At 55.1% G+C, this 115,343-nt stretch carries 106 protein-coding genes and 9 tRNA genes (1 of these 115 running past the window's edge); 38 read left to right on the top strand and 77 right to left on the bottom strand.

Annotated features, from left to right (window positions below):
• Together dusA and tal are read left to right on the top strand one after the other, a co-directional pair.
• On the top strand, positions 1–9 hold the end of the coding sequence (gene dusA / locus CLV44_RS10430) for a tRNA dihydrouridine(20/20a) synthase DusA (RefSeq protein WP_106592056.1). The gene continues 1,038 nt to the left of window position 1, outside the view; 9 of the gene's 1,047 nt are visible here — the last part of the coding sequence; the start codon falls outside the window, past its left edge; the stop codon is at positions 7–9.
• Between the two features lie 33 nt (positions 10–42).
• Positions 43–993, top strand: coding sequence for a transaldolase (tal, locus tag CLV44_RS10425; protein ID WP_106592055.1), 951 nt, complete (start codon positions 43–45; stop codon positions 991–993).
• 30 nt (positions 994–1,023) lie between these two features.
• On the opposite strand, the gene CLV44_RS10420 is transcribed toward tal, so the two are convergent.
• From CLV44_RS10420 to ppnN, 10 genes are all read right to left on the bottom strand, one after another.
• Complete coding sequence (locus CLV44_RS10420; RefSeq protein WP_106592054.1) at positions 1,024–1,509, bottom strand: STAS domain-containing protein; 486 nt, start codon at positions 1,507–1,509, stop codon at positions 1,024–1,026.
• Positions 1,506–2,675 (bottom strand): PP2C family protein-serine/threonine phosphatase, encoded by a 1,170-nt coding sequence (locus CLV44_RS10415; protein WP_106592053.1) that lies wholly within the window; start codon positions 2,673–2,675, stop codon positions 1,506–1,508. Before CLV44_RS10415 ends, CLV44_RS10420 begins: the two co-directional genes overlap by 4 nt.
• 73 nt (positions 2,676–2,748) lie before the next feature.
• The gene (locus CLV44_RS10410) at positions 2,749–3,453 is read right to left on the bottom strand and encodes an MlaA family lipoprotein (protein WP_106592052.1); all 705 of its coding nucleotides are present in this window, start codon (positions 3,451–3,453) and stop codon (positions 2,749–2,751) included.
• A 224-nt stretch (positions 3,454–3,677) separates the two neighbouring features.
• A complete protein-coding gene (locus CLV44_RS10405; RefSeq protein WP_170069317.1) occupies positions 3,678–4,673 on the bottom strand; it encodes a porin in 996 nt (331 codons plus the stop codon).
• A gap of 322 nt (positions 4,674–4,995) precedes the next feature.
• Positions 4,996–8,946, bottom strand: coding sequence for an ATP-dependent RNA helicase HrpA (gene hrpA / locus CLV44_RS10400; RefSeq protein ID WP_245912662.1), 3,951 nt, complete (start codon positions 8,944–8,946; stop codon positions 4,996–4,998).
• Positions 8,947–8,974: 28 nt separating this feature from the next.
• Positions 8,975–10,636: an AMP-binding protein gene (locus CLV44_RS10395; protein ID WP_106592050.1), complete on the bottom strand. Its 1,662-nt coding sequence runs from the start codon at positions 10,634–10,636 to the stop codon at positions 8,975–8,977.
• Between the two features lie 5 nt (positions 10,637–10,641).
• A complete protein-coding gene (locus tag CLV44_RS10390; protein ID WP_106592049.1) occupies positions 10,642–11,424 on the bottom strand; it encodes a class II glutamine amidotransferase in 783 nt (260 codons plus the stop codon).
• A 3-nt stretch (positions 11,425–11,427) separates the two neighbouring features.
• Entirely contained in the window at positions 11,428–11,898 is a 471-nt protein-coding gene (locus tag CLV44_RS10385; RefSeq protein ID WP_106592048.1) for a bactofilin family protein, read from the bottom strand.
• Positions 11,847–12,779, bottom strand: a complete 933-nt coding sequence (locus CLV44_RS10380) for a M23 family metallopeptidase (protein ID WP_106592047.1) — start codon at positions 12,777–12,779, stop codon at positions 11,847–11,849. Before CLV44_RS10380 ends, CLV44_RS10385 begins: the two co-directional genes overlap by 52 nt.
• Positions 12,780–12,853: 74 nt before the next feature.
• A complete protein-coding gene (gene ppnN, locus CLV44_RS10375; RefSeq protein WP_106592046.1) occupies positions 12,854–14,239 on the bottom strand; it encodes a nucleotide 5'-monophosphate nucleosidase PpnN in 1,386 nt (461 codons plus the stop codon).
• A 207-nt stretch (positions 14,240–14,446) separates the two neighbouring features.
• Between ppnN and CLV44_RS10370 the strand changes: the two genes are divergently transcribed.
• The 4 genes from CLV44_RS10370 (at position 14,447) to CLV44_RS10355 (ending at position 20,290) form a co-directional block, all read left to right on the top strand.
• Positions 14,447–15,835: a PhoH family protein gene (locus tag CLV44_RS10370; RefSeq protein ID WP_106592045.1), complete on the top strand. Its 1,389-nt coding sequence runs from the start codon at positions 14,447–14,449 to the stop codon at positions 15,833–15,835.
• 243 nt (positions 15,836–16,078) lie between these two features.
• Complete coding sequence (gene mqo / locus CLV44_RS10365; protein ID WP_342748489.1) at positions 16,079–17,692, top strand: malate dehydrogenase (quinone); 1,614 nt, start codon at positions 16,079–16,081, stop codon at positions 17,690–17,692.
• 106 nt (positions 17,693–17,798) lie between these two features.
• Complete coding sequence (gene yidD, locus CLV44_RS10360; RefSeq protein ID WP_425436436.1) at positions 17,799–18,080, top strand: membrane protein insertion efficiency factor YidD; 282 nt, start codon at positions 17,799–17,801, stop codon at positions 18,078–18,080.
• Positions 18,081–18,112: 32 nt separating this feature from the next.
• Positions 18,113–20,290 (top strand): sodium:solute symporter family protein, encoded by a 2,178-nt coding sequence (locus CLV44_RS10355; protein WP_106592042.1) that lies wholly within the window; start codon positions 18,113–18,115, stop codon positions 20,288–20,290.
• 27 nt (positions 20,291–20,317) lie between these two features.
• Here the strand turns inward: CLV44_RS10355 and CLV44_RS10350 are convergent, their stop codons facing one another.
• Positions 20,318–21,130: a mechanosensitive ion channel family protein gene (locus CLV44_RS10350; protein WP_106592041.1), complete on the bottom strand. Its 813-nt coding sequence runs from the start codon at positions 21,128–21,130 to the stop codon at positions 20,318–20,320.
• 131 nt (positions 21,131–21,261) lie between these two features.
• On the opposite strand from CLV44_RS10350, the gene CLV44_RS10345 reads away from it, so the two are divergent.
• The 3 genes from CLV44_RS10345 to CLV44_RS17335 all read left to right on the top strand — a co-directional run bounded on the left by CLV44_RS10345 (position 21,262) and on the right by CLV44_RS17335 (position 22,405).
• Positions 21,262–21,834, top strand: coding sequence for a TIGR04211 family SH3 domain-containing protein (locus CLV44_RS10345; protein WP_106592040.1), 573 nt, complete (start codon positions 21,262–21,264; stop codon positions 21,832–21,834).
• A 115-nt stretch (positions 21,835–21,949) separates the two neighbouring features.
• Positions 21,950–22,192 carry a GrxA family glutaredoxin gene (locus CLV44_RS10340; protein ID WP_106592039.1) on the top strand — a complete coding sequence of 81 codons (243 nt, stop codon included), beginning with the start codon at positions 21,950–21,952 and terminating at the stop codon, positions 22,190–22,192.
• Positions 22,193–22,267: 75 nt separating this feature from the next.
• The gene (locus CLV44_RS17335; protein WP_170069316.1) at positions 22,268–22,405 is read left to right on the top strand and encodes a hypothetical protein; all 138 of its coding nucleotides are present in this window, start codon (positions 22,268–22,270) and stop codon (positions 22,403–22,405) included.
• Positions 22,406–22,429: 24 nt separating this feature from the next.
• On the opposite strand, the gene CLV44_RS10335 is transcribed toward CLV44_RS17335, so the two are convergent.
• Together CLV44_RS10335 and CLV44_RS10330 are read right to left on the bottom strand one after the other, a co-directional pair.
• Positions 22,430–22,636 (bottom strand): hypothetical protein, encoded by a 207-nt coding sequence (locus tag CLV44_RS10335; protein WP_106592038.1) that lies wholly within the window; start codon positions 22,634–22,636, stop codon positions 22,430–22,432.
• A gap of 37 nt (positions 22,637–22,673) precedes the next feature.
• Positions 22,674–25,187: an EAL domain-containing protein gene (locus CLV44_RS10330; RefSeq protein ID WP_106592037.1), complete on the bottom strand. Its 2,514-nt coding sequence runs from the start codon at positions 25,185–25,187 to the stop codon at positions 22,674–22,676.
• A gap of 47 nt (positions 25,188–25,234) precedes the next feature.
• Between CLV44_RS10330 and ptsP the strand changes: the two genes are divergently transcribed.
• The 4 genes from ptsP (at position 25,235) to CLV44_RS10315 (ending at position 30,396) form a co-directional block, all read left to right on the top strand.
• Positions 25,235–27,634 carry a phosphoenolpyruvate--protein phosphotransferase gene (gene ptsP, locus CLV44_RS10325; protein ID WP_245912660.1) on the top strand — a complete coding sequence of 800 codons (2,400 nt, stop codon included), beginning with the start codon at positions 25,235–25,237 and terminating at the stop codon, positions 27,632–27,634.
• A gap of 80 nt (positions 27,635–27,714) precedes the next feature.
• Positions 27,715–27,858: a hypothetical protein gene (locus tag CLV44_RS17330; protein WP_170069315.1), complete on the top strand. Its 144-nt coding sequence runs from the start codon at positions 27,715–27,717 to the stop codon at positions 27,856–27,858.
• Positions 27,842–29,824 carry a flavohemoglobin expression-modulating QEGLA motif protein gene (locus CLV44_RS10320; RefSeq protein WP_106592036.1) on the top strand — a complete coding sequence of 661 codons (1,983 nt, stop codon included), beginning with the start codon at positions 27,842–27,844 and terminating at the stop codon, positions 29,822–29,824. Before CLV44_RS17330 ends, CLV44_RS10320 begins: the two co-directional genes overlap by 17 nt.
• A 20-nt stretch (positions 29,825–29,844) precedes the next feature.
• Positions 29,845–30,396, top strand: a complete 552-nt coding sequence (locus CLV44_RS10315; protein ID WP_106592035.1) for a mechanosensitive ion channel domain-containing protein — start codon at positions 29,845–29,847, stop codon at positions 30,394–30,396.
• On the opposite strand, the gene CLV44_RS10310 is transcribed toward CLV44_RS10315, so the two are convergent.
• Entirely contained in the window at positions 30,385–31,224 is an 840-nt protein-coding gene (locus tag CLV44_RS10310; RefSeq protein WP_106592034.1) for a class II glutamine amidotransferase, read from the bottom strand. The genes CLV44_RS10315 and CLV44_RS10310 overlap by 12 nt on opposite strands.
• 3 nt (positions 31,225–31,227) lie before the next feature.
• Positions 31,228–32,418 carry an MFS transporter gene (locus tag CLV44_RS10305; protein ID WP_106592033.1) on the bottom strand — a complete coding sequence of 397 codons (1,191 nt, stop codon included), beginning with the start codon at positions 32,416–32,418 and terminating at the stop codon, positions 31,228–31,230.
• A 261-nt stretch (positions 32,419–32,679) separates the two neighbouring features.
• On the opposite strand from CLV44_RS10305, the gene CLV44_RS10300 reads away from it, so the two are divergent.
• Positions 32,680–33,483: a response regulator gene (locus CLV44_RS10300; protein ID WP_106592032.1), complete on the top strand. Its 804-nt coding sequence runs from the start codon at positions 32,680–32,682 to the stop codon at positions 33,481–33,483.
• An 18-nt stretch (positions 33,484–33,501) separates the two neighbouring features.
• On the opposite strand, the gene CLV44_RS10295 is transcribed toward CLV44_RS10300, so the two are convergent.
• The 6 genes from CLV44_RS10295 to CLV44_RS10270 all read right to left on the bottom strand — a co-directional run bounded on the left by CLV44_RS10295 (position 33,502) and on the right by CLV44_RS10270 (position 41,015).
• Positions 33,502–35,301: a methyl-accepting chemotaxis protein gene (locus CLV44_RS10295; RefSeq protein ID WP_106592031.1), complete on the bottom strand. Its 1,800-nt coding sequence runs from the start codon at positions 35,299–35,301 to the stop codon at positions 33,502–33,504.
• Positions 35,302–35,418: 117 nt separating this feature from the next.
• Positions 35,419–36,105, bottom strand: coding sequence for a M48 family metallopeptidase (locus tag CLV44_RS10290; protein WP_106592030.1), 687 nt, complete (start codon positions 36,103–36,105; stop codon positions 35,419–35,421).
• Positions 36,102–38,078 carry a transglutaminase TgpA family protein gene (locus CLV44_RS10285; protein WP_106592029.1) on the bottom strand — a complete coding sequence of 659 codons (1,977 nt, stop codon included), beginning with the start codon at positions 38,076–38,078 and terminating at the stop codon, positions 36,102–36,104. The genes CLV44_RS10290 and CLV44_RS10285 overlap by 4 nt, the downstream gene beginning before the upstream one ends.
• Positions 38,075–39,058, bottom strand: coding sequence for a DUF58 domain-containing protein (locus tag CLV44_RS10280; protein ID WP_245912659.1), 984 nt, complete (start codon positions 39,056–39,058; stop codon positions 38,075–38,077). The genes CLV44_RS10285 and CLV44_RS10280 overlap by 4 nt, the downstream gene beginning before the upstream one ends.
• Positions 39,042–39,983, bottom strand: coding sequence for an AAA family ATPase (locus CLV44_RS10275; RefSeq protein ID WP_106592028.1), 942 nt, complete (start codon positions 39,981–39,983; stop codon positions 39,042–39,044). Before CLV44_RS10275 ends, CLV44_RS10280 begins: the two co-directional genes overlap by 17 nt.
• Before the next feature lie 48 nt (positions 39,984–40,031).
• A complete protein-coding gene (locus CLV44_RS10270) occupies positions 40,032–41,015 on the bottom strand; it encodes an NAD(P)/FAD-dependent oxidoreductase (RefSeq protein WP_106592027.1) in 984 nt (327 codons plus the stop codon).
• Between the two features lie 234 nt (positions 41,016–41,249).
• On the opposite strand from CLV44_RS10270, the gene CLV44_RS10265 reads away from it, so the two are divergent.
• Positions 41,250–41,732, top strand: coding sequence for an FKBP-type peptidyl-prolyl cis-trans isomerase (locus tag CLV44_RS10265; RefSeq protein WP_106592026.1), 483 nt, complete (start codon positions 41,250–41,252; stop codon positions 41,730–41,732).
• Positions 41,733–41,836: 104 nt separating this feature from the next.
• Here CLV44_RS10265 and CLV44_RS10260 read toward each other — a convergent pair whose 3' ends face one another.
• Together CLV44_RS10260 and rlmKL are read right to left on the bottom strand one after the other, a co-directional pair.
• Positions 41,837–43,075 carry an ammonium transporter gene (locus CLV44_RS10260; RefSeq protein ID WP_425436435.1) on the bottom strand — a complete coding sequence of 413 codons (1,239 nt, stop codon included), beginning with the start codon at positions 43,073–43,075 and terminating at the stop codon, positions 41,837–41,839.
• Positions 43,076–43,247: 172 nt separating this feature from the next.
• Entirely contained in the window at positions 43,248–45,395 is a 2,148-nt protein-coding gene (gene rlmKL / locus CLV44_RS10255) for a bifunctional 23S rRNA (guanine(2069)-N(7))-methyltransferase RlmK/23S rRNA (guanine(2445)-N(2))-methyltransferase RlmL (protein WP_106592024.1), read from the bottom strand.
• A gap of 320 nt (positions 45,396–45,715) precedes the next feature.
• On the opposite strand from rlmKL, the gene rmf reads away from it, so the two are divergent.
• A complete protein-coding gene (rmf, locus tag CLV44_RS10250; protein ID WP_106592023.1) occupies positions 45,716–45,922 on the top strand; it encodes a ribosome modulation factor in 207 nt (68 codons plus the stop codon).
• Positions 45,923–45,981: 59 nt separating this feature from the next.
• On the opposite strand, the gene CLV44_RS10245 is transcribed toward rmf, so the two are convergent.
• From CLV44_RS10245 to CLV44_RS10235, 3 genes are all read right to left on the bottom strand, one after another.
• On the bottom strand, positions 45,982–47,013 hold the full coding sequence (locus CLV44_RS10245) for a quinone-dependent dihydroorotate dehydrogenase (RefSeq protein ID WP_106592022.1): 1,032 nt from the start codon (positions 47,011–47,013) through the stop codon (positions 45,982–45,984).
• Between the two features lie 66 nt (positions 47,014–47,079).
• A complete protein-coding gene (locus CLV44_RS10240) occupies positions 47,080–47,301 on the bottom strand; it encodes a DUF2835 domain-containing protein (RefSeq protein WP_106592021.1) in 222 nt (73 codons plus the stop codon).
• A gap of 3 nt (positions 47,302–47,304) precedes the next feature.
• Positions 47,305–52,143, bottom strand: a complete 4,839-nt coding sequence (locus tag CLV44_RS10235) for an NAD-glutamate dehydrogenase (protein ID WP_106592020.1) — start codon at positions 52,141–52,143, stop codon at positions 47,305–47,307.
• 207 nt (positions 52,144–52,350) lie between these two features.
• On the opposite strand from CLV44_RS10235, the gene CLV44_RS10230 reads away from it, so the two are divergent.
• On the top strand, positions 52,351–54,003 hold the full coding sequence (locus tag CLV44_RS10230; RefSeq protein ID WP_106592019.1) for a BatD family protein: 1,653 nt from the start codon (positions 52,351–52,353) through the stop codon (positions 54,001–54,003).
• Here the strand turns inward: CLV44_RS10230 and CLV44_RS10225 are convergent, their stop codons facing one another.
• Positions 54,004–54,891 carry a TIGR01777 family oxidoreductase gene (locus tag CLV44_RS10225; RefSeq protein ID WP_106592018.1) on the bottom strand — a complete coding sequence of 296 codons (888 nt, stop codon included), beginning with the start codon at positions 54,889–54,891 and terminating at the stop codon, positions 54,004–54,006. It lies immediately after the preceding gene.
• Positions 54,892–54,971: 80 nt separating this feature from the next.
• Here CLV44_RS10225 and CLV44_RS10220 point away from each other — a divergent pair, with 80 nt between their 5' ends.
• Positions 54,972–55,592: a riboflavin synthase subunit alpha gene (locus CLV44_RS10220; RefSeq protein WP_106592017.1), complete on the top strand. Its 621-nt coding sequence runs from the start codon at positions 54,972–54,974 to the stop codon at positions 55,590–55,592.
• Here the strand turns inward: CLV44_RS10220 and CLV44_RS10215 are convergent.
• The 19 genes from CLV44_RS10215 to CLV44_RS10125 all read right to left on the bottom strand — a co-directional run bounded on the left by CLV44_RS10215 (position 55,581) and on the right by CLV44_RS10125 (position 66,231).
• The gene (locus tag CLV44_RS10215; RefSeq protein ID WP_106592016.1) at positions 55,581–56,144 is read right to left on the bottom strand and encodes a hemerythrin domain-containing protein; all 564 of its coding nucleotides are present in this window, start codon (positions 56,142–56,144) and stop codon (positions 55,581–55,583) included. The two genes, CLV44_RS10220 and CLV44_RS10215, sit on opposite strands and share 12 nt — an antisense overlap.
• A gap of 95 nt (positions 56,145–56,239) precedes the next feature.
• Positions 56,240–57,055 carry an AlbA family DNA-binding domain-containing protein gene (locus tag CLV44_RS10210; RefSeq protein ID WP_245912658.1) on the bottom strand — a complete coding sequence of 272 codons (816 nt, stop codon included), beginning with the start codon at positions 57,053–57,055 and terminating at the stop codon, positions 56,240–56,242.
• A gap of 14 nt (positions 57,056–57,069) precedes the next feature.
• On the bottom strand, positions 57,070–57,456 hold the full coding sequence (locus CLV44_RS10205; protein ID WP_106592015.1) for a hypothetical protein: 387 nt from the start codon (positions 57,454–57,456) through the stop codon (positions 57,070–57,072).
• 83 nt (positions 57,457–57,539) lie between these two features.
• Positions 57,540–60,155, bottom strand: coding sequence for an aminopeptidase N (gene pepN / locus CLV44_RS10200; RefSeq protein ID WP_106592014.1), 2,616 nt, complete (start codon positions 60,153–60,155; stop codon positions 57,540–57,542).
• Positions 60,156–60,168: 13 nt separating this feature from the next.
• The gene (locus CLV44_RS10195) at positions 60,169–61,005 is read right to left on the bottom strand and encodes a DUF2797 domain-containing protein (protein WP_106592013.1); all 837 of its coding nucleotides are present in this window, start codon (positions 61,003–61,005) and stop codon (positions 60,169–60,171) included.
• Positions 60,998–61,267, bottom strand: coding sequence for a YeaC family protein (locus CLV44_RS10190; protein ID WP_106592012.1), 270 nt, complete (start codon positions 61,265–61,267; stop codon positions 60,998–61,000). The genes CLV44_RS10195 and CLV44_RS10190 overlap by 8 nt, the downstream gene beginning before the upstream one ends.
• A gap of 44 nt (positions 61,268–61,311) precedes the next feature.
• Entirely contained in the window at positions 61,312–62,166 is an 855-nt protein-coding gene (locus CLV44_RS10185; protein WP_106592011.1) for a rhomboid family intramembrane serine protease, read from the bottom strand.
• Positions 62,163–63,146, bottom strand: coding sequence for a metallophosphoesterase (locus CLV44_RS10180; protein WP_106592010.1), 984 nt, complete (start codon positions 63,144–63,146; stop codon positions 62,163–62,165). Before CLV44_RS10180 ends, CLV44_RS10185 begins: the two co-directional genes overlap by 4 nt.
• Positions 63,147–63,149: 3 nt before the next feature.
• Entirely contained in the window at positions 63,150–64,037 is an 888-nt protein-coding gene (locus CLV44_RS10175) for an NAD(+) kinase (RefSeq protein ID WP_106592009.1), read from the bottom strand.
• Between the two features lie 43 nt (positions 64,038–64,080).
• Positions 64,081–65,040, bottom strand: a complete 960-nt coding sequence (locus tag CLV44_RS10170) for a 1-aminocyclopropane-1-carboxylate deaminase/D-cysteine desulfhydrase (RefSeq protein WP_106592008.1) — start codon at positions 65,038–65,040, stop codon at positions 64,081–64,083.
• 294 nt (positions 65,041–65,334) lie between these two features.
• Positions 65,335–65,411, bottom strand: a tRNA-Asp gene (locus tag CLV44_RS10165).
• 6 nt (positions 65,412–65,417) lie between these two features.
• Positions 65,418–65,493 (bottom strand) — tRNA-Val (locus tag CLV44_RS10160).
• Positions 65,494–65,540: 47 nt separating this feature from the next.
• Positions 65,541–65,617: transfer RNA gene (locus CLV44_RS10155), tRNA-Asp, on the bottom strand.
• 4 nt (positions 65,618–65,621) lie between these two features.
• A tRNA-Val gene (locus CLV44_RS10150) sits at positions 65,622–65,697 on the bottom strand.
• A 47-nt stretch (positions 65,698–65,744) separates the two neighbouring features.
• Positions 65,745–65,821, bottom strand: a tRNA-Asp gene (locus CLV44_RS10145).
• A gap of 4 nt (positions 65,822–65,825) precedes the next feature.
• Positions 65,826–65,901: transfer RNA gene (locus CLV44_RS10140), tRNA-Val, on the bottom strand.
• 47 nt (positions 65,902–65,948) lie between these two features.
• A tRNA-Asp gene (locus CLV44_RS10135) sits at positions 65,949–66,025 on the bottom strand.
• A 6-nt stretch (positions 66,026–66,031) separates the two neighbouring features.
• Positions 66,032–66,107, bottom strand: a tRNA-Val gene (locus CLV44_RS10130).
• Between the two features lie 47 nt (positions 66,108–66,154).
• Positions 66,155–66,231 (bottom strand) — tRNA-Asp (locus tag CLV44_RS10125).
• A gap of 197 nt (positions 66,232–66,428) precedes the next feature.
• On the opposite strand from CLV44_RS10125, the gene CLV44_RS10120 reads away from it, so the two are divergent.
• Positions 66,429–67,016: a SecY-interacting protein Syd gene (locus CLV44_RS10120; RefSeq protein ID WP_106592007.1), complete on the top strand. Its 588-nt coding sequence runs from the start codon at positions 66,429–66,431 to the stop codon at positions 67,014–67,016.
• Here CLV44_RS10120 and CLV44_RS10115 read toward each other — a convergent pair.
• Positions 67,013–67,681, bottom strand: coding sequence for a DNA-3-methyladenine glycosylase I (locus CLV44_RS10115; protein ID WP_106592006.1), 669 nt, complete (start codon positions 67,679–67,681; stop codon positions 67,013–67,015). The two genes, CLV44_RS10120 and CLV44_RS10115, sit on opposite strands and share 4 nt — an antisense overlap.
• A gap of 205 nt (positions 67,682–67,886) precedes the next feature.
• Here CLV44_RS10115 and CLV44_RS10110 point away from each other — a divergent pair, with 205 nt between their 5' ends.
• Together CLV44_RS10110 and CLV44_RS10105 are read left to right on the top strand one after the other, a co-directional pair.
• Entirely contained in the window at positions 67,887–69,101 is a 1,215-nt protein-coding gene (locus CLV44_RS10110) for a pyridoxal phosphate-dependent aminotransferase (protein ID WP_106592005.1), read from the top strand.
• Between the two features lie 102 nt (positions 69,102–69,203).
• Positions 69,204–69,572 carry a hypothetical protein gene (locus CLV44_RS10105; RefSeq protein WP_106592004.1) on the top strand — a complete coding sequence of 123 codons (369 nt, stop codon included), beginning with the start codon at positions 69,204–69,206 and terminating at the stop codon, positions 69,570–69,572.
• A gap of 7 nt (positions 69,573–69,579) precedes the next feature.
• Here the strand turns inward: CLV44_RS10105 and CLV44_RS10100 are convergent, their stop codons facing one another.
• Both CLV44_RS10100 and CLV44_RS10095 read right to left on the bottom strand, forming a co-directional pair.
• A complete protein-coding gene (locus CLV44_RS10100; protein WP_106592003.1) occupies positions 69,580–70,059 on the bottom strand; it encodes a 3'-5' exonuclease family protein in 480 nt (159 codons plus the stop codon).
• The gene (locus CLV44_RS10095) at positions 70,056–70,970 is read right to left on the bottom strand and encodes a class I SAM-dependent methyltransferase (protein ID WP_106592002.1); all 915 of its coding nucleotides are present in this window, start codon (positions 70,968–70,970) and stop codon (positions 70,056–70,058) included. Before CLV44_RS10095 ends, CLV44_RS10100 begins: the two co-directional genes overlap by 4 nt.
• A 126-nt stretch (positions 70,971–71,096) precedes the next feature.
• Between CLV44_RS10095 and htpX the strand changes: the two genes are divergently transcribed.
• Positions 71,097–71,981: a protease HtpX gene (gene htpX / locus CLV44_RS10090; protein WP_106592001.1), complete on the top strand. Its 885-nt coding sequence runs from the start codon at positions 71,097–71,099 to the stop codon at positions 71,979–71,981.
• Between the two features lie 76 nt (positions 71,982–72,057).
• On the opposite strand, the gene CLV44_RS10085 is transcribed toward htpX, so the two are convergent.
• From CLV44_RS10085 to pdxB, 3 genes are read right to left on the bottom strand one after another with little or no spacing between them, the layout of a single operon-like run.
• Entirely contained in the window at positions 72,058–73,176 is a 1,119-nt protein-coding gene (locus tag CLV44_RS10085) for an ATP-NAD kinase family protein (protein WP_106592000.1), read from the bottom strand.
• Positions 73,173–73,892 (bottom strand): flagellar brake protein, encoded by a 720-nt coding sequence (locus CLV44_RS10080; RefSeq protein WP_245912657.1) that lies wholly within the window; start codon positions 73,890–73,892, stop codon positions 73,173–73,175. The genes CLV44_RS10085 and CLV44_RS10080 overlap by 4 nt, the downstream gene beginning before the upstream one ends.
• Positions 73,885–75,057 carry a 4-phosphoerythronate dehydrogenase PdxB gene (pdxB, locus tag CLV44_RS10075; RefSeq protein WP_211298122.1) on the bottom strand — a complete coding sequence of 391 codons (1,173 nt, stop codon included), beginning with the start codon at positions 75,055–75,057 and terminating at the stop codon, positions 73,885–73,887. The genes CLV44_RS10080 and pdxB overlap by 8 nt, the downstream gene beginning before the upstream one ends.
• 118 nt (positions 75,058–75,175) lie before the next feature.
• Between pdxB and CLV44_RS10070 the strand changes: the two genes are divergently transcribed.
• The 3 genes from CLV44_RS10070 (at position 75,176) to CLV44_RS10060 (ending at position 78,079) form a co-directional block, all read left to right on the top strand.
• Positions 75,176–75,415, top strand: coding sequence for a hypothetical protein (locus CLV44_RS10070; protein WP_245912665.1), 240 nt, complete (start codon positions 75,176–75,178; stop codon positions 75,413–75,415).
• A gap of 139 nt (positions 75,416–75,554) precedes the next feature.
• Positions 75,555–76,757, top strand: a complete 1,203-nt coding sequence (gene trpB / locus CLV44_RS10065; protein ID WP_106591998.1) for a tryptophan synthase subunit beta — start codon at positions 75,555–75,557, stop codon at positions 76,755–76,757.
• Between the two features lie 254 nt (positions 76,758–77,011).
• Positions 77,012–78,079, top strand: coding sequence for a type I restriction endonuclease (locus tag CLV44_RS10060; protein ID WP_106591997.1), 1,068 nt, complete (start codon positions 77,012–77,014; stop codon positions 78,077–78,079).
• A 67-nt stretch (positions 78,080–78,146) separates the two neighbouring features.
• Here the strand turns inward: CLV44_RS10060 and CLV44_RS10055 are convergent, their stop codons facing one another.
• Positions 78,147–79,004, bottom strand: a complete 858-nt coding sequence (locus CLV44_RS10055; protein ID WP_106591996.1) for a diguanylate cyclase domain-containing protein — start codon at positions 79,002–79,004, stop codon at positions 78,147–78,149.
• A 149-nt stretch (positions 79,005–79,153) separates the two neighbouring features.
• Here CLV44_RS10055 and CLV44_RS10050 point away from each other — a divergent pair, with 149 nt between their 5' ends.
• The 3 genes from CLV44_RS10050 to CLV44_RS10040 are packed head-to-tail and all read left to right on the top strand — an operon-like array spanning position 79,154 to position 80,731.
• Positions 79,154–79,642, top strand: coding sequence for a hypothetical protein (locus CLV44_RS10050; protein WP_106591995.1), 489 nt, complete (start codon positions 79,154–79,156; stop codon positions 79,640–79,642).
• The gene (locus CLV44_RS10045) at positions 79,639–80,256 is read left to right on the top strand and encodes an SCO family protein (RefSeq protein ID WP_106591994.1); all 618 of its coding nucleotides are present in this window, start codon (positions 79,639–79,641) and stop codon (positions 80,254–80,256) included. The genes CLV44_RS10050 and CLV44_RS10045 overlap by 4 nt, the downstream gene beginning before the upstream one ends.
• A 4-nt stretch (positions 80,257–80,260) precedes the next feature.
• Positions 80,261–80,731 (top strand): copper chaperone PCu(A)C, encoded by a 471-nt coding sequence (locus CLV44_RS10040; protein WP_106591993.1) that lies wholly within the window; start codon positions 80,261–80,263, stop codon positions 80,729–80,731.
• 9 nt (positions 80,732–80,740) lie between these two features.
• On the opposite strand, the gene CLV44_RS10035 is transcribed toward CLV44_RS10040, so the two are convergent.
• From CLV44_RS10035 to CLV44_RS09980, 12 genes are all read right to left on the bottom strand, one after another.
• Complete coding sequence (locus tag CLV44_RS10035; RefSeq protein ID WP_106591992.1) at positions 80,741–81,274, bottom strand: hypothetical protein; 534 nt, start codon at positions 81,272–81,274, stop codon at positions 80,741–80,743.
• The gene (locus tag CLV44_RS10030) at positions 81,267–81,818 is read right to left on the bottom strand and encodes an elongation factor P hydroxylase (protein WP_106591991.1); all 552 of its coding nucleotides are present in this window, start codon (positions 81,816–81,818) and stop codon (positions 81,267–81,269) included. Before CLV44_RS10030 ends, CLV44_RS10035 begins: the two co-directional genes overlap by 8 nt.
• A complete protein-coding gene (locus CLV44_RS10025; protein WP_146139993.1) occupies positions 81,815–82,576 on the bottom strand; it encodes a hypothetical protein in 762 nt (253 codons plus the stop codon). The genes CLV44_RS10030 and CLV44_RS10025 overlap by 4 nt, the downstream gene beginning before the upstream one ends.
• 45 nt (positions 82,577–82,621) lie before the next feature.
• Entirely contained in the window at positions 82,622–84,403 is a 1,782-nt protein-coding gene (gene soxB, locus CLV44_RS10020) for a thiosulfohydrolase SoxB (RefSeq protein ID WP_106591989.1), read from the bottom strand.
• Between the two features lie 75 nt (positions 84,404–84,478).
• Entirely contained in the window at positions 84,479–84,904 is a 426-nt protein-coding gene (locus CLV44_RS10015) for a SoxAX-binding protein (protein ID WP_106591988.1), read from the bottom strand.
• A 12-nt stretch (positions 84,905–84,916) separates the two neighbouring features.
• Entirely contained in the window at positions 84,917–85,783 is an 867-nt protein-coding gene (gene soxA, locus CLV44_RS10010) for a sulfur oxidation c-type cytochrome SoxA (RefSeq protein WP_106591987.1), read from the bottom strand.
• A 23-nt stretch (positions 85,784–85,806) separates the two neighbouring features.
• A complete protein-coding gene (soxZ, locus tag CLV44_RS10005) occupies positions 85,807–86,115 on the bottom strand; it encodes a thiosulfate oxidation carrier complex protein SoxZ (RefSeq protein WP_211298121.1) in 309 nt (102 codons plus the stop codon).
• Between the two features lie 26 nt (positions 86,116–86,141).
• Complete coding sequence (soxY, locus tag CLV44_RS10000) at positions 86,142–86,603, bottom strand: thiosulfate oxidation carrier protein SoxY (RefSeq protein ID WP_106591986.1); 462 nt, start codon at positions 86,601–86,603, stop codon at positions 86,142–86,144.
• A gap of 32 nt (positions 86,604–86,635) precedes the next feature.
• Entirely contained in the window at positions 86,636–86,995 is a 360-nt protein-coding gene (soxX, locus tag CLV44_RS09995) for a sulfur oxidation c-type cytochrome SoxX (protein WP_106591985.1), read from the bottom strand.
• 96 nt (positions 86,996–87,091) lie between these two features.
• Positions 87,092–88,114: a c-type cytochrome gene (locus tag CLV44_RS09990; protein WP_106591984.1), complete on the bottom strand. Its 1,023-nt coding sequence runs from the start codon at positions 88,112–88,114 to the stop codon at positions 87,092–87,094.
• Positions 88,098–89,423, bottom strand: coding sequence for a sulfite dehydrogenase (gene soxC, locus CLV44_RS09985; protein ID WP_106591983.1), 1,326 nt, complete (start codon positions 89,421–89,423; stop codon positions 88,098–88,100). The genes CLV44_RS09990 and soxC overlap by 17 nt, the downstream gene beginning before the upstream one ends.
• 113 nt (positions 89,424–89,536) lie before the next feature.
• The gene (locus CLV44_RS09980) at positions 89,537–90,850 is read right to left on the bottom strand and encodes a sigma-54 interaction domain-containing protein (RefSeq protein WP_106591982.1); all 1,314 of its coding nucleotides are present in this window, start codon (positions 90,848–90,850) and stop codon (positions 89,537–89,539) included.
• Positions 90,851–91,146: 296 nt separating this feature from the next.
• Here CLV44_RS09980 and CLV44_RS09975 point away from each other — a divergent pair, with 296 nt between their 5' ends.
• The 4 genes from CLV44_RS09975 to CLV44_RS09960 all read left to right on the top strand — a co-directional run bounded on the left by CLV44_RS09975 (position 91,147) and on the right by CLV44_RS09960 (position 95,627).
• The gene (locus tag CLV44_RS09975) at positions 91,147–92,718 is read left to right on the top strand and encodes a cytochrome ubiquinol oxidase subunit I (protein WP_106591981.1); all 1,572 of its coding nucleotides are present in this window, start codon (positions 91,147–91,149) and stop codon (positions 92,716–92,718) included.
• A gap of 19 nt (positions 92,719–92,737) precedes the next feature.
• Entirely contained in the window at positions 92,738–93,880 is a 1,143-nt protein-coding gene (cydB, locus tag CLV44_RS09970) for a cytochrome d ubiquinol oxidase subunit II (protein ID WP_106591980.1), read from the top strand.
• A gap of 16 nt (positions 93,881–93,896) precedes the next feature.
• Complete coding sequence (gene cydX / locus CLV44_RS09965) at positions 93,897–93,995, top strand: cytochrome bd-I oxidase subunit CydX (RefSeq protein ID WP_106591979.1); 99 nt, start codon at positions 93,897–93,899, stop codon at positions 93,993–93,995.
• A gap of 204 nt (positions 93,996–94,199) precedes the next feature.
• Entirely contained in the window at positions 94,200–95,627 is a 1,428-nt protein-coding gene (locus CLV44_RS09960) for a two-component system sensor histidine kinase NtrB (RefSeq protein ID WP_106591978.1), read from the top strand.
• A gap of 69 nt (positions 95,628–95,696) precedes the next feature.
• Here the strand turns inward: CLV44_RS09960 and CLV44_RS09955 are convergent, their stop codons facing one another.
• The 4 genes from CLV44_RS09955 to CLV44_RS09940 form a co-directional block, all read right to left on the bottom strand.
• Positions 95,697–96,074 (bottom strand): RidA family protein, encoded by a 378-nt coding sequence (locus CLV44_RS09955; protein WP_106592063.1) that lies wholly within the window; start codon positions 96,072–96,074, stop codon positions 95,697–95,699.
• Positions 96,075–96,145: 71 nt separating this feature from the next.
• Positions 96,146–97,672: a BCCT family transporter gene (locus CLV44_RS09950; protein WP_211298123.1), complete on the bottom strand. Its 1,527-nt coding sequence runs from the start codon at positions 97,670–97,672 to the stop codon at positions 96,146–96,148.
• Between the two features lie 151 nt (positions 97,673–97,823).
• Positions 97,824–98,825: a dipeptidase gene (locus CLV44_RS09945; RefSeq protein WP_245912656.1), complete on the bottom strand. Its 1,002-nt coding sequence runs from the start codon at positions 98,823–98,825 to the stop codon at positions 97,824–97,826.
• A gap of 13 nt (positions 98,826–98,838) precedes the next feature.
• Positions 98,839–100,281, bottom strand: a complete 1,443-nt coding sequence (locus CLV44_RS09940; protein WP_106591976.1) for an aldehyde dehydrogenase family protein — start codon at positions 100,279–100,281, stop codon at positions 98,839–98,841.
• Positions 100,282–100,408: 127 nt separating this feature from the next.
• On the opposite strand from CLV44_RS09940, the gene CLV44_RS09935 reads away from it, so the two are divergent.
• From CLV44_RS09935 to CLV44_RS09920, 4 genes are all read left to right on the top strand, one after another.
• A complete protein-coding gene (locus CLV44_RS09935) occupies positions 100,409–101,305 on the top strand; it encodes a LysR family transcriptional regulator (protein ID WP_106591975.1) in 897 nt (298 codons plus the stop codon).
• Between the two features lie 292 nt (positions 101,306–101,597).
• Entirely contained in the window at positions 101,598–103,307 is a 1,710-nt protein-coding gene (locus CLV44_RS09930; RefSeq protein WP_106591974.1) for a hypothetical protein, read from the top strand.
• 10 nt (positions 103,308–103,317) lie between these two features.
• Positions 103,318–104,055, top strand: coding sequence for a DUF3726 domain-containing protein (locus tag CLV44_RS09925; RefSeq protein WP_106591973.1), 738 nt, complete (start codon positions 103,318–103,320; stop codon positions 104,053–104,055).
• 96 nt (positions 104,056–104,151) lie between these two features.
• On the top strand, positions 104,152–104,877 hold the full coding sequence (locus CLV44_RS09920; RefSeq protein WP_106591972.1) for a sulfite exporter TauE/SafE family protein: 726 nt from the start codon (positions 104,152–104,154) through the stop codon (positions 104,875–104,877).
• A 23-nt stretch (positions 104,878–104,900) separates the two neighbouring features.
• On the opposite strand, the gene CLV44_RS09915 is transcribed toward CLV44_RS09920, so the two are convergent.
• From CLV44_RS09915 to CLV44_RS09895, 5 genes are all read right to left on the bottom strand, one after another.
• Entirely contained in the window at positions 104,901–105,680 is a 780-nt protein-coding gene (locus CLV44_RS09915; RefSeq protein ID WP_106591971.1) for an enoyl-CoA hydratase, read from the bottom strand.
• An 82-nt stretch (positions 105,681–105,762) separates the two neighbouring features.
• Entirely contained in the window at positions 105,763–106,686 is a 924-nt protein-coding gene (ttcA, locus tag CLV44_RS09910) for a tRNA 2-thiocytidine(32) synthetase TtcA (protein ID WP_106591970.1), read from the bottom strand.
• Positions 106,687–106,816: 130 nt separating this feature from the next.
• Complete coding sequence (locus CLV44_RS09905; protein ID WP_106591969.1) at positions 106,817–108,388, bottom strand: BCCT family transporter; 1,572 nt, start codon at positions 108,386–108,388, stop codon at positions 106,817–106,819.
• Between the two features lie 216 nt (positions 108,389–108,604).
• Positions 108,605–110,080: a DUF3360 family protein gene (locus CLV44_RS09900; RefSeq protein ID WP_106591968.1), complete on the bottom strand. Its 1,476-nt coding sequence runs from the start codon at positions 110,078–110,080 to the stop codon at positions 108,605–108,607.
• Positions 110,081–110,178: 98 nt separating this feature from the next.
• On the bottom strand, positions 110,179–110,949 hold the full coding sequence (locus CLV44_RS09895) for a CLCA_X family protein (protein ID WP_245912655.1): 771 nt from the start codon (positions 110,947–110,949) through the stop codon (positions 110,179–110,181).
• Positions 110,950–111,224: 275 nt separating this feature from the next.
• On the opposite strand from CLV44_RS09895, the gene CLV44_RS09890 reads away from it, so the two are divergent.
• On the top strand, positions 111,225–112,799 hold the full coding sequence (locus CLV44_RS09890) for a sensor domain-containing diguanylate cyclase (protein WP_211298120.1): 1,575 nt from the start codon (positions 111,225–111,227) through the stop codon (positions 112,797–112,799).
• Positions 112,800–112,845: 46 nt separating this feature from the next.
• On the opposite strand, the gene CLV44_RS09885 is transcribed toward CLV44_RS09890, so the two are convergent.
• Complete coding sequence (locus tag CLV44_RS09885; RefSeq protein ID WP_281257821.1) at positions 112,846–113,496, bottom strand: SDR family NAD(P)-dependent oxidoreductase; 651 nt, start codon at positions 113,494–113,496, stop codon at positions 112,846–112,848.
• 41 nt (positions 113,497–113,537) lie between these two features.
• Positions 113,538–113,681, bottom strand: a complete 144-nt coding sequence (locus tag CLV44_RS17420; RefSeq protein WP_211298118.1) for a hypothetical protein — start codon at positions 113,679–113,681, stop codon at positions 113,538–113,540.
• A 336-nt stretch (positions 113,682–114,017) separates the two neighbouring features.
• Between CLV44_RS17420 and CLV44_RS09880 the strand changes: the two genes are divergently transcribed.
• On the top strand, positions 114,018–114,569 hold the full coding sequence (locus CLV44_RS09880; protein ID WP_106591965.1) for a hypothetical protein: 552 nt from the start codon (positions 114,018–114,020) through the stop codon (positions 114,567–114,569).
• A 16-nt stretch (positions 114,570–114,585) separates the two neighbouring features.
• Here CLV44_RS09880 and CLV44_RS17225 read toward each other — a convergent pair whose 3' ends face one another.
• Complete coding sequence (locus tag CLV44_RS17225) at positions 114,586–114,870, bottom strand: hypothetical protein (protein ID WP_146139992.1); 285 nt, start codon at positions 114,868–114,870, stop codon at positions 114,586–114,588.
• Positions 114,871–115,343: the final 473 nt, after the last annotated feature.

The raw sequence follows: 115,343 nt of genomic DNA, 5'->3' as shown, positions 1-115,343 counted from the left end.
AACCGATAACACTACGATGACATGGGTACAGGAAACCAACCGATGGACCAATTACAACAACTCAAACAGATGACCACCGTGGTTGCCGATACTGGCGATATTGATGCGATACGCCAATTTCAGCCCGTAGATGCCACAACCAACCCGTCACTGCTGCTTAAAGCCGCACAAGACCCAAAGTATGCCGGACTGCTTCAAGAAGCGCGTGATTGGGCCGTACAAGCAAATACCAGCCAGCAGACAGCACTTGAACGCATGACCGACCGCTTCGGCATACTGATCGGCCGCGAAATTACCCAACTGATTCCCGGGCGCATTTCGACCGAAGTGGATGCACGCCTCTCATTCGACACTGCCGCGACCGTGAGCAAGGCACATCAGTTGATTGAACAGTACGAAGCCTTGGGCATCGGCCGTGAGCGAGTACTGATCAAGATCGCTTCAACCTGGGAAGGCATTGAAGCAGGCCGACATCTGGAGCGTGAAGGCATCAACTGCAACCTGACCCTGCTATTCAGCTTTGCTCAGGCACAAGCCTGTGCCGATGCCGGTATCTTTCTGATTTCACCTTTTGTAGGCCGCATCCTGGACTGGCATAAACAGCGCCAGCCAGACGCCGACTTCAGTTTCGACAACGATCCTGGCGTTCAGTCCGTCAGCCGTATCTACCGCTACTACAAAACCCACGACTACTCGACCGTTGTGATGGGCGCAAGCTTTCGTAATATCGGTGAAATCCAGGCGTTGGCCGGCTGCGACCGCTTAACCATTAGCCCGGCATTAATGCAGGCACTGGCCGATGATAAGACGGATCTGACGCAGCGGTTGAAATCGAACATGGACAGCCAGGACAGTAAAAAGACACTGCAGGAAAGCGCATTCCGCTGGGCAATGAATGAAGATTGCATGGCACAGGACAAGCTGGCCGAAGGAATTAGGAATTTCGCTGCTGACCAGGTCAAACTGGAGCAGCTGCTCAGCCAAGCCAGATAAACCGGTTAAAAGACCGCACTGGAGCGGCTGTCAGCGACAGCTTTCCAGCGTGGTCACCAAATCCTTGAACGCTTCGCGATTGGAATCATTAAGGTCGATCAGTACCTTGTGCGCATCCAGAATACGCAACCGCACCTCTTCTTCCGATTCCTGTACAAAAGGCACCTGTTTAAGGTCACAGCGACTGACCGGCAGCTCAGGCACCAGAACGAACACACGATCGAATCCCATACTCAACAGAATCCGCGTGATATCCGCATGCGTGGACACCAGTGTCGGTTGCGGCATCCCTTTTTCAGCCGCCTTGATCGCCAGCTTGGCAATCAAACCAAGCGAAGTACTATCAATATTTTCGGTTTCCGTCAGATCAACCAGGGTATCGCTGACATCATCACGCTGAAGCACAGCCTCCAGGTGCCGCTCTATCGTGGAGCATAGCGTCAAGCGCACATCACCCACAAACTTCAGGACATAGTGCCCGTCACGGCAGGCGTAGTAGATTGCGCCATTGCTCATAAAGACTCTCTACGTACAGTCATGATCGCCAAATCATCGGGACTTACCCGCTCGGCCGGCATCATACTCTGCAAAAATGCCTCTGGCGACCCATGATTACCCTTGCAGTATTGCAACAATTTTTGCTCTTTCTGCTCCAAGGAGTCAGCTTCGATGATTTCCAGAATACCATCCGAGAACAGCGTTAATGAAAAGGCAGTCTCAAGCTCAAGCTCACACTCATCAAACACCGGCGCTTCAAACAACCCCAGCGGCATACCGCGCCCGCCCAGATAGCGCAGCTCAGCACCCTGCTGCAATATCGGCATCGGATGGTGCCCACCCACGGCATACCGAAGCACGTTACGCTTATGGTCGATCAAGCCGACAAACATGGTCAGATGTTTACCCAGGGACGTCAGCAGAAGCTCACGGTTGATACGATGTAGCGTATCTGATGGTGACAGAATGTCAAAACTCGAGCTGCGACGATAATTGCGCAGCAGGCGATGTGTCATATTTTTCAATAACACAGTGACCAGCGCAGAAGATGTTCCGTGGCCCGACACATCAGCCAGATAGAACAGACTCAAATCTTTGCTGACCGCCACCGCATCGACGAAGTCACCACTGAGCAACAAGGACGGACGCAACACATATTCAAAGACCATGCCGTTGATCTGCTGACGCACCGGTGGCAACAGGTTCTGCTGGACCTGCTGAGCAGCATGCTGATCCTCACGCAGTTCATCAAGGCTGCGCTCAAGGCTGTCTCTCAAGCCCTGCGCCTCCTCGATATAACGCGCTCGTCGCAGCTGGCGTTCAATAGAGCGCACAAACAATTGCGGGTGGAGATCCAACTCGCCAACCACATAGACATCGTCTGCACCGTTACGTAAAGCCGCCACTAACTGCTCAGCCGTTCCTTCACGGATCATCGCAACAACCGGCTTGGGATTGACCCGTTGCGCCAGCTGATCCATCAACAGACTACTGCCAACGGTAGCGAGGTCGAAGATCAACAGAGACACCGTGAAGTGCTCAAGCTGCTTATCAACCTCATCCATGTCTGCACACACAACCAGACGCAAATGCTGATGATCGCACTGCTCGCACAGCTCAAAAATACGGTCGATGGTGTGGGTGCATGCTGACAGCAGCAGCACCCTTTGCTCATTAAGACTCATTCATCAGCCATTGCATGTCATACCGACACCTGAGCTCCAACAGTAGACCCAAGCCCACATCGATGCAAGACAATCAGAAATCGCTGTCGTATTTGACCTCGACAGCACCATCATTGATTTGATATTCACGACGCTGCAGATAGGCATCACGCAGGAAGCTGTACTTATCCCCACTGACAATCTGCTCAGCCTTCAACAAGCGGCTACGGGTGTCCGCAAGGCGTAAGCCGTAGAGGCTGTTACGTGTCGGTACATGACCCGCATACCCAACCGGATCCGCTACCCAATCGACTGGCATTGACACGCCGTCACGCACGGTACTGGGGCCAAAGAATGGCAATACCAGATAAGGCCCTGACCCAACACCCCAGAAGCCCAGCGTCTGACCAAAATCTTCATTATGCACTTCAATACCCATCGGCGTAGCTACATCAACCAGACCTGCAAGACCAAAGGTAGTATTGAACGTCAAACGAGCAAAACTTTTGCCAGCCGCCTCAAACTTGAGCTGCAGCAAATTATTCAGCAGATTGCCAACATCACCAATATTATCAAAGACGTTGCTAACGCCTTGCTCAGCAAGATCCGGTGTTACATAACGGTAGCCCTGAGCAAATGGCTTGACCGCATAGCGATCAACATTTTCATTGAAGGTAAACATCGAGCGGTTGAATCCTTCCCAAGGGTCCTGCTCTGATTCCGCCATAACCGGCGCGGCCAACAACACCAACCCCAAACCAGTTACCCGAAAACCTGAACGCAGTGCAGATGTCAGCATGCCCAATCCTTAATAAGCAGAGTCATATAATGCGGCTATTCTAGCCCTGCAGCAGGCGGGAATAAAGCATTGCGCCATACGATTTATGCAGGATTAGACACCATAGTAAGCTGGCTGTTTTATTACAGCTGCCATATTGAAGAAACTATGATTTTCCAAAGGCAATAAACGCAAAAAGGCTCCCGAAGGAGCCTTTCTTAGCGAGGATCTAATATCAACTGATATTAGAAGTCCAGGCGGTAACCCAGAACCAGAGTATCTTTAGCAACATTCAACGCAGTAGCGATTTCGTCGTCGAATTCGGTGTAACCAACCCAAACGCGGCCTTTGTTGCCAAGCTTCTGCTCAACTTCCAGACCCCACTGATCGCCATCAACGTTGGCAGAGTCAATTTCCATATCACCGTAACGCGCTTTCAGAGTAGTGGCACCCATTGTGTAACCACCAGCCAATTCCCAAGCATTACGATCATCAGTAGTAACACCACCCTGATCTACTTCACGATCTTCGTAGCGAGCGGCTACAGAGAAGGCGTCCATCTTATAGCTGGCACCCAAACCCCACAGTTCCTGCTCCAGAGCAGCTGCGCCATCTTCTTCAGTCGCACCGTAAGAAGCGGAAACACGCAGACCTTCAACGCCAGTAAACTGAGCGCCGATGTTGTAACCGTCAACGTCATCGCGAGAATCATCGCTTTCGCCAGCAATAACGGCACCAGCAACAACCTGGAAGCCACCCATTACTGGTGAAGCGTATGCCAGAGTATTGTCGTTACGCTTGTGAGCGAAACCATTTTTGTCTGCATTGTTACCGATCGCAAACGCTTCACCGAACTCTTTATCTGCAGAGTTGAAGATATTGGTGTGTGAAACAACCATGGTGTAATGCGGGTGGTACTGACGACCGATCAGTGCAGTACCCCAATTACCGGTTGCACCCATGTAAGACAAGCGCGGCGCAAACATATCAGCACCGTAACCGCCTTGATCGGTAGTATTGATATTAGCTTCCCAGTGGAACAGACCTTTGGTGCTTTCCAGACCCAGATCTACGTCGCCTTTGATACCGATGCGAGTAGATTCATCACGCAGGTCCAGATCACGGTTGTCCTGAGACACCAGGCCAGCACGGAAAGAACCGTACAGAGTAGCATCAGCCTGAGCGACGATCGGAGCAGTCAGAGCACCAGCAACAGCCAGAGCAATCAGTGACTTTTTCATTAACACTTCCCCTTCATTCAACATACTAGTAGTGAATTCTAGTTTTTCTTAGCACGCAAAGCGCTACCAGAAAAATACTATAAATCCAGATTATTGCAAACCAATGAAAGCAAAACATTTTAATGCTGCTGCCATCTGTTTGCCATGTTGTTTGGCAATTGCACTCCTTGCGAGGGATATGGCCCACTACGATTGGGCAACCACCTTAAATTAACGGCATTACACCACAGCTTTCCATGCACGCGCAACCTTTGAAACATATACCCACCCATAGCTTGATAGGCATCAAACTATCACTCTAATAACGTCGTGAATACACGACTCAAAGCGCCTGAAGTGCTTGTTTGAGGCGTTTTTCCGAAACCGTTTCCCGGGTACCCAATTGCTGAGCAAACAGGGAAACACGATACTCCTCAAGAAGCCAACGAAAACGTACCAACGCATCCGGGCGCTCATTGCGTGCAGCATATTCCTGCTGTTTTTTCAGATATTGTTGGCGCAGCCCCGCCAACTGCTCTGACCACAGGCACTGCTGGCGCAAATCGCGCGCATATTTCTCCAATCGTACTTCTATCGCCTTAAGGTAACGCGGATATTCCGGCAGCCAAACCGCCTCGGTATCAACGAGATAATGACGATGCATCAGATCAGCCAACTGCTGCTTGATGTCGTTCAATACCGGTACAGCCTGCAGGTTGATCCTGCCGTTCAACTGTTTATTGATCCTGTGTACCGACTGATGACAGACATGGATGAACTCACCCAATTTTTTCATCTCGGCCGCAAGATTCGCGCGCATTGGCTCCTTTAACAGCTCAAATGCCCTATCATCACGTGGCAAGTGACCCGCATCCAAGCCGGCCGCACGCTGTACAGCAAGCAGCAGCGCATCATCCTCCAACGCTCGACGCTCAAACAACTTACCGGTCAGAATCAGGCTTTCGTTCAACCTGGACAGCTCACGGCGTAGATACTTTAACTGCTGTGCAGGCACGGACAGCAGTAACAACCGCGCCACCCCCCGCACACTGGCATATGTCGCCACATCAGCCGAAGGCATCACCTTCAGCTCAACGTTATCCTTATTGTCGACCAGTGCCGGCCAGACTTCGACCTCAATCCCGCCCGCCTGACGCAGCAATACCGATTCAGAGAGCTCGCCAAACGTCCAGCCGGTCAACTCACTCTGCCCCCACTGCTCAGATGGCCCCGACTGCAATGCCGCTTCCGCCTGATCGCCAAAGCGTGCATTCAGCCTCTCCCAGCTACGCCCACTACCGATCACCTTGTTACCGTCATCACGCAAACGCAGGTTAAAACATAGATGATCCGCCAATTCCACTGCCCGCAGCACATCTGCTGCCACTCGAGTGCCGGTCATTCGCAGTAACTGCAACGCCAACGCTTCGTACAAATCACCTTCACCAAATACCGCGACATTGCAGAACGCCTGCGCATAGTTGGGCACCGGCACAAAGTGTTTGCGCAACTGCTTAGGCAATCCTTTGAGGATAGCCGTGACTTTCTCTTCCAGCATACCCGGCACCAACCACTCCAGGCGCTGCAATGGTGCTACCCGCAATAGAGCCAGCGGCAACTCCAGGGTTACGCCATCATCTTCTGCGCCGGGTTCGAACTGGTAACTGAGCGGCAATTCAATACCATCCAGCGCCAGTGTATCCGGGTAACGGGCACCGCTGACATGCTGGGTATCTCGTTGCAGAATGTCCTGCTCCTGCATGAACAAAGCCTGAGGATCCTGCTGTTCCAGCTGTGTGCGCCAGTGTTCAAACCCTTTGCCATTGACGACATGCGTACCGCCAAGCGCTGCAAAACGTTCGGCATAAAAACGATAAAGCTGCTCTTCATCCACCAGCAAATCACGGCGGCGAGACTTATCTTCCAGCGCAGCCACGCCTTCCAGCAGCTGCCGATTGTGCGCAAAAAATGGGGCGCGGGTTCGGTACTCGCCTTCCACCAACGCGCTGCGAATAAAGATTTCATGCGATACAACCGGATCGATACTGCCGTAGTTGACCTTGCGCCGCGGCACAATGATGACGCCGAACAGACTGACCTGCTCGGAAGCAACAACCTGCGCACGCTTCTGCTCCCAGTGCGGCTCCATCCAGCTGCGCTTGACCAAATGCTTGGCCAGCGGCTCGATCCACTCGGGCTCAATCCGCGCTACCTGATGTGCAAAAAGCTGGCTGGTTTCCAACATTTCAGCTGCAATCACCCACTTGGGTGCTTTTTTGAACACACCGGAAGCCGGGAAAATCTTGAAGCGACGATTACGTGCACCCAGATATTCACCCTTTTCCTGCTTGAAACCGATATGGCTAAGCAAGCCTGCCAGCAGTGAACTGTGAATGGCTCGGTATTCGGCTGGTTCTGTATTTTCCTTGAGATCCAGTTCGCGCACGCTCAGTAGCAGCTGGCGATGCACATCACGCCACTCACGCAGACGCATGAACGACAGGAACTGTTTCTGACACCAGCGACGCAGCTGGCTCTGACTCAGCTCATCGCGCTGCTCATGCCACAGCTGCCACAAATTCAACAGGGTCATGAAATCCGACTCTTCGTCGGTATATTCCTTGTGCTTCTGGTCAGCGGCCTGACGTTTGTCGTGCGGTCGCTCACGTGGATCCTGCACACTGAGCGCACTGGCAATCACCAACACCTCTCGCAGCGCATCCTGACGCGAGGCCTCAATCACCATACGGGCGATACGCGGGTCGACCGGCAAACGCGCCAACTGGCGACCGACCGGGGTCAGTTGACGCCGTCCATCCACCGCTCCCAGCTCCTCAAGCAGATTGTAACCATCGTTAATCAGCCGCGTATCGGGCGGATCAACAAAGGGAAACTCACGAATATCCCCCAGCTTGAGCTGCAACATCTGCAAGATAACCGCCGCCAGATTGGTGCGCCGGATCTCGGCATCGGTGAATTCGGGCCGCGCAATAAAATCCTCTTCGGAATAAAGGCGAATACACACCCCTGGAGCAACACGACCACAACGCCCAGCGCGCTGATTGGCGCTCGCCTGGGACACGGCCTCTATCGGCAAGCGCTGCACTTTGGAGCGATAGCTGTAACGCGAGATACGCGCAATACCGGGATCAATAACATAACGAATGCCCGGCACAGTCAGTGAAGTTTCCGCCACGTTGGTCGAGAGCACGATGCGCCGCCCGGCCGACCGCCGTTCATTGAACACACGGTTTTGGTCGGCCAATGACAAGCGGGCATACAATGGAATCACTTCAGTGTCACGCAACTGCGCCTTGCGCAACGCTTCAGCCGTTTCACGGATTTCACGCTCACCCGGCAAAAACACCAGAATATCGCCCGGGCCACCACTGTGTTTGGCCAGATCGATATCAATCAGCTCATCCACCGCCGCCAGAATACCCTGCTGCAGATCGACCGCTTGCTCATCATCGCCTTCCATTTCATGCAGCGGTCGATACAGCGTCTCAACCGGATAAGTTCGACCGGACACTTCAATGACGGGCGCATTGTCAAAGTGCTGCGAGAAACGTTCCAGGTCAATCGTGGCCGAGGTGATGATCACCTTGAGATCGGGGCGGCGCGGCAAAATCCGCTTGATGTAACCGAGCAGGAAATCGATATTGAGGCTGCGCTCATGCGCCTCATCGATAATCAGGACTTCATACTTGTCCAGAAAACGGTCGCGCTGGGTTTCCGCCAGCAGAATACCGTCAGTCATCAGCTTGATCTGGGTAGTGTCCGACACCTGATCATGAAACCGCACCTGGTAACCGACGCGCTCGCCCAGCGGCGTATGCAGCTCTTCCGCGATGCGCGCCGCGACCGTACGTGCAGCCAGACGCCGGGGCTGGGTGTGGCCGATCATGCCCGCACATCCAAGCCCAAGCTCAATGCATATCTTCGGAATCTGAGTGGTCTTCCCCGATCCGGTTTCACCGGCCACCACCACCACCTGATTTTCGGCAATTGCCTTGAGCAGCTCGTCACGGCGCTCGGACACCGGCAGATCCGGATACTTTGGCACCGGCGGCAACGCGCGCAGCCGGGCTACCTGAGCACAGGATGCCTCTATACGCTGCGCGACTGCTGCCAGCTTATCGGGATCGGGGGCCTGCTCACGCCGCAACCGGTCCAGCTCGCGACGAAGCGAAAAACGGTCGGCGATTCGGCAGTGAATCAGCTGCTCTTGGAGTGTCGGAATGCGGATGGACAAAACGGTTGCAACCTTGTAGCGGATGAATGAAACGGCCACATATTATCCATCAACCCAAGGGTAATTACTAATGCACGCGCTGCCCTTGCAGTGCCCTGTCGCGCAGGTCTCGACGCGACACCTTGCCAATGGCCGTACGTGGCAAACGCTGACAGAATTCAACCGAGCGCGGCACTTTGTACGCGGTCAATCGTTCACGACAATACTCACGCACCTCACGGATCGACAACTGCTGATTGGCCGGTACGACATACAGTTTGATCTGCTCGCCACGGTTGCTGTCCGGTAACCCCACCACCGCACACTCGACAATATCGGGGTGGCAGGCGATTACATCTTCCAGTTCACTGGGATAGACCTTAAAGCCGGAGACGTTGATTACCTCCTTGCGCCGATCAATCACCCTCAGATAACCATCGTGATCGATCAAACCGATATCACCGGTATCCAGCCAGCCATCCTGAAGCACCGTTTCAGTTTCATGCCGTTGATGCCAATACCCCGACATCAACTGAGGCCCCCGTATCCGGATATTCCCGCTTTCCCCCGGCGGCAGCACATGACCACAATCATCTACAATGTGTACATCCGTTTGCACCAACGGCTTACCCACCGTCCCCAGGCGGATCGCGTCCGGGCAATTAACACTGACAACCGGCGAGCATTCGGTCAGGCCATAGCCTTCACAAATGTCCTTGCCGGTCACCGCATGCCATCGTGCCGCCACCGCTCGGGTCAGCGACATGCCACCGGAAACCGTTAACTTGAGCGACGAAAAATCCAGCCGCTGAAACTCGGGCTGACGACACAGATTCACAAACAAGGGGTTGATGCCCGCCAGAACAGTAGGGTCCAGGCGATCCCAACAGCGCACCAGACCACGGACACGGCGCGGATCCGGTACCAGCTCGATGTACGCTCCCAAGCTAAGCATCAGCAGGGTCAGCGTAAAGGAATAGATATGATAGAGCGGCAAAGGCTGCAGCAAACGCTCCTGGCCCGGCACACAATATTGACTGATCAATGCTTGTAATTGGGTCAAATTAGCCAACAACGCAGCTTCAGTCAGCATGGCGCCCTTGGCTGGACCGGTCGTCCCGCCGGTGTACTGCAGCAATGCCAGAGAAGCCTCGATACCCGTGGACTCAGACGGCTGCCAGATCAACTTTGATCCCTTCTGCATCACGGCCGTCAGAGCAATCTGCCGCACCCCCGCAGCGCGTCGAGTCGACAGCAAGACAGGACGCATGCCTCGCCGCTTCAACCGCGCCAGCAGGTTGAGCCCACATCGCCTTAACGGCGGATGCAGGTCTCCCAGCTCGGTCGTCACCAGATACTCAACCGCCGTGGACGCGAGGCATTGCGTCAATTCAACCGGCACCGGAGCAAATGCCACGATTGCACGGGCACCGGAATCGCGCAGTTGCTGACACATTTCTTCACAGCTGTAGAGTGGGTTGGCATTGACCACAACCAGGCCTGCACGCCGCGCCCCGAACAGCACCACCGGATACTGCATGATATTGGGAAGCTGCAAGACAATGCGATCACCCGGCTTCAGGTCGGTCTCATGCTGCACCCAGGCCGCAAACCGGCGCGACAGCCGATCAAGATCAGCAAAACTGATCCGCGCCCCCAGGTGGCCAAATGCAGGCTGTTCATCAAAACGTCGCGCCAACTGATGCACCAGATCAGACAGACTGGCAACGTCAGGACCAATCGCCTGCATAGAATCTACTCCTTCAGCTGGGCAACCACTTCTCCATCGACAAACACAACCATCTCACCCGTTGCCAGTTTTTGCCAGCATTCATTATTGGTCAGCGGCTCGGTTGCTATCACCGTGACTACATCATTCGGCGTAGTCTCGGCACCGAAATCCACACTGACCTCACAATCCTTAAGCCGCGCCTCACCAAAGGGCGAGCGCCGGGTAATCCAGGCCAGTTTTGTTGTGCAATAGCAGAACAGGTGCGTCGATTCGCTCAGCAACATATTAAACACGCCCAGCCCGCGCAACTGGTCACAACAGGCATGAATAAACGCCTGCAATTCCGCCCAATCAGATGGCCGTTCGGGATAACGACTGCGGATCTGACCCAGCAGCCAACAGAACGCATATTCGCTGTCGGTTGTACCCACCGGATGATAAAAAGTCAGCGGCCAGTCGAATAACTGTCGGTCCAGCTGACCGTTATGGGCATAGGTCCAGCTGTACCCCCACAGCTCTCGACTGAACGGATGGGTATTTTCCAGACACACCGAGCCGACGTTAGCCTGGCGGATATGACTGACAACCACCCGACTTTTGATCGAATAATCCGCGACCAGACGTGCGATCCGCGAATCGGCACTGGGCTCGGGATCATGAAAGCTGCGCAGCCCTTTGCCTTCATAAAACGCGATACCCCAGCCATCGCGGTGCGGCCCGGTCCGTCCGCCACGCTGCATCAGCCCGGTAAAGCTGAAACAGATATCGGTTGGCACGTTGGCACTCATGCCCAAAAGTTCACACATGGATCAATCCTTTTCACGGCTGAGGGTAATGCGGTCCGGCAATGCCCCGATCAGGGCATAATCGAGCACATCATCATCCTGCGCCACTGACGAGACCGGGTGGTACTCAAGCTGGGCAGGCACATGCTGCAGGCGACGCTCGCCGAGAAAGCAGCCTTGCGGATCGATACTTAAACAGTCGCTGAGCACAATCGCGCGCACCTGCCCGCCCTTTTCAATATGCAAAGATGCACAACAAAGATCACCTTCCAGCACACCACTGACATTGACATGGCGGGCACTGATTCGCCCACGCACAACCCCGTGGCGGCCGATGGTAATATCATCTGCCGACTCTATATTGCCCTCGAAGATACCATCGACATGGATCTTGCCGGACACATCCATGTCACCCTTGAGATGATTACCACGGGCAATAATTGTTACTGCGCCCCGGCCTGATTTAGCGGATACATCGCGCTTAAGGATTCCCATGGCACCTCCTCGACCTCGGTAAACAACGTATTGAACTGGTCCAGACCCCACTGCAGAAAAGGCTCTGGATTCAGTGGCCGGTACAGGAAGCGAACCTCGTAATGCAGATGCGCGCCTGTAGACCGACCACTATTGCCGCTCAATGCGATCTGCTGCCCCTTGTGTACAAAGGTGCCACTTTCAACCAGCACTTTCTGCAGGTGGGCATAATAGGTTTTAAAACCAAGATTATGCTGCAAAACCACCAGGTTGCCAAAGCCGCTGCCTTTACGGTAGCCACTATATTCCACAACACCATCGGCCGTCGCATAAACCGGTGTGCCCCGCTCAGCCTTGAAGTCCATGCCATTGTGCATCTTGCGTGTTTTCAGTACAGGGTGTTGACGCATGCCGTAACTGTCATTCACCCGCTCGGCCGATATCGGCACGCCATTGGGGATGCTGTGCAGCAAAAACAGGCGCTGCCGCACGGCCATCTGAGTCAGCGCCAACCGCTGCTCCAGGGTCATGCTGCTCGGCTCCTGCTGCATTCCCAGCCGAGTTTCCAGATCACTGAGCGTTGCGCCGATTTCCTGATTCTCTTCTGCCAGGCGCGCGCGCTCGGCACTGAGATCGGACAACGAAGCACCCAGTTCATCCAGCTCCGATATATACAGCTGCTGCGTTCCCAGCAACAGCTGGTATTGCTCATTCAGATCCTGATGATTGCGTTCCAGATCACCCAGATCATCATGGGTTTTGACCAACAACCAGTTGGATACAAAGAAACTGAGCACCGATAACACCACAAAGGTCAGGAGCAGATAGGCGAGCAGCTGATGCAGATAGATCTGACGGGACCCATGTAGAGTCGTCAATGTCAGGACAAGTTTACGTCGCAAATGGGGTACCCTATTAACCCAAAACCGATCACTATACGCGGTTGGCGTCCCTGCCTCCACGCATCAATCACAAATCATGACGCTTTACTGTCTGTCGCCAAACGGAAGCAAGGCTCATATTCCTCATGATTGATTTTCATGCGCCGCTGTTCAACAAAAGCTTGTAACAACTGATCCAGAGCCTCGATGACATTGGCCTCGCCGCACAACTCAAAAGGCCCATGCGTTTCGATGGCACGAATGCCAGGTTCCTTGACGTTACCGGCGACAATTCCCGACAGCGCCCGGCGCAGCTGTGCCGCCAAAGTATGATCAGGCTGATTACGCGACAGGCACAAACCGTACATCGCCTCGTGCGTCGGCTCAAAGGTCTGCTGTAGCGCCAACGGGATATGCAGCTGCCAATTGAAATGGTAAGCCTCCCCCGTTGCCTTGCGATACTCCGTAACCTCATCCAGACCTTCTCGCATGGCCTCGGCTACCCCGTGCGCATCATCAATAATAATGCGATAGCACTGCGTAGCCCGCTCGCCAAGCGTGGCGCGGATAAACCGGTCCACCGTGTCAAAGTAGGCTTCGCTGCCCGCCGGTCCGGTAAAGATCAGCGGGAATGGCTGCTTGCGGTTTTGCTCCTGCAACAGAATCCCGAGGATATAGAAAATCTCCTCGGCAGTGCCCACGCCCCCAGGGAACACAACAAAGCCATGACCCAAACGTACGAACGCTTCGAGACGCCGCTCAATATCCGGCATGATGATCAATTCGTTGACGATCGGGTTCGGTGACTCGGCCGCAATAATGCCCGGTTCGGAAACACCCACATAACGGCCGTCGCGGATACGCTGCTTGGAGTGGGCAATGGTTGCCCCCTTCATCGGTCCTTTCATCGCGCCAGGACCGCAGCCGGTGCAGATATTCATCCCCCGTAGCCCCAGCTCATACCCCACGTACTTGGTATATTCATATTCGGCACTGGCGATCGAATGCCCGCCCCAGCACACCACCATATTGGGTTTTACATGAGGGCGTAGCGTATTGGCATGACGTAACAGATTGAACACCTGATTGGTAATCGCACTGGAAGCATCCAGCCCGTCACAGCAGGATTCAACCTTGTCGGCCACATACAAAAGGTCACGCAACACCGCAAACAGATGTTCATGAATCCCCTGGATCAACTCACCATCAACAAATGCCGTGGCCGGAGCGTTAATCAGATCAAGCTGTACACCTCTGTGCTTCTGACTGATTTGCACATCAAAGGCATGAAAGCGATCCAACACCTTGCGCGTACTATCCAGCTCACTGCCGCAATTCAGGACCGCCAGCGCACACTGACGAAACAGGGAATACAAACCGCTCTGGCTTTTGTCCTGCAGACGGGCCACTTCATAAGGAGAGAGTACGTCGAGGTTGTCCAACGGGGTCACGCTGGAAGTAATGTAATGCTCGGTCATCATGCTGACCTCCTTGTTCCTTCCGAATACTGCTGAGCGCATAAAACGTATGCGCCACTTAACTATGAACGCTGTTATCAAATTTTACTACTGATGCATCATCAGCCGCATAAACTGCTCAGCATCATTAAAAGCCGATGTCAGATTATTGTATTTGCCACATTCATGCATTAGCTTGAAGTGATCACGGTTGTACAAGGAAGCCTTGCGATGCCTGCATCAAAATTGTATATCCTCGACACCAACGTGTTGCTGCACGATCCCAAATGCCTGTTTCAGTTCAAGGAGCAGGACATCACCATCCCGATGACCGTGCTCGAAGAACTGGACGGCATAAAAGATCGCAAACAGAGTGTCGCTGCGGAGGCTCGTCACGCCATCCGCGTGATCGACAATATCCTCTCATCTGCCAGCAATTCCGGCCAAATCACCAAGGGCGTACGCATTCTGCTGGAAGGCAAGGAGCGAGAACACAAGCTCGGCAAACTTTCCATCTTCCCGGACCATGAGTTGACTCCGCGGCAAGGATTCCTCCCCGACACCAGCAACAAGGACAATCGCATCATCAATTGCGCTCTGCACCTGCAGGCGACATTCCCGCACCGCCAAATCGTGCTGGTCACCAAAGACATCAACATGCGCCTCAAGGCGCTGGGGGCCGGACTACAACGCGTAGAAGACTACCGTACCGACCAGCTGGTATCGGACATCGAGATGCTGCCGGCGGGCCATCACCACCTTGAGGCACCGTTCTGGGAAGGCGTGGACAAGGTGGACAGCTTTCAGCGCGACGGCCGCACCTATCACAAGGTGGACCGTAACCTGCTGCCCAACACCTACCTGAACGAATATATCTACGACGACAGCAAGGATTTTGCTGCCCGCACAGCGGAAATAGACGAAACCACCCTGACCCTGCTCGACCTCGGCTATGAACGGCTCATGGATCAGGTGTGCTGGGGCATACAGCCCATCAATATTCAGCAGGCATTCGCCATGCAGTCATTGATGGACCCGGAAATAGATCTGAGCATACTGCTGGGTGCCGCCGGCTCCGGCAAAACGCTGATCGCACTGGCCTGCGCATTGGAAATGGTGATTGAGGAACAGCGCTTCAACAAGATTATTGTCACCCGTTCCACCCCGCCAGTGGCCGAGGATATCGGCTTCCTGCCGGGTACCGAAGAAGAAAAGATGACGCCCTGGATGAGCTCCATCAACGATAACCTGGAAGCGATGCACGAACAGGATGAGCGCCCCCAGAGCAGCGTCAAGTACGCACTGGAAAAGGCCAACATCCAGTTCAAGTCACTCAACTTCATTCGTGGCCGCAGCATTCAAAATGCCATTGTACTGATCGACGAGGCCCAGAACCTGACCCCGCAGCAGCTGAAGACCATCATCACCCGCTGCGGCAAGGGCACCAAGATGGTGTGTCTGGGCAACCTGGCTCAGATTGACTCCAATTATCTCACCCCCCTGACCTCGGGCCTGACCTATATCGTCGAGCGTTTCCGCAACTTCGAAGGCTCTGCCAGCGTCCATTTCGAAGGCATCTTCCGCTCGCGCCTGGCCGAGTACGCCGAAGAACATCTCTGATATCCACCCTCTGCAGCGGGTATACGTCCGCTGCAACACACCTTTTCCGGTCTGCAGACCAAAGTCTAAAAATCCCGCCGATTGCATATATCATGCGGGTTACAGAGCTGTTACGCGACTTTTCCGCCGGCCTTTGCCAACACTTCGAGTTTTATTCTATGAACAGTTGAATATAATGCACCGCACCAAAGTACTAAGCGTAAATAATCAATCAAGCTGCCCGTCACATCATCCAATCGAAGGATGTCGATGGCAGTGAGACCCGGAAGTCCTGTCGGACAGATCGACAGATTCTCTGCAGGGCGTGCCACAAGCCACCTTCTGCGGTCTCCAATCCCATTGTTTACGACCAAATGGCGAACTCATATGACCACTAAAACTGTAGATGTGCTGCTAGTCGGTGCCGGTGCCATGAGTACCACCCTCGGGATGATACTCAAGCAGCTGGATCCGAGCCTCAAGATCTGTATGGTCGAACGTCTCGACCATGTCGCCCGTGAAAGTACCGATGGCTGGAACAACGCCGGTACCGGCCACGCTGCCTATTGTGAACTCAACTACACGCCCGAACAGGCGGACGGCAGCATCAACACCACTAAAGCGTTCGCGATCAACACCTCTTTTGAAATCAGTCTGCAGTTCTGGTCCTACCTGGTCGAGCAGGGCAATCTGCCGTCTCCCAAGGAATTCATCAATCCGGCACCGCATTCCAGCTTTGTCTGGGGCGAGAAGAACGTCGAATTCCTGCGCAAGCGATATCAGGCACTGAGCCAGCACCACTGCTTCAAAGACATGGAATACAGCGAAGATCACGACACCCTGCTTGAGTGGATGCCGCTGATCATGAAAAACCGCGATCCGGCAGAAAAGGTTGCAGCAACTCGTGTCCGTTACGGCTCCGACGTCAACTTCGGCGCGCTGGCACGCTGCATGGTGATGAATCTGGAACAGCAGGAAAACTTTGACCTGCTGCTCAGCCGCATCGTGCAGGATCTGGACCAGCAGGCTGATGGCAGCTGGAACGTTAAACTGAAGAATACCGCGACTGGCAACAACGAAGTGGTCAACAGCCGCTTTGTCTTCCTCGGTGCCGGTGGCGGTGCATTGCCGCTGCTGCAGAAATCCGACATCCCGGAAGGCAAAGGCTATGGTGGCTTCCCGGTCAGCGGCATGTGGCTGGTCTGCAAGCGCCCTGAAGTCATTGAGCAGCACATGGCCAAAGTCTATGGCATGGCACCGATCGGGGCACCGCCCATGTCGGTTCCGCATCTGGATACCCGCATCATCGACGGCAAGAAAGCCCTGCTGTTCGGTCCGTTTGCCGGTTTTACCACCAAGTTCCTCAAGCAGGGATCGTTCATGGATCTGCCCTGCAGCATCAGCATGGGCAACCTGAAGCCGATGCTGTCAGTGGCCAAGAACAACATGGACCTGACCCGCTATCTGATCAGCGAAGTGATGCAGTCACACAGTTCTCGCGTTGATTCGCTGCGCAACTTCTTCCCTGAAGCCAAGGATGACGACTGGGAACTGTCCTATGCCGGGCAGCGTGTCCAGATCATTAAGCCGGGCACTGAAACCGCCGGTAAACTGGAATTCGGCACTGAAGTAATCACCGCTAAGGACGGCAGCCTCGCCGCCCTGCTCGGCGCTTCACCGGGTGCCTCTACTGCCGTCAGCGCCATGCTGAGTATCGTCGAACGCTGCTTCGAAGAACGCCTGCAGGAAGATAGCTGGAAACAGAAGCTCCGTGAGCTGGTGCCGTCTTACGGCCAGAGCCTCACCGACGATGCCGAACTGCTTAACAGCGTACGTGCACGCACCCTGTCGGTTCTGGAACTGGATCGCCAGGCCTGAGCCCTGTAACGGGAACCCTCGGGTTCCCGTTTACCCTTCATATCACTGGCCAGTCGTGATGCCAGAGGCTATCATCAGCAACAGATGGTTTCAGGGATTCATGCACATGATCAACCGGTTACTGACTCGACTGCTGATCGCTGCAGTGCGCGTCTATCAACTTGCCATAAGTCCTTTCCTCGGTAACAACTGCCGCTTCTATCCAAGCTGTTCCAGTTACATGATCGAAGCCATTCAGCTACACGGCGCGCTCAAGGGCCTGTACTTGGGTACACGTCGCCTCCTGCGCTGCCACCCCTACTCTGAAGGCGGGATTGACCCGGTGCCCACACACTGTTGCCACACGCACACCCAAAAGTCTCCGACCACAACCGACTACACTGAATAAATTACCGGTTTTTGCCCGTTAGAGGTGCATTGATGTTTTCTCCCCTGAGTGTTCTGCTGGTTATTGTGATTTATGTCGGTCTGCTGTTTGGACTGGCGCAATGGGGCGAACAGCGCACTCGTCGAGGTCGACCGATCAATTCCGGTACCATTTACGCGCTATCGTTGTGTGTGTATTTCACCACCTGGACATTTTACGGCAGTGTCGGCTTCGCAACCCGATCAGGACTGCTGTATCTGGGGATTTACGCCGGTGCCCTGCTCTCACTGTTCTTCTGGCAATACACCATCAGGCGGATGATCGCGGTTAAGGAAACCTTCCATATCACCAGCATCGCTGATCTGATTTCCACCCGCTACCGGCGCTCGCAACGCATCGCGGCAATGGTGACACTGATCGCCTTGCTCGGATTATTGCCCTATATCAGCCTGCAACTTGAAGCGGTGATACGCTCACTCCGCCTGATCACCCACGAAGGTGCCGGACAGATTCACTGGAGCTCATCCGGCCTGTTGATCACGCTATTGATGACCGTATTCACGATTCTGTTTGGTGTACGCCGCCTCGATCCGACCGAGCGCCATCAGGGCATGATTCTGGCGCTGGTGGCTGAGTGCCTGGTCAAGCTGTTGGTATTCCTCACCATCGGCCTGTATATCAGTTATTACTACTTCGATGGCCCCGCCGACATCTACCAACAGATCAAGCAACATGACCTGGACCACCTGCTCAGTTCCGGCGGCGATGACAGCGGCATTCAGTGGCTGACTCTGATCATACTCAGTTTTGTCGGTGTCCAGCTGCTGCCCCGCCAGTTCCATGTCGGTGTGGTTGAAAACGTGTCGCCCACCCACCTGGGGCGGGCACTCTGGATGTTCCCGCTCTACACCGTGCTGATCACCCTGTTTGTCATTCCCATCGCCGCCGCAGGTTTGATTCTGGGTCTGCCCGCCCAGTCGGCCGACTTCTTCATGTTGCTGGTCCCGCAGGCACTGGACCAGCCCTATATGGCACTCCTGTCGTTTCTCGGCGGTTTTGCCGCCGCCAGCGGCATGGTGATCATCACCACGATGACGCTGGCCACCATGGTTTCGAACCATCTATTACTGCCAGTCTGTGAAAAGTTCCAGCAACTGGCCTGGATGCGAACCTGGCTGCTGCAGGTCCGCTGGGTACTGGTCGCCATTATCCTGTTTGGCAGCCTGTTGCTGGCTCGCCTGCTGACCGACACCTATATGTTGGTCGCGGTCGGCATGATCTCTTTTGTGGCTGCCCTGCAGTTTGCCCCGGCAACTTTTCTGGGGCTGTTCTGGAGTCGGGGTAACAGCATGGGTGCCTTGCTCGGCCTCATGGCCGGCTTTATCGCCTGGGGCTGGACACTGATCATTCCCGCCTGGGTTGAAGAAGGCTGGCTCCCACTGAGCCTGCTGAGCATGGGACCGTTCGGCATCGACTGGTTGCGCCCACAGGCGCTGTTCGGCATGGACCTGCCATCGATTCCCCATGCGGTACTCTTTTCACTGGCCCTCAACACCCTGTTCTACCTGCTCGGCTCATGGCTTTATACTCCGCAAAAGCAGGAACGCACCCTGACCACCGAGTTCCTCTACACCACCCGTGCGCTTCGCACCCAGGAGAAAGCCCGACCAACCGGCCTTAACGCCTATGTCGAGTTGGCCCCGAAGCTGGTCGAAGCCGAGCAACTGCTACGCCGCTATCTGGGTGAGGAAAAGGCACAACAGATTGTCAACCGTATTGCCGACGACTTACAGGTCTACGACAAGAGCCATATATCGGTGGTGGAGCTGATGGAATTCCACCGCATGCTGGAACAGATGCTGGCCGGTGCCATCGGGGCCGCCAGCGCGCATACCGCGATTGAAGAGAATATCCGCTATACCGACCGTGAACGCTCGGACCTGACGTCACTCTACAGCCATATCGTCAACGAACTTCAGGGGTCATACCGTTTTCACCCCGACAAGGCTGATGAGCCTGAAAGCCGTGGCCTGGATATGCTTGAGGAACTGCAGGATCAGCTGGAACACCTGCAGCTGAAGACGGACCAACAGGCCCGTGAGCGGGAACAGTTGGAAGCCAAGCTGGAGAGGCAATATCAGGAAATATTCGATTATCGTGTAGAGGCGCAACGTCTGCGACAGGAAAACGAGACGCTGCGCCAGCAGGTAGCGGGCCGAAGTTCGGAGTGATCACTCGGCCTGCCACCTCCGCTGATATCAGTCGGCCGAGGTCGGCTGCTGGTGCAGGTGAACATCCATCTGCGGGAACGGAATACTGATACCCTGACGGTCGAATTCCAGCTTAACTTTCTCGGTAGTATCCCAAAGCACGGGCCAATAGTCGGATGTTTTCACCCAGGGACGTACGTTAAAGTTAACGCTACTGTCCGCCAGTGCCGCTACGGTCACCACCGGTGCCGGATCCTTGAGCACCCGCTCATCCTGCTCGAGGATTTCCAGCAGAATACCCTTGGCCTTGCGCAAATCATCGCCGTAACCAATGCCGAACACCATATCGACTCGACGCGTTTCACGCTTGGAGTAGTTGATGATGCTGTCATTGTAGATCTTGCCATTAGGCAGAATAATCTCGCGATTATCTCCGGTACGAAAGATCGAATTGAAAATGGTAATGTGTTCTACGATACCACTGACACCACCGGCTTCAACAAAATCACCTTCACGGAACGGCCGAAACACAATCAACATGACACCTGCGGCAAAGTTCTTCAGCGAGTCCTGCAAAGACAGGCCGATCGCCAAGCCCGCAGCGCCAATCAAGGCGATCAATGATGTGGTATCCACGCCGAGCTGGCCCAGCGCAGCAACCACCACGAACAACAAGAGCATCGCATGCGCAATTGAGCTGACAAAATTGACCAGCATCGTATCCATTTTGGTTTTACGCAGGACACGCCCCAATATATTGATCAGCAGCTTGACGACCCAACGACCAACGATGAAAATCGCAATCGCCATGGCAATATTGATCGCCCATGGCAGGATGTATTCTTGAGAGAAAGATTCCATGTAGACTCCCATATGGATTCAGGTACAAAAGCGTTAAATTACGCTGCCGTTCATATTCCGGACAGCTCCTGAAAGATAAAGTGTTTGTAGTGTAAAATCATGCGTTTGTTGCTTCATCTGTTGGAATCATTATGAAAAAAGCTCTCTTTTTGACAGCGCTGCTAAGCCTGTCGCTGCCCGCATGGGCCGAAACGGGTCATATTGCCGATGACGTATACGTATTCTTTCACGGCGGCCCCAGTAACGAGTACCGCATCACCGGCCGGGTCAACAGTGGCGAGCGGATCGAAATCCTCGGACGTAACAGCCAGACCGAATATGTCCAAATCAAGACCGAAAGCGGACGTGTCGGCTGGGTGCCAGGCCAGTTTGTCGGTACCGGCGACAGTAAACTGATCGAGTTACCTAAACTGGAAAGCGCTCTGGAACAGAGCCGCCTCACGATCAGTGAACAGGCGGACACTATCGAGAAACTCAACAGCAGTCTGAGCCAGCTGCAGCGCGAGAGCGGTACTTACACCGACCAGATCCGCTCACTCAATACCGAGATTCGTGACCTCCAGTCTCAGATCAGCAATATGGATCAGAGCAACCTGATGCGCTGGCTCACCTATGGTGGCCTGATTGCGTTTGGCGGTGTCGTTTTGGGCCTGATAGTGCCTTACTTGCCACGCAAGCGTAAGCGTCAGGACGACTGGTTCTGAGAGGTTCGATACGGTTGATAGCGATGGGCAATCAGCTGGATTGAAAGCCTTCATTAGCCTCTTGCCGCCAGACAGGGTTGAATAGACCCATAGCGAATCAACAGGAGAGGCAACGATGGAAAAAGTGACGATCTTCGGACGTGAAGGCTGTGGTTTTTGTCAGCGGGCAAAAGAACTGTGCGACATCAAAGGGTTTGCATACCGCTATATCGACATTCACGCAGAAGGTATTTCCAAGGCCGATCTGGAACACACCATCGGTAAACCGGTATTAACCGTGCCGCAGATCTTTGTGGGCCAGGAACATATCGGCGGTTTCACCGAGTTCTCGGCCAAGGTTACCGCCGCAGTGAGCTGAAGCGAACTAATATGCGTAAAGGGAAACTTGATCCCGAATCAGTGGTCACATTCGTAACAGAACAGGAGATTCTTTATGCTGAGTACATTACTGGCTGTATCATTGCTGACCGCTGCAACCCTGGGCGCAGCATGGTTGCTGTCACGTCAAACCCGCACGCAGCACGTCCCCGTACCGGTGCGCATTGATCAACCAACACGCCAGAGACGTTAAACCTGATTATTGTCGTAATGTCGACTAACCGCTGTACCCGTTGCCAGCAACGGGCAGCGGGTCCAATTCCGCATAGCCTTCGTCCGCAGCCCAGTAACGACGCCCCTGTTCAACCCTGATGACACCGGTAAAGCGTTGTTGAAGATAGACTACTGCATCTTCCAGTGTTTCTATATCACACAGAATCACACCGCCTCGGTCATTATCCGTGGCAAAAATATAACTCTTCAACTGCTACTCCGCCTGTACACATATTTCATTTGACCCGTCACAACCGCTGTGACAGCTCTGTCGCCCATTGGATCAATGCAGCCGAAGACATCGGCCGGGCAATATAGTAGCCCTGCGCCTGATCACAGCCAAGTTGCTTCAACACCTCAAAATCACTTACTGACTCAACGCCCTCAGCGACCACCTCAAGATCCATCGCATGTCCCATATCGATCATTGCCTGTACCAGACGCCCACCCGTATCCGATGCACAGATCTGACTGACAAAGCTGCGATCGATTTTGATGACATCCAATGACATATTTCGGATGTAACTCAGGCTGGAATAGCCGGTACCGAAATCATCAATCGCTATCCGCACACCCTGTTCACGCAGTTTAATCAACGCCCGCTCGGTTGCTTCAGCACTGTGCATGAAGCAGGTTTCCGTCAACTCAACCACGAACTGATCGGCCGGGAACGCATGCTGCTGCAATACCGTCATGATCCGATCCGCCACCTCCCCTCGCTGGAATTGGCGCACCGAGAAATTCACCGACAACTTCATGTGCAGATCATGACGCGCCCACTGGACCGCCTCACTAACCGACCGCTCCAATACCCAGTTGCCGATCGCCTCAATCATGCCTGCATCTTCAGCAACCGGAATGAACAGCTCGGGCGAGACCGCTCCCAATTCAGGATTGTGCCAACGTATCAGCGCCTCCACCCCAACCAGCTGGCCACTTTTAACACATAATTGAGGCTGATAAACCATGCTGAATTCATTACGTTCCAGCGCCTGCTGCAACAACCCGGCAATATGGTAACGGCTCAGTGTTGCGGCATGCTGTTCCGTTGAAAAAAAGCAGCATGTATTGCGTCCACTCTCCTTCGAATGCCGCAACGCAACCTCGGCGGCACGAATCAGAGCTTCACTGGAAGGCGCATCCTGTGGTGCCAATGCCACGCCCATACTGACCTGCAACCTGATTTCATCGTGACTGATCCAGAAGGGCATCGATAACACACGACCCAGACGCTCCAGATACGCATTCAATGCCGTATGGTCTGGCAGCTCCGACAATATGATGTAGAACTCGTCACCTGCCGGCCGAGACGCCGTGCCGGAACCGTCCAAAGTAGACTCAATCCGCTCAGCCACCTGCTTCAACAGCAGATCACCGCCCTTGTGACCGAAGCGATCATTCACCTGCTTGAATAGATCCAGATCCAGAGCCACCAGCGCCATTAATTGCTGCTGCTCACAACTGTAGTGATAGGCCTGCTGTAGCCGGTCTTCAAACAGGTGCCGATTTGCCAGCCCGGTTACACTGTCAAACCACGACAACTGCCGCACCCGCGCTTCAGATCGCTTGGTTTCAGTCAGATCATGGAAAATGGCTGCGTACTGCGTCACTGCGCCCGCGTCATCCTTGATAGCGGTAATACTGAGCCATTCAGGGTAAACACTGCCATCCTTGTGCCGGTTCCAGATCTCACCCTGCCAACTGCCCTCATCCTGCAAGACACTCCAGAGACGGGTATAGAACTGCGCATCGTGACGCCCGGAGCTGAGCATATTCGGATTATTACCCAGCGCCTCCCAGGGCTCGTAACCCGTGATCGCGGTAAACGCCGGATTTACACTTTGAATATGCCCCTCGGCGTCGGTAATCAACACCCCCTCACGAGAGGTACTGACCACGCGTTCAATCAAACGCAGATTGTGCTGTGATTGGTTGAGCGCGTGGCTCTTGTCGTGCAGCAACGTTCGTAGACGATAGATGTAATCCATTTCGACACTGCGCAGGATATCGCGGTAGGACGCCAGGCCGATAACCTGCCCAGAGCGATCCTTGACCCCGATATGACGAAAGCTGTTTTCCTTGAAATAACGGCGAGCATTGAACAGGCTCATATCACCGTCAACGGCGACCAGTTCCGGTAGCGCCAGCTCAGCCAGAAGCGTATCCAGACATTGACGCTGTGCCAGCAAACGCATCACATCCGTATCGGTCATGATCCGCCAACCAAACTCATCACCCCCGACCAGCACAGCCGAGTAATTGACGCTGTACATTCGCTCCACGGCCATGCGCAGACTGCATGAGCCCGGCAGCCGCAAGACATCAAAGTTGGTAGTTTCGTTCAGGGATTTGAGGAACAGATCGTGCGCCAATCCCTGGTTATTGATGATATCGCTTTGGCTTACGATCCCCAGCCGCTGTCCTGTCGCTGCAAATACCAGCGCATGTGTCGCATTCTGACTGATGAACTCAAACCCAAGCTCGTCAACGTCCAGATCGGCACTGACATGAAGAATCGGCAACAATGCTTCGACATGGATCCGGGCATCAGCCCCCTGTTCAAGGATGAGCCGCATTGCTCGACGACGTGTCATCAAGCCCAACGCCTGCCCCTGCGCTTCGATCAGGATGGCGCCCACCTTATGGGCGGCCATGCACTCAATCGCCTCAGCCAGTGCGCTGTCCAATGCCAGGCTGATGACGTCGGGCTGGCAGATAGCGGCTACACGCAGAATCGACTGTTGTCTGGAGTTATCATTCATCTCCGCAGATTAACACGGCCGCTTTCGATTACAGAATGGCCAGCATCATGCAAAAGGCATTTACTGTGGTGCAAACGTTGCTCTGCCACGCAGCCTGTGCCAGCATCGTACTCTATACCCTGCCTGATTTCGGAATTCGGCCCATGTTGCAGCCCTCGCTCAGTGCCCTTACCACGATTGTTGAACAGATCGCACGCACCGGCGATCCCCGTGACGTTATGGGGAATATTGTCCAGCGCCTGCGTGAATTGATGCAGGTCGATGTCTGTAGCCTCTACCTCTGTACTCCTGACCATCAGCACCTGATTCTGGCTGCAACCGAAGGGCTGTCTGCGAACGCGGTTGGCAAGGCCAAGCTTAAACTGGACGAAGGTCTGGTTGGCCACATCGCCGCGTCATTGAGCACACTGAACCTGGGCGATGCTCCAACGGACGACCGTTTCGTGTTCATTCCCGAAACCCATGAAATGCCATACCACCGTTTTCTGGGTGTACCGCTCCTGCACCTGCGCAAACTGATCGGGGTATTGGTCATTCAAGGCCGTGAGCGCGACCCTTTCCCCCAGGAAGCCGAAGCCTTTCTTATCACTATTGCTTCGCAGCTGGCAGGCACCCTGTCACAGCTGCAAAGCCAGGGCGGCTGGTATGAAAAGCGCAGCCCGCGAGATGGCTATCGTCGCTTCACGGGGCTAAAGGGTGCCCCCGGGCTCGGGTTGGGCAAGCTCTGGCTGGTTCGTCCCCACCTGTCACTGGACCAGATTGACGCTGCGTGCAGTGCCGATCACGATGCTGAAAAGGCAGCGATCACAGCCGCCATCATAGCCGTTACTGAAGAGCTGGAATCAGGGTCCGGGCATCTGGGACAGCACCTTCCCGGCGACCTCAACGCCCTGTTCAGTGTGTACCAGATGATGCTGCAGAGCCCCGAATTGAGCCAGCAGATACTCGCCAGAATCGATGCCGGCGATAACGCACCCTGGGCACTGAAACAGACCATCAGCGCAATGGCCGAACAGTTCCGCCAGGCAGATGACCCTTATCTGCGAGCACGCGCCGAAGATATCTGCAACATCGGCCAACGGGTATTGAATCAGCTGCTGTCGAGCGAACGTCCGTCCATTGAAGCACCGGACGAAGCACTGATTCTGGCCGGTGAATTGATCAGTATTGCGGATCTGGCGGAATTCCCGCTGCATCAAATCCACGGCATCATCTGCACCCAAGGGTCGGTGCTCTCGCATACCGCTATCCTGGCCAATGCGTTAGGTATTCCAGCCGTCATGGGGGTCGAGCAATTTACGCCTGAACATCACCGCGGAGCCAACGTCATCGCTGACGGCCATCGCGGCGAATGCGTACTTAACCCGCCAGCTCCGCTGTTGGCTGAATACCGGCGCATGATCGACGAAGAACAGCGCTTCATGCAGGAACTCGAACGTCTGCGTGACCAGCCAGCGGTCACTACCGATGGTTTCCTGGTCAATCTACTGACCAATACCGGTCTGCTGGCCGATGCCACACCAGGCCTGCAACGCGGTGCCGAAGGGGTAGGACTGTATCGCTCTGAAATACCGTTCATGATCCATGACAGCTTCCCGACCGAACAGGAGCAGTTCGGCTTATACCACAAGGTGTTGAAGGCTTACGCCCCGCGCCCGGTCAACATGCGCACGCTGGATATCGGCGGCGATAAGCAACTACCCTATTTCGACATCAGCGAGAGCAATCCCTATCTCGGCTGGCGCGGCATTCGCTTTACCCTGGACAACGCCCAGCTGCTGATCAGCCAGATACGCGCCATGCTCAGAGCCGATGTCGACAATGGTAACCTGCGCCTGCTGGTGCCCATGGTCAGCCGCGTCGATGAAATGCAGAGCTTTCGCCGGTACGTCGAGAAAGCCGTGGACGCACTGAATCGTGACGGACACCCAGTGCGCATGCCAGAGATCGGCATGATGATCGAGGTTCCTTCGGCCATGCTGCTACTGCCTCGCCTTGCCCCTTATGTCGATTTTGTGTCGATCGGCTCCAATGATCTGACCCAATACCTGCTGGCAGTGGATCGCAACAATCCGCGGGTTTCCAACCTGTTCGATCACTTGCACCCGGCCGTACTGGTAGCCCTGGAACAGATCCACCAGCAGTGCGAAGCACTGCACTTGCCCGTATCGCTGTGTGGCGAAATGGCCTCAGACCCGGCTGCCGTGCTGCTCCTGACCGCAATGGGCTACAGTACCCTGAGCCTGAGCGCCTATAACATCCCGCGGATCAAGCTGCTGTTGAGATCGGTCAGCCGTGAGTCCTTGCAGCCATTGCTGGAACAAACCCGGCAGTGCAACAGCGAAACCGAAATACGGGCACTGATCGCACCGCTACTTGAAACCGTGGGCTGGAGTCAGGATAAGCGCCCCGGCTTGCTCGCAAAGGGTGCCGAGACAGCGCCATGAATCAAGTACAGTACACATCCACGTCTTGACGAAAAGCACGCGCATTGAAGCCCACAATAATACTTGTAAGACTCCCGGTTATGGCGTCCAATGCGCGCACCCCCGCAGGGTGCTCAGTCCCGAGCCAGGCACCTATCACCCTCGCGCCCACTGAATACCCACAGCCACTGGCGCGCTTCGACGCCAGTAACGGCAAGGTGATTGAAGATGCAGACGTTATCTGAAGCCGCGATTATTACCCTGATTGAAAACCGCCAGCCGGTACATGCCCGACTGCGCAACGGCAGCCTGAGCATTCGTATTGACGAGTATGTTCCTCTGGTCTGCACCGTGCTGCATGCCGGTACTGCCTTGCGTCCCGATGTGGCCCAGCGACTGGCGATCAATCCCGAACAGCGGTTGCGTTTTGAATCGGTCGGCACCCAGATGCTGGCAGACATGCTACCGATCACTCTGGTCGCGGAAGAGTCACGCCTGGCCTGTGATCTGAACGTATCGCTGACCCAGTGCATGCGCAAACGCATTGATGGCCGCAGCCTCTGGCAGCGCCCACCGACCAAAGCGATGCAACAGCGCGCACGTGGCCTGCACCAGGGGTTTTATCACCTGCTCGATGCCCTGCTGGATGCACTGGAAGAAGATCACGGCCAATGCCTGCTGATCGACCTGCATAGCCACCCCCGCAGCAACAGTAGCGATAGCGGCATATTTCATATCATCGACAGCCAGGTGAAAATGCCGGATGGTGAAGCCGTTATCGCCTGCCTGCAACAGCAGCTACAGACCATTGAACTGCCCCATCAGGACGTCAGCATCTCTACAGGCGAGGCGGAACAGCAAGGCGAGTACCTCAGCGCACACGTTAACACGCGCCATGAGCATACGTTGACCGTGCCACTGCAGATTGATCCCATTTTCCGTGACACCAATGGCAACCTATACCCACTGCTGGTGGATGCGCTGCGCACCGGCCTGCACACCAGCCTGTATGCAGCCGCCGCCACCCTGGCTCAACAGGGCTCTGACCGCACGGTCACCAGCCATGACCTGATGCCCAGTGAACTGCCGCCGGAAGTGCTGCGCGTCGACCGTGCACTGAAAAAACTGGCCAAGGGACTGGAAACCCTGCTGTACATCAACCCGATCAATATAGCGCGGGAAGAACGCCAATTTCTGCGCAACAGAGGGCGCTATCAGCCTCAGTTCCGTTACCGCCAGCTCCGCATCGACCCCTATGTTCACCGGGAAAAGCTATACCGACTGCCGGTTGACCGTATCCGCGACCCGGCACTGCGCCAGCTCTACCGTGAAGTGATTGATGCGCTGGCCGAACGTATCGACCTGCTGGTCAGCATCGGTTCCGAACGTTTTATGTACAACTCGCTACGCTACTATGGCGAACCAACCAGTGAAGACCTGGCCAACGCCCGTTTCCTGCTGCATGCTGCCGAGCGACCGGAGGAATCCAACGGTCCACGCTTCAGTGCCGATGAGATGATCCCCTTCTTCGAGCAGAAAGCTCAGGACTGGGGGCTGGAATGCAAGGTTGAGTTGTCCGATCGCCTGTTGGCCAAGGCCATGGTCAACAACGGTCGCAAAGCCCTGATGGTACGGCGCAGCACAACCGCCAGCGAGTCCGAACTGCACGCCCTCGCCCACCATGAACTGGGCGTACACATGGTGACTTCGCTGAATGCGGCCGCGCAGCCGCTGAAAGTATTCACGCTGGGCTTGCCCGGCAATACCCATGCACAGGAAGGACTGGCAATCCTGAGTGAGTTTCTGTGCGGACACCTCACACTCAAACGCCTAAAAAACCTGGCACTCCGCGTCATTGCCGTGGACCAGATGCTGCGCTACAACGACTTCTGCCGCACCTGGCGCACCCTGGTCGAAGACTACAAATGTGATGACGAAGAGGCCTTCAAAATCACGGCGCGGGTACATCGCGGCGGCGGTTTAACCAAGGACCATCTGTACTTGAGCGGCTTCAGCCAGGCCCTCAAACTCTGGCGTGAAGGTGATATTCGTGGGCTTTATGTCGGCAAAACCGGCTTCAACTATCTACCGTTGATCAATGACCTGCTGGCACGCGGACTGGTCGAACCGCCCGCATATCTGCCGGACAGTTTGAAAAACCCGCAGCCCAGCAGTCCCGAGATCGCCTATCTGGTGAACTGCATCCGCTGAATAAACAAGGAGTTTGACCCATGTGGGAAACACAACTGGCCCTGACCGGAGCCGCCATTGCTGCATTGTTTACTGCACGCTGGCTCAGCAGCCGGTTACTGGATCGTATCGGATTGCAGAAGCAAGTGGCCAACCACCGCCTGCTGGTTGTGAAACGCTTCTTCGGCCTGCTGCAGCTGATCGTCACCGTGATGCTGGTCTGTATTATCTGGGGAGTGGATTATGCCGAGCTGATGATTCTGTTCTCATCCGCGTTTGCGGTGATCGGCGTGGCGTTATTTGCCCAATGGTCGATCCTGAGTAACATTACCGGCAGTATCATCATTTTCTTCGCCTTTCCCTACCGGATCGGCGACCGTATACGTGTACTGGACAAGGATGACGACATTACCGGCATCATTACCGAAATTGGTCTCTTCCATCTACATATTCGCTGCGATAACGGGGAAGTCATCCATTACCCGAACAACCTGATCCTGCAGAAAGCCGTGCGTAAACTCTCGGCTACACCGGCTACACCGGCGACACCAGAACCACCGGCTCTGCCTAACAATCAGGATTCAATCGTGTAACTGTTCCAGGCTTTCACTCCACAGGGTCAATCGGGGACAGCGGTCCAGTAGCTGTCCATCCCTGAACATCAACACCTCGCCTTCCGGCAGCGGTTCCCAGTGACGGTTATCAAGCGGCACACTGGCCAACATCGCAGTAGGCACATCAGCCAGGCGCTCTATCTCCATCCCGTCGATATCGCTGCTGTCACTGGTATCACACTGCAACAGGTGCAGCCCTGGTGCAGCAATTTCGCCATCCGCCTGACGGCGCCGGTCACTATGGGCAAACAGCAACTCACCGTCACTATAAAGGAAGTTGGCGGGCCCCAACTGGCGCAACCGCGCGGCAAAGTCCGCCACAATGGCCAGGCGTACATCCGCGTCTGGGCGACCGCCGTGCCACACCGCGCTGATACGCGCCATCAGCACACAGAATGCCCGCTCTGAATCAGTTTCACCCACCGGCCGATAATGACCAGTCGGAAAACGCTTGGGATTATGGATGAAACGGTTCAGGTCACCGTTATGTGCAAACAGATGCATAACACCACCGGCCTCACGCTGAAACGGCTGAGTATTGCGCAGCGCCACATCACCCTGAGTCGCATGCCGGATATGCCCCATGAACAGAGTTGCTGGCGTGTGACGCCCGGTCAGCCAGTGTGCCGTTGCGCTGTGCGCACAAGCAGCCGCTTCACGGATAAGCTGCACGTCGCCCTCTTCATGCCAGGCAAAGCCCCAGCCATCGCCATGAAGGCCTTCCAGGCCACCATGACGGGCAAAACGCGCCAGTGACAATGACAGATGAACCGGCTGTACCGTGGTGATTGCCAGCAACTCACACATGCTTTACGAGACCTTCAATGGCTGTACACCGACCTCGGCCTCACGCCTGACCGGCTCCAACAAAAACAGAGCCATCAGAGTAAAGCCCACCACCGGAATCATCAATACATTCATCGTCGCCCACCCCAGGCTCGATTCAAGCCAACCCGCTGCCAGCGCCGACACCGTCACCGTACCGAACACCAGGAACTCGTTGGCCGCCTGAGTCTTGGCCTTCTCTGCAGGACGATATGTACCCGTCAGAAACGACGTTGCGCAGATAAACATCCAGTTCCAGCCAACCCCCAGCAGCAGCAGTGCAGCCCAGAAGTGCCATTCACTCTGGCCGTGCAGATTGACCGCAATGCAGGCAAGCATCACCAGCGCCCCTGCTTTCATCAGCCTTACCTCACCAAAGCGGCGGATCAAATGGCCGGTAAAAAAGGATGGCAGGTACATGCCCAGGACATGCCATTCGATCACGTTGGCGGCGCTGGCAAAGGTATAACCACAGCGCCCCATCGCCAGTGGAGTCGCCGTCATCAGCAGGTTCATCACCGCAAAACTGACCATCCCGGCCAGCACCGCCATGATGAACCGCGGCTGTAACATGATGGCACGCAACGGCCGGGTGACCCCAGCTGCTTCCTGTACCATCGGCGGAATGCGAATACGCAGCAGCAACACCAGCGCCAGCAGGTAAACCCCGGCCAAAACGGCAAAGGCACCGCTGAAATCGACACCCCACTGCAGATCGCGGCTATGGACCGCAAGATTAGGACCCAGAACGGCGGCGATGACGCCCCCCAGCATTACCATGGAAATGGCGCGACTCTCATGCCCCTTCTCACAGACTTCTACTGCCGCAAACCGGTACAACATACCGAATCCGATCCCAACACCCAGCAGCGACGTGCCCAAACAGAACTGGCTGAATGAACCTGCCTGCAACGCCCACAAACAGACCAGCGCGCCTGACAGGCCGATCATATTGCCCAGCAAGAACCCATTGCGCCGCCCGGTGCGCTGCATGATCAGTGACGCCGGAATTGTCGCCAGCATCAGACCGATAAACTGGAAGGCAACCGGTAACGTAATCAATGCCTCCGACGGTGCCAATTGCTGGCCGATCAGCGCATTGACCGACACCAACAACACATTACCGGTGTTCAGTAACGCCTGACACAGTGCCAATAACCAAACATCTCTGTTCATATAACCGTCTCATCCAAGTCAGACGCATATTAAATGAGTTCGCTACCCTCGATGCAACCCGGAGCGCTCGAACACGTACGTCGATCATCACGGCCCTGGCAAATGTGTATTTAGCGTAGATATTTTGAGACACTGCTCATCTGTTTTTGTATATTGCATCGTGGAGAGTTACTCTCCTTGGTTAACCAGATAAATGACTGTGCTGTTAGTCACCGGGCTACCAAAAGCATGTCATACCGCTCGAACTGAATGAGAATAACTATGAACCTCGACGAACTGCTGGTACTGGTGATTGAGCCGTCCAAACTGCAACGCACAATCATTATCGACTTTCTGCGTGAGGTCGGCCTGCAAGCCATCGAACCCTTCACTGAAGCCGGACCGGCACTGGAACGCATGCAACATGTGGTACCGGATATCGTGGTGTCATCCATGCACCTGCCCGATATGACCGGAACTGATCTGCTTAGCCAGATGCGCAAGACCCCTGACCTGATGGATGTGACCTTCCTCCTGATTTCATCAGAAACCCACTACCGCTATCTGGAGCCGATCCGCCAGTCCGGCGCCATCGCCATTCTGCCTAAACCTTTCCGCAAGGAAGAACTGGAAATCGCGCTGCGCAACACCATGCACTATATCCGCGATACTCAGGATAATGAGCCGCTGGACAACGACGAACTGGAGTTCATGCAGGTACTGGTGGTTGACGACAGTCAGCTATCGCGCAAGTTTGTACGCAAGAGCATGAATGCGATCGGGATCGAGCAGGTTGTGGAGGCCAAGGATGGAGCTGAAGCACTACAGATCATGAAGCAACGCCGTTTTGACCTGATTATCTCCGACTACAACATGCCCAACATTGACGGGCTGGAGCTGGTGGAACACATCCGCCACTACAGTGACCAGCCCACGGTTCCGGTCATGATGATCACCTCGGAACAAAACCAGAGCCGCTTGGCAGCGATCCAGAGCGCAGGCGTATCGGCCATCTGTAATAAGCCGCTCAATTACGAAACCCTGAAGCAGCTGGTGCGTCAGTTCACGACCGGTACCGACCTCTAAACGAGGCCGGCACCGGTTTCAACCGGCATCCTTGAGCAACTGCTCGGGATCAAAGCCCATAATCAGTGCCCCCCAGTGCTTGCCATTGATATACAGCGGAATCGACAGGTCGTTCAGCACTTCGCCGGTATCGCGGATAAATGTCTGCAACAGAAAAGGAGAGGTGTGTGATGCACGCCTCTTTTCGGCACGGTTACCGGCAAAGATCCGGCGCTGGCGACTCTGCAGATTATCGACCTTGTAATCACCGCTCATCGGCTTCGATACTTTGGCATGATGCGCCGGTGCATAGCCATTACGGTCAACTGCGATGGCGTAGATGAACTCGGGACGCTCGGCTATGAAACGATCAAAAACCGGCTGCAACATGCGTTCAAAACGATCAGTATAGCCGCAGTCATATTTCTCGGGCGATTGTCCTTCATTGGTACGACGGTAGCTGTGATCGAACAGATTCACTCCCTCGCTTTGCAACCGCTCCATCGCCGACAGTGTTTCATGCGCCCACTGCTTGCCGGTCTGGATCATCCGCTCGAATCCGCCATAGCCGATGATAAAGCGTGACAACAGCTCCTGGGTTTCTTCGGTCGAGATCTCCAGCTCTTCGGAATAACTGCGGGACTGCGCCATTTCGTCACGAATACCTGCCGACAGCTCGGTAATTTCCCGCACATGACCATGCGACTCCCGGTTGGTATGTGACAGTTCATCAATCGCCGCGCTAATGCCGGTCAACTGGTTATTAACTTCTTCGAAGTCTGACACCATGCGCGAGAACTGCTCGTTGGTGCTGGTGATGAAGCGATCGGTGTTACCAATATATTCCAGTATATTACGAGCGCTGCTGCGGGTGTCTTCTACCAACCCGGACATTTCTGCAATATTTCGATCAATTTCCTGTGTGGCATTACTCACTTTTTGCGAGAGAGAACGTACTTCGTCGGCGACCACCGCAAAACCGCGCCCTGCTTCGCCGGCACGGGCCGCTTCAATTGATGCATTCAGCGCCAGCAGATTAGTCTGGTCGGAAAAGTCTTTCACCATTGACAAGATTTTGGTGATGTTACCGGAGTTTTCGCCAAGCTTGACGACTGTATCCTGAAAGCCCTGCGCCAATTCGCAAACCGCACGTACCTGCTCATGTACACGTTTCAGCTCGTTGCTGGAACCATGGACTTCCTGCATGTTGCCGCTGTTTTGCTCACTGATGGTGAGCGTACTACCGGCAATCTCATCAATGGCTTGGGTCGATTCCTGGCTCGACTGGAACACCAGTTGCGCCTGGCTTTCCTGGCGTTCGGCCGAGCTGTGTGCCTGGATGACCACCTTTTGCAGGCGGGTTGCACACAACGCCACACTGACTGAACGCCGCTGACTTTCGGCGATCATTTTTTTCAGGCTATCGGCAAACTCGTTATACGCCGCCGCCATGTCGGAAATTTCATCATGGGTATATTCCGGCAAGGTTCCGGAAATATCGCCATCCTTATCCTTGATCGCACGCAGGATATCGGTCATCTGCCGAATCGGACGCAAAAACAGATGGCGCATGAAGAAGATGGTAAAAATCCCGGCAACCAACGCCACACTGATCGTGATACCCGTCGTCAGTAGCAATGCGGACAGGCTGTTTTCAATGGCTGCCTGCTGCTCGGACGTCAAGGCAAGGTCGGCCACGACCTGACGGATATCAGCCGCAAAGTAGCTGCCCACCAGAATCAACACCACGTGAGGCAGAAGCAGAAACAACACATTGCCGACTATTTTCTTGGTGAGTGTATTAAACGCCGCTTGTTCGATCGCTGTATAAAGACTCATCACCGCCCCATTATTATCATTATTGTGGTTCACGTCGGCCTGATCTCTCAGACTGTTGATGAAACGTCTTCTTTTTGCCACAGCCGTACCGAATACACCATCCTCCTAAGGTATCAATCACCACTTCAGCCAATGTGTATAGTCTGTCATTTCACGGCGCAGCTGCGGATGTTCATGACAGTGGTGCCGCAACAACCGCTGGAACTCAGGCCCATGGTGCATGTGCCGTACGTGACAGAGTTCATGGAGAATGACGTAATCCTGCAGCGCAGGTCGTAGCTGCAACAAGCGCCAGTTAAGCGTTACCTCCGCACGGCTGGAACACTGCCCCCAGCGCGCACGCCAGCTACCGACATCCACCGACGCCGGCACCAGACCAGTTCTCGCGCTCAACACAGCGGCCCGCGCCGGCAAGTGATGCTCGGCCTGCCGTCGATACCATTGCTTGAGCAACGCTGACACCGCCTCTGGCTCGGCACGCCGCACCCGTGACGATAATGCGACGTGCATCTGCTCCGCTACACATTCAACACTACTGCTCACGCCCCGTCGCCATACCAGCGGCAGCATTTGCCCGTGCCAGGGCACGCAGCCATTCTGCTCAATGCGTACACCGAGGCGTTCCAGCTCGTGCTGCTGACGCTGAAGGTGACGTTGAATCCACGTCTTGCGGCTTTGCACAAACGTATCAATCATCGCCAGACCCGCCCGTGTCGGCGCACGCACAATCACCTCACCAGCCTTGACCTGTATCGACACTGTTTTACGCCGAGGGCTGCGCAGCAGCTGGTAGACCACCGTCATGGAATGCGCCGCCCGGGCAGTTCACGCAATAGCTGGCGACAGAGCTGTAACATTTCCGTGCGCATCGTTTGATCAGCTCCGGCAGCATAACGCTGCTGATCATCCAGCCAGGCCAGTCTGAGCATCTGGCTTTGCTGCTCGGGCCAGTAACCCGCAATGCGCTGCAGCCACATGGACAGGGATTCAGCGGGCTGACGACGGCAATTCTCGCCCGTCAAGCGTTGTTGCAAGCGCAACAGGGCACGTTCAAGCGGATCTTTTATCCGCACCCGACGTGGCCGTAACTGCCACCAGGCAACGCCACCGAACACCGCCGCAGTCGGCAGCAACCACGCCAGGATCAGACGCCATTGCTCGCTGCCGCCCAACCAGTCCTTCAGCAGATCGGATTGCTGCCCTTGGTAGTTCAGCACCCAACGCTGCCAGGCGTAATTGAAGGCGTCATAGCGCTGACGCATATCACGCAGCCATTCAAGTTCCAGTCCACCACGACTGAAGCGTTCGTTATTGGCATTGAAAAATTCACCTGCCGAGGTACGGATACGCTCGGGGGCTACTGCCGAGGTTGGGTCAAGTCGCTGCCAGCCCTCACCGTCGAGCCACACTTCAACCCAGGCGTGAGCATCATACTGGCGCACCTGCAGATAGCGTTCGTACGGGTTCCACTCACCGCCCTGATAGCCGGTCACCACCCGTGCCGGAATATCGGCGCTGCGCAGGACAAACGCCGTCGCGCTGGTAAAATGTTCGCAGTAGCCCTGCTGACTGTCGAACAGAAAGCGGTCAACACTGTCACTGCCCAATCGCCCCGGTGCCAGGGTATAAATGAATTCACGGTTGAATTGCGCCAGCAATTGCCGAATCACCGCCTGAGGATCCCCGTTGTTGGCAGCCAACAACCGCTGAGCCAAGGCCCGGCTCTGCGGATTGCCAGACGCAGGCAACTGTAGATAGTGCTGCCGTTCGGCAGAGGTCAGTAACGGTTGCAAACGGTAGCGCGTCACGGCACTGGCCTGATACTGGCGGCGGCGCTCCAGCGGTGCGTCAAGGTGCAAGGTGCGTACTGCACTCATTCGCAAGCCTGGCTCTACTGCAACCGGTTGATCCAGTGCGACCAGCCAGGGACGCCCACTGGCCTCCATAATGACGTCGTATGGCTGCTCAGGACTCAATGGCGTCAGCTTTTCTGCACGCAGTGAATGCCTGACGGCCGGTTCCGGGCGGCTCCAGCGCCGACCATCAAAATGGCTCAATACCAGTGCGCGCCAATAACGCTGATCCGGTGGTGGCACTTCGCCACTGAATGTGGCTCTGAAAGCCAGCTCGCTTGACTGCGACAGCTCACTGATATCCCCCGGTGACAGTTCGTCAGACAGTCCGGTTTTAGCCGTTGCCGTATCGATCGTCACCGACCAGAACGGCTCCAGTCGCGGAAACAGGAAAAACAATACCAGCATGAAGGGAATCGCTGGCAGCAGCATGTGTAAAGCGGTTTTCAGATTGTCACGATAACGATTGGCATCACTGGCCTGCTGAATGCTGTTCAACGCGGCCAGCGTCAATATGACCACCAGCAGGATGTACCCTGCCATCCAGACCGATTCATTGAACAGAAACGCCGTTGCCGCGACAAACAAAGTCACGAACAGGACAATCAATGCATCCCGCCGATGATAGATTTCAAGCAGCTTTAGCGCCAAAGCCACGACCAGCAGGGCCACCATGGTTTCCGGACCGGCCTGGTGGTTGAAACTCAGAATCAGCCCCCCACTGGACGCCACCACCAGCGCCGTTTTCACTGACCAGTGCGGGAATGACCAGCGGCCCCGGTGAATCATCAACCGCGCCCCAAGGCTTGCCACAACCAACACCGGCACCCACAGCGGCAGCCATTGCAGATGCGGCAACACCACGAGCGCCACGGCCAGCAATTGCCAGACCACCGCCGTACGGCTTATCTGCTGCCCCTTCATGACGCGTCCTCCAGACCATACAGCGCCAATGCAGACAACGCTCGGACACGATGCCCCTCGCCCCGCGCAGGCGTGAGCACAAACTGGCCCAGGCGTAACCCGAAACGCACATCACGAGCCGACAGTTCCAGCACCCAGGCGGTCAACCGCGATAAACGTTTCTCAAGTGCTTCACTGCCCAAGGCATCCAGGTCAAGCCATAGGTCAGGGTCCTGATGACCTGCGAAATGCTTGGCATGCAAACCGCGTCCACGCGCATAGCTCTTCCAGTCAACCTGGCGCGGTGACATGCCCGGCTGAAAACGCTCAAGCCCGGCAAAATCATCATCGCCATTACGCTGCGTAATGGCATCCCGGCCATGGCCGGCCGCCGGCTGCAGTGATGCCGGCAATGGCGCTTCCAGCGGTAGCGGATAGACCAGTGTTTTCATGTCCAGATTGAGCCATGCCCAGGCACGAAACAACCCCAGAGGATAGGTGGTCTCCACTTTAACCCCGCCAGGATTGAGCCAGCCACGCCGAGGCGCAGGACAATACAACCGAAGTGCTTGCCGAGGCTGTAGCAGATCCACCACACAGGGCTCACCCTGTCGCTCCAGAGTGAACGTCAGCTGCTCAAACCTGCGCGTCGAGTGACGACACAACTCCAGCTCGAACCCCGCCGACTCGGTGGCAAAACAGGGCGCAGCATCCAGCACCCGCACCTCGATACCGGCCAGATTACTGTAGGTATGAAAGATGGCGACCATAAAGATCCCCAACAGCAAAAAGGTCAGGGCATAGATCAGGTTGTTTTCATAATTAATGGCCATGACCAACATCAACAGCAGCACCAGCAGAAAAGCACTGCCTGCACGAGTTGGCAGGATGAAAATCCGGTTTTGCGTCAACCGGTGGGAACGGGCCGGTCGCTGCCGTGACAACACCCAGCGCCGCATGCGCGCACGTAATGCGTGCCGCCATTCACTGACCAATGACATCCACCTCAGCCAGCAATTGCGCGACCAGACGATCCCCTTCATGACCGGCAAGGTCATCTGCTGAACGGATACGGTGCCCCACTACCGCATCCAGGACGGCCTGTACATCTTCGGGCACCACGTGATCACGCCCGGCCAGCCAGGCCCAGGTACGCGCACACCGCAGCAGCGCTAGCCCGCCACGCGGGGATACACCATAACTGAACCCGACCGCATCGCGCGTGTGCTGCAATAGGCGCTGCACATAGCCGATAAGGCTGGAAGAGGCATGTACCTGTCGGCAAGCCGCTTGCGCCTGCAGCAGCTGCTCAGGAGTCAAACATTGAGCCAATTGCCTGGCCTGGAGATGAGTACCCCCTCCAGCCAGCAGCTGACGCTCAACCTCCGGGGCCGGATAGCCCAGCGTGATCCGCATCAGAAAACGGTCCAACTGGGATTCTGGCAGCGGAAACGTACCAAACTGACTGGAAGGGTTCTGCGTTGCAATGACAAAAAACGGCGTTGGTAATGTAAACCGCTCACCATCCACGCTGACCTGCCCCTCCTCCATCGCCTCCAGCAGCGCCGATTGTGTTTTCGGAGTCGCCCGGTTGATCTCGTCTGCCAGCAACAGCTGAGTGAATACCGGCCCGGGGTGAAAACGGAAACGGCTGTCATTGGCATCAAACACCGATACCCCAATGATATCGGCCGGCAACATGTCACTGGTGAACTGAATACGTGTATCCGCCACACCCAGCACTCGCGCCAACGCATGTGCCAACGTGGTTTTACCCATACCCGGAACATCTTCAATCAGCAGGTGCCCTTGTGCCAGCAGGCAGGTCAGTGCCAGTCGAATCTGCTTCTCCTTTCCCAACAAAACACCAGACAGTGCCTCCAGCGCCTGCTCTACATGCTTCCTTACCGGTTCTGCTTCAGCCACAACAACGCTCCCTCAAAGTTTGGCTGTAAGTCTACCGCCAACGACCGGTCAGCGACCAGCCTCCAGCGCGGCGATCAACGCCTCGGCACTGGTGACCGCCCCGGCAGCACCACCACCGCCTACCCAGTCACCACAGATACCCAACGTATGGTCAGACGACAGCGGAGACGCGAGTGAAGGCACGAGTGGAGCCTCTGCCACATCGGCATATAACCAGCGATGCACCCGTTGCTGCAACGGCTGTAGTGGCACCCCGATCTGCTGTGCAAATGTTTCCAGCAACTGTTCAGCCACCCAGTCCGGCTCGGCCTCACAATACCGCTGTGACCAGTCTGAACTCGCCTGCAACTGCCACACTTCACCCTCACCGCGCCCCGGCTTGCTGCTGTCACGGCACGCCCGGGCCAACACATCATCTCCAGCTTCCAGCCAGTCCAGCTGTGCCACCGATTCAGGGCGGACCGGCAACTGCACCACCAATACCCAGCAGGGCGACATGTTGACGCCCGCCGCCGCGCGTTGCAAGGCAGGTGCTGATGCCAACAGCGGCACGGCCTGGGGAGCCGGCGCTGCGATAACAACCCGGGCAAAGGGGCCATAGGTTTCGCCCTGCTCGCTGAGCAAATGCCAGCCCCCAGATGCAGCCGCCTCTACAGCCGTGACCCGTACCTGCGTATGCAGCGGGATATCCTGCAACAGATGTCGCGTCAGGGCACTGGCGCGGGGAACCGCCACATAGCGCCCCACTGCTGCGGCGGCTACCCCCTCAAAATCGGCCGCTTTATGCTCCCACGCCTCCAACGGCAGCGTTGCACACTGCGCCAACAGGCGCGCCGCAACCGGCTGTTCCACAACCGGCGCCCCCAAATCTGCACTCATTGAACCCAGACGGGCAGCCGACAACCGCCCTCCGGTGCCACGACTTTTATCAAACACCTCAGGCTTGGCACCCCGTTGCGCCAAAGCATGTGCCACCAGACTTCCGGCCAGTCCTGCACCCACAACTGCAATCCGTTCTTCCAGCTGAATCATCTGTTACCCCCCTGAAAAACCTTACAATACGCCTTTTTATTAACCTGGGATCACCTGCAGGCGCGTTTCGGGTTGCGCCTGCAAGGTACGACCGTTAGCATGTGCCCCAAACTAACCGGGAGCCCTGCCAAGCTGCCCTGTTACCGGCTCAAGAAGCCCTGTGTCTCACTGGCAGGGGTTTGCAAGCGGGTAGCCTGTGCATCGACGCATCTCTGAGTAACCAGGAGACCCCTGATGCAGATCGCTGAAAAATCCGTTGTATCCATCCACTACACTCTGACCAACGCCGAAGGTACTGTACTGGACAGCTCCAATGGTCAGGAACCGCTGGCATACCTGCACGGCGCAAGCAACATCATTCCGGGTCTGGAAAATGCACTGGTCGGCAAAACCGTTGGCGACAGCCTGCAGGTTACCGTTGAGCCTGAAGAAGGTTACGGCCCCGTACGTGACGAACTGGTTCAGGACGTAGAGCGCAGCGCATTCGCAGGTATCGACAACATCGAGACCGGCATGCAGTTCATGGCACAGACACCTTGGGGCGAGCAGCCGGTAACTGTGGTCAAGATCGAGGGTGACAACATCACTCTGGATGGCAACCACCCGCTGGCTGGCCAGACCCTGACGTTCGACGTGGAAGTTGTTGAAGTCCGTGGCGCGACCGACGAAGAAATGGAACATGGCCACGCCCACGGCGCGGGTGGTCACGACCACTGATTCCCCTTGCACCGCCGGTCACACCGTCCGGCATGCAATTGTAAAAAATCCGCGAGCCCTTACCAGGGTCGCGGATTTTTTTATGCATCCCTTTTATCAAGGCATCAGCGATCTTCGGACGTCGATTCAATCCGGTGTATGCTCAGATCCGCACCGTTATATTCGGCTTCAGCATCCAGCCGTAGGCCAACAACCTGCTTGATCAAGCCATACACGATCAAACCACCCACCACAGCGATCAACACCCCCAGCGCCGTACCCAGCAGCTGCGACATCAGGCTGACACCACCCAGACCACCCAGTGCTTCACTGCCAAAGATACCGGCGGCAATACCGCCCCACACGCCACACAACCCATGCAGCGGCCAAACCCCCAGCACATCATCAATTTTCCAGCGGTTCTGCACTTGGGTAAACACCCAGACAAACAGCACACCGGCCACTGCACCGACGACCAGCGCACCGAACGGGTGCATCACATCAGACCCTGCACACACGGCAACCAGACCTGCCAACGGGCCGTTATGGATAAAGCCGGGGTCATTACGACCGGCAATCAGCGCACTGATAATGCCACCAACCATGGCCATCAAGCTGTTGACGGCAACCAGGCCGGAAATGCCATCCAGCGTTTGCGCCGACATCACATTGAAGCCGAACCAGCCGATACAGAGAATCCATGCTCCCAGCGCCAGAAACGGGATATTGGACGGCGGGAATGCCACCAGACGACCACCCTTATAGCGACCGTGACGGACCCCCAGCAACACCACCGCGACCAACGCCAACCAGCCGCCGACACCATGCACCACGACAGAGCCGGCAAAATCATGGAAAGGCGCACCAAATCGGCTTTCCAGCCAGGCCTGGATACCGTAGTTTCCGTTCCAGGCAATCCCCTCGAACACTGGATATACGCAGCCGACAACCAGCGCCGAGCCCAGCAGAAACGGCCAGAATCGGCCACGCTCGGCAATGCCACCGGAGATAATGGCCGGGATAGCCGCCGCAAAGGTCATCAGGAAGAAGAACTTGACCAGATCATAGCCATTGCGCTCGGACAGCACTGCGGCACTGTCGTAGAACGTCACCCCATACGCGATCCAATAACCGACAAACAGATAGGCCAGTGCCGAGAAACCGAAGTCACTCATGATCTTGGCGAGCGCATTAACCTGATTTTTTCGGCGCACAGTGCCGACTTCCAGAAACGCAAACCCTGCATGCATGGCAAATACCATGATCGCTCCCAACAGGATGAACATTGTATTTGCACTTTGCGACAGCTCGCTGATCGCACTACTGATCGATTCCACGCCAACCCCTCCGTCAATGTGTTCCATAAGTGGGCGACCGCACTAAAATGCAGCACAATCACCATCGCACTCGGCACCGAATCTGATCGAATGTTAGTGTCTGCCGCCCATTCATAGGGCGGCAGACAAACCGAGCCTCAAGTGACTCACGGAGAAGCAGGTTCTGTGCCAATACTCACCAGAGCATGACACAGACGCATTATTTGCGGTGGCGGATCTCGAAGCAGCTGTGGATCTTCGTGTTGCGCTTGAAGTCCGGGTCCAGTGTCTTGGCGCTGATGTCGTTGATATCGAAATCAGACAAGCTGTCGCGATCAATCACGAAACGACGGTAATTGTTGGAGAAAATCAGCAAACCTTCGGGTCTCAACAGCGCCATCGCCCCCTTGACCAGACGCACATGGTCACGCTGAACATCCAGTACATCCTGCATGCGCTTGGAATTGGAGAACGTCGGCGGGTCCATGAAGATCAGATCGTACTGTTCGCCATGCGGCTGCTCCAGCCACTTGAAACAGTCTGACTGTACCAGCTTGTGCCGTGCCTTGGGCAAGCCGTTCAATTCCATGTTCTTGCGCGCCCACTCCAGATAGGTCGCCGACATGTCGACGCTGGTTGTGGTGTTCGCACCACCAACACCGGCATGTACGCTGGCAGTCGCGGTATAACAGAACAGGTTTAGTACATCCTTGCCCGCTGCCTGCTGCTGCAACATGCGGCGTACCGGGCGATGATCCAGGAACAGACCCGTATCGAGATAGTCATAGAGGTTAACGCGCAACTTGCAGCCATGCTCCAGCACTTCCATGAAGGTGCCGGTCTGACTGTGGCGCTCGTACTGTTGCTGCCCCTGCTGACGCTTACGCTGTTTCAGCACCACCCGTTCTGCCGGCAACTCAAGCACCACGGGCAGTGCACGCATGACATCCTGCAGACGTGAAAACGCTTTCACCGGATCAACCGAAGCCGGCGGCGCGTATTCCTGTACCACTGCATGGCCCGGATAAATATCGACGGCAACCGCATATTCAGGCATATCGGCGTCATAGGCACGGTAGCAACTGATCTCTTCACGCTTGACCCAGCGCGCCAGTTGCTTGATGTTTTTCTTCAAGCGATTGGCAAACATTTGAGCCTGCTCGGACAACACTGCCGGCGCTTCCGCATCCGTCGGGGTTATCGGCAGCTCGACCTCTTCACGCTCGTGTACCTTGAACAGCAACAGTTTGCTGTCAATGGCACCGTTGAACATGCGGTACTGGCGATCGGCCCGCAGCTTCATCACCTTGCACAGGTCCGGATTGCCGGTAAAGACTGCCGCCTGCCAACCGACAAAGCGCGTCTTGAGAATCTCTCCCAGGGTGCGATACAGGAACATCAATGAAGAGGTCTCACCCAAACGCTCACCGTAAGGCGGATTGGTGACCATCAGCCCAGGCACCACATCAGCCGGGGATTCAAGCTGCTCCAGCGGGCGCTGGGCAAACTGAATGTGATCGGCCACACCGGCACGCTGGGCATTTTCACGGGCGCGATCCAGCACCGACGCATCAGCATCGAAACCGTAATAGTGATTGGACAATGACTGCAGCCCCTGTTCCCGGCGCTGCTTGGCCTCTTCGTGCAGTTGCGCCCAAAGACGCCCATCATGCTCGAGCCAGCGACTGAAACCAAACCGCTGACGGAACAGGCCTGGCGCAATATCCGCCGCCATCAACGCCGCTTCGATCAACAGCGTGCCGGACCCGCACATCGGATCCAATACCGGCGCTTCCGCAACCTCCATCGGCCAGCCCGCACGCATCAGCACAGCAGCAGCCAGGTTTTCCTTCATTGGTGCGGCACCGGCCTTAAGGCGATAACCACGTCGATGCAGGCTTTCACCGGACAGGTCCAGCGCCACCGTTGCCTTGCCTCGATGCAAATGCACATTGATGCGCAGATCCGGCTGATTACGCTCCACCGTCGGCCGCTGCCCTGTTGAGGTACGGATCTGGTCAACGATCGCATCCTTGACCTTCAGCGCACCAAAATGGGTGTTATTGATTCCTTGCGAACGGCCATTGAAGTCAACCGTCAGCGTACCGGAGGGACGCAAATGCGCCAACCAATCGACTTGCTGCACCAGCTCGTACAGTGCATCTGCCTCTTCCGCTTCGCCCTCAACCAGCGGCATCAGCACCCGGTTACCCAAGCGTGACCAGAGGCAGATCCGATAGGCCAGTTCCAGCTCACCTTCGGCATACACCCCGGCAACGGTCTGGCGGGTATTCTGGCCTCCCAGACCGATAACCTCCTCCTGAAGCAGATTTTCCAGTCCCTTGGGGCAGGTGATAAAGAGTTTCATGACGCTGGGTGACTCCGATACTGATGCGCCAGTCAGGATTACGCTTAATCCTGACTGACTACAAGGTGAAAAAAATTCAATGCGTCGCCCACACGGGCGAAGAATTTATAACTGTTTGTTTTTCAAGGTAATGCTGCAACTGCGCTCGGATAAACTTTATGACAGTACGGTAACAACATAGTTTTTTTAAATCGCAACGGCCTGCATTTTCAGATATCAATAGGGGTGTGACGTCACAGAGAATCGATCGAAAACGCGCATCCTCGGCCAAAACGGTTCAACGGCCGGGGACAGTATAATCAGAATATGTGAGGCGCTATATGAAGAAACAGAAACGGGATCGTACCTCTACTCTGTTCAATCGTGGATTCATGGCTGGCATCAACGGGCGTTCCCGTGAAGATTGTCCGGTTCAGACAGTTGAAATGCGCAGTCATTGGATGAGTGGCTGGCGCGAAGGACGTGAAGCGCATTGGGGTGGAATGTCCGGTGTTTCTGCAATTCAATCAAACCCTTCGTTACATTGATAACACTTCCCCTGTACTGATCGACAGGCTCCCGCACGGAGCCTGTCCTCAGGCAAGCATCATGACTGCTTCTGCAGCTCCGCAATTGCATTCACTGCATCGCGTACCAAACCAGGCCCACGGTAAATGAAACCGGTATAGATCTGCACCAGGCTGGCACCGGCTTCAATCTTTTCAGCCGCATCAAACCCTTCCGTGATACCGCCAACGCCGATAATCGGCAAGGCACCATCCAGGTGTTCTGCCAGCGTACGGATTGTTGCCGTAGACCGGTTACGCACGGGCGCGCCGCTCAAACCACCTGCTTCATCAGAAATCGGGCTGTCTTCCACACCACCACGCGAAAGTGTCGTGTTGGTGGCGATAACACCATCCATTTCATACGTCTTCAACGATGACGCCACCATGCCGACTTCTTCGGCATCCATATCCGGTGCAATTTTCACGGCAATCGGCACATAGCGTCCGTGCAGACTGGCCAACTTGGCCTGCTCCGTCTTCAGTGCATCCAGCAGACTGTTCAAGGAGTCACCAAACTGCAAGGTACGCAATCCAGGCGTGTTCGGTGAAGAAACGTTAACCGTAATATAGCTGGCTCGTGCATAAACCTTGCGCAGGCATAGCAGGTAATCCAGATGCGCCTGCTCGTTGGGAGTATCCTTGTTCTTGCCGATATTGATCCCCAGCACGCCCTGATAACTGCTGCGATCCAGATTTTTCAGCAGCTGGTCCACACCATCATTATTGAACCCCATGCGGTTGATAATGGCGCTGTGCTCGGGAATACGGAACAGGCGCGGCTTGGGATTGCCCGGCTGTGGACGCGGGGTCACGGTACCGACTTCGATAAAGCCGAATCCCATAGCGGCAAGGCCGTCCACTGAGGTGCCGTTCTTGTCCAGACCCGCAGCCAAACCGACCGGATTGGGGAAACGGATCCCCATCACTTTGGTCGGCAGCGACTGCGTTTCAGCCCCCATAAGTTTGTGCAGGCCCAGAGAAGCGGCCAGGTTCATACCGCCCAGTGCCAGCTCATGCGAGGTTTCGGCCTCAAGCCTGAACATAAGTGCGCGTGCAAGATCGTATAACATGGTGTTCACTGATGGTTAAGATACGGATGCGGCATTATAGGCGAGCGGGCTCGGGATGAACACCGCTCAACTCAAGCGCTTAATGTCGCTGAATTTGCCTTCAGGGGTAAAACGGATGCGAAAACAGCCCCGGACGCCGTCATGCAGCACCCAGGGACGCAGGACAGCTGCCGGAAACTGTACTCGACGACCATCCCGAGCACGGGTCGAAACAACCCGTGACGGACCATTATACAGCTTGAGACATTCGTCACTGCTAATCCGGAGATCAACAACAATTTCGTTCATGAATTACACGTGTTCCAGTTGGGTACTGCAGCGGGCCATATCCGCCAGCTCTCTCACGGCAACAGTATACATCGCGTAATCACCGGTGGTCGCGCTTTTCAGCTCTGACAATATGTTCAACCAACGATCGATATGCAGCTGATTTTGTTCCAGCCAGCCCGCCAACTGTTCCGGCACTGGCTTCTGATCATGCTTCGCTGCCTGCAGCACCGAAGCCGTCAGCGCACGCTGCTGGGTATCAAGATCATCGCGGAAGGTATCGCGTGCCAATGCCTGCCAATAGCTGCTGATGCTCAATTCGTTAAGCTGGGCGCTGAACCACTGCAGTTCCAAACGCTCGCCCAAACCAAAGAACGCCTGCGCTGCCGATTCAACCGTCACATCCAGCTCATTGGCGACTTCGATGATACTGAGCGCCGAATACAATGAGCGCGACCCGGCCACCACCTGCGCCAGCCGAGCCGGTACGCCGGAATCGGTATAACGGGTGTAGGCATGGTGCCAGATTTCAAACGGCTCACCACACAGCAACTCACCCAAGTTGCGGGTAATCGCCTCCAAATGCGGGGCGAAGTGCTCACGTTCACTTTCGCACTCAAGAGAGGCTGGACGATTGCGTACAAACCAGCGGGCCGCACGCCGGATAAGGTGCTGCAGATCATGCATCATATCCAGCTGCACGTCGGCATCGACACAGTAATCCAGTGCTTCGACATCGTTCCAGGTCGGCTGCAGTGCAAACACGTCTCGAGCCAGCACATAGGCCCGCACGATATGCTCTACATCCGCTCCTGTCGAGGTCAGCAGGCGCTCAACAAAGTTGATCCCCATTAAATTGACCACCTGATTGGCGATCTGGGTCGCAATGATCTCACGGTGCAGTCTGTGTTGTTCAAGTTCAGCGCCGTACTGCTGCTGCAGCCGGGCAGGAAAAGCGGTCAGCAGCTCACGGGCCAGGTAGGGATCATCTGGCACCTTTGACGCCAACAACCGCTCCTTGAGGTTAGCCTTGCTGTAGGACACCAATACCGACAGTTCCGGCCTGCTGAAACCTTCACCCGCCGCTTGGCGCTCTGCCAGTTGATCATCCAGGGGGAGAAACTCCAGCGCACGGTTCAGATTACCCTGCGCTTCCAAGGCATTGATGAAGCGACGGTACTCAGCCATGGACACGGCTGAACGCACCTCCGCCAACGAGATCGCCTGTACCTGACGATAATTGTTCTGCAGTACCTGTTCGGCCACATCATCTGTCATCTCACTAAGCAGGTTGTTACGCTGCTTGGCCGTCATATCCCCGTTGTTGACCACGGCATTCAACAGAATCTTGATATTGACCTCATGGTCCGAACAATCAACGCCTCCGGCATTATCAATGAAGTCGGTATTCAGGCGGCAGCCTTGAGCGGCCAACTGCATGCGGGCTCGCTGGGTCACACCCAGGTTTCCGCCTTCGCCTACGACTCGAGCTTTAACCTTCACCGCATCAACGCGTAGACTATCGTTGGCTTTATCTCCCACATCCGCATGCGTTTCGTCACTGGCCTTGATGTAGGTACCAATACCGCCATTCCAGAGCAGGTCAACCTGGGCACAGAGCAAGGCTGAAATCAGCTCGGTCGGTGTTACTCGGCTGCTGTTCAGCCCGGTCAGCTGCTTGATCTCAGACGTCAGAGTCACGAACTTGGCACTGCGGCTGAACACCCCGCCACCTTTAGAGATCAGTTCACTGTTGTAGTCACCCCAGCCCGAACGCGGCAATGCAAACAGACGCTCTCGCTCGGCAAATGATGCAGCGGCGTCAGGATTCGGGTCGATAAAGATATGCTGATGGTTGAAAGCGGCAACTAGCCGGATCTGCTCAGAGCGCAACATGCCATTCCCGAACACATCACCCGACATGTCACCGATACCAATTACGGTAAACGGATCAGTGGCAGTATTGAGGCCCAATTCACGGAAATGTCGCTCGACAGACACCCAGGCGCCCCGTGCGGTAATCCCCATTTTCTTATGGTCATAGCCCTGACTGCCACCTGATGCAAAGGCATCACCCAGCCAGAAGCCATACTCGTCGGCGATTGCATTCGCGGTATCAGAAAATGTCGCCGTCCCCTTGTCTGCAGCTACCACCAGGTAGGTATCGTCATCGTCATGGCGCACCACCCGCTCCGGCGGCACGACCTCGCCATTGACCAGATTATCGGTTACATCCAGCAATGCGCGAATGAAGGTCCGGTAACAGGCAAGACCTTCCGCCATCCACTCATCACGACTCATGCTGGTATGCAGCTGGCGGGCCACAAAACCGCCTTTGGCACCTACCGGAACAATAACGGCATTCTTGACCTGCTGAGCCTTGACCAGCCCCAGCACCTCGGTACGGAAATCCTCCAGCCGGTCCGACCAGCGTAATCCGCCACGCGCCACTTTACCGCCACGCAGATGAACCCCTTCCAGTTGCGGAGAGTGTACAAATATCTCATACAGAGGCTTGGGTTCAGGCACCCCGGGAATCTCACGCGGCGAGAGTTTAAAGGCAAAATAGGCCTGCGGCTGTCCATTTGCCTGCTGGTAAAAGTTGGTTCTCAGCGTTGCTTCGATCAGTGCCAGATACTGCCGGATCGCCTGATCTTCGTTAAGACTGGAAACCTGCTCCAGCCCTTCCAGTATCTGCTGCCGAATTCTGTCCTCATCCTTGGACGATGCATTGTCAGGTTCAAAACGCGCCGCAAACATGTCGACCAACTGCCGCGTGAGTGGCACATGATGGCGCAGTGCGATACTGATCGCCTCTTGGCTGATCGGAAAACGGATTTGTTTCATGTATCCGGCATACGCGCGCAACAACGCAACTTCACGCCACTGCAACTGCGCGGCCAGAACCAGCTTATTGAACTCGTCATTACCGGCACGGCCATACCAGACGTTGAGGAAGGCATCCTCGAACACGCTTTGCATGGTACTGGTCGTGACCTGTTGCGAACCGGTGTAACGCAAATTGAAGTCATGAATCCAGATACAACAGCCATCCACCTCAACCTGATAGGGATGCTCATCAATAACCCTCAGGCCCAGATTTTCAAGGATGGGCAGAATATCGGACAAGGGCAATGCAGCCCCCAGATGGTAGAGCTTGAAATTCAGCTCTTCCGGTTCACGTTCTAGAGCCTCATAGAAACTGAGCGCCATTCTGCGCTCGGTGTGCAGGGTATCCATGTGCTGGATATCGACAACGGCAGCACGCGGCGCAAAATCGGAGCGGTAACCGGCCGAGAAGCTGGCATGATAATGGTTGTAGGCTCGGATACCCTGCTCTTCACCCAAAGCATCAATCAACGCCTCGTACAGATCCTCGTGCCAACTGCTGGCCGCATGACTGACACGCTGCTCCAGCTCAGCCACATTAAAATCATGGGTTACTTTATGATGATCACTGCGCCGCAACAAAAATTGGGTACGCGCCAGCACCGACTCAGAAAAATATGTAGTGAACTCAGCCTGATCACAGTCGAGCGCTTGCTGCAGAATTTGCTGAACCCGCAAACGGAAATCCGTGCTGTAAATTTCGCGCGGCACATATACCAGAGCAGAGAAAAACTGACCGTAATAATCCCGACGTAAGAACAAGCGAATCTGTCTGCGCTCATGGATCTGTAAAATACCGATGGCGGTATTGAACAACTCTTCAACACTGGACTGGAACAGGTCATCACGCGGGTAAATTTCCAGTATCTGCTGAAGTTCTTTCCAGTCATGACCTCGCGGATGCAGGCACGACTGTGCCATCACTGCCTGAATCTTGCGCCTGACCACGGGAATATCGGTAGAGCCGTGCAAATACACTGCCGAAGTGTAGAGCCCCAGAAAACGGGACTCGCCGATCAGCTCACCATCGCTATTGAAGCGTTTGATACTGATATAGTCGGGATAGGCAGGACGGTGAACCCGCGATTTGTGCGCCGATTTGGTGAACGACAATAGATCCGGCACCAGCGTGAATGCGCCCGCATCGCGTTCAGTAGCAAATAACGGGTCACGACCCGTCGGGTGGCGTAACAAGCCCAAACCACTGTCAGCCACAGGTGTGAGACGCTGCTGCTTGCCCTTGCCTTCAAGGACATATTCATCATATCCGAGGAAGGTGAAGTGCTGTTTCAACCAGCGAATGAAGTCATGAATTTCCTCGACATCTTTGGCATCAAAGCCTTCAGGCGTGTGCGCATAGTTTTCCAACAACTGGTCTGTCTTGGCCAACATTGCATCGAAGTCGCTCACCGCCGCCCGTACATCCTTCAGCACGTCAAGCAGCGCCTGCTGCAAGGCATCCAGCTGCTGGGGGTCAGTATGGCGATCCACCTCAATCGCCACCAATGATTCATGCTGTACGCCTTTGGCACGACTGCCACGCGCCAGCAGGTCCAGCAATTTGCCGCTTTCATCACGCCGGGTACTGAAGACCGTATTCAAAATCGCATGAATGGATAAATTGCGACGATTTAATTCCATCCGCAAAGAGTCGACAATAAAGGGCATGTCGGCTTGCAGCACTTCAATTACCGTATGAGTCGACTGCCAGCCATGGCGTTCATAATCAGGATTGAATACACGAATACGGGTTTCACCGGCCGGTTTTTCCTGCATAAATTGCCAGGCAGCCATGGTCGCGCCATAAAGATCATCGACACGCCACTGCAGCAGATCGGTTTCAGCCGCGTGCGGAAAATAACCATCAATAAATCGCAGCAGCGGCTCAGCACGCTTTTGCGGTAACCGGGACAGCACCATTTCTTTCAGCTGGTTAAGCATTTCCATCTTGTTTTCAACAGCGCGACGGGACATAAGCACCCTCATTGGCATCCGGTTACAGGTCATTTCAACGCAGTATAGTTAACCTGCGAGTTAAGTCACCTTGTCCGGCATTTTGTCTTAATGAAGTCATCTCGCTGTTTTAATTGCCCATAACTCGCCAGCAAAATTGATCTGTTCACGCGCATCACTGATAATGAGTCGAAACCACTACTGCATTTACTTGGAACGGGTTCATTGATGCGTGCACTGCTGGCACTGCTGCTATTTATATTGTCCCCTGCCCTGTCGGCAGAAGTAAGGACCACTCTTGATCGATATGCGCTGACCGCTGCCGATACCTTGACCTTGACGCTGGAAGTCTCCGATCAGGTTGAGCAACGCCCTGATCTCAGTGCGCTGGAGACTGATTTCCGTATCCAAAGTAGCCAGAAGGTGATCGTATCCAGCCATGCATCTGCCAGCCGTGATGTCTGGACCCGCTGGCATCTGCAGCTTAAACCTCGCAACAGTGGCACCCTGCGCATCCCCCAGATCCGTCTGGGCAACGAGCTTAGTACGTCCCTTGAAGTCAAGGTCAGCGGCAAGGCGGAAACCCCTGGACGCGAAGCAACACGGTTTATGGATAGCCTGATCAGTAATGATCAAATCTATTCGCATGCGCAGTTGCTGTTTACTGCACGCCTGTTTCAGCGCACCCCGCTGCCAGAGACACTGAGCTTCAGCTCCCCTGCCTTGCCGGGAGCATTGATCTTTACCCTTACCGAGCCTCGTCGTTATACCGCCGACCGTGATGGCGAACGCTGGCATGTCATGGAACAGAGTTTCGCCCTTTACCCTGCCACTACCGGACTGCACACTCTCGCCGGTCCCGGCATCATCAGCAATGACAGTACTGAAGATAGCCTCGCACCCGATAGGGAAACCTTTGAAATCGAAGTCATGCCGGCTGCCCATCAGAACAGCCGCGGCTACTGGCTGCCGGCAGAACGCTTGATGCTGGAGGAAAATTGGCAAGCACCTGCCAACCTGCAACCGGGTGACAGTTTCGTACGCGAGATTACGTTGACGGCATTGGGGCTTCCTGCCGATGCACTCCCGAACCTGTTCAGCACCAATGCGGATACCTTTTTTGCCCAGCTTGAAGATGTCAGCACGACTGAAACCATGACGGCTCAGGGTCTGGTCAGCACCCGCGTTGAACGTGTACGGATCGAACCTCTCGGACCAGGTGCATTGACACTGCCACCGATTGATATTCACTGGTGGAACACCTTGGCCGAGCGGGCTGCAACCGCGTCGTTGCCGCCTCGTCAAATTGAGGTGCAGACGCCTGCATTACCGGATACCTTCAATGCCGCCGGTACAACAGTGCCAACTGCGACAGAACCGTCCCGGCCCGCGACCACCTGGTGGTTGGTAAGCACCGCCCTGGGCGTGCTGTGCGTAATCGGTTTCAGTGGCTGGGCCCATAGCTGGCACCAACTGCGCCAGGTCAAAAGTCGCAGCCAACTGGAAGGCAAAGAGGAAGAGCACCGCCGCACTCAGAAACTGCTGCTGTCGCACCAGCGCGCCGAACGCAACACGTTCCAGGCACTGGCAATCGCGTGCCAGCAGAACGATGCAGAAACCACTCGCTTACGCCTGGTCGAATGGGGTCAGAACTTCTGGCCGGAGCACAGCATAGACAGCCTGGAAGCCCTGTGTGAAGCGGGACACAGCCAAACGCTCGATTTCCTGGTGCTGGATCTGGATCATCATCTGCATCAAGATCCGCGCGCGTGGCAAGGCGACCTGTTATTGGAAGCTATCGAGCGTCTGCGCAGCCGACGACTGCGCAACGATGGTGAGGATGACGAAACCCAATCCTTGCCATTGAGCATGGCGTCATGATCAATGGCGCTTCAGCACTGCACGTAGTGCCGGCTCCAGATGCGGATGCTTGAAGACATATCCCGCCGTATTCAGATGCTCGGGCACGACACGTTGCCCTTCCACCAGTAGTTCACTGGCTTCACCCAGCAACACTTTCATCACAATAGCCGGTACGCGCATGAACGCGGGCCGGCCCAGTACAGCTGCCAAGGTTTTACTGAACTCTTCATTGGTTACCGGTTCAGGTGCCGTCAGGTTGAACGGACCGCTGAGCGCAGGATTATCCAGCAGATACAGAATGGCACCTACTTCATCATCGAGGTGAATCCAGGACATCCATTGCAGACCATTACCGATCGGACCGCCCAGACCTAAACGAAACGCCGGCAACATTTTCGCCAATGCTCCCCCTTGCCCCAACACTACACCGGTGCGGATCAGACACACGCGCGTACCCGGCACCGAGGCATCCAAGGCTGCCTGCTCCCAATCGCGGCACAGCTCATGCGGGAAACCGGGCGTACTGCCCGCAGACTCACCCAACACTTCATCCTGATGTGAACCGTAATAACCTATTGCCGAGCCACTGACCAGTACTGCCGGTGGAGTGGACTGCTCACGCATCCAACGCACCAGCGCCTCAGTGGTTTTAATGCGGCTGTCACGCAACAGACGTTTGCGTGATGATGTCCAGCGCCGATCGACAATAGGCGCACCTGCAAGATTGACAACGGCATCAATCGGACCGTCAATCCGCTGCAGATCCGCAACACAGGTCTGCCCCTTGGCATGTGGTACATTTTCCGGCTTGCGACTTAAAATCACCACCTGGTCGCCACGCGTCAGCAATGCCCGTGCCAACGCCTGCCCGACAAACCCGCTGCCACCTGTAATCAAGACTCGCATATTGCATTCTCCTTGGCGCTTTGGGGTAAGATTACGTTCTACCAACCGGATCAGATCGTTCAATGAGAGGTTAGCACAGTATGTTTACAGGTATCGTCCAGGGCATGGCAACCGTGACAGGCTGCACCCGCAGAGATGGATTCATGCAACTGGAACTGGTGTTGCCGCCGGCACACAGCACACACCTTGAGACGGGTGCCAGCATTGCCATCAACGGCACCTGCCTGACCATTACCGACTTCGATGAGACCCGGGTTCGCTTTGATATTATCGACACTACGCTGGAACTGACCAACCTCGGCATTCTGGAAGTCGGTCAACGGGTAAATTTTGAGCGCGCCGCCAAAATCGGCGATGAAATCGGCGGCCATTTGATGTCGGGGCATATTCTCTGCACCGCACGCGTGACGGGTGTGGATGTATCAACAGACAACCGGAAAATACGCTTCGATCTACCCGCAGTAGCTGCGCCCTACCTGCTGCCTAAAGGGTTTGCCGGTCTGAACGGGTGCAGCCTGACACTGGCAGACGTGGACAGCGACAGCTTTAGCGTGTCACTGATTCCCGAAACACTCAGACAAACCACCTTTGGCCAACTGAACATCGGCGACTGCGTCAACCTTGAAGTTGATCCTCAGACACAGGCTATTGTAGATACCGTGCAACGCTATCTTGCCTTGCAGGACCGCTCAAAACTCTGACTCAGAGCGGTTCATATCTTCCATCAACGCCTTGTAGAGAGAGCGATATTCATCCGCCTGCTGTTCGCCAAACACAGGGTCGTCTGACGACGGTAGTTGCTCGGCCAACTGATCCCAGTCGGCTGCCGTCGCCATCGCCTGCAGCGGCGGAAAGATTGCCTGTTCTTCAAAATCAATATGGCACTTTTCTGCCTGCACAAATGCGTCCAGTTGATCAGTCAACTGATCCATCGGCATTACAACATCATTGAGAACGCCATCAATTGAATCCGACAATCGGGTCGACAGGTGCTTCAGATCCTGATGTTCCGCTTCACAGCGTTCGAATGCCTGGTCCAGCTCTGTACTGCGACCCCGAAAAAAGGCATATATTAGATCTTCGCGCGGATGATGATGCTGATCAGCATAGCCACCCACATACGCGACAACTTCGGCCATAAGCGAGAAGTCAGGATGAACACCGGCACGCAAACGTTCGACCTTGCGTTCCAGCATTTCGAGCAGGCGGCTCAAATTGATATGATCCTGGTGCAGTTCTGACAGAATGTTCATGGTGCTATTCTCCGGATCAGGGTTACTTCACTTCACTATAGACGACTCCGTTTATCGCTTCTTGATACGTATCAAAACAGAGTGGATAGAGTCAATCAGTGGTTGTGACTGCCATTGCCGTTATCGCTATCAAGAAGATCCAGCAACATGCCCAGTTTGTGCTCGATATCTTGCAACAGATGCTGCCCCTGGTCATTGATCACCGGCGCTATGCTGTTTTCCAGCTGCACGATCCCTGCCTGGCTCTGGCGCAAGGCCTGCATCAAATTTCGGGAGCGTTTCTTGTTGCTGTCGGTCAGCTGTTCGATGCGGCCAAGCGTACGTTGCAGCTGATGGTCCAACTCGTACAGGCGCTCGCTCACACCCAGCATGCCTTCACTGAGCGCATGACTGACACCACCCAACTGGTTTTCCAACTGGTGAACAGCATCACGGAAGCGGGAAAGGAACTGCTCGCCTTCCCGTTCCATGAAGATGGCCAGCAGCTCTTCGGGCAAGAGCGCGCGATTGCGCCCATCCGTGCGGACGGCATATTCACCGCGCTGAGTGCAGTAGGGCTTATGCAGCCCGGGGGGGATTTCTACCCGGAGAATGGGGCGGGACGCTGCCAGATTTTCGGTGAATATATTGATTTCAACGATAGGAATACAGCCGGTCGATTTGTTGATCAGCGTCAGCCGTGCCTTATCATCAACGTCACAACCAACCACCCGACCACGCTGCACACCGCTATCAGAGGTATATTCATCAATCCCGACCAACAAGGCCCCCCCTTGAGGGGTGTTGGCGAAGGCGACCAGATCAGAACTTCTGATCGCCTGCACTTCACGTTTGTAATCAACATTTACGCCTTCCGGCAGGGACAGCAAATACTGTGTACGGCGGCTTAAACCTCGATACTCACGCTGCATGAATGCACCGGGACTCAGCGATACAGTTCTTCATTGAACGGATCCAGCGGCTGTTCCAGCTGGTCATCACTGCGCGCATAAAGTACGCGTCCTTCGAACTTCACGCCCTTGCCGGCAAACCAGCGGGCGGTTTCTTCCAACCCTTCTTCTGCCTGGCTAACACGATACCAGGCAATCACGATACGATAAAAATAAAGGCCGAAAAGACCGGCAGCGGCACCGAGGAAAAATTCGGAAGCCAGCGCAAAGACCATCAGCACAATACCAGCAACCCAGACCCGACTGGCGCGCGCATCCTTGAGCACCTCGTTAGCGGACTGGCTCTGATCATGAAACTTCAGATAACGACGGTAGTTCTGCTGAAGATCAAATTTATCACTTGAATCGAAATAGGGTTCCATCTGCGTATCCTTCACAGCTTGTTGTTATAGGACTGCCAATGCAGTCCAGTGATCATGAACGGAATGCCAGCCAGTGCCAGCAATTACATAAGACTCTTACTCACTACTTCATATACATCAGCAGAGAGCTCAGTGGTATCCATCATTCGTTGCAGCTGCACCTGCATCTGCCCTGCACGCACCGGATCATAACGCTTCCAGCGAGTCAGCGGCGTCAACAGCCGTGCAGCAATTTGCGGATTTTGTTGGTCCAGCTGCAAAATCCAGCCTGCCAGCCATGCATAGCCTGAACCGTCCTCGGCATGAAAATGCTGTGCATTCTGACCACAGAAAGCACCGATCAGTGCCCGCAGCTTGTTCGGATTGCGCATATCAAACACTGGATGTTGTGCCAATGCAACCACACGCTCCAGCGCGCCGTCACGGGGATCTGAAGCCTGCACAGATAACCACTGGTTCATCACCAGTGATTCGTGCTGCCACTGCTGGTAAAACGCCTGCAGCAACTCTTCGGCGGTTTCACGATCATCCGAATGTGCAACCAGGGCGAATGCTGCCAGCTGATCCGTCATGTTATCACTTTGCTGATATTGCTGACGGGCCAGTGCCAACCAGGGCTCACGTTCGGTAGCCACCAGATAGGCAAGCGCCAGATTCTTCAGACTGCGGCGGCCGACCGCGTCCGCATCGGGCGCATAGAGTTCATTGGTATCGCAGCGCTGATAAGCCTGTAACCACTCTTGCTCCAGTGCCGCAGCCAACGAGGTGCGCATGAACTCACGCGCGGCATGAATGGCAGCCACATCAATCTGTTCCGCCAACTCACTCAGCTGCGCTTCGGACGGTAAACGCAGACACTGCGCGAGCATGGCCGGATCCAGTGCGGTGTCATTGAGCAACTGTCGCCAGGCCTCAATCAACGCTTCAGAGCAGACCATCGGTTGACCATCACGATAGCGTTGCATCTGTTCCTGCAACAGGCGGATAGACAGTCGTTGACCGGCATCCCAACGATTGAAACCATCGGTATCGTGCCGCAACAACATCAACAATTGTGCGTCACTGTAGTCATATTCCAGCTTGACCGGTGCCGAAAAGCCCCGCAACAAGGAAGGTACCGGACACTGTTTGATATTGTCGAAACAGAATTCCTGCTCTTCTCCGGTCAGCTCAAGCAAACCGGCGTACAGTTCTGTGCCATCTTCAGCCACCAGCCCGAGTGCCAGCGGCAGATGGTACGGCTGCTTGTGATCCTGCCCCGGTGAGGGCGGGCAGCTCTGACGCACAGTCAGACGGTATTCACACGCGCGGGCATCATATTGATCGCTCACCTGTAGTCGTGGTGTCCCGGCCTGTGAGTACCAGCGCTTGAACTGGGTCAAATCGCGACCTGACACGGTTTCCATCGCCGCAACAAAATCATCCGTTGTTACGGCTTGACCATCATGGCGTTCGAAATACAGATCACTGCCCTGGCGGAACAATTCAGCACCCAGCAGGGTATGCAGCATTCGCACGACTTCTGCGCCCTTCTCATAGACGGTCAGGGTGTAGAAGTTGGAGATCTCCATGTACGACTCAGGCCGCACCGGATGGGCCATTGGGCTGGAATCTTCGGCAAACTGAGCGGTTCTGAGCAGAGTGACGTCTTCAATACGCTTAACGGTACGCGAGTTCATATCGGCAGAGAACTCGGCATCACGGAATACCGTAAAGCCCTCTTTCAGACTTAACTGAAACCAGTCACGACAGGTAACACGGTTACCCGACCAGTTATGGAAGTATTCATGCGCCACAACGGCTTCGACCCGCTGAAAGCCTTGATCCGTCGTGGTTAGCGGGTGCGCCAGAACACAGGAGGTATTGAAGATATTGAGGCCCTTGTTTTCCATTGCCCCCATATTGAAGAAGTCGACCGCCACGATCATATAGATATCGAGATCATATTCGCGACCGTATACCTCCTCATCCCAACGCATGGCATTTTTTAACGACTGCATTGCATAGTCGAGTTTATCCAGATCCTTGCGCTCGGCATAGATACGCAGCGCCACTTCGCGCCCGGACAGGGTTGTAAAGCTATCTTCCAGTAATGCCAGATCACCGGCAACCAACGCAAACAGATAGCTGGGCTTGGGCCAGGGATCATCCCAGGTCACCCAGTGACGCCCGTCATCATCTTCACCACTGTCGACCGGATTGCCGTTGGAGAGCAGCACGGGGTAGAGGCATTTGTCGGCCACCAGTGTTGTACTGAAAACCGACATCACATCAGGGCGATCCGGGAAGAAGGTAATGCGGCGAAAGCCTTCGGCTTCGCACTGGGTACAGAACATGCCGTCAGACTTATACAACCCTTCCAGCGTCGTATTCTCATGCGGCAGCAAACGCGTCACGCATTCAAGGACAAATGTATCCGGCACGTTATTGATGCGCAGATACCCTGCCTCGCGCTGGTAATCACAGGCCTCCAGTATCTGGCCATCAATACTCAGCCGACAAAGCTCCATTCCTTCGTCGCCAAACAGCTCAAGCGGCATACGTTTGTCACGAGCAGCCGGATTGGACTGGATACTTAGCTGAGCACGCACAAGTGTCTGCTCTTCTTCCAGTTCAAATCGAAGCTTGGTATGGCTGATCAGCCAGGCTGGCGGCTGATAGTCTTCCAGATAGATGGTATTAGGCTGCTTGACTGACATTACAACTCCAGATTCAAAAGCTTAGCTGTACGTGGTATGCGGCGAACTTGCGTATATTGATCACGCCGGTATCCAGAATCAGGTACTGTCCCTTGATTCCCATCAGGACGCCGGACACGTCCGGATTCTTGTCGAAATTATGCGTGGCAATTTTGCTCGGGTATTCCAGTACCGGATATTCAATATCCACCACGTCAGCATCCAAACGGCGGATCGCATCTTCGCCATACTGCTGACGCAGCGCATCCAGTTGCAATGCACACAGGTCCAGCAGGCGATCACGTTCCTGCAACAGGTCAAGCGGTTCGACCTGCCCCTTAAGCATGGTACGCCAATTGGTTTTGTCACTGACATGCGCGGCGATAATCTGCTCGATCAAACCCGAATGCAGACGGTTATCCACTTCAAGAATGGGCAGTGCCTGAATGGCACCCTGATCCATCCAGCGGGTTGGTACCTGCTCACCACGAGTAATACCGACTTTAATTCCGGAGGAGTTTGCCAGATACACCACGTGCGGCTGGAAGCAATGACGCTCCCCCCACGCAGGGTCGCGGCACGTACCTTCATGGAAATGGCATTTTTCCGGTTTGACGATGCAGCTGTCACACTGCGGCAAGCGAGTGAAGCAAGGGTAGCAAAAGCCCTGACTGAAGCTCTTTTTGGTCTTGCGACCACAATGCAGGCAGTTAATCACCCCGGTAAAGGTGAGGGTGATGGGTTGCCCGATGTGATCATTAAGATCCACCAGCGTATCCCCCAGCGGCAACTGGTAGGATACCGGGGTATCAAGGCGGGTGTGCATTTTGCGCAAATGGCCGCTAAGGCCTGAGTTGATCGTGTCAGTCATCAGTCAGTATCTTAAGCACCTGAGGCTGGAAAGGGTCGGTACCATGCTGAGCACCATCGGAACGCGTACGATCGATATAGCCAACGCGCTGATCTTCCGCAACACCATGCTTGTATTCGTACGCAATCACCGCACGCAGGCTGGTTTCACGCTGCTCCTGAACCAGGCGCTGACCATTCGGCCATTTACCCAACTCCACTGCGCGTCGCAGTGACTGATAGACCTCAGGCGTCATCGCCTCGATCATTTTTTCAAACGTCATACCACACCTCTTCCAGTCAACTCATCTCGATTCTAGCATAGTGCTCAGCGGGAATGCCTGTTCAGCCATCGCCCTGCGGGCAACCAGCATAGCCCGGCCAACAGACCAACCAGATGCGCAGTATTGGCGATGGCACCCAGACCCACTCCTTCGAGCACCCCGGTAAAGCCCAGCGCCAGCCAGAACAACATCATGCCCATCAGCGCAGGTGGCAAACCGATTCGCGGCTGACCGCCCCGCTTGTCCCACAGCCAGCTATAGCCCAGCAGCGCGAACACCACGCCAGACATGCCGCCAAACATGGGACCACTTACGAGGTACTGGGCCAAATTGGATGACAGCGCACTGAATAACACCAACCCAAGCAGGGAAACACTGCCCTGAACAGGCTCCATGCGTGAGCCAACAATCCACACCCACAACAGATTGAACAGGATATGCAGCACACTGAAATGCATGAACATGGGCGTTACCAGACGCCAGATCTCGCCTGAGATCAACATCTGCCCCAAATGTTGATAGAGCAACCTATCCCCACGCACCTCAAAGGGCGTGAAGCTCAGCCATGCCATGGCTTCCATGTCAGAGCCGAAACCGATCACGAAGCTGCACACAAAGCTCAACACAATCAGTCCCAGCGTGATCGGCAATGTACGCCAATCAATCGCACGGATCAGGCGTTTTTGTCGGGCCGAATGCAGCTGTATCCGAGCCAAGTCACCGCCATCACGCCAAAAACGGTAGATATCCTGCACACGGGCAGGGTCAACGCTCTCCGCTACCCATACCACCTGACGCACGTCTTCTTCAACTACCCGATGGGGAACCGAATGCTCCCACAGGAAGGCCGTAAACGCGGTCAGGTCCTCCTGCAACGGAACTTCCAGCACCGGAATCACGACGCACCCACTTCCGCAGTGGCCAAATGAACCTCGCGAGCCACATCGACCCATACGAATTTTTCCGGCAGGATCCGAGTTTCATCGTCCAGACGATAGGCAACCAGCTTGCCAAATTTAACCGCGCTGTAATCAATGCAAGCGATATTGGAGGTAACGGGTGCAGGCTTCCCCTGACGCCAGTAGTGGCCAATAAACAACAACTTTTCTTCAGGCCCGTAGTGGATCAGATCCTTACGCTGCTCATCATTGAGCGGCAGGCGCGCCAGATGCTCCGGTAGTGGATCCGGCTGAAACACCACGTCTATCAGGTACTGCGGGTCCGTTGTCCAGAACTTGGTGCGGAAAAAACGGCGACGGAAACCATCTTTGCTCACCATCACCTCATCGTTGGGCAAACGCAGATGTGTACCGCGCAATAAGCGGTCCATCAACACCCACTCAAAGCTATCTTCGATCGCTGAACGATAAATAAACTCACGGTCGATGCGATTGCCACCATACTGCTGGCGAAACTGTTCGATCAACGGCCCGTGCCAACAGGCATGTACAGCGCGAAAGCGCTCGAATTCAAGAAACAGGGGCATCTGCAAAAACCACTCCAGATATTCCTGCTGCTCGCTGGCATAAGGCGACAACTGCTCCAGCGTTTGTTGCAGAATACGCTGATGACGCGGGGTATGAGCCCGCAAATGCTCGCCGGGCTTGTCGGGGTGAGGCAGCATGTAGCAAAGGAAATTATATTCATGATTGCCCATAACGATATGGGCATGACCGCCATCTACCATCGCCCGCACCAGCTGCAAAGCCTCACGAATGTGCGGCCCTCGATCAATGATGTCGCCAATGAAAATGACTTTACGTTGCGGGTGTTGATAGACACCATTGACCTGACGGTAGCCCAAACGGGCCAACAGCATGCGCAGACTGAGCGCGCAGCCGTGCACATCTCCAATCAGGTCATATCCCTGGCAATTCACATCTCACTCCTGTTCGCCCAGTTTGGTGCCCCATCCCAGCTTTTCACGACACGTACGATAAAAATCGTAATCCAGCGGATGCAATAATTTCAACTTCTGCGACCGCTTGCGGATGGTAATACTATCACCGGGGGCAAGACTCTGGTTCAACTGGCCATCGCATGAGATCGCAGGATAGGTTTTGTTATCCTCACTGATGACCAGCTTGAGCTCGCTATTGCCATCCACCACAATCGGACGACTGGACAAGGTGTGCGGGAACATTGGCACCAGAACCAGCGCATCCAGTTTCGGATGCATGATCGGACCACCCCCGGACAATGCATATGCCGTCGAGCCCGTCGGGGTCGATACGATCAGGCCATCCGATTTCTGGGTGTATACGAACTGACCTTCAATATAGAGCTCAAAATGAATCATCCGCGTTGCCTTGCCCGGGTGCACAACGCAATCATTCAACGCGGTCATCTCACCAATAGGCTCACCATTGCGTTTGATCTCCACATCCAGCAGGAAGCGACTATCTACGGTGTAACGGCCAGACAAGACCTCACTCAGCTTTTCTTCAAAATCCAGTGGCGGGATGTCGGTCAGGAAGCCCAGATTACCCCGATTGATACCCAACACCGGAATCTTGCTTTGCGCCAGTGAACGAGCAGCCCCCAGTAAACTGCCATCACCGCCAACTACGATGGCAAGATCACAGATTTCGCCCATCATCTTCTGTTTACATACCTGCTGGCCGTGACCCGGCATGACCTCGGCAATATTCTGGTCCAGAATCACATTCAGGCCACGATCATCCAAAAACCGCATCAACTGCTTCAACGTGTCGATCACGGATTTGCTGCCGAGCCGCCCGATCAAACCGATATTTCGAAAGTTATCCATGCCTCGCCACACACTCCAGTCTTATTCGTATTGGATATCAGTATTATAGAGCCAGTGGCCCGGTAAAATCAGGTGCCAGCACTGACAATCGTTGCGTCATGCCTCGCCGCCCCTGCAGCCCGCCAGTGTGCAGGAATACAACCCGACTGCCCGATGGAATATTCCCCTGCAACACGGCGCGCATCAATGCCATCATCGCCTTGCCGGTATATACCGGGTCCAGCGGCAAATCGAATCCCGCTTCCAGCACCCGCAACGTCCGCGCCAACTCCGCGCCGAGCCGCGCATACCCGCCCTGATGCGCATCAGGCAATAGTGACCAGCCTGCCTCCGGGTCAACCCCCTGCAGCTGCAGCCATGTGCGTACATCCTGAATCAGGCGCTGATCATATTTCAACACCGGCACACCCAATACATGAGCATGTTCGGGACGCCCTGCCACCAATCCTGCCAACGTGCTACCGGTACCCACTGCCGTCACCAGGTAATCACATGCCTCACCCGCAAGTGCTGGCAACTGCCAGATAGACTGCACGCTATGCACAGCCTCAAGGGTTGCGCCCCCTTCAGGAATCACCTGAACAGGCCCATGCTGCTGCCGCAATTGATCATGATATTTCATCTCATGACGTTGCCGGTACTCAGACCGGGACACAAAATGCAGCCGCATACCCCAACGCTGCGCATCACTGAGCATCGCATTATCAGCATATTCAGGCTCGCCTCGAATCACGCCGATGGTTTTAATACCCAAACAATGCCCTGCATATGCCAGGGCGTGAACATGATTTGACCAGGCACCACCAAAACTCAACAGCGACTGCCCACTCTCGCGGGCAGCCTGCAAAACCGGCAACAGCTTGAACCATTTGTTACCGCTAATCTCGGCATGAATATTATCCAGCCTCAACACCGAAAGATGGACATCATGATCCGCAACAAGTCGACTGGCGATGGTTTGCAGCCTGATCGCAGATGACTGATAAGGCAAGGGTATATTCATGAACAGCTGAGCCCGCGCACAAAAAAGAGGATTCTATACCAGACACATGAAGTAGAGGTAAAACCAACAGGTCTATGCAGCGGGCTGCATATAAGCAGAGAGAGTACAGCGAATTCGGGTCGACCGATAATACCAGGCAAACGACACATGACAGACACAAAAAATCCGGCCTACTAACATAGACAGGGTTATTTTTCTATCAATAGAATTATTCAAAGATGGCAGGATCAAAGCCGTTATCACTTCGTCCTTTAGAGACCGTTGCATGAAATGATTTCCATGCGCTCTCGATGTTGGCGGAACGGACGGGACTCGAACCCGCGACCCCCTGCGTGACAGGCAGGTATTCTAACCAACTGAACTACCGCTCCGCGTTTTGGTGGGCGAAGAGGGGTTCGAACCCCCGACCCTCTGCTTGTAAGGCAGATGCTCTCCCAACTGAGCTATTCGCCCAAAACACTTGGCCATATTACAACTTCATCAGCACTTCGATGAAGAGGTGGCGGAATGGACGGGACTCGAACCCGCGACCCCCTGCGTGACAGGCAGGTATTCTAACCAACTGAACTACCACTCCGTTTTGGTGGGCGAAGAGGGGTTCGAACCCCCGACCCTCTGCTTGTAAGGCAGATGCTCTCCCAACTGAGCTATTCGCCCAAAACGCTTGGCTATATTACAACTTCATCAGCACTTCGATGAAGAGGTGGCGGAATGGACGGGACTCGAACCCGCGACCCCCTGCGTGACAGGCAGGTATTCTAACCAACTGAACTACCACTCCGTTTTGGTGGGCGAAGAGGGGTTCGAACCCCCGACCCTCTGCTTGTAAGGCAGATGCTCTCCCAACTGAGCTATTCGCCCAAAACGCTTGGCCATATTACAACTTCATCAGCACTTCGATGAAGAGGTGGCGGAATGGACGGGACTCGAACCCGCGACCCCCTGCGTGACAGGCAGGTATTCTAACCAACTGAACTACCACTCCGTGCTTTGGTGGGCGAAGAGGGGTTCGAACCCCCGACCCTCTGCTTGTAAGGCAGATGCTCTCCCAACTGAGCTATTCGCCCAAAACACTTGGCTATATTACAACTTCATCAGCACGTTGATAAAGAGGTGGCGGAATGGACGGGACTCGAACCCGCGACCCCCTGCGTGACAGGCAGGTATTCTAACCAACTGAACTACCACTCCACTTCTTCAATCACTTGGTCAACCGTTGTGGCGTTGCCCTGTGAATGAGGTGCGCATTTTAAGGGGTTTCAAAAAGTTGTCAACCACTTATTTCAAGAAAATTCGTTTTATTACAGCGCAGTACAAAGATTGAACAATCCATAACAAGCACTTGCAGCGATCCAGCGGTTACGACAGAGTGCCGAACAGATTCATGAATGAGCGATAGGATGATGATGGATACCGATACCGCACAGGCCCTGGACAGCTTTATGCAACAGGTCGATGCCCTGCATTCCGCATCCGGTTGGCCCCGCCTGCCCTATGATCCCGACTGGCCAAGCCAGTGCTACCAACACACGGCCAATGCCGGTGTAGAAGTCAGCTGGCATCCGGTACACAATCACGACGGCACCGATATGTTCGACCGTTTAAGTACCGCACTGGGCATCACCATCCACCCGGCACTGGCCACATACTTCAGCCGTTACTGGTCAGACCCCCTGCCTGCCCGACTGCCGGACGGCCGCGAGATCTGTCTGCTGCAGGCCTGGAATCCCGAAGATCTGGAGCGCTTACGCGCCAACCTGGTCGGTCACGCACTGAGCAAGCACAAGCAAAAGCGCCCGCTCACCCTGTTCTTCGCAACCCTGGAACCTGACACCGATTACTTCCTCAGCATCGATAACCAGAGCGGCCACATCTGGCTGGAGCGACCCGGCAAACCTCCTCAAGAGCAACTCGCCAGCTCTCTGGGCGAGCTGCTGCGCAATCTGACCCCACTGCCCTTAACCGATCAGTCTTAACCGACACTGCACGCCAGCACCCGGCTGATCTGACACAACGGTTTGCCGGACTGCTGACGCCACTCATTGAATGCCGTCTGCACCTGCTTGAGGTCACGCTGAGCCGTGGGCTTTTTGTCAATAATGCCCTGCGCTTTCAGCGCAACAACCACATCATCGGTCAACATGAATGTATCCTTACCCAGCATGCGCAGGAAATAGGCACCGGAGTTGCCACCCAGCTGCTTTCCCCGTTTTTTGAGCAGTGTCCACAGGCCGACGATATCCTCTTCGGGCCAATCCGCGATCAATCGAGCAACACTGCCGTGTTCATGGGCCAAATCACACATCAACATCGCATTTGCACGAGTCGCCTTGATCTTGCCAAAGTGACGGATAATATCGGTGTTATGCATCAACGCCTCCAACATCTCATCACTCATCTCCTGCACCGCGTCCGGATTGAAGTAATAGAATGCCTTTTCAAATGCAGGCCACTTCGCATCCACCAGTGCATGCCTGAGACCCGCCCGGAAAATACGCCGTGTCATGACCGAGAATATTCGGTCATCCGACACCAGCACCAGCTCACTACGGGGCAGCGGTTGCGGACCCAAAATATCCTCCAATGCCATGCCTGGGTGAAAATTGAGCGCCTGCGCGCACAAGCCGGACCAGTCTTTCATGCTACCGCCTCCCCTGTCGGCGACACCTTGCGGTTTCCACTCAAAATACACACCTCTTCGTTGTCATCGAGAATCCCGGACCGCCATTGTCACGGCCACTGCCGAACGCGTATGATTGGCGACTTTAAATTTGCTGTCCAGTCAGTGCCACGCTCGGCCTCATGCATACGCCCGCCCGTCGCGCCTGGAGCTCAGGAACGAGAAGATGTCTGTCATTCGCAAATCAAACAAGCTGATCAACGTCTGTTACGATATTCGTGGCCCTGTCCTGCAAGAGGCAAAACGCCTCGAAGAGGAAGGTCACCGCATCCTCAAGCTGAACATCGGCAACCCGGCCCCCTGGGGCTTCGAGGCACCGGAAGAGATCGTTCAGGATGTAATCCTCAATTTGCCCGCCTCGCAGGGCTATTGCGACTCCAAGGGCTTGTTTTCAGCGCGCAAGGCCATCATGCAGGAGTGCCAGCGCAAGAACATCGCCAATGTCGGCATTGAAGATATTTATATCGGCAATGGCGTATCCGAACTGATCGTCATGGCAATGCAGGGACTGCTAAACGACAATGACGAAATGCTGATTCCGGCACCGGACTACCCGCTGTGGACAGCAGCCGTAAGCCTCGCCGGCGGCAACCCGGTGCATTATGTATGTGACGAACAGCAGGACTGGTTCCCGGATATCAACGACATTCGCAGCAAGATCACGCCCAACACCCGCGGCATTGTCGTCATCAACCCGAACAACCCCACCGGTGCCCTGTATCCGGAATCACTGCTGTTGGAAATTCTTGAGTTGGCGCGAGAGCACAAGCTGATCGTGTTCGCTGACGAGATTTACGACAAGATCCTGTACGACGGTGAACAACACACCTCACTGGCCTCGCTGGCCGATGACGTAATCTGCATCACCTTCAACGGCCTGTCAAAGACCTACCGTGCCGCCGGATTCCGCTCCGGCTGGATGATCATCAGCGGCCCGAAACACAAGGCCCGCGACCTGATCGAAGGCTTCGACATGCTATCCAGCATGCGCCTGTGCGCCAATGTTCCGGCGCAGCATGCCATTCAGACCGCCCTGGGCGGATATCAGAGCATTAACGAGCTGATCATTCCCGGCGGTCGCCTGCACGAACAGCGCACCCTCGCCTGGGAGATGCTGAACGAAATTCCGGGCGTATCCTGCGTCAAGCCCAAGGGCGCCATGTACCTGTTCCCGAAGCTGGACCCGGCCCGCTACCCGATCCGCAACGACGAAAAATTCGCACTGGATCTTCTCCAGCAGCAGAAAGTTCTGATCGTACAGGGCAGCGGCTTCAACTATCCGGACACCCAACATTTCCGCCTGGTCTTCCTGCCCTCCAAGGAACTGCTGCGCGATGCCATCGAGCGCATCGGCAATTTCCTGCGCACTTACGAACAGTAAGCCAGAGACTGGCAGCCCGTTTTTTCCGGCGGGCTGTCAACAAACCGTCACCACAATGACATATACTCAGAGGCAGTTACCCGCCACTGACAGAGAGTCATCATGTTTATTAAAATCAAGAAAAACAGCGGCATCCAGATGGAACACAACGGCCTGGAACAGCGCCACCTGGTCCCAGTGACATCAAATTTTCTACTCAACCTTAACCATATCGCCGAAATATCGTTCTACAGTATCAAGGAACGTAAAACACGCTTCGATCTGGAAGGACACGAGCTTGATCTGCCCGCACAAACACACGTCATCCATCTGCAGATGAGCTACCTCTACGCGACCTACAAGGACAACATCAACGGCAACAAGGGACGTCTGGTTGAACGCCAGTACTACAAGCTCTACTTTGCCCCTGAAAACGTCGATACCTATCAAGAGCTGCGCAGCCTGATTGAAGAACAGGTCGGCAACCTCTAAAAGTTAGTCAGCCGCCACACTCGCTGCGGGCCGCCGTGATTGCCGATATCAGGTCATTCACGTCCTGCAGCGCCCGATGACGACGAAACTGCGCGCGAGCAATAAACTGATACTGAATTCGTTCCTCGGTACTCAGTACCGCTTCCAGCCCTACCAACAGAAAACCCGGCTCCACGTCACAGGCCCGGAACAGGCGCCGCAACCAGAAACCGTCATATTCCAACGCATCACTGATGACATCCCGACCCGCCAGCGCAGCATTGAGGCGTGAACAGGCAGCGTCAGCACTGATTCCTTCCTGCGCCAACAACTCAGGCTCAATCCCGTGCAACTCCTCGGCACACTCATCCCAATAATCCCAGCCACCTACCGTGCCCGGATTGATCAGAAAGGTGTCACTGGCACCACTTTCGGTACACTTCCAAGCGACCTCAATGGGATAGGATTCACGCGCCAGACCACTGGCCTCCAGATCGATACAAATCAAACAACCGCCTCCCCTCGCTGATACACCGTCACTTTGAGCCCCTGAGCATCACCCCGCTCGGGAAAATCATCACCCGCGCCAAAGCTTTCCAGACGAGTGAAATCCGGCAGATTTTCACGCATTAGCGTTTCCAGAAACTGACGCGTTTCTTTCGGGTCATTATGGCACAGGACAACTCTCGCCCCCGGACAGGTCAATTCAGGTAGACGCCGCAACACCTTGATGTAGTCCTTCACGGCCACAAAGCTGCCCGGCTGAAAACTTGGTGGGTCTATCACCACCAGATCATAAGGCCCAGGCTTGCGCACCCGACTCCAGGACTTGAGCAGGTTTACCGCAAGATAGCGGACATCCGCCTCGCGCTGATCATTCAACTGGTGGTTGCGACGTCCGGTAGAGAGTGCCCTCGAGCTCATATCAACATTCACCACACGCTCGGCCCCCCCCGCAACAGCGGCCACCGAAAATGCGCAGGTATAAGCGAACAGGTTGAGCACTTTGGCACCCCGAGCCTGCTCCCGAACCCACGCCCGCCCCGGACGCATATCCAGAAACAGACCGGTGTTCTGGGCCGCACTCGCATCAACCTGGTAACGCAATCCCGCTTCAATAACCGCATAGGGCCCGTCAACCTCACCGGAAAGCACCTGAACCGCACCCTCCGGCCCTTGACCGCGCGGCTGCCAGACCACAGCCTCAACTTCCGGTTGCGTTTCAAGCCACCGGATCAACTCGGCGACCGCTTCCGGCTCAGTCGGCGCATACGCCCGCATCACCGCTACGGGCGGCAGCCAGTCGACTACCAGCCACTCATACCCGGGTACGGCACCGCCACGCCCATGAAAGAGTCGCCGACACTCTCCCGAAGCCTGCCGGAGCTGCTGCCCCATCCAATCGATGATCGTTTGCATCCATCTGCCCTTCATAAAAGTCGCGCAGTATACCGATTGAGGTAAACTGCAGCCAACGCACATTGAAACTTTCCTGCCGTGCCCATATCTAATCCGCAAACCCAATTTAAGGAACGATGAACCACCATGATGCGAATCATCCTTTTTCTTGCCACCAACCTTGCGGTCATTCTTGTTGCCAGCGTCACGCTGAACCTTCTGGGAGTGAGCCACTACCTGAGCGGCAACGGTCTTAATCTGACCTCGTTGCTGATCTTCTGTGCGGTATTCGGTTTTGCTGGTTCCATCATTTCCCTGCTGATGTCGAAAATGATGGCCAAAATGTCGACCCGCACTCAGCTGATTGAACAGCCTCGCAGCGAAGAAGAACGCTGGCTGCTCGATACCGTGGCAGAACTGTCTCAGCAAGCCGGTATCAAAATGCCCCAGGTTGGTATTTTCCCCGCCCAGCAGGCCAATGCCTTTGCTACTGGCTGGAACAAGAACGACGCCCTGGTCGCTGTCAGCGCTGGTTTAATGCAGCGTTTTCGTCCCGAAGAGATCCGCGCCGTACTCGCGCACGAGATCGGTCACGTTGCCAATGGCGACATGGTGACGCTGGCACTGATTCAGGGTGTCGTAAACACATTCGTCATGTTCTTTGCGCGCATCGTCGGCTATGCCGTCGACTCGTTCCTGCGCCGTGACGAAGAGGGCGGTGTTGGCATCGGTTTCTACATCACCACATTCATTTTCGAAATCATCTTCGGCGTATTCGCGTCCATGATCGTTGCCTGGTTCTCACGTCGCCGCGAATTCCGCGCTGATGAAGCAGGCGCTCAGCTGGCCAGCCCGCACGCCATGGCCGGCGCACTGCAACGCCTGAAGGCAGAATCCGGCATCCCTGATCAGATGCCAAGCCAGATGACCGCCTTTGGCATCAACAGCCACCTGAAGCAGGGCTTCATGGAACTGTTCTCCAGCCATCCACCACTGGATGACCGTATCGCTGCATTGAAGCAGATGCGCTGATTACGGATCCAATATTAAAAAGGCACCCGCGGGTGCCTTTTCTGTATCTGCGAATAAACTGCGCAATACTGCCTGCTCAGGGAGCCGCTACGGTATAGAGCACGGCATCCCGATAACCGGTATGCACACGAATAAGGCCACTCCAGCTTGCATCGAATACCGGATCACCGGAATCAACCACCAGCGGCCGCCCATTCAGGGCATTCAATTTGGTCCGTGTTGCCACCACATGCACGTTGTGTCGACCGATACGCTGCAGCAGTTCAACACTCAACTGCTGATTGCCACGTCCGATAATGTGGCCCTGCCCACCGATCAGCGTAATCACGATACGAACGTCACGCTCTGCTGTCAGCGCCAACAACTGCTGCGCCGTGCAATCGGCCGCAATCACTTCGCCATTTTCCACGACATCTACGCCCAGCAAGGTATTCTCCAACCCCAACTCAGCCATGATCGCGGCAACCGTCGACCCGGACCCCATTAAATAGAGGATATCCGGCTCCATCTGCTCAACAAAGCCCGCCGCGATTTCATCCAGCACCAGCACTTCATCTTCACGATTTCCCGCATTTTTGACATGCTGCAGGTAGCGGTGCTCTGACGGCACCAGCATTTCGCCGTAGAAACGGGCCCGCACCTGACCGGCACGGAATGCAACCTCATCCAGGTCACGCACTTCCTGCTCGGCAATAGAGACCAGTTCACCGGCCACCAGCATGGCCACCAGCTGCCCTGCAGCCAGCGGCGTCAGAGCATAGACACCCGAGTGAATCTTGACCCCGGCCGGAATCCCCAGCACGGGTATCTGCTCACCCAACGTCTCACAAATATTGCGCGCCGTCCCGTCACCGCCGGCAAACAACACCAGATCAACACCCGCTTCCAGCATCGCCTTGGCCGCACGACAGGTATCATCAGCAGTAGTTGGACAGTTATCCGCTGCCCCCAACACCCGTGTCTCGAACCCCAGTTCAAGCGCCAGATCCGCCCCCATGTCACCAGCCCAGGTCAAAACCTGAAGATCCAGCCCCTGCAGCACCTCCAATGCAATGCGTGTACGTTCAATCGCACGCGGTACGGCACCCAGCACCAGTGCCTGCCGTGCAACATCAGCACCATCACTGCCCTTGAGCGCAACACTGCCCCCTAACCCGGCCATCGGATTAATGATCAAGCCAAGCCGAAAACTCATATTTCAGACGCCTCCAACGCACCCAGTGCAAACAACTGCTGCTCGTAGACAAAACCTGCCAGCACCAACCGGGTTTCTTCTTCCAGATCGACGAACTCGACGCCCTGACTGAACACGTTAATCAACCCACTTTCACTGTGTTGCAGATTACGCACCAGCGCAGGCAACAGCAGCAGATGATCAACGCCGGCAACACTGACACGTGCAGTCACGTACAGCTTTTCACCCGGCTGAGCCAGCGGCCGCGAACTTTCCAGCTGAGCTCCCAGCAAGCTGATATCACGACAAATGGCTGACTGTGCACTTTCGTGGTCCAGCAATACCGAATCATCCGGCTCCACCCGTACACTGAGAATAATCGGGATACGGGTATGTGCACGGATACGACGCATATCTACCGACTCGGGGTACTCCAGATGCCAATAGCCGAACGGCCGCGCCTGCACCTGCAGCAAGCGCGTTTCAAAGGTGCACAGGTAGTCGCCACTCATCAGCCGCGCGGTTACTCGAGTACCTTCATGCAAGATCGCACCGCCCGCCAGCTGACGCGGCGCACTCACCATGACGCTCTGATATTCCTTGTAGCCCAACAACTGCACCGCCAGACGCTGACGTGGTGTTTTCACTTCCAGCCGCACTTTTTCACCACAGGCCGGGGCAATTTCAGCGAGGGTCGCACGGCGACTGCCCTTTAGCAGGGCGGCCATATCAGTCATCAGCCACCTCCCTGCCCTTTGCCTGCGGATGACAACGGAACCCCAGTGCTCTCAAACGGTCAACAGCGCCGTCAGCCTGCACCTGTACTTCCAAGGTGCTGTATTCGCGACGCTCGGGGTATTCACGCCGCAAACGGTCGAAAGCCAACCGCTGCTCCGTGTCTGCCAGATGCAATACGCTGCGCAAGGCCCGATCATCCCGATAAGGGTCGTACACCAGTCGCGCAGGCGTGAGCAAGTCGTTGGCATCCGCCAGCGTCAGCGCACATACCGTAGAGGGCGGCAGCACCTGTTCCAGTTCAATCTCAACAGCCTGGCCCAAGTGCCGACACAGGGCCTGATATAACATCCAGGTCCCCCGAATTTTGCCATCGAGCGAATACCCCGCGATATGCGGGGTCGCAATATCACAACGCGCCGCCAACTGCGGATCAACCGCAGGCTCATGCTCCCAGACATCCATGATCAGCATCAGATCCGGGCGCTGGCGACTGACATCCAGTAATGCCTGGTTATCGATAACAGGTCCACGCCCGGCATTCAGTAAAATGGCTCCCTGCTTCAGCTTCGGCAGATTATCCCGGTTCAGCAGGTGGTGTGTTGGCCAAGCGCCGGAACGCGTCAACGGCGTATGCAACGCCAGAATATCCGCCTGCGCCAGCACCTCATCCAGCACCATGAAATCACCCCCTTCGGCATTCTGGCGCGGAGGGTCACATAGACACACACGAATACCCAACGCCTGCAGGCGCTGCTGCAAACGCCCCCCCACATTGCCCACACCAACAATGCCGACCACCTTATCAAACAGGTCAAATGACTGCGCTGCCGCCAGCTGCAGCAGGCTGCTCAGCACATACTCCACAACCGAATCCGCATTACACCCCGGCGCACTGCTGAAGCCAATGCCCTGCTGCTGCAACCAGGCCTGGTCAATATGGTCGGTACCGATGGTTGCGGTGCCAACGAAACGCACCGGAGTACCAGCAAGCAATGCCTGATCGACCTGCGTCACCGATCGTACCAGCAGCACATCGGCATCCTGCAGATCAGCAGTACTCATGCTCCGTCCGGCACAGGTCCGCAAGGTTCCGAAACCTCGAAACAGCGATTCCAACGCCGGAATATTCTCATCGGCTACGATCGTCAAACGGGATACAGTCACACTAGATACCCTTTATTCATACTGAAGGCTTTACAAATGGCGGTGAATCAGGCTCAATCACGCGCCATTATAGAGACATACCCCTTCCGGGTCATTGAACGGTAACGCTTCCTTGGTTGTGCGCTGGCAAAAAAATCACGATTACCTTGTCGTCAGGATCTATCGCGATCTTGTAGGCGATTGGGTCGTCACCCAATGTTGGGGCAATCGCCTCGACACGGGGGCCTATAGCCATACGCTGGTCGAATCCTACAGTGACGCTCTGGAATTGCTGCGCGAGATCGGTCGCGAACAGCGCCAACTCGGCTTCCGCCGCAAACAAGGCCGTGAAGAACAGCTAGGCTTTGATTTCAGCTGAGTTTTTCCACTCTTCCGCTTGGCACTCCCCCGACAGCCCTTTATAGTCACTTACCCTGACCAACACTGCCTTTTTAATGGCAGTGCAAGCCCTATGGATGCTGACAACAATAAAGCGGCCCGTACAGTGTGGAGTGAGTATGAGCAAATTTGATTTTTCCCCGATGCCTGATGCCAACGGCTATTTTGGTGAATATGGCGGCCAGCAGATTCCGCCGGAGCTGAAGCAGGTCATGGATGAAATCCATCAGGCGTATGAAGAGATCCGCCAGATGCCGGAGTTCCAACAGGAACTGACCGACCTGCTGACCGATTACGTCGGCCGCCCCAGCCCGATTTTTTATGCCCGTCGCCTGAGCGAAAAACTCGGCGGGGCGCGTATCTTTCTCAAGCGTGAAGACCTTAACCACACCGGCGCGCACAAGATCAATCACTGTCTGGGCGAAGCCCTGCTGGCCAAGTACATGGGCAAAACCAAGGTGATTGCCGAGACTGGTGCCGGTCAGCACGGCGTTGCATTGGCTACCGCTTGCGCTTTGGTCGGTATCCCCTGCGAAATCCACATGGGCCAGGTCGATATCGAGAAAGAACACCCCAACGTTGTCAAAATGAAGATCCTGGGCTGCGACCTCGTTCCGGTCACCCGCGGCACCGCCACGCTGAAAGATGCCGTAGACAGCGCCTTCGATGAGTACCTGAAGGATCCGCAGAATTTCATCTATGCCATCGGCTCTGTCGTTGGCCCTCACCCTTTCCCGAAAATGGTACGCGATTTCCAGAGCATCATCGGCCGGGAAGCCCGTGCACAGTTCCAGCAACGCGAAGGCAAACTGCCGGATTACATCACCGCCTGCGTCGGCGGCGGCTCCAATGCCATGGGCATGTTCACGGCATTTCTGAACGATGATGACGTTGGTCTGGTCGGCATCGAACCCGCTGGCTATGGACTGGACACTAACAAACACTCTGCCACCATGACCCTGGGCCATCCGGGCGAGCTGCATGGCATGAAATGTTACGTTCTGGAGCAGGAAGACGGCACACCGATGCCGGTTCACTCCATCGCTTCCGGTCTCGACTATCCAGGCGTCGGACCACAGCACAGCTATCTGAAAGACACCGGCCGCGTGCAGTATGAAAGTGCTACCGACGACGAATGCCTGAACGCTTTCATGACTCTGTCACGAGTAGAAGGCATCATCCCCGCACTGGAAAGCTCACACGCCGTCGCCTGGGCAATCCGCACCGCGCCCACACTAAGCAGCGAGCAGACCATTCTGGTCAATCTGTCTGGCCGTGGCGATAAAGACGCAGATTACGTATCTCAGAAGCTGGGGCTGTAATCGTTACATCTGCACATGGAATAGAGTGTCTGAGCTGAAACAGGCACTCTATTGCCCACACCTGCCACATCATCAAATACGCAACCATCTGAATAATAAGTCATTATTATCTGCATGCTGCAAAACCCCGCCAACTTCTCCTTGCCTCAACACGTGCTTTATCGCACTCTTGTTGTATTAAGGGACTCGCTATCAGGAAGATGTCGTTATCGGGGCCATACAACATGGATCGCATACGCAACATGGAGTAGAGCATGGAAATTGGTAGCGCACTGGCATCATTAGCTAAAAAGATCGAACGCAACAGTAAAATCATTGAAACAGAAGAGGCAACAAAGAACGCTTTTGTTATGCCATTTTTAAACAATGTACTGGGATATGATGTTTTTGATCCTTCCGAAGTGATTCCCGAGTTCACCGCTGATACCGGTACCAAAAAAGGCGAAAAGGTTGATTATGCCATTATTAAAGATGGTGAAGTCCAGGTACTGATCGAGTGTAAAAAACTCGGCGAGCCACTATCCCTCAAACATGCTTCTCAGCTATATCGCTATTTTTCAGTCACCAATGCCCGCATTGCGATCCTGACTAACGGCGTGATCTACCAGTTCTTCACCGACCTGGACGCACCCAACAAAATGGATGAAAAGCCCTTCCTTGAGCTTGACCTGTGCAACATTGACGAACATGTTGTACCTGAAGTTGCAAAACTGACAAAGGAAGACTTTGATGTAACATCAGTTATCAACTCTGCTGGTGAACTGAAATATATGAATCAAATCCGGAAAGTTATTGCCGCACAACTGGTAGAACCCGATGATGATTTCATCAGACTTTTCGCATCACGTGTATATGATGGCGCCATTACTCAAAAAGTGCGTGAACTGTTTGCTGAGCTAACAGTAAAAGCATTCAAACAATATCTTAACGACAAAATCAACGAGCGGCTAAAATCCGCCTTGCAGAGTGAGCCCGAGTCATCCCCGACGAAAGCGGTGGAAGCAGAAAATGAAGTGGATAATGGTAATGAAAAAATCATTACGACTGCTGAAGAACTTGAAGGATACAACATCGTAAGAGCGATCATGTGTGAAGTAGTCGAAATTGACAACATTACCCAACGTGATACCCAAAGCTATTTTGGTGTTTTGCTGGATGACAATAACCGCAAACCTATTTGTCGACTCCATTTCAATCGCACACAAAAATATATCGGCCTTTTTGACGAGCAGAAAAAAGAGACCCGATACCCTATAGAAAGGGTCGAAGATATTTTTCAATATTCAGATGAGCTGAAGAAAACAGTCAGCTATTACGACTAAAAGCTCAGGCATTTTCCCCATGGGCATCAATCAGTCGCCATGGGGAAATGCCAGCACCCGTTTTCGGTCAGAAATAGCAGACCTGGGTATCGGTCATGACGGCACGCTGCATGGCTTGCTGAGCACGATCAACCAGCTCCAGTGATTCGTGGCCATCATCAGGACTGATGGAAACACCGATATTAACCGCCAGCGCCGGCATATCGGCGGGCTGACTTTCGCATAGCGTTGCCGACAACTTGTCGACCACCGTCGCGATTGCCTCGGGGCAGTCAATCTGCTCCAGCACCAGCAGATACGCCCCGGAGTCCAGGCGCGCCAGCGTATCGCCTTGGCGAATTTTCTGGCGTAACTCGTTGGCAATGCGCTCAAGCCCGGTTATATAGCTGCTTTCATTGAGCGACTGCGGTGCCCCACTGATCAAAATAGACAGGAACACGACATATTCTTCTGCTCGCTGAGCGCGCTGTAAGGCATGCTCGATACGCGCGACCGTATGCGGTGCAGCAGCCGCAGGCAACTCATACTCTGTTGCAACATCCAGTGGGTGCTGTACACGGTAGAAAGGGGTCATATCCTGACCGGTGACCAGCAAGGATTCTACACAGCCTTCATTATCAAGGCCGGATACCGCACTGAAACGCACTAGACGCACGCCACCCGTAGGCGTCTCAATCCACGACTCCACCACCTGCGGCGGCTCGGCAACCATCAAATCACGCAGTTGCGGCAACGGGTATACCTTGCCGACCAGCTCATCCAAGGGTTTGTCCAGCAACTGAGAAAACGCCCGATTACACCAGGCGCACGTGCCATCAAGGCGCAGCACCATGATCAGTTCACCAAGACCATCCATCAACTGCAGCAGATGTTGATTGGATACCGTACTTTCCCATTCAGCTAATGCTGTGCTGTTCTCACTCATTGCTTCCAATCTCTGTTATTGCTGTTCGCAGGGGGAACAAGATAGCGAATCCGATTACCGCATGCCAGGCAAACTCGACTCTTACCTGACCCAGATGCGACAATTTGCCACTTCTACTTTGACATCAGCCTACCTACACTGAGGCGACAATGACACCAACCAGTCACTCGCAACACGAACCGAACACAAACGGCACACTGATCAAAATGCTCGTGCTGGCATTATTGCTGCTGGCCGTGCTGGCAGGCGCCTTGTGGTTCCAGCAATCATGGGGCCCACAGCAAGGTACCAACCGGCACCCATGTGATCTGCAACAAGGGCCCTGTAAGATCGAGCTTACTCAAGGCACATTACAGCTTGATGCCGGGCCTCTGCCGCTACGATCACTCAGCCCGATCAAGCTTCAGCTGCAACTGGAAGGCTCTGAAGCCCGTCAGATCAAGGCCAACCTGCAGGGCTCCGACATGTACATGGGCGTCAACAGCTTCGAATTTCAGCCGGGTGACACAACTGGCCAATGGCTTGGCCAAACAGAATTGGCGGTTTGTACCACCGGACAGATGCGCTGGCAGCTGATACTGGATGTGATAACCGACTCCGGAACCGAGCAACACCTGTTCGAGTTTGAGGCACGATGAATACACAACTGAAGACACTAAAAATTCTGCTGCTGCTGACGACCTGCCTGCTGGGTGGCCTTGCACTCGCATTCATGCTGCGCCCACAACCGATGGAAGCCCGCCTGGCAATGGGTGACAGCAAGCTGGGGGGTGACTTTACCCTGATGTCAGCGGCCGGCCCCGTCTCACTGGCGGATTACCGCGGCAAGGTGAGCGTTATTTACATCGGCTACGCGTCCTGCCCGGATGTCTGTCCGACTGCGCTGGCGGTTATGACCCAATCCCTCAAACAGCTGCCTGAAGCTCAGCGAGAACAAGTACAGGGGATCTTCATCAGCGTAGACCCCGAGCGGGATACACCGGAAAAACTGGCCGACTACACGGCGTTCTTTTCGCCCCAGATCGTTGGCATTACCGGCACACGAGAACAGATCGATACCGTCGTACGTCAGTACGGTGCCTTTTACCGCAAGGTCGAGATGAAAGACTCTGCCATGGGATATGCAGTCGATCACTCTTCCCGACTTTACGTCGTTAACCCGCAAGGCAAACTGGTAGACACTCTCCTGCACAACAGCACGCCACGGGCGCTTACCACTCGCCTGCTCGATATTCTTAACACTCAGGGATAGCACCATGAAGCGACTGCTCACATTTATTACCACTGGCTGCCTGCTCAGTAGCAACCTGTTCGCGGCCGATGTACAGGTGGATTCAGCTTACGTCCGCGCCACACCGCCCGGCCAGATCAACAGCGCGGTCTTCATGCAGATACAGAACCAGGGTGATGCAACCGCTCTTGTAGGCGCCAACAGCCCGGCTGCCAAAGTCGTTGAACTGCATACGCATCAACACGACCAAGGCGTCATGCGCATGCGTAAGGTCGAGACCATTGCACTGCCGCATGCCACTCAGGTCAACTTTGCACCGGGTGGAATGCATATCATGCTGATCGGTCTGAAAGCACCGCTGCAAGCGGATACCCGGATCGACATGACCCTCAACTTTGCCGACGGCACCGAACAACAACTATCGGTACCGGTCCAGCATGTCATGCCGACAGGGATGAAACAGGGCACGCCGATGTCACACGGCGCGCATCAGTAAGGTCATGTATTAGCACATCTTGCAGCCACGCAGACGTCCGTCGAAGTGGCTGTAAATCGCCAGGCACGCTTCTTTCTCCGGCAGCACACCCAGCAGCTGACTGTTGTAGCGCTCCACATACTGCAGCATCAGCAGATCGGCATCCGCCATATCGGGCTCCACTCGATATGATTTAAACCCCACCCGATACATGCCAGCGTAACGTGGATAACGCAAAACACCCTCCTCCACGCTAACGGCAGGAGGCTGTAGACCACGCTGTTCCAATGCTGGAACATTCAGTGGATTGTCATTATGCAAAGCGAGGAACATGTCCGCCTGCCCCGCCGTGTCGAAAACACCCAGCACCCACACCTGCGCACCTGAAGCCGCATACAGGTAGTAGAACGCTTCACCGGCACGCGCCAGCGCCAAGCGCTGATACTGCCAATGTTCGTACTCGCAGCATTCAAGTGCCAACAGCTGTTCACCTGCAGGCAGCTCAACGGGCTGATCAGGCAGGCACGCCTGCCAGGGCGTAGCGGATATGCTGAGATTACGCATGACAAACCTCATTCGGTGGCAAGACAAACTGCTCAACCGCCAGATTGGGTGTACCATAATGACGCTGCAATGCCGCCACCAGCATCTGTACCCTGGGCGGTAACCCTTCGCTCAGCAACTGCTGGATACGGTGCAGCACATTTTGCTGGAAGGTATCACTGGCACCGATACCGGCTGAGAGGTTGTCGGCGCTGAAATGAAAACGCCGTCCCGCTGCCTGGTTAAAAATCCATTCGTATGCCTGAGGCCTAACCTCGACCCGCTCGAATTCGGCCTGCTCAACGGGCGTGCGTCCGTCCGGCTTGTACCAGTAACCGAAATCCTCCAGCAAGCGCCGTTCTGGCCCGGCAACACACCAATGCGCTATTTCATGCAGCGCACTGGCATAAAAACCATGGGCAAAGATGATGTGGTGATGGGCATGCAGCTCATCCGCCGGCCGATAGATGGGCTCATCATCACCGGCAACCAGCTCGGTGTTGTAGGTCGGCAAAAACAGCGCATTGAAAATATCGATCAGCACCTGATAGTCCGGTGTACTCACAATTCATACTCCTGCCAGCGATCACCGTTGAGCCACCAACTCATGCCGGTCTGTTCGTCGATACGAACCGCCACATAGCCTTTGCTGTCCTGGTCCGCTCGATGCACCAGGATTCGATAGATGGATGGTTCAAGATAGGGGACATCCTGCAACAACTGCCAGCGCCCGCCTTCTGCCAACCAGGCTGCACCGCTATGACGGTCATAGCGCAGCAATATCCAGCCCCCCTGCAGCGTATAGGTTGTGGTCATGGCAAACTGCCCGTCGCCGCCACCGCCAGCAGGTGCATCCAACTGGTTCATCAATTGCATGAGCTGACCAATTGCCGCGTCCAGCTGGTCAGAGGCACTACCGGACGCCATCCCCTGCCCGCCCTCTGTCGCATCGGCAGTGTCTGCCGGACGCGTCATCACCTGCATGCGGTTGAGCAGCATCTGGTTCTGCTCCATTAACTGCTGGCTATTCGTACGCAACTGCAAGACCTGCTCCTGCAGTAGAGTCAGGCGCCCGCTGAGCTGGTCAAAACCGGTTTGAATCGGATTCGCTGGCGGCTGGGGTGTCGGGGCCGATGGATTGGAGGGGGTCGACGTAGATGCGGCTTGGCGGTCACGAGACGACTCTGCAGCCGGGGCATCGCTGTTATTGACGGCTGGCGTATTGGCCGATGCCGATTCAGGGACCGGTTGGGTTGGCGCGGCGGCATTACAGCCCGCCAGCACCAACACTGTAGCGGCGACAGATAGTCGTAAAGCGTGCATGCACAGTGCCTCTGCTGATCAAGAAGAGGCCTATTCTAGCAGATCCTAGCTGATCACCTCAGCAGCATAATCCACCAGTCCAGGGTTGCCTTTCACCCCCTTGAGCACTGGCGTATTGAGCTTGTCGATCCGTGCCTCCTTATGATCGCGCAGATAATCGGCCACTACATCCCAGATCGCAGGACCCTTGGACTGCGACCCGACTGTTGCCCAACCGGTAACCTTATAGGTTTTATCAGCCTCAATGCGTTCGCCATTATCCAGCGTCATCTCACTGATACGCTCACCGATCTTGCGGCCCGGTTCGCAGACATAGTCAAAACCACCCACCCGCACCATATCGCCGCCCGACTGCAGGTAAGGCTCAGGGTTGAACAGATTATCGGCCACATCTTCCATGATCAGCTTAAGCTCGGACCCTTTCATCTCGCGCACATAGGTTTCCGGGTAGGTGAGACAGGTCTGGTCCAGTACCCGCTCCATGTTGATCATCTGCCCCTTGAGTACAGTCGTGCCCCAACGGAAGCCCGGTGACAAAGAAATCTGGGCATCCCCTACTTCACGCAATGCGTCACAGATCACCTGATCGAAGGTTCCATTGAAGTTGCCCCGTCGGAACATCAGCTCATCCGCAACGGCCAATTCTTCATTAAGCCAGCCCAGATGCGGTGTACGAATGTCATCGATCAACGCCAACATCGAAGCGTCCGCCGGAATCAGCTCGGAGAACACCGGGATCAGACGATAACGATAATCCTGGATTTTGCCGTTGCGGATATCAAGGTCCAGGGTGCCGAGGAATTTGCCGTTGGAGCCGGCGTTGAACACCAGCGTCTCGCCGCCGCTGTTTTTGACCACCGTCGGTGCAGGCATGCCATCATGGGTATGGCCGCCCAGAATCAGATCAACACCGGAAACACGGCTGGCCATGGCCAGATCGACATCCATGCCGTTGTGAGACAGCACCACTACCGCATCGACCTTCTCTTCACTGCGCACCTGATCAACGATCACCTGCAGACGGTTATCGTAAATATCAAAGGTCCAGTCCGGAATGAAACGGGCCGGGTTGGCAATTTTGGTTCGCGGAAACGCCTGACCAATCACGGCAATGCGCACACCACCCAATTCACGAATACTGTAAGGCTTGAATACCCGCCCTTCAAAATCGTCAAACAGATAATCGGTGTCGCTGGAGAACATCGCATCTTCAGTGATGAATACATTCTGGGCCAGAAACTCGCCGTCAAACGCTTCGATATTGCGCAGGATTTCGGCCTGATTGTAGGTGAACTCCCAATGCCCGGTCATGATATCAACGCCCAGCGCGTTGCCCGCACGCACCATATCCATGCCTCGGGTTTTATACGATGTTCCTGACCCCTGCCAAGTATCACCACCATCCAACAGCAGGGTCTTCTCACGTCCGAAGCTGTCCCGCAACCGGTCCGCCAGCGTTTTCAGATGCGCAAACCCGCCAACCTTGCCATATTGCAAAGCAGCATCATTGTAATTTAGACAGGTCAGCGCGTGCGCTTCAATGGAACCCGGCGCAACACCGAAGTGCTGCAGCAGCTTGTCACCAACCAGGTGCGGAGCTTTGCCGACCGCTCCGGCGACGCCCAGATTGACATTGGGCTCACGAAAATAGACCGGCAGCAGCTGAGCATGGCAATCGGTCATATGCAACAGGCGTACATTACCAAAGCTGGGCACTTCGTACAGATCCGAGGGCTGACGGCTTGCAGCCATGCCTTTCACCGGCAACATACCAGCCAGGCCTGCAATGCCCAGCATCTGCGCAAACTCGCGTCGTGTCATTGACATGATGTTTCACCTTCCACAAACAAGAAGCCCGCACCCGATAACGGCGTGCGGGCGACAGTGTACTAAACGGAGTGTTTACTCCGGCACGGCACGATACCAGCTGGCATCAACCTGCTTCTGCTGAGCCAGTGACAGGCGCGCCTGATACTTGGCGCGTGCAGCCAAGTCCATTGCGTGCTGGAAACGGCCCTCTGCCAACGCAGCCTGAGCCTGCTTGATATACCGAGCCGGATCACGCCATTCATAGCCGACAGCTGCCGACTGCAGACGCAAGGCATCCGCACTTTCAATCAAGGCCACAGCATTGGCCTGAGTCGGCTCTGCCATCGCCTCGAGTTCTTCCGCATGGAAGGTCTTGTAGGTCTCGCCCTGCCAGGTAAATTCATGTCCCTTGCCGTGCAGAGCACGCTGCTGATTGAATACCTGCTCAAAGGTTTCTGCCTGTGCCGCCCCGACGGGGAGTGCCAGCGCAGCAACCAACATCATTGTTGCTTTCTTCATCACTCACCTCCGTTACTTGCGGGCACCCGGACCGTTCACAATCAGTCCATTACTCATATAGGTCTGGAAATATTCCAGCTTGCGGAATTCATCAGACTGCGGTGGCAACGGCACTGAACGGGTATCACGATGACAGCCTTCATAGCGGCGATGCAGCGTACCAATTTCACCCCATTTGGAACGAACCACCGGGAAGTGAGTCGGGTGTCCCAGCATCGGTCCCGGCAAATCGGCACGGATATACAGCCGCGACCCCTGCAGGTGACAGTTGGCACAGGACAGATTCAGCTGCCCGCGCTTTGAGTAAAAAAACTTTTTGCCATCAAGGTAGGCTTGCAACGCACGCGGGTCATTTTCCGGGATTTTGATGTCGAACGGTTTGCCCCGCGAGGTCCACGCCATATAGGCGGAAATCTTGGCAACATCACCCTTCTTCCACTTCAACGGTTGCTCGCCATTCTGCTCGCGGCACTCGTTGATCTCCTGCTCCAGCGTTTTAATGCTGCCCTGCTCTGCATTCCAGTACGGATAGTTCTGACGAATGCCAATACCTCCATTCTCGAAGCAGTCTGCATAACCCTTGCCGTTAGCGAATGGCGTATTGAACAGCTCTTCACCCTCTTCAAGATCAAACTCATAGGGCGGAAACTCTTCCAGAGCATCCCACTGCTTGCGTGAGGGCGGATCAATCGCGTAGATACCATTAACGTAATCTTCCAGCGGCACACCGGCAAAGCGTTCCTGATAGAACGCCTGCAACGCCAGGCGGTCCGCTTCCGGGTTCACCGTTTCCAGAGTAAAGCCCGACTCAGCAGCCATACCCGTCTGGGAGAGCACAGCAAAAGCCGCTCCCAGTAACATACTTTTTATTGTCTTCATCCCATACTCCCAAGGGGCTGAACTCAGCGGATCTCAGCCGTTTCAGCGCCGGACTTACCGGTATTCTCTTTCCAGCTCAATTCCAGAGTGTCGCCAGCGGCACCACCTGCAAAACTGAATGAGAAGTAGGGGTTTTTCGAAACAGCAGGCCCCAGATTAGCGGCAAACACTACCTTGCCTGCATGCTTGACCTCAATTTCGGACAAAAATAGTGCCGGTATTACATTGCCTGACTTGTCCTTGCGCTGGCCGGTTTCCATGATGTGCTTAGCCAGCATTTTCACTTCGGTGTTACCGCCACGGCTCTTGGCCTTAACTCGCATGATGCTCATTGTCGTTTCCTCAAATCCTGTTGCAGTTAGCCGCCGCAGCCACCGATCGTGACCTTGACCTCTTTAGTGGCGCTGTAAAGCTTGCCGTCCGCCTTGACTACTGCGGTGACATTTGTCGTTTTGCCCATACGCACACGGGTCGACACATCAGCCGCTGTGCCTTCGGGAATGATAAACTGCGCCGCCAGCGGAGACGGGTTGTTCTCGATGAAAATGCTCATCGACTCGACATTTGCCATGCCAGTGCTGACCGTAACCGGCACCACAGCGCCGTTTTCGGCAATATCGGGCGCATCCAGTATCACCTCGGCACTTTCCGTCAGTTCCGCATCTCCATACAGAGATTTAATAGCAGTGTTCTGCTCTTTGGCTTCGAACGCTTCCTTGGCCCAGGCAGCCATAGCCATGCGCGGCATCAGCAAGCCCAGCCCCATCAGCGCGCCACCCGCAGCCACGACCTTGATCAGGCTTCGACGATTCATGCTCATATCTTCATCCTCAATTGGTGCCCGTCAGGGTCTTAATACTGATAGATATACTCAACCACAGCATCAATCTCATCTTCCGACAAAATCCAGTGCTTACCGATAGGCGGCATGATGCTCAACGGGTTGGCTACGGTGGCGTCCCATATCTGGGCACGGAGCTTGCGTTTGTCCGGAAAGCGCTGCTGCATCGCGATCATCATCGGACCCTGACTACCCGGCAGGTTGGCAATAGGGTCATTGATGTTGTGACAGGAGATACAGTTACCACGCGTTTTGTCGTGATAAACGGCTCGCCCTTCTTCAATCAACTCGTCTTGCGATGCGGCTGCCACTGGGCCGCTCAACGCAACGGCTGCTGCTACCGCACAGAGGGCGGTGGTCAGTCTGCGCATGTGATTCCTCCGGCGGGATCCCGCTGGACCCCATATTGTTTTTGGTTATATATTTATTCTTTTAAATTACTAAACGCTATATTAGATGGCGCTATTCTACTGACTTTTTTCCGTCATGAAAGCCACCGCACGAGAAACTTGCTGGTCCGTAAGATCCATACGCCCACCTTTTGCTGGCATGACCCCCTCTTTACCGGTAAATCCTTCAATCGCATGCCGAATCAGTACCGATACACCCTGGTCAATACGCGGTCCCCATGCCTTATGATCACCCACCTTGGGTGCGCCAGCCAACCCGGTAGCATGACAGGCCACACACGCTGCCTCATAAACCGCCTGACCCGCTTTGGCCTCATCCGACAACGCCACCGCTGCAGGCACGGTTTCGTCCACCTCCACGCCCAATGCCCTCAACCGGGCTTCCTCTTTCTGATCTTCCAATGACTTCTGAGCATCATGAGACGCAGCTGGTGCATCGACGTCAGCACGGAAATGTCCGACCGGAGTGATACCACCAATAGTGCCAACCATCTCCAACTGATCAGGCCTGGCACACTCTTGCATACACCGCGTATTGGGCGAGTCGGGCCGGTTATCAACAAAAAAACCTTCACGATTGGGCATTTCAATCCGGGCAAGATTACCCTGCGTCAGTACAAAATCATCATCAACAATGTCATTAAGGTAGAGCACATATGCCGATACCGCATAGGTTTCATCGACGCTCAAAGAGCGAGGTGCGCTGAACGGCATGGCGCGATAGATATAATCCCAGAGCGTACTGGCATACGGCCAATAAGACCCCACCGTTTTGGTCGGGCGCTCAAGGGTCAGAGTGTCATATCCGCCCGCCAACACGGGCCAACGATCGATCCCTTCTCCAAAAGAACCATGACAACTGGCACAGCGAGACTCATACAGCAGTTCACCATTCATCACACTGCCCTGCCCCGGCGGCAGCCCCTGACCGTCGGGGCGCACATCAATATCCCAGCCCGCTATTTCATCAGCCGTTGCCATACGGCCAATACCCAGCGGTTCTGCTGCCGACAGCGACAGGCTCGCCAGCAACACACCAACGCCCAACAGAGCAGGTGCTGTCTCAGGTAATTTGAACATTGGTCACCTCCCCGTTGGCCGCTACCTTCCAGGTATGGATCGAATTCTTGTGATAGATGGAATTGGTGCCTCGCACCTCACGCAACTGCTTAAGCGTGGGTTGCACATAACCGGTTTCATCCATTGCCCGCGCCTGCAGCAGCCATGTCTGGCCTTCCCAGCGGGTCACCAGGCTGAAACGGGTCAAGGCCTTGGGCAAGACCAGCCCCTTGAGCTGCGCCGGTACCCAGCTGACACCGCCATCAAACGAGATATCGACCTGCTTGATATGCCCACGACCAGACCAGGCAAGCCCCTCAATCTCGATAAAGCCACTCTGGCGAATCGGTTTTTCCGGACAAGGGTGGGTAATGACCGAGTTGGCTTCCTGCACAAAGCTGAACTTGCGTGCCTTGCCGTTAGCCAGCAGATCGGTGTATTTGGAGGTTTCTTCGCGGTGATACCAGGGCTGATCACCCACTTCCAGCCGACGCAACCATTTGATCGACGTGTTGCCTTCCCAGCCGGGGTTGATCAGCCGCAACGGATAGCCCTGCTCGGGCCTTAGGCGTTCACCGTTCTGGGCATAAACCACCAAGGTATCGTCCAAGGCTTTTTCAAGCGGGATCGAACGACTCATATGCGCGCCATCTGCGCCCTCGGCCAGAATCCACTTGCCCTCAGGTTTAACGCCTGCTTCTTGCAGCAACACCCGCAGCGGGACACCGGTCCATTCGCAACAGCTGAGCATGCCATGCGTGAACTGCAGCGCTTCCATCTGTGCGCCCTTCCACTCCATGCCACCGTTGGCCGGACATTCAATAAATTTGATCTCGGATGCAGATGGAAAGCGCATCAGGTCATCCATGGTAAAAATCAGTGGCCGTTCCACCAACCCATGCAGGATCAGCCGGTGCTCATCCGGGTTAATCAGCGGCACACCCGCATGGTAGCGTTCAAACACCAAACCATTGGGCGTAATAATGCCCTTAAGATCAGCCAACGGGGTCATGGAGATGGACGAAATGGATTCGGCAGTTAGCCAGGGAACAGTACGGCGCACCACATGCTGCTCATACGTGGACGGCATACCGTAAGGACTGTCAACGACGCCATGGCCCAACTGACGACTCCAGCTCGGCTCGTTTGGCGGCAGATTATCCGTATTGACCGATGCCGCCACTGCCACCCCCGATGCAGCCGCTGCACTTAAAGCAGTCACCCCTTTACGCAGAAACTCCCGCCGCTCCCGCTGCGATAGCCCCTCAGCTTCACGCGCGAGCTGAGCCAGCATCTCTCGCGTGGTGGTATTACGAATGATTCTGGACATCCCGGCCTCCGGTAGCGTGAGCCTTCACAGCTCTTTATTGTTTTTATGTAATAAAGATAGACTATCTCGCTATAAAGGATGAGCATTGTTGTACTGCTTTAGTCTATACACATTCAGGGCTTTAATTTCCGGTAGAGCGTGCGTTCGCTCACTCCCAATTGCCGAGCCAGCGCTCGCCGCTCGCCCCCAAAACGGCGCACCACGGATGCCAAGTAGGCCGATTCCAACTGTTCCAACGGCATCAGCGGCACCTGATCCAGACCACTATCAATGGTAAGGTCCGCGCCCGAGCGCCGTGACTGCGTCACCTCGGCAGGTAAATGCTGCGGTAAAATAACACCACCATCCGCCAGTAAAATGCCGCGCTCGAGGACATTGCGCAGCTCACGAATGTTGCCAGGGAACGCATACGCTGACAGCTGCGCGAGGGTGTCATCCGCCAACTCTACCGTATCCCCACCAGGCAACCGTTTGAGCAGCGCAGCACTCAATAGCGGCAAGTCTGTCGGCCGTTCACGCAACGGCGGCAACGGCACCGGAAACGCCGATATGCGGTAATACAAGTCTTGACGAAAATGCCCCTCCTCAACCATTTGCTTGAGGTTGCAGTGGGTCGCGCACACCAGCCTGAAATCAGCGTGTTGTAGCTCAACGCTGCCAACCGGACGAAATGTACCAGTTTCGATCAGGCGCAATAGTTTGACCTGAAGGCTGAGCGGAATCTCACCAATTTCATCCAGAAACAGGGTGCCACCGCGTACCGCTTCCACCAGTCCTTTTTTACGACTGACTGCACCCGTAAAAGCGCCCCGCTCATGGCCAAATAATTCACTTTCAAACAGCCCTTCGCTCAAACCCGAACATTCGACAGTAACAAAAGGAGAACCCGCACGCGGACTGCTGTCATGCAGCGCACGAGCCACTAACTCTTTACCTGTACCGGACTCGCCCAGCAACAGCACTGTAATCTCGCTCGGCGCGGCACGATGCACGAGGGACAGCATTTGGGTGAAAGCCGGTGCCCGCCCGACCAGCCCTTCATGATCAGATACATGCGCACGTGCCGCTTTAACCTGATGCATCACCTCCAGAAAACCAATCAGCTGCTGCCGATCGTCTTCCAGTGGTGCCATTTCCACATCCACATGCTCTTCACCCTGAGGCGTATTGTGCAGGTGCAGTACCCGCTGACGCTGTCCGGTTTCACGGCAGCGCTTCAACGGACATGCCTCACCCGCCTGATCGCAGGGCACTTGATAGCCATGCGAGACATCAAAACAGGTACGCCCGACCACCGCTCCTTGCGGTTTATAACTGCGCCGGTATGCGGCATTGGTTGCCAATATTTCATACTCGGTGGACAAAATAGCCGCTGGTTCCGGAATCGCCTCCAGAATCACTTCGGGGTTGAACGCTCCGTTTTTCATGCACTCTCCTTACAATACTGCACACTTGCCACTCGCACGCCTTAATTATCCCGCTCAAGCCACTGCCACCAGTGACACACACGTGCTGCCAAAACTGTCAGTCTGCGACACTTTGTCACTTCCGACAACTTAGTATTGAACGTATAACTGCAGAAAAGATGTGCGCTATCCTACGCAGCACCTGACTTATGCAAAAAAATTATCTTATCCATCAAAAATGAAATATATGGCACGAATTCTGCTTTAGTAGCAGACGCATAACGCACTCGCGCTCCAACCCGTACAGGAGACTGGTAATGATCACTGAGGAAATCGTTGATCTTTCCCGGCTACAATTTGCCATTACGGCGATGTACCACTTCCTCTTCGTCCCACTCACACTGGGGCTGTCCTTCATGCTGGCCATCATGGAATCGGTCTATGTGATGACCGGCAAGCAGATCTACAAAGACATGACCCAGTTCTGGGGCAAACTCTTTGGTATCAACTTTGCCCTCGGCGTTACCACCGGCCTCACTATGGAATTCGAGTTCGGCACCAACTGGGCCTACTATTCGCACTACGTTGGCGACGTATTCGGCGCACCCTTGGCGATCGAAGGCCTGATGGCATTTTTTCTCGAATCCACGTTTGTCGGCCTGTTTTTCTTTGGCTGGGACCGCCTGAGCAAAGTGAAGCACCTTATGGTCACTTGGCTGGTTGCACTGGGCTCAAACCTGTCCGCATTGTGGATCCTGGTCGCCAATGGCTGGATGCAAAACCCGGTCGGTTCCGAGTTCAACTACGAAACCATGCGCATGGAGATGACCAGTTTTGCCGAGGTCTTCCTCAATCCGGTCGCTCAGGTAAAATTTGTTCATACCGTATCCGCCGGCTACACCACCGCGGCCATGTTCGTGCTCGGGATCAGTGCCTATTACCTGTTGAAAGGACGGGATCTGGCCTTCGCACGTCGCTCTTTTGCCATCGCATCCGCCTTTGGCCTGGCCGCGTCCCTGTCGGTCATTCTGCTGGGAGACGAGTCCGGTTATGAAATTGGTGACGTGCAGAAAACCAAGCTCGCCGTCATCGAAGCCGAGTGGGAAACCGAAGAGGCACCGGCCGCGTTCACCCTGTTCGGCATGCCGAATGACGAAACCATGGAGACCGACTACGCGATCAAGATTCCTTATCTGATGGGCATTATCGCCACCCGATCGCTGGATGAAGAGGTCACCGGCATCAAGGATTTGATCGCCGAGCATGAGCAACGTATCCGCAATGGCATGCACGCCTACTCGCTGCTGGTTCGTCTGCGTAATGGCGAAGAGAACGACGCCCTGAAAACCGAGTTCGATCAGGTCAAAGTGGATCTTGGCTTCGGTTTGCTGCTGAAGAAGTACACCGACAATGTTGTGGATGCCACCGAAGCACAGATCCAGATGGCCGCCCGTGACACCATCCCCAGCGTCGCGCCCATGTTCTGGGCTTTTCGCGTGATGGTCGCCTGTGGCTTCTGGATGCTGATGATTTTCGCCCTGTCGTTCTACTTCACCGCACGGCGCACCGCATTCAACAAACCCTGGTTGCTACGCCTGGCGCTGTTTTCGATCCCGGCCCCCTGGATTGCGTCCGAGATGGGCTGGTTCGTCGCCGAGTTCGGCCGTCAGCCCTGGGCCATCGGTGAAATCCTGCCAACCTATGTCGCGCCTTCGATACTGACCAAAGCTGACCTGCTCGGCAGCCTGTTCGCGTTCATTGCCCTATACACACTGCTGGCGGTCGTCGAGATCTATCTAATGGTCAAATTTACCCGCTTGGGTCCAAGCAGCCTACACACCGGCCGCTACCACCATGAACAGCCGACTGACGCAACGGTCAACACCTGAGCGGCGAAGGAGATAGAAGATGCTATTCGACTATGAAACGCTGAAATTGATCTGGTGGGCACTGGTCGGCGTGCTGCTGATCGGCTTCGCCATTACCGACGGTTTCGACATGGGCGCCTGTGCCCTGCTGCCGTTGATCGGCAAAACCGACGACGAGCGCCGCGTGGTGATCAACACGGTCGGCCCACACTGGGAAGGCAACCAGGTCTGGTTCGTAACTGCGGCAGGCGCTTTGTTCGCCGCGTGGCCCGCCGTATACGCCGCTGCGTTCTCCGGTTTCTACTGGGCCATGCTGTTGGTACTGTTTGCGCTGTTCTTCCGGCCGGTCGGCTTTGATTACCGCTCCAAACTGGCCGACAGCCGCTGGCGTCGTGCCTGGGATTGGGGACTGATCGCTGGCGGTGTCGTGCCACCTCTGGTCTTTGGCATCGCCTTCGGCAATCTGTTGCAGGGCGTACCTTTCCAGCACGATACCTTCATGCGGCCCAGCTACGACGGCAACTTTTTTGGCCTGCTCAATCCATTCGGTCTGCTGTGCGGCATCATCAGTCTGTGCATGTTTTCCATGCACGGTGCCGTCTGGATCCAGCTGCGCAGTCACGGTGACGTGGAACGCCGCGCCAAAGGCTATGCACAATTGCTGGCCCTGATCACTCTGGTTGGCTTTGCCACCGCCGGTATCTGGCTGAGTCTGGGCATCGACGGTTACCGCATCCTGAGCCAACCCGAATTCGGCGCTTTGCCAAACCCGCTGGCCAAGGAAGTTGAAATTGCCGCCGGAGCCTGGTTGACCAACTACAGCACCTATCCGCTGACCCGGCTGGCTCCGCTCATCGGCTTCATCGGCTTGCTCGGCGCATTCCTGCTGACCCGAGGCAACCGCCCGGGCTGGGCATTTCTGTTCAGCGCACTGAGCCTGGCAGGCATCATCGCCACAGCGGGCGTCTCCATGTTCCCGTTCATCATGCCTTCCAGCCTGAGCCCTAACTCCAGCCTGACTTTATGGGATGCAGCATCCAGCCACCTGACACTGAATGTCATGGCCATTGCTGCCTTCATTTTCGTACCCACTATCCTCGGCTACACCCTATGGTGCTACCGCGCACTCTGGTCGAAGATTTCGGTGGAATACATTCAGGACAACGACTACTCAGCCTACTGACAAGGAGAACCTATTGATGTGGTATTTTGCCTGGATCCTCGGCGTACTTCTGGCATGCTCGTTCGGCATCATCAATGCGATGTGGTTGGAACACGAAGACATCGATCACAACTGACGGGCACTCACTGACCGTCTCGCCGGCAAAGGTGCCCATTCGGAGGGGGGGCTTTGCCGGTTTACTTCAGAGCACTTGTCCACCCCGCAATCATCCACAAGAAGCCATCGGAAATTCCCACCGCTGCCGTTGAATCCGCTATAATCCCACCCGCTTTTTCAGATTCTTCATTTTTGCCCAGACAGCCAGGACCGATACTTCACCATGATTCGATACGTTCTGTTTACCTCCCTGCTGCTCGCCTCGTCACTGGCGCAGGCCAGCCTGCTGACGCCGTTCCGTAATGAAGACGGCAGCACGCGATGGCAATATGTCGCCAATTTTTCCAGTGGCGTACTGATTATTCTGCTGACACTGGTTGTTATCGTCTTGTTCACCACCTGGCGTCGCGCCAAACGCTACAACATCGAACTCGAAGAGATTCGGGCTCATCTGGAAGAACGGGTCAAGGATCGTACCGCCAAGCTGGAACAGGAAGTTGCCCAGCATGTCGTGACAACACAGCGCCTGCAAGCCTCCGAGTCTTATATCCAGAACATCCTGAACTCCATGCCATTGGCACTGGTCGGCATGAACAAGGATGGCACCATTACACACTGGAACCGCCGCGCCGAGCAGCTGTCTGGCATCAAGGCGGAAGCGGCCATTAGCCATAATATCTGGTCGATTTATCCAGACATGACAGTCACACCGCGTCACATCGAACAGGCACTGGAACAGCGCAAGGCCGTTACCCTGCGCTACAGCCAACCTGGCAGTTACCATATGGATATCACTGTCTATCCGTTGGAAAACTACAGCGAGCCCGGCGTAGTGGTATTGGTTGATGATGTGACCCGGCGGGTGATTGCCGAAAACATGCTGATCCATCATGACAAGCTGTCATCCATGGGCGAGCTGGCTTCAGCGATGGCCAACGACATCAATATACCGCTGCAGGCGATCCTGTTTGACCTGCGCAGCTTCCAGAACATTCTCGACAACGGCCACCTGTTACCAGCCGAAAACGCACCGAATGCTGATACCGAACGCCTGCATCAGCTGCTGCAAAACGCAGCCGAAAATGGTCAGCAGGTAGAATCTGTTATCCGCAATCTGCTTCAATTTGCACGTGGACGCACCGGCGAATCTCAAGCAGCCAACGTGATCGACATTCTGGAACACTCCCTGACCCAGGCCAATGACGTATTGTCACGACCCGATGCCATGGCGTTCAACAGCATCTGCATCGAACGCCACTTCGAATCGGACGTGCCGCAGGTGCCCTGCTATATCACAGAACTACAGCAGGTTTTCCTGGGACTGTTCCGGCATGCCTATCAGGCATTGGTTGAGAAAGCGGCCAAACAGGACCCTGCGTTCACGCCGACTATTAAACTGTATGTCGGCCAGTCCTACGATGCCCTGTCGATCCGTATTCAACACAACGGAACCGGCTTGAGCAGTGAGGAACAGATGTACCTGTTCGAGCCTTACCTGCACAGCGGCAACGAAGAACAGCCCGCAGCCGGGGCCGACAAACGCCTGTCCTTCGCTTATTTTGTCGTGACTGAACAGCATGGCGGCCACATGGCTGTTACTTCTGACCCGGACGTGGGTACAACCTTCCATATCCAGCTGGAATTGCACTAAAAAAGGCGGCACCAGGCCGCCTCTGTATCCGAACCACTTGAACGTTTCACCATGTGGTTCGGTCGCGCCTTACGCTGGCACAGCTGCATACGCTACGATTTCGCACAACATCTCTTCTCTTGCCAGACCCGCGACAATCATGGCTGCCCGATTGGGATAGGGTGCCTCGAAATACTCGGCATAGACCTGATTGAATACCGGTAACTGAGACCGGTCGGTCACATAGATCAATACCTGGGTCACATCTGCCATCGTCAGTTCGGCCGCCTCAATAGTGTGCTTGAAATTGTCCATGGTCTGACGCGCCTGGGCTTCTATCCCCCCCTCTACTACCTGACCATTGGCATCAATGGGAATCTGGGCCGTCGACAAGGTACCGTTGGCGATAACAGCCCATTCCAGCGGGGCCTTGGACGCAAAAAGATCGGTTTTGACTGCAGTTTTCATAACGCTCTCAATCAATGAATCAAAGGTAAAGTTGACCGGGCCGCCATTCAAGACAGCCCGACCTGTGTACATCAGAGCCCCTGCTCTCGGGCCATCTGGCGGGCAATTTTAGGGGCCACCCACAAAGACGGCAGCAGTATCAGAGATACCGGTACGGCAGTAACGACAATGAATGACTGCAGTGCCGAGATACCGCCGGAACCAATGGAGATCAACAGTGCAGCCATGACCCCCATGATGATGCCCCAGAAGACGCGCACGCTACTTTGCGGATGGTCGGTACCCGTCATGACCATGGAAACGGCATAGGTCATGGAGTCACCGGTCGTTGCCACAAAAATGGTGGTCAGCACCAGGAACAACAGTGAAATCAGGAAGCCCAGCGGCAGCTGCTCGGTAATCGCCATCAAGGCCGCCGGCAAGTTGAAACCGCTGAAAGGCTCAGAGATGACACCCGGATTGTCGAGTTCAAAGGATAAACCGGCACCGCCGACAATCGTGAACCAGAAGCAGGTAATGACCGGGGCGACGACCGAAATCAGCAGGATCATTTCGCGAATGGTACGGCCACGGGAAATACGCGCCACGAACATCGCCATCAGCGGACCATAGCCCAAAAACCAGCCCCAGAAGAATACGGTCCACCAGTCCAGCCAGCCGGTATCGGCACGGAAGGTCGCCATGGGAATGAATTCGCTGACATAGATACCAAACGACTGCAGATAGCCGTCAACGATAAAGCCGGTTGGCCCCATCACCAGAATGAACGCCATCAAAGCAACCGCCAGAATAACGTTGGCGCGGCTCAGAATCTGAATACCACGGGTTACGCCGCTCACGGCCGATAGGGTATACAGACCAATCAGCCCTACCAGGATAATGACCTGTGTCAGGTAGGTATTGGGAATGCCAAACAGCTTCTCCAGACCAAAGCTGACCTGCAACCCCAGAAAACCGATCGGCCCCACAGTACCCGCGACCACTGCCAGTACACAGCAGGAATCAACAATTGCACCCAAAGGTCCTTTCATCACTCGATCACCCAGTACCGGATACAGCAGGGTACGTGGCTTCAGCGGCAGCCCCTTCTCATAATGCAGGTACATAAAGATGATACCGGTCAGGCTCCCCAGAATCGCCCAGGCCAAAAAGCCCCAATGCATGAAACTCTGTGCCAGTGCGTTATAGGCCGCTTCAACCGTGCCGGTCACGGCACCATCTCCGGCAAACAGTGGCGGTGGCGAGGTAAAATGCGCCATTGGTTCCGCCGCCGCCCAGAACACTCCGCCTCCGGCCAGCAGCGTACACATGATGATGGAGATCCATTGGAAGGTACTGATATCAGGGGTGTCGGTGCCACCCATGACCACGCCGCCCGTGCGCCCGATGGCCAACACCAGCCCGATCAGAAAGGTCAGTAACAGCAGTACCTGCCAATAGGCACCAAAGAGTCTTGTCGAGCCGGCAAACGCCGTATTGACCCAGCTGGACACCAGCTCGATATCATAGAGCGCGAACGCGGCAAACAGGACAAGAAGCCCCCCGCTGATGAAAAACACGGGCAGGTCCACGCCTGAAAGCCATGACTTGCTTGGCATATCCAGCTCCCGGCTGTCAGTCACAGCGCTTGTGGTTGTATTCATGGTAGTCTCCTGTAGAGCTTTTATCGTTATAGGTTCGGAGATTCAGGGGCGGGGGCATGCAGCCACAGACGCGGCTGCACGGTTATTCGGGAATCAGGGTATCGGTTCAACCCTGGGATTTGAGCGCATGGTCCAGAAAGTTCAGCCAGTTACGCCCCATGATGCGGGCAACGTCCTCATCACTGAATCCTCGCGCTTGCAGACCGGCGGTCAGATTGGGGAAATCGCGGCTGTCACGGAACCAGGAGAGCGGTCGCGGCCAGTCGGCATTGGACTTGGAGCCTTCGCCATAATCCTTCTCTTTTGACCAGCGGCCGTTGCGCATCCACTCCAGTACCGACAGCGGCTGATCCTGACACAGATCGGTACCGATACCGATCTGCTCGACGCCCATCAGGTCAGCGGTACGCGCCACCATGTCGCAGAACTCCACCAGGGTGCAATCAGGGCCGTTCTTGAGATGGAACGGATACAGACTGAACCCCAGCAGACCGCCGGATTCGCCCAACGCCTTGAGCACCGTATCCGATTTGTTGCGCTTGGCCTCATGAAAACTGATCGGGTTGGCGTGCGAGATCACGATCGGACGCTCTGACAGTTCAATCGCGTCCAGCGTGCTGCGTTCGCCACTGTGGCTCATATCAACCACCATGCCGACACGGTTCATCTCGCGGATGACCTGCTTGCCGAACCGAGTGACACCACTGTCTTCCGCTTCATAACAACCGCAAGCCAGCAGGCTCTGATTATTGTAGGTCAGCTGCATGATCATCAGGTTCAGCTCACGCATCACCTCGACCATGCCGATGTCATCTTCAATCGGTGAGCAGTTCTGCGCCCCGAACATGATGCCCACTTTCCCCAGTGCCTTGGCGAGACGAATATCATCCGCGCTTTTGACTGGCATAATCAGATCACTGCTGTACTCGAAGTGACGGTTCCACTCGGCAATACGCAACAGGGTTTCGCGGATCTGCTCGTGGTAGACAATGGTGACATGCACCATGGTCACGCCGCCTTCACGCAGCTGTTCGAAGATCTGCCGGTTCCAGTTGGAGTACTGAAGCCCGTCGATCACAATGAGGTCGTTGTGCAGGTTCTGGTTCATGGCCCGGCTCCGCTTACGCACGCATGTAGGTGGTTTTAACGACGGTGTAAAACTCCTTGGCATAAGTACCCTGCTCACGCGGGCCAAAGCTGGAGTCCTTGCGACCACCAAACGGCACGTGATAATCAGTGCCCGCTGTCGGCAAATTGATCATTACACAACCGGTCTTGGCATTACGCTTGAAGTCGGTGGCATATTTCAGTGACTGGGTGCAGATGCCGCCGGTCAGACCGAAGTTGGTATCATTCAGGGTCGCCAGCGCCTCTTCGTAATCTTTCACTTTGATTACGCAGGCAATGGGAGCAAAAGCTTCTTCACGGTTGATGCGCATATCGTTGGTGGTGCCGGTGAACAGCGCTGGGCGCATGTAGTAGCCTTCGGTGTCTTCATTCAGCACTTCGCCACCACAGGCCAACTGTCCGCCTTCACGCTTGGCCAGCTCCAAATACGCCAGATTTTGCTCCATCTGGCGGGCATCAGCCACGGCACCGATATGCACACCCGCTTTCAACGGATGACCGACCACCAGTTTCTGCATGCGCACTTTTACCGCTTCGACAAAGCGATCATGAATGCCTTCAGTGACAATCAGACGGGAAGAGGCGGTACATTTCTGGCCGGTGCCGCCAAAGGCACCGCTCACCGCACACTCGACGGCATTGTCCAGATCGGCATCATCCAGCACCACCAGTGCGTTCTTGCTGCCCATTTCCAGCTGACATTTGACCAGATTGACTGCCGTCGCCGCCGCCACCTTGCGACCAGTCTCCAGTGAGCCGGTGAAAGTCAGCGCATTGATATCGCGGGAATTGATCAGCACATCACCGACTTCTGCACCCGGCCCCATCACCAGATTGAACGTTCCGGCCGGCAGCCCCTGACGGGAGATAATTTCGGTCAGCGCCCAAGCCGATCCCGGCACCTGATTCGCCGGTTTCCACACTACGGCGTTGCCAAAGGCCAGCGCCGGCGCAATTTTCCAGGCACCGGTAGCCGTCGGGAAGTTCCAGGGAGTGATGATGCCAACCACACCGACCGGTTCACGGCGGGTTTCAATTTCAACCCCTGGGCGCACAGAGTCGGCGGTTTCGCCCATCTGACGCAGCACTTCAGCCGCGTAATAATGGAAGAACTGGCCGGACCGATAGATCTCGCCCGCACCTTCAGCCAACGTCTTGCCTTCTTCACGCGCCAGCAACTCACCCAGTTCGTCCTTGCGCGCAATCAGTTCATCACCAATGCTCATTAATACCGAGTAGCGCTGTTCCAGACCGCTTTTCTGCCACTCTTCCTGGCCTTGACGTGCAGCGACGATGGCCGCTTTTGTCTGCACCTGGTCGGCTTGAGCGTACTGGCCAATCACGTCACTGGTGTCAGCCGGGCTAATGTTGGCGATGGTGGCTGCGCCGTCGACCCATTCACCGGCGATGTAGTTGCGAAAGATTGATTCAGACATGATGACCTCCAGCAAAATTGATGGACTCATCATAGGCAGGGTGATCTAATAATAAAAATTAATAAATAAAATTTCCTGATAAGCAATACTTATCAAGAGCCCACGCCACGTGATCGGGATACACCCCATGTTGCCAGAATTGAAAATCGCCCAACTCAGACACTTTGTCTGGGTCGCGGAACTCAAGGGCTTTCACGCCGCGGCTGAAAAAGCCCATCGCACCCAGCCCGCCATCTCGCTCTCGATCAAGGATCTGGAAAACAAGCTTGGCGAATCCCTGTTCGAAAAGCGCAATGCCAAATCAGCCAACGCTGAACTGACCCCTTTTGGCCAGCACTTCCTGCCCCAAGCCAAGGAACTGATTGCGCATCACGATCGCATTGCGCAGGACATGACGTTGATGGCTGAACACAAGACCGGCCACCTGCGACTGGCGTCAGTGCCGTCCATCGCCAGCCGCATGTTGCCGGATATTTTGTCCCGTTTCGTAGCGCACGCCCCGGACCTGCATATCAGCTGTTTTGATGACAACGCCGCCGCAGTGCTGGATATGGTGGAACATCAGCAGGTGGACTTCGGTATCGCCAGCCTGCTCCAGACAGACGAGCATGCAAACAAAACCTTCATTCCGCTCTGGCATGACCATGTCGGTGTTGTCTGCCGCAATGATCATCCACTGGCGAACAGCGACTCGCTGCACTGGGCCACTCTGCGCGAGCATCGGTTGATCAGCAACGGCACTTCACGGCTGCTAGAGGGCACCGAAGCCGCCCCCCTGCTGGAGGACTCCCAGTTCTATATCTCCAACATGATTTCACTGGTTGCGATGCTGGAAGCCGGTCTGGGCGTCACCACTCTGCCCTGGTTTGCCTTCCCCCGAGAAAGCAGCACCCTTACCTTCATTCCCTTGACCACACCCGAAGTCGTGCGCCGTATCGGCATTGTGCGCCTGAGTAACAAATCTCTTTCCCCCGCCGCACAGGCATTGGTGCAATTCATCCTGGCCCAGAACGAACCGGGCTGAAATGCACTGACCCGCCGCTTTCATCGGCACGATTAATATAGAAAAAATAATGGGTTTGGCGGCTTTGATAAGCCGCCCTTATCAGCCGATAGATCCTTCTCATTTGTCCCCACGCTCGGCTTTGACCAATATTAAGACCGTCATTGAAGGATGTTCCGCTCTTCCCCCCACGTGCATGAACAGGAAACCTGCATGGATACCACGCAAACCCGGGGTACTCCTGTATTGCGTTGCCACGCCGTAATGACACCTTACAGAAACGAGATGTGTAGCAACTCAGAGGACCACAATAATGATAACGCTTGCTGCTATTCAAACATCGATGCGGGGAGATAACGCACTCCCACTGCGCCCTGCCGCGCAGGTGATGAATCTGGAGCGCTTGGGCTCCATACATCAAAGCCGGCTCAGCTTCATGCGCAGCCTGGTTCGCCGCATCATGCGCGAGCGCTGGCAGATCACCCCAGTACGCTTCGAACTGGATGCCGAAGGCTACGGCCACGTCGTGTACGAGATCAAAGCCCCCCAAGGGCTGTACAGTTTTGTACTTTTTTCCAGCTATCTTTCCCCCGAAGCCCGCAATGACCGTGTCATTGCCACTCAGTGGGACCTGACCATGGCACTGGTCGCCGGGCAGGTCGATGATATTTATCTGGAAAAACTGCGCCAGAATGTTCCAAAGCAGGAAGCCGGACGCGTGGATGCGCGGGTATTCGTTTTGTCTCGTGCCAATCGCAGTGCCCGCAACTTCGACTATGTGGTTGACCAACTGGCCAAGGGCGAACAGCCCGACATTCAGCAGATCGCCAAGGTAGGATACCTGTATCGCACAACCGCCGTTTACGGCAGCGGTAAGCTGGGCATGGCCGACTGGGAAAAAGTACGCAGTCACTACCAGGACTTCGCACGCCCTTTCGCTGCTGAAATGTTCGTCTGCCTGATGCTGCGCAACTTCAGCCTGGTGCAGGCTGAACATATTGCTCGTCAACGCACCCCCGACACTTTCCAGCCGATGCGGCCGGAAATCAAACGCTATTTCGGTATCGGCAATTCTACCGGGCTGGGTATGGCCCCTTATCTGGTCAACCACCCGCTGCTGATCAACCGCTGGGTTGAAATGCGTGAACTGGCGCTAGCCCGCGTACGCGCACTGGGCGATATTTCCCCTCGCATCCTGCTCCAATTGAACGAACTGATTGCCCGCTGTGCCCAGCACACCCGTGAGACACACACGGAAGATCAATGGCAAACGGAAAACAATCGCCGCACCCTGCGGGATCTGGACGCGCTCAGCACCCAGCTGCAAGAACCCTTGCATGATTGGGACCGGCTCATCGAGTGGAGTGAAGCGCACTGCTCACTGCAGGGACAGGAGATGCTGACCTCGATTCTGCTGGAGCTCTACCCGGCACTGGTGGATGACCTTGAAGATTACTTCTGTGCTGAAGAGTTCCTCGATCTGGACCCATTGATGCCACTGCAAACACTGAAATCGGTCATCGAAACCCGCTATGCCTGGGCTCTGGACACCGATTTTTCGGCCGAAGGCGCCCGTGACACCTGCTGGTATCGCTCAGAAGAAAAAATGGAGCCGCGCCTGGGCAGCATTATCGATGCACAGGCACGCAAGAAGCAGATGGCTTTGGGCGTAGGCTACGCAGTGCGCCGGTGTTACGACCATTTATGCGCCTATATTGAACAGAACCCGGATCATAACACTGCACGTTTCATGGTAGCCCGACCCAAATTGCGCGGCATTGTCCGCCGCATTCAGAGCATGAACCGCTGCATTTACGGCGATATCCAGGCCAACCTGCTGGACCGCAACGTACTGCCGATGCATCTGCTGCGCTGTAAGCTTGCCTTCTTCGGCGTCAGCAAATTTGACCCGCGCTCTCGGCTGTGGGTACGTAACACCATGTTCCAGGGAGCCCCGTTGCTGGAAGACATCGGCAACCGCTTTGGTGATGACTGGTTCATGCCATTGGCACCACAGCAGTAAGGAGTCGCCCATGAATATTTCCATGAATGAACTGAAAGCGGCCCTGCGCCGCTGCTTTGAAGCCAGCGGTTATTTCGTCGGCAATTATGAAGATGCCGCCAACATGATCCTCTGGCTGGAAAAGCATGGCCTCAACGGCCTTAAGGAGCTGGAGCACGCGCTTCCCTTCATCGATGAAGACAGCAGCAAGCCATTGAGCAGTGTCATCTATGAAGACAGCACGTCAGCAATCATCGACAGTCATGGCCGTAGCGCACTCAACTGCATTGCAGCGGCTGTAGATCTGGTCCATGCCAAGGCACTGGAAAGCGGCATTGCGACCGTGACCGTGCATAACTGCCATAATCGCATGTTCGTGCTCAAGGCGCTGACCGACTGCGGCCGCCGCGGCATCAGTGTTGCCGCCTACTGGCAAAATGGTGATCAAAACATGACCGAGTATACGGCCGCCATCAAGGCTGGCGAGCGCTACCCGAGCTATAGCGAAGCCACCACCTGCCTGAGCGCCAGCCCGGAAGACAAGCAGGCACTGACGATCATCTGCAGTTCACGCGTTAATCTGTCGACCACTCTGAACCACCGCAACACCCGCTTACTGGATGCCGAACAGGTCGAAATAAACAAGGAGCACAGCGTCAATCAGGGCATCGAAATCAGCCCGGCGCTCTGGGCGGAAATCAACCGCATCGGCGCTGCCGTCCTGGTCGAAAACAGCGATCGCTCACGGGCGGATGCCGGCGGCCACTGAAGCCGGTACCATCTCGATTAATCTATTTTAAACCAAACCCCCGGACAGGTTCGCACTAACCTTGACGGGGGTTTTCCACATCTAAGGATCGGGTCAATGCTTTATACACTTCCCGAACTGCTGGCCGTTCTGGTGGTCGCCGCTGGCGTCTTTGTTCAGTCTCGCATTGGTATCGGCTACGGCCTGCTGGCGGCTCCCATTCTATACCAACTGAACCCTGCCTATGTGCCGGTGCCGATCCTGATGGTTGGCTTCACACTGGCCGTGGTGATGGTGATACAAGGCGTACGCACCCTGCGCTGGCAACGTATTTTGCCTGCGATTGCCGCACGCATACCCGGCGCATGGTGCGGCGCATTACAGGTGCAGGCAATGAGCCAGGCACTGCTGGGTCTGTTGCTGGGTGCAACTTTACTACTGGCGACCTTACTCAGTTGGCAGACGATTAAATTGCGTACCACAACAACCAGCATGACGCTGGGCGGCTTCTTTTCCGGTTTGATCGGTACTGCCACGGGTATTGGTGGCCCACCCATGGCCTTGGTGTATCAGGAGCATGATCCGGCCGCCGCCAAGGCAGAACTGGCCGGTTTCTTTCTAGTGGGCACACTGATTTCATTAGCCATGCTGTACAGCGCAGGTCAGCTGGCAGGTAGCCACCTGTGGCTGGCGCTCAAGCTGTTACCCGGTGTCGCACTGGGCAGTTATCTGGGCTGGCGTTCCGAACGGGCCTGGCCCGTTAACCGGATCAAGCCCTGGATACTGGCCATTTCACTGACAGCAGCACTATTTCCGATCACTCAGGGCTTGATGGCACTCTAACGCCATTTGCCCCGCGCGTACTCTCAGCGGTGCTGCCAGTGCGGTGTGCGCTTGCCGATAAAGGCGTCAATCCCCTCCTGAGCATCTGGGGTCTGCATATTGTCCACCATCACTTCACTGCAGACAGCATAGGCTTCGGCCAGCGGCAACTCGCGCTGTCGATAGAACGCCTGCTTGCCGATCTGAAGGGTGTGACGGGACTTGGATGCAATCTTGGCCGCCAGCGTAGCCACCGCCTGCTCCAGCTCGGCCGCTGGCACCTGCTGGTTGATCAACCCCATATCGCAGGCGCGCTGCGCATTGATCAGATCACCGGTCAGCAGCAACTCCATGGCATGCTTGGGCTGAACGGCACGACTCAGGGCAACCATGGGGGTGGAACAGAACAGGCCAATATTGACGCCAGGGGTGGCAAAGCGGGCGGTATCCGCCGCGATTGCCAAGTCGGCACTGGCGACCAACTGGCAACCGGCCGCTGTCGCCACGCCGTGTACCTGGGCGATGACCGGAACCGGCAAACTTACAATCCGCTGCATCAGCTGTGAACAGGTCTCAAAAGTACAACGGTAATAGGCTTCCTCGCCCTCACCCAGCATCTGTTTAAGATCGTGCCCGGCACAAAACCCCTTGCCGGCACCGCGTATCACCACGCAACGCACGTTGGTATCATCAGCAATGGCATCCAGCTCGGAATGCAGTGCCTGCATCAATTCCAGGGACAGGCTGTTGTAGGCATCAGGGCGGGATAACGTCAGCGTGGCCACACCTTCGTGGTCATGACGGTCGAGCAGTGATTGAGACATGATGGCTCCCAGTTGTTCTTATTCGGCTTGTTTATTAGGGTAAGCCCGAATATCCGCAAAAGGGAGCAAGAGGTCAAGCGGATCAGAGCGACAGGATGTCGATCTTTTCCATCATTTGAACGCCGGAACCGTTGGCACCGGTCTCTTCATCATCATCCAGCGGCCCCATGATCGTGTCGGCTCCAGGCACAATGCCATGCGCAAAGCCAAGCTGCAGCCCCTTGAAGTCGAACAGCTGATGATCTGCCAGGTGCGACGGCACCACGTTACACAGGGCGCGGAACATGGTCTCGATACGACCGGGGTTGGTCTTGTCCCAGCCCTGCAACATCTCCTTGATCACCTGACGCTGCAGATTTTCCTGCGAACCGCACAGGTTACAGGGAATGATCGGGAATTCGCGCAGCTCGGCATATTCGGCAATATCCTTCTCGCGGGCGTAGGCCAACGGCCGAATGACCATGTTCTTGCCGTCGTCGGATACCAGCTTGGGGGGCATCGACTTCAGCTTGCCGCCATAGAACATGTTGAGGAAGAAGGTTTCCAGAATATCGTCACGATGATGGCCCAGCGCGATCTTGTTGGCACCGATCTCATCGGCAAAACCATACAGGGTGCCGCGACGCAGGCGCGAGCAGAGTGCACAGGTGGTTTTGCCTTCCGGCACCACCGATTTAACGATGGAATAGGTGTCACGTTCGACAATGTGGAACGGCACCCCGATCGACTCAAGATAATTGGGCAGTATTTCTTCCGGGAAACCGGGCTGCTTCTGGTCCAGGTTGACCGCCACCAGCTCAAAACGGATCGGCGCGCTCTTCTGCAGATTCAGCAGAATATCGAGCATGGCGTAGGAGTCCTTGCCGCCGGAGAGGCACACCATCACCTTGTCGCCATCTTCAATCATGTTGAAAGCGGCTATGGCCTGCCCCACTTCACGGCGCAGACGCTTCTGCAGCTTGTTGAGGCGGGTCTTGATCTGCTTGTCGAGGCTGTCGGTGTGCATAGGGCGCTTCAGGAATCCACTGGTTAAAATTCAAGCGCGGATTATACCTGAAAACAGGGCAAGGTAATAAGGCACGGAATGATCGAACGTCCCGATGGCTACGGTAATCCGCGCCATCGGGATAACAGGTTCAGAGCCCCTGTTCGCGCGCCATCTGACGGGCGATGCGAGGTGCGACCCACAACGAAGGCAACAACACCAGTGACACTGGCACAGCCGTTACCACAATGAAGGACTGCAGCGCAGAGATGCCACCCGAGCCGATGGAAATCAGGATTGCCGCCGTCACCCCCATCATGATGCCCCAGAAGACGCGGACACTGGTCTGCGGATGGTCGGTACCGGTCATCACCATGGAAACGGCATAAGTCATGGAGTCGCCTGTCGTCGCCACAAAGATCACGGTCAGAATCAGGAACAACACCGACACGATTGAACCCAACGGTAATTCGGAGGTAGTCGCCATCAGCGCCGCAGGCAGGTTGAACCCGCTGAACGGCTCGGAGATTACACCCGGATTTGCCAGTTCAAACGAGATACCCGTCCCGCCGACTATGGTGAACCAGAAGCAGGTAATCACCGGCGCAACCACAGAGATCAGCAATACCATCTGACGAATCGTGCGGCCACGCGAAATGCGCGCAACGAACATCGCCATCAAAGGTCCATAGCCCAGGAACCAGCCCCAGAAAAATACCGTCCACCAATCCAGCCATGCCGTGTCCGCACGGAACGTCGCCATCGGTATGAATTCGCTCAGGTAAATGCCGAAACCCTGCATGAAGCCATCAATGATAAATCCGGTCGGACCCGCCAGCAGAATAAAGGCCATCAGCGCCACCGCCAGAATGACATTGGTACGGCTGAGCAACTGGATACCACGGGTCACACCACTTACGGCAGACAGCGTGTATACCAGGATAAGGCCGATCAACACGCACACCTGCGTCGCATAGGTATCGGGAATGCCGAACAGAAATTCCAGACCAAAACTGACCTGCAAACCCAGAAAACCGATAGGGCCAACAGTACCCGCAACCACAGCCAGCACACAGCAGGCATCAACGATGGCACCAAAAGGCCCCTTCATTACCCGCTCACCAAAGACAGGATACAGCAGTGTACGCGGCTTCAGCGGCAATCCCTTTTCATAATGCAGATGCATGAAAATGATGCCGGTCAGGCTGCCAAGAATGGCCCAGGCCAGAAAGCCCCAGTGCATGAAGCTTTGCGCCAATGCGTGGTAAGCCGCCTGTGCAGTGCTCGTTTCCGTTCCCTGGGCCGCAAAATGTGGCGGTGGTGACAGAAAATGAGCCATCGGTTCGGCCGCTGCCCAAAACACACCACCGCCTGCCAGCAGCGTACACATGATGATGGAGGTCCACTGAAAGGTGGAAATGACCGGTGCTGTCAGCCCGCCCATGACCACACGACCGGTACGCCCGATTGCCAGTGCTAATCCAATAAAAAATGTACACAACAGCAACATCTGCCAATAGGCACCGAACAGTTGTGTGGAGAAAGCGAACGCTGCATTGACCCCGCCGGACACCAGCTCCAGGTCATACATGGCGAGTACTGCGAAGAGTATCAGTGCCCCGCCACTGATGAAAAACACGGGGAGATCAACACCAGCCAGCATTGATCGATTGTGCGAGTCCATCTCCCGGTCAGCTGTCGCTGCCTGAGTGGTAGTGGTCATAATGGCCTCCCGGCCGATTGGAATTGATTAGAAAATACAGCACGCTGTAGACGCGTACCGTTTAAGGGGTGCGCATTGTACGCATTTTCATGGTAATTGGCTCGCACAACGTCCAAAAACAGCAACAATTATTTCGATGACCCGTTGCGGATAGTGGAGACAGTGAGATGCAGAAACGAGCGGGGCCAGCAGAATGCCGGCCCCGAAAGGGCAAACTTAGTGCAGTTCGCGGAAGGACTCGAGCAGCGGGGGCAAGCCCGGGAACATACCGATACCCGCCATCAGCAGGCAGAGAATAACGAACACGATGCCAGGCACAACCCAGCGTCCCATGTGGCCAAGATCCTTGCCGCGTTCTTTACAGCCGATCAGACCCAGGTTATCCAGCAAGACCGTCAACGACCAGCCAAATACCGGGTTGACCAGCGCCGAGGAGAAGATCACGACTGCGGCTGACTGGGTGGTTTTACCTTCACGGGTCATCTGCATGCCAGCTTCCAGCAACGGCAGGTACACGCCCACGATCAGCGCCACACTCAGTACCGGTTGCCAGATTGCGAGGTCCATCGGGTAACCCCAGATGGCGGCTACAACACAGAGCAGGCCCGTCAGGATGGCACCGCCTGCGATCGGACGACGTGCGATTGCCGCCGGTACAATGTAGGTACCCCAGGACGAAGCGATGTTACCGCCCCCCAACAGACTGCCGGTTACCTGACGTGCGGACGCCGCAACCATGGTGTCATCGATGTCCATCAGCACTTTTTCAGTCTTGGGCGGATAGTTGATCTCCTGAAACACACGATGACCCAGAAAGTCCGGCGACCACATGGCAACCGCCAGAACCGCAAACGGCGCGACCGCCAGGAAATGATGCAATTCAGGCAAGCCCAGCTGCCACCCCGTGCTTTCGCCCCACCAGTAAGCGGGGTTCAGATTCGGCATCCCCGGCTCAGTGGTAAACTCGAACGGTGCGCCCAACGCAAACGACACAACAGCCGCCAGCACAGCACCCAGCGGAACTGCCAGCCAGCGCATCTGGATATGCTCAAGATAGGCATACATGAGGATGGTGCAGATGATGACAATGAAGGCCAGATAGGCCATATCAAAGCCTTCAGCCCAGGCGAACAGATTTTTGATCTGACCGGTAATGCCAATAAACCCAAGGTATAGCAACAGACCGCCACAGACCCCATTACTGGTCAATTTAGCCAGTAAGCTGCCGCCCTTGGTGATACCCAAAATAAAACCAAGCACGCCGATCATCAGACCCAATGCCATTGGATGGCCGCCGGAAGCAACGATCAACGGAATCAACGGAATCAACGGGCCATGAGTGCCCGCAAGGTTTGCCTTGGGATTGAGGAAGCCTGAAATCAGCACCACGAACAGCACGGCCGCGATCAGCAGTTCATAGCGTACATTTTCAATAACAAATGCGCGGGACAGACCCAACTCAGTTGCAAAAGCAGCGACAATCGCCGCCACCATCACGATTTTACCGATGGTGGCGGCCATGGCCGGTACCCAGTCTTCTATCTCAAAGCTGAAATCACGAAACGGCAAGTTGGGACGCCAGCGCTTGGGCTCCATAATTTGCAATTCATGATCGAGATACTCGGCACGTGTGGCAAAATCTGCACGTGGCTTACGCCGTCCTTGGTAGCCAGATTTATTTACGTCGGTCATAAGCTCTTCTTGGTGTGGAATGAAAAGCCCGCGATTCTAGGGATACACGACGCCAACAGCAATGAACACTTAGGCTAATACCACTAATTGTTCATGTATTAACGATATGTTTTGCTCAAAGCATGTCCCAAATGCAAAAAATAGTCGCAAAATGCCCTGTTAATTCGAACCCGCTGCTCAGCCAACGGATATACCCCTGCTTCAGCCTCCCGGGATTTCAGCGTGCCCTTGACCAGAAAATTATTCTTGATTGTACTGTCCTGCACAAAGGCCTCGAACGCACGCGCACACAACTCTTCGGGACGGCTGTAATAATGCACACCCAAACGCCGATCCATCTCAGCCGAGCACCGGAACAACTCACTGGGTGCCTGCCCATCGGGGGCCAACAAAATCGCCTGCAAACAGCGCACAAAATAGTCATTCAACGGGTGTGCCACGGGCGTCGCCTCTTCCAGCCACGCCGATGAAGCGAACATGCCCGATGGCGCGTCCATGAATACCTTGTCCGCCAAATAGTGATCAAGCGCATGAAACCATTCATGTGCAATGCTGCCAGGGCCTGCATTTTTGGCCAGCGCAAAGGTCCGCTGCGCCGGATCGTAATGCGCTGACACTCCAGGTCGACCACCTGTTCCATACTGCAAGCCCAAGGTACCACGCAAGGATATCAGCGATTCAGGGCCCTGCAGGATCTGCATCAGATCGCATAGCGCATCATAAAAAAGGCCTGCGGCTCGGTCCCGCTCAGCCGCCGTTACCCAGCGACCCAACTGTATGCAACGAAAATCAAACCGACGACGAATATCGACAAACGTAACGTCACGCCCGGCACGGTGGTCAGGCCCTTGCCTCGAAAACGCTTTCATCTGCCGCACCATTTAATCACCCTTCGATTGGAAGCACATTATGTACACATGATGACACACTGATTGTTAACCATATTATTGACAACCAAAAACAAACCTCAAGCAGCCATAACCACACAAAATCAGGCTCTTTAATGGCCGTTCGAGACCTGATATTCTGCGTTCGCTCTATTACCCGTAATTTAACGGCTAATTGCTGCCACACTTGGAACGCGTATATCCCCGGAAATACCGCTCTTAGGCTGCCCCCATGTTGTTCATGCGATGGTGTTTACGTGTCGATTAAAGCTTTTTTCCGTCTTGATCTGAGACGACTCATTCTGCTTCTGGCCTTCGCTACTGCAGCCATTACCCTGATCAACGGCCTGTACGCCAGCTACAAGGTACAGCGACAATTACTGATCGACCAGGCACTGGAAAATAATTTTGTCTACGCCAGCAAACTGGCCGCCTCCACTGACAACTTTCTGGATGCCGCACAGCAGCAGCTTGCTTACAGCGCGATGGAAATCACCTCCCAGCTGCACGATGAGAGCATGCTGTTCCAAACGGCAGAACGCCTGCGCAAACAAACTGACAGTTTCAACTCGGTTGTCATTGTCGATGCCAGCGGTATGGTATTGGCCACTTCACCGGATACCCTCCAATTACAGGGCGAACAACTGGCATCACCGGGTGCTCTACAAGCATTGAAAGAACAGCGTCCACTGATAAGCGCACCCTATATTTCAGCCGTTGGCAACCTGTTGGTTTCCATTTCACAACCATTGTTTTCAACAACCGGTGAATACCTGGGCTATATTGGCGGCTCACTTTACCTGCAAAAACGTAGCATCCTCAACGACCTGCTGGGCAAGCATTACTATCAAGATGGCTCGTATATCTACGTCGTCGACCAGAACAAACGCTTGCTGTACCACCCTCAACCGGATCGAGTCGGTAACATCGTATATAACAACACGGTCATTGATGCTGTTACTCAGGGCAAGTCAGGCACTGGTCGCCTCCACAACAGTACCGGCCTTGAAATACTGGCCGGCTATGCTCCCATCAACAACGCCGGCTGGGGTGTGGTAGCGCAAAGCCCTCTTAGTTCTACACTCACACCACTCAACACACTGATGCGTACGGTGGTGGATCACACTCTGCCGCTGGCCTTGATAACGCTGCTGCTGATCTGGTGGCTGGCACGCCTGATATCACGACCTCTATGGCAATTGGCCGACAGCGCTCAGAGCATGGATGAAAGCGGCTCACCCAACCGCATTCAGGATGTACGCTCCTGGTATTTTGAAAGCTCAGAACTCAAACGCGCCATGCTGATCGGTGTCAGCCTACTGCACAACCGCATGGGTAAACTGCAACTGGATGCTCAAACCGATCCCTTGACCGGGCTGAGCAACCGTCGCGGAGCCGAAAATACGCTGACATTGCTAAAGCATGAGCACACCCCCTTCAGCATACTGGCGATCGATATCGACCACTTCAAACGCGTCAATGACACTTATGGCCATGACTGTGGCGATCTGGCACTGAAGTCATTGGCACTGCTGATGCGCGCTTGCACCCGGAAGGATGACCAGGTGTGTCGCATGGGGGGAGAAGAGTTTTTGATCATCCTGCCCAACACCAACGAACAGGTTGCGCTGGAGCTGGCTGAACGCCTGCGCCTGAAAGTGCAAAATACCGAGATTGAGCCTATTGGAAAAATTACCGTATCCATTGGCATCGCGGGCTGGAATGATCAAAAAGTTGATACCGCCTACACCCTCAAGGCCGCCGACAAGGCGCTGTACAAGGCAAAAGCAGGCGGCCGCAATCGGTGTGAAGGGCATCATTCAGCAGGCTGACACCCACTGGCAGCGCCCCAGCGACAGTTCGCGAGTACGGCCCAGATCACTGACGCCGGGGCGTCGGACAATGCCCGCCATCGACATAGATGTTTTGCCCAGTGATCCATGCCCCCTGATCACTGCACAAAAATGTCACCAGATGGGCGATATCTTCACCAGCGCCGGCCCGCCCCAAGGCGATAAATGCATCAATCATGTCATCCCATATCTTGCCCCGCGGCACGTCATCCAGACGACTGGTATCGATAATACCGGGGGCCACCACATTCACTCGAATTTTCTTGGGCCCCAGCTCACGTGCCATGATTGTCGTCAGACCGTTGATCGCCACTTTTGAAGTCGCATAGGCACTGGTATCAGGTGCCAGCAGCTGGGCCGCCAGCGACGAAATATTGATGATCGCACCGCCCTCGCCCTGCTCGCTCATGTGCTTGGCAAAGGCGCGCGACATATAAAACGTCCCGTTCAGGTTCGTATCCATCACCCGCTGCCACGTCTCCAGTGACAATTCGGTGACCGGCACACGGTCTCCCCCACGCATAGCGCCTGCATTATTCACCAGAAAATCCACACGTCCGAACTCTTCGGCGACACGCAAAATCAACGCCTCGACCGCCTCGGGATCGCTGACATCAGACACCACCGGCAAGGCACGACGGTCCAGCTGACGAATTTCATCCGCAACCGATTCGATATCACGCCAGTTCGCTGCACGCTCATCTTCGGGATAATCCTCTACCGACGACCGGTACCAGTCAAAACGACATCACATCCTGCCTGCGCCAATGCCAACGCAATCGGCCGTCCAATACTGCGCATACGGCCCGCGCCGGTCACTACTGCAACCTTACCTTCAAATCCCGTCAGAGTGTACGACATGCCACCTGCCTCCTTGCCTGAATACCAGATAGATATATGCAGTCAATCGTCAACGTGACACAGGAAAAAAGCAACGTCCGACAAGACTAGGCATGAAGGTGGGGACAGCGAGCGGTACGCCCTACATTGCCGCTGGGTTAATAACAGAATATTAGAATTTTAATTCATTATTGATAACTATAAGCGACACTAACACCCTATTTCTTTCAACGAAATTAATCCCTTGTACATTGTTGAAAAGCTAAATTCTTCCTATAAAATAAATATCATATAAAATAATATATGTATCCAATATGGAACATATTTTAAAAATATAGATATATAACGGAGTGAAACATGGAAGTTCAAATGTGTACCCCATCGGATGATAATCTTATTATCATCGAATCCCTTCATGTATCAGGTATTCATAAATTAAGCGTTTCAACGCAAGTGTATCGACGCGTATACGGCATATGCCACTCTCAGGATGTTTATTTTGATGATGAAAAGCTAAACAAACCATTATCTGGGCTACAAATTTTGCAAAATTTCTTGAGTGGTGGTGATAGGGTTACTACGCAACCAACAGGCGAGGAGCGGGTCATTACCCGCTATATAGGTAGCCGAAACTACCTAAAGCCTGTTGGTGACCTGAACGTCAATAACGAGCTTGGAAAAGCACTATCAAAGGATTATTACCTTGGCAGATTGGGCCAGCTGTTCGCCTATGGAGCAGACCCTATACCAGACGTAAAGCTTTTCGGGAATGCCAGCATTACATTCTCAATGCCAGGTAATGGCGCTTACCCCGTAGCCGTTGCAGTCTATGATAGCGCTACAGGAAACCTTTCACAGGTTCTGGACCCTGTCGAAAAAAAACGAATGATTCTGGAATTAGTGAAGTAATTTTTAACAGACTTTCTTAGGTTCGGGTATTGGCAATGAAGAAATTAGCTATAGCATTTATCGTGGGAACATTACTTTCATTGATTCCCCTATTCGGGTATGACGCATTTCTATCAAGTCTGGATGCTAATATTGTGTCAGCAACTCCAACTGATATAGGTATGGAAAGTTTATATTGCGCAGGTGGTTTATCGGCATTTGGCTTAATTTCGACCATGATATTACTTACATTTAAATCCAAGCGCATAGTTGCTATGTATGTGGTCATATCCGCTATAGCATTATTTATCATATCATTCATTAAAATTAACCTAATGATTCCTGATACCGAAAACGCTTTGCTCTCAAGAGATATAAGCCTGTATACAATACCCTACTACCTTACCTTTACTGTAGTTCCATTGTTTTTTATGAGTAAAACGTTTCTAAACAAAGCGCCAACCTCATAAAGCAGATTAAAACCGACGAAAAGTCCGCTTAATTATTTAATGCGGCCTTTTTATTAGCGTTTAAATCTATTTTAATACGTTGATCGTATTATAAAAATTCAGACACTATGCACTTGCTGGCAGATAATAATATTTATTCTCATATAAGGCATAGTTATTCCTAGATTGCCGCCATAAGCCTAGGGAAGGCGTGATCAAGTCCGCCGCATGGGATAATGCTGGCTGCACATGATTGAGGACGCAGAGATGGATCAGCAACTTACATTCGCGGACAGCGAGTTCAGCAACAAGCGCCGTCAGACCCGTAAGGAAAAGTTCCTGGGCC

The organism is Marinobacterium halophilum, assembly GCF_003014615.1.
In the GTDB taxonomy this organism is placed as follows: domain Bacteria; phylum Pseudomonadota; class Gammaproteobacteria; order Pseudomonadales; family Balneatricaceae; genus Marinobacterium; species Marinobacterium halophilum.
Note: the sequence above shows the minus strand (reverse complement) of the source record. Positions and strands in the feature narration are given on the sequence as shown.

Excerpts from the sequence above, each read along its gene's own strand:
- CLV44_RS09955 (WP_106592063.1), bottom strand. The coding sequence starts at position 96,074 with ATGAAAACTGCAGTCAAAACCGATCTTTTTGCGTCCAAGGCCCCGCTG.
- CLV44_RS10195 (WP_106592013.1), bottom strand. The coding sequence starts at position 61,005 with ATGACTGACACGATCAACTCAGGCCTTAGCGGCCATTTGCGCAAAATG.
- CLV44_RS09935 (WP_106591975.1), top strand. The coding sequence starts at position 100,409 with ATGTTGCCAGAATTGAAAATCGCCCAACTCAGACACTTTGTCTGGGTC.
- CLV44_RS10080 (WP_245912657.1), bottom strand. The coding sequence starts at position 73,892 with ATGACTGATATGGCCGCCCTGCTAAAGGGCAGTCGCCGTGCGACCCTC.
- CLV44_RS10340 (WP_106592039.1), top strand. The coding sequence starts at position 21,950 with ATGGAAAAAGTGACGATCTTCGGACGTGAAGGCTGTGGTTTTTGTCAG.
- CLV44_RS10225 (WP_106592018.1), bottom strand. The coding sequence starts at position 54,891 with ATGCGAGTCTTGATTACAGGTGGCAGCGGGTTTGTCGGGCAGGCGTTG.
- CLV44_RS10015 (WP_106591988.1), bottom strand. The coding sequence starts at position 84,904 with ATGAAGAAAGCAACAATGATGTTGGTTGCTGCGCTGGCACTCCCCGTC.
- soxZ (WP_211298121.1), bottom strand. The coding sequence starts at position 86,115 with ATGAGCATCATGCGAGTTAAGGCCAAGAGCCGTGGCGGTAACACCGAA.
- htpX (WP_106592001.1), top strand. The coding sequence starts at position 71,097 with ATGATGCGAATCATCCTTTTTCTTGCCACCAACCTTGCGGTCATTCTT.
- CLV44_RS10370 (WP_106592045.1), top strand. The coding sequence starts at position 14,447 with ATGCCTGCATCAAAATTGTATATCCTCGACACCAACGTGTTGCTGCAC.
- CLV44_RS09940 (WP_106591976.1), bottom strand. The coding sequence starts at position 100,281 with ATGTCTGAATCAATCTTTCGCAACTACATCGCCGGTGAATGGGTCGAC.
- CLV44_RS10295 (WP_106592031.1), bottom strand. The coding sequence starts at position 35,301 with ATGAGTCTTTATACAGCGATCGAACAAGCGGCGTTTAATACACTCACC.
- CLV44_RS10285 (WP_106592029.1), bottom strand. The coding sequence starts at position 38,078 with ATGAAGGGGCAGCAGATAAGCCGTACGGCGGTGGTCTGGCAATTGCTG.
- CLV44_RS09930 (WP_106591974.1), top strand. The coding sequence starts at position 101,598 with ATGATAACGCTTGCTGCTATTCAAACATCGATGCGGGGAGATAACGCA.
- CLV44_RS10320 (WP_106592036.1), top strand. The coding sequence starts at position 27,842 with ATGCAGACGTTATCTGAAGCCGCGATTATTACCCTGATTGAAAACCGC.
- ptsP (WP_245912660.1), top strand. The coding sequence starts at position 25,235 with ATGCAAAAGGCATTTACTGTGGTGCAAACGTTGCTCTGCCACGCAGCC.
- CLV44_RS10205 (WP_106592015.1), bottom strand. The coding sequence starts at position 57,456 with ATGGAACCCTATTTCGATTCAAGTGATAAATTTGATCTTCAGCAGAAC.
- CLV44_RS10235 (WP_106592020.1), bottom strand. The coding sequence starts at position 52,143 with ATGTCCCGTCGCGCTGTTGAAAACAAGATGGAAATGCTTAACCAGCTG.
- CLV44_RS10310 (WP_106592034.1), bottom strand. The coding sequence starts at position 31,224 with ATGTGTGAGTTGCTGGCAATCACCACGGTACAGCCGGTTCATCTGTCA.
- tal (WP_106592055.1), top strand. The coding sequence starts at position 43 with ATGGACCAATTACAACAACTCAAACAGATGACCACCGTGGTTGCCGAT.
- CLV44_RS10280 (WP_245912659.1), bottom strand. The coding sequence starts at position 39,058 with ATGTCATTGGTCAGTGAATGGCGGCACGCATTACGTGCGCGCATGCGG.
- CLV44_RS10350 (WP_106592041.1), bottom strand. The coding sequence starts at position 21,130 with ATGGAATCTTTCTCTCAAGAATACATCCTGCCATGGGCGATCAATATT.
- CLV44_RS09880 (WP_106591965.1), top strand. The coding sequence starts at position 114,018 with ATGGAAGTTCAAATGTGTACCCCATCGGATGATAATCTTATTATCATC.
- CLV44_RS10115 (WP_106592006.1), bottom strand. The coding sequence starts at position 67,681 with ATGAAAGACTGGTCCGGCTTGTGCGCGCAGGCGCTCAATTTTCACCCA.
- soxY (WP_106591986.1), bottom strand. The coding sequence starts at position 86,603 with ATGAGCATGAATCGTCGAAGCCTGATCAAGGTCGTGGCTGCGGGTGGC.
- CLV44_RS10240 (WP_106592021.1), bottom strand. The coding sequence starts at position 47,301 with ATGAACGAAATTGTTGTTGATCTCCGGATTAGCAGTGACGAATGTCTC.
- CLV44_RS10050 (WP_106591995.1), top strand. The coding sequence starts at position 79,154 with ATGACACCAACCAGTCACTCGCAACACGAACCGAACACAAACGGCACA.
- CLV44_RS10105 (WP_106592004.1), top strand. The coding sequence starts at position 69,204 with ATGTTTATTAAAATCAAGAAAAACAGCGGCATCCAGATGGAACACAAC.
- CLV44_RS17335 (WP_170069316.1), top strand. The coding sequence starts at position 22,268 with ATGCTGAGTACATTACTGGCTGTATCATTGCTGACCGCTGCAACCCTG.
- yidD (WP_425436436.1), top strand. The coding sequence starts at position 17,799 with ATGATCAACCGGTTACTGACTCGACTGCTGATCGCTGCAGTGCGCGTC.
- CLV44_RS17330 (WP_170069315.1), top strand. The coding sequence starts at position 27,715 with ATGGCGTCCAATGCGCGCACCCCCGCAGGGTGCTCAGTCCCGAGCCAG.
- CLV44_RS10035 (WP_106591992.1), bottom strand. The coding sequence starts at position 81,274 with ATGCGTAATCTCAGCATATCCGCTACGCCCTGGCAGGCGTGCCTGCCT.
- CLV44_RS10330 (WP_106592037.1), bottom strand. The coding sequence starts at position 25,187 with ATGAATGATAACTCCAGACAACAGTCGATTCTGCGTGTAGCCGCTATC.
- CLV44_RS10395 (WP_106592050.1), bottom strand. The coding sequence starts at position 10,636 with ATGCAGGCGATTGGTCCTGACGTTGCCAGTCTGTCTGATCTGGTGCAT.
- CLV44_RS10215 (WP_106592016.1), bottom strand. The coding sequence starts at position 56,144 with ATGAACATTCTGTCAGAACTGCACCAGGATCATATCAATTTGAGCCGC.
- CLV44_RS10300 (WP_106592032.1), top strand. The coding sequence starts at position 32,680 with ATGAACCTCGACGAACTGCTGGTACTGGTGATTGAGCCGTCCAAACTG.
- CLV44_RS10120 (WP_106592007.1), top strand. The coding sequence starts at position 66,429 with ATGAGCGATAGGATGATGATGGATACCGATACCGCACAGGCCCTGGAC.
- CLV44_RS10385 (WP_106592048.1), bottom strand. The coding sequence starts at position 11,898 with ATGGGAATCCTTAAGCGCGATGTATCCGCTAAATCAGGCCGGGGCGCA.
- soxC (WP_106591983.1), bottom strand. The coding sequence starts at position 89,423 with ATGTCCAGAATCATTCGTAATACCACCACGCGAGAGATGCTGGCTCAG.
- CLV44_RS09950 (WP_211298123.1), bottom strand. The coding sequence starts at position 97,672 with ATGCCAAGCAAGTCATGGCTTTCAGGCGTGGACCTGCCCGTGTTTTTC.
- CLV44_RS10405 (WP_170069317.1), bottom strand. The coding sequence starts at position 4,673 with ATGAAAAAGTCACTGATTGCTCTGGCTGTTGCTGGTGCTCTGACTGCT.
- CLV44_RS10060 (WP_106591997.1), top strand. The coding sequence starts at position 77,012 with ATGGAAATTGGTAGCGCACTGGCATCATTAGCTAAAAAGATCGAACGC.
- CLV44_RS10265 (WP_106592026.1), top strand. The coding sequence starts at position 41,250 with ATGCAGATCGCTGAAAAATCCGTTGTATCCATCCACTACACTCTGACC.
- soxA (WP_106591987.1), bottom strand. The coding sequence starts at position 85,783 with ATGAAGACAATAAAAAGTATGTTACTGGGAGCGGCTTTTGCTGTGCTC.
- CLV44_RS10095 (WP_106592002.1), bottom strand. The coding sequence starts at position 70,970 with ATGCAAACGATCATCGATTGGATGGGGCAGCAGCTCCGGCAGGCTTCG.
- CLV44_RS10305 (WP_106592033.1), bottom strand. The coding sequence starts at position 32,418 with ATGAACAGAGATGTTTGGTTATTGGCACTGTGTCAGGCGTTACTGAAC.
- CLV44_RS10420 (WP_106592054.1), bottom strand. The coding sequence starts at position 1,509 with ATGAGCAATGGCGCAATCTACTACGCCTGCCGTGACGGGCACTATGTC.
- CLV44_RS10045 (WP_106591994.1), top strand. The coding sequence starts at position 79,639 with ATGAATACACAACTGAAGACACTAAAAATTCTGCTGCTGCTGACGACC.
- CLV44_RS09915 (WP_106591971.1), bottom strand. The coding sequence starts at position 105,680 with ATGTCTCAATCACTGCTCGACCGTCATGACCACGAAGGTGTGGCCACG.
- CLV44_RS10390 (WP_106592049.1), bottom strand. The coding sequence starts at position 11,424 with ATGTGTGAACTTTTGGGCATGAGTGCCAACGTGCCAACCGATATCTGT.
- mqo (WP_342748489.1), top strand. The coding sequence starts at position 16,079 with ATGTCGATGGCAGTGAGACCCGGAAGTCCTGTCGGACAGATCGACAGA.
- CLV44_RS10085 (WP_106592000.1), bottom strand. The coding sequence starts at position 73,176 with ATGAGTTTTCGGCTTGGCTTGATCATTAATCCGATGGCCGGGTTAGGG.
- CLV44_RS10190 (WP_106592012.1), bottom strand. The coding sequence starts at position 61,267 with ATGACGTTTGAAAAAATGATCGAGGCGATGACGCCTGAGGTCTATCAG.
- cydB (WP_106591980.1), top strand. The coding sequence starts at position 92,738 with ATGCTATTCGACTATGAAACGCTGAAATTGATCTGGTGGGCACTGGTC.
- rlmKL (WP_106592024.1), bottom strand. The coding sequence starts at position 45,395 with ATGAAACTCTTTATCACCTGCCCCAAGGGACTGGAAAATCTGCTTCAG.
- pepN (WP_106592014.1), bottom strand. The coding sequence starts at position 60,155 with ATGTCAGTCAAGCAGCCTAATACCATCTATCTGGAAGACTATCAGCCG.
- CLV44_RS09925 (WP_106591973.1), top strand. The coding sequence starts at position 103,318 with ATGAATATTTCCATGAATGAACTGAAAGCGGCCCTGCGCCGCTGCTTT.
- CLV44_RS10315 (WP_106592035.1), top strand. The coding sequence starts at position 29,845 with ATGTGGGAAACACAACTGGCCCTGACCGGAGCCGCCATTGCTGCATTG.
- CLV44_RS10025 (WP_146139993.1), bottom strand. The coding sequence starts at position 82,576 with ATGCACGCTTTACGACTATCTGTCGCCGCTACAGTGTTGGTGCTGGCG.
- CLV44_RS10175 (WP_106592009.1), bottom strand. The coding sequence starts at position 64,037 with ATGGATAACTTTCGAAATATCGGTTTGATCGGGCGGCTCGGCAGCAAA.
- CLV44_RS10415 (WP_106592053.1), bottom strand. The coding sequence starts at position 2,675 with ATGAGTCTTAATGAGCAAAGGGTGCTGCTGCTGTCAGCATGCACCCAC.
- CLV44_RS09945 (WP_245912656.1), bottom strand. The coding sequence starts at position 98,825 with ATGAACCAGAACCTGCACAACGACCTCATTGTGATCGACGGGCTTCAG.
- CLV44_RS10410 (WP_106592052.1), bottom strand. The coding sequence starts at position 3,453 with ATGCTGACATCTGCACTGCGTTCAGGTTTTCGGGTAACTGGTTTGGGG.
- CLV44_RS10040 (WP_106591993.1), top strand. The coding sequence starts at position 80,261 with ATGAAGCGACTGCTCACATTTATTACCACTGGCTGCCTGCTCAGTAGC.
- CLV44_RS10345 (WP_106592040.1), top strand. The coding sequence starts at position 21,262 with ATGAAAAAAGCTCTCTTTTTGACAGCGCTGCTAAGCCTGTCGCTGCCC.
- CLV44_RS10270 (WP_106592027.1), bottom strand. The coding sequence starts at position 41,015 with ATGATTCAGCTGGAAGAACGGATTGCAGTTGTGGGTGCAGGACTGGCC.
- CLV44_RS10230 (WP_106592019.1), top strand. The coding sequence starts at position 52,351 with ATGCGTGCACTGCTGGCACTGCTGCTATTTATATTGTCCCCTGCCCTG.
- CLV44_RS09960 (WP_106591978.1), top strand. The coding sequence starts at position 94,200 with ATGATTCGATACGTTCTGTTTACCTCCCTGCTGCTCGCCTCGTCACTG.
- trpB (WP_106591998.1), top strand. The coding sequence starts at position 75,555 with ATGAGCAAATTTGATTTTTCCCCGATGCCTGATGCCAACGGCTATTTT.
- rmf (WP_106592023.1), top strand. The coding sequence starts at position 45,716 with ATGAAGAAACAGAAACGGGATCGTACCTCTACTCTGTTCAATCGTGGA.
- CLV44_RS09895 (WP_245912655.1), bottom strand. The coding sequence starts at position 110,949 with ATGAAAGCGTTTTCGAGGCAAGGGCCTGACCACCGTGCCGGGCGTGAC.
- CLV44_RS10260 (WP_425436435.1), bottom strand. The coding sequence starts at position 43,075 with ATGGAACACATTGACGGAGGGGTTGGCGTGGAATCGATCAGTAGTGCG.
- soxX (WP_106591985.1), bottom strand. The coding sequence starts at position 86,995 with ATGCGCAGACTGACCACCGCCCTCTGTGCGGTAGCAGCAGCCGTTGCG.
- CLV44_RS17225 (WP_146139992.1), bottom strand. The coding sequence starts at position 114,870 with ATGAATGATATGATAAATAATGCTATAGCGGATATGACCACATACATA.
- CLV44_RS09975 (WP_106591981.1), top strand. The coding sequence starts at position 91,147 with ATGATCACTGAGGAAATCGTTGATCTTTCCCGGCTACAATTTGCCATT.
- CLV44_RS10290 (WP_106592030.1), bottom strand. The coding sequence starts at position 36,105 with ATGACGGTGGTCTACCAGCTGCTGCGCAGCCCTCGGCGTAAAACAGTG.
- CLV44_RS10245 (WP_106592022.1), bottom strand. The coding sequence starts at position 47,013 with ATGTTATACGATCTTGCACGCGCACTTATGTTCAGGCTTGAGGCCGAA.
- CLV44_RS09990 (WP_106591984.1), bottom strand. The coding sequence starts at position 88,114 with ATGTTCAAATTACCTGAGACAGCACCTGCTCTGTTGGGCGTTGGTGTG.
- CLV44_RS17420 (WP_211298118.1), bottom strand. The coding sequence starts at position 113,681 with ATGTCGTACACTCTGACGGGATTTGAAGGTAAGGTTGCAGTAGTGACC.
- CLV44_RS09980 (WP_106591982.1), bottom strand. The coding sequence starts at position 90,850 with ATGAAAAACGGAGCGTTCAACCCCGAAGTGATTCTGGAGGCGATTCCG.
- cydX (WP_106591979.1), top strand. The coding sequence starts at position 93,897 with ATGTGGTATTTTGCCTGGATCCTCGGCGTACTTCTGGCATGCTCGTTC.
- CLV44_RS09920 (WP_106591972.1), top strand. The coding sequence starts at position 104,152 with ATGCTTTATACACTTCCCGAACTGCTGGCCGTTCTGGTGGTCGCCGCT.
- CLV44_RS09900 (WP_106591968.1), bottom strand. The coding sequence starts at position 110,080 with ATGACCGACGTAAATAAATCTGGCTACCAAGGACGGCGTAAGCCACGT.
- ttcA (WP_106591970.1), bottom strand. The coding sequence starts at position 106,686 with ATGCACACCGACAGCCTCGACAAGCAGATCAAGACCCGCCTCAACAAG.
- CLV44_RS10110 (WP_106592005.1), top strand. The coding sequence starts at position 67,887 with ATGTCTGTCATTCGCAAATCAAACAAGCTGATCAACGTCTGTTACGAT.
- CLV44_RS09905 (WP_106591969.1), bottom strand. The coding sequence starts at position 108,388 with ATGACCACTACCACTCAGGCAGCGACAGCTGACCGGGAGATGGACTCG.
- CLV44_RS10170 (WP_106592008.1), bottom strand. The coding sequence starts at position 65,040 with ATGAATATACCCTTGCCTTATCAGTCATCTGCGATCAGGCTGCAAACC.
- CLV44_RS10210 (WP_245912658.1), bottom strand. The coding sequence starts at position 57,055 with ATGCAGCGTGAGTATCGAGGTTTAAGCCGCCGTACACAGTATTTGCTG.
- CLV44_RS10355 (WP_106592042.1), top strand. The coding sequence starts at position 18,113 with ATGTTTTCTCCCCTGAGTGTTCTGCTGGTTATTGTGATTTATGTCGGT.
- ppnN (WP_106592046.1), bottom strand. The coding sequence starts at position 14,239 with ATGATGACCGAGCATTACATTACTTCCAGCGTGACCCCGTTGGACAAC.
- CLV44_RS10220 (WP_106592017.1), top strand. The coding sequence starts at position 54,972 with ATGTTTACAGGTATCGTCCAGGGCATGGCAACCGTGACAGGCTGCACC.
- soxB (WP_106591989.1), bottom strand. The coding sequence starts at position 84,403 with ATGTCAATGACACGACGCGAGTTTGCGCAGATGCTGGGCATTGCAGGC.
- CLV44_RS10055 (WP_106591996.1), bottom strand. The coding sequence starts at position 79,004 with ATGAGTGAGAACAGCACAGCATTAGCTGAATGGGAAAGTACGGTATCC.